At 32.6% G+C, this 87,190-nt stretch carries 90 protein-coding genes and 4 tRNA genes; 52 read left to right on the top strand and 42 right to left on the bottom strand.

Annotated features, from left to right (window positions below; all coding sequences use genetic code 11):
* The coding region (locus tag ACWVCY_RS02265) for a sugar phosphate nucleotidyltransferase (RefSeq protein ID WP_455140064.1) at window positions 1–690 on the bottom strand (690 nt) is incomplete at its 3' end.
* A gap of 609 nt (window positions 691–1,299) precedes the next feature.
* Between ACWVCY_RS02265 and ACWVCY_RS02260 the strand changes: the two genes are divergently transcribed.
* A complete protein-coding gene (locus tag ACWVCY_RS02260; protein ID WP_455140063.1) occupies window positions 1,300–1,827 on the top strand; it encodes a hypothetical protein in 528 nt (175 codons plus the stop codon).
* 24 nt (window positions 1,828–1,851) lie between these two features.
* Here the strand turns inward: ACWVCY_RS02260 and ACWVCY_RS02255 are convergent, their stop codons facing one another.
* Window positions 1,852–2,439: a zinc ribbon domain-containing protein gene (locus ACWVCY_RS02255; RefSeq protein WP_455140062.1), complete on the bottom strand. Its 588-nt coding sequence runs from the start codon at window positions 2,437–2,439 to the stop codon at window positions 1,852–1,854.
* Between the two features lie 247 nt (window positions 2,440–2,686).
* Between ACWVCY_RS02255 and rqcH the strand changes: the two genes are divergently transcribed.
* Window positions 2,687–4,702 carry a ribosome rescue protein RqcH gene (gene rqcH / locus ACWVCY_RS02250; RefSeq protein WP_455140061.1) on the top strand — a complete coding sequence of 672 codons (2,016 nt, stop codon included), beginning with the start codon at window positions 2,687–2,689 and terminating at the stop codon, window positions 4,700–4,702.
* Here rqcH and ACWVCY_RS02245 read toward each other — a convergent pair.
* The 11 genes from ACWVCY_RS02245 to ACWVCY_RS02195 all read right to left on the bottom strand — a co-directional run bounded on the left by ACWVCY_RS02245 (window position 4,694) and on the right by ACWVCY_RS02195 (window position 16,895).
* Window positions 4,694–5,224, bottom strand: a complete 531-nt coding sequence (locus ACWVCY_RS02245) for a CBS domain-containing protein (protein WP_455140059.1) — start codon at window positions 5,222–5,224, stop codon at window positions 4,694–4,696. The two genes, rqcH and ACWVCY_RS02245, sit on opposite strands and share 9 nt — an antisense overlap.
* Window positions 5,225–5,722: 498 nt before the next feature.
* A complete protein-coding gene (gene polC, locus ACWVCY_RS02240) occupies window positions 5,723–9,043 on the bottom strand; it encodes a DNA polymerase II large subunit (protein WP_455140057.1) in 3,321 nt (1,106 codons plus the stop codon).
* Window positions 9,040–9,747 carry a hypothetical protein gene (locus ACWVCY_RS02235; RefSeq protein ID WP_455140055.1) on the bottom strand — a complete coding sequence of 236 codons (708 nt, stop codon included), beginning with the start codon at window positions 9,745–9,747 and terminating at the stop codon, window positions 9,040–9,042. Before ACWVCY_RS02235 ends, polC begins: the two co-directional genes overlap by 4 nt.
* On the bottom strand, window positions 9,748–10,260 hold the full coding sequence (locus tag ACWVCY_RS02230; RefSeq protein ID WP_455140053.1) for a hypothetical protein: 513 nt from the start codon (window positions 10,258–10,260) through the stop codon (window positions 9,748–9,750).
* 1 nt (window position 10,261) lies between these two features.
* Window positions 10,262–11,434 (bottom strand): hypothetical protein, encoded by a 1,173-nt coding sequence (locus ACWVCY_RS02225; protein ID WP_455140051.1) that lies wholly within the window; start codon window positions 11,432–11,434, stop codon window positions 10,262–10,264.
* Between the two features lie 42 nt (window positions 11,435–11,476).
* Window positions 11,477–11,923: a hypothetical protein gene (locus ACWVCY_RS02220; RefSeq protein WP_455140049.1), complete on the bottom strand. Its 447-nt coding sequence runs from the start codon at window positions 11,921–11,923 to the stop codon at window positions 11,477–11,479.
* Window positions 11,924–11,939: 16 nt separating this feature from the next.
* A complete protein-coding gene (locus tag ACWVCY_RS02215) occupies window positions 11,940–12,896 on the bottom strand; it encodes a type II secretion system F family protein (protein ID WP_455140047.1) in 957 nt (318 codons plus the stop codon).
* A gap of 16 nt (window positions 12,897–12,912) precedes the next feature.
* Window positions 12,913–13,821: a type II secretion system F family protein gene (locus ACWVCY_RS02210; RefSeq protein ID WP_455140045.1), complete on the bottom strand. Its 909-nt coding sequence runs from the start codon at window positions 13,819–13,821 to the stop codon at window positions 12,913–12,915.
* 23 nt (window positions 13,822–13,844) lie between these two features.
* Window positions 13,845–15,353: a type II/IV secretion system ATPase subunit gene (locus ACWVCY_RS02205; RefSeq protein WP_455140043.1), complete on the bottom strand. Its 1,509-nt coding sequence runs from the start codon at window positions 15,351–15,353 to the stop codon at window positions 13,845–13,847.
* 144 nt (window positions 15,354–15,497) lie between these two features.
* Window positions 15,498–15,950 carry a hypothetical protein gene (locus tag ACWVCY_RS02200; protein ID WP_455140041.1) on the bottom strand — a complete coding sequence of 151 codons (453 nt, stop codon included), beginning with the start codon at window positions 15,948–15,950 and terminating at the stop codon, window positions 15,498–15,500.
* Between the two features lie 15 nt (window positions 15,951–15,965).
* Complete coding sequence (locus tag ACWVCY_RS02195; RefSeq protein WP_455140039.1) at window positions 15,966–16,895, bottom strand: hypothetical protein; 930 nt, start codon at window positions 16,893–16,895, stop codon at window positions 15,966–15,968.
* A gap of 420 nt (window positions 16,896–17,315) precedes the next feature.
* Between ACWVCY_RS02195 and radA the strand changes: the two genes are divergently transcribed.
* The 5 genes from radA (at window position 17,316) to ACWVCY_RS02170 (ending at window position 20,717) form a co-directional block, all read left to right on the top strand.
* Window positions 17,316–18,359 carry a DNA repair and recombination protein RadA gene (radA, locus tag ACWVCY_RS02190; protein ID WP_455140037.1) on the top strand — a complete coding sequence of 348 codons (1,044 nt, stop codon included), beginning with the start codon at window positions 17,316–17,318 and terminating at the stop codon, window positions 18,357–18,359.
* Complete coding sequence (locus ACWVCY_RS02185) at window positions 18,349–18,561, top strand: rubredoxin (protein ID WP_455140035.1); 213 nt, start codon at window positions 18,349–18,351, stop codon at window positions 18,559–18,561. Before radA ends, ACWVCY_RS02185 begins: the two co-directional genes overlap by 11 nt.
* Window positions 18,562–18,620: 59 nt before the next feature.
* Complete coding sequence (locus ACWVCY_RS02180; RefSeq protein ID WP_455140033.1) at window positions 18,621–19,028, top strand: hypothetical protein; 408 nt, start codon at window positions 18,621–18,623, stop codon at window positions 19,026–19,028.
* A gap of 148 nt (window positions 19,029–19,176) precedes the next feature.
* Window positions 19,177–19,989 carry a triose-phosphate isomerase gene (gene tpiA / locus ACWVCY_RS02175; RefSeq protein ID WP_455140031.1) on the top strand — a complete coding sequence of 271 codons (813 nt, stop codon included), beginning with the start codon at window positions 19,177–19,179 and terminating at the stop codon, window positions 19,987–19,989.
* Between the two features lie 56 nt (window positions 19,990–20,045).
* Entirely contained in the window at window positions 20,046–20,717 is a 672-nt protein-coding gene (locus ACWVCY_RS02170; RefSeq protein ID WP_455140029.1) for a hypothetical protein, read from the top strand.
* 8 nt (window positions 20,718–20,725) lie between these two features.
* Here ACWVCY_RS02170 and ACWVCY_RS02165 read toward each other — a convergent pair whose 3' ends face one another.
* Entirely contained in the window at window positions 20,726–21,397 is a 672-nt protein-coding gene (locus ACWVCY_RS02165; RefSeq protein ID WP_455140027.1) for an HAD family hydrolase, read from the bottom strand.
* Window positions 21,398–21,551: 154 nt separating this feature from the next.
* Here ACWVCY_RS02165 and ACWVCY_RS02160 point away from each other — a divergent pair, with 154 nt between their 5' ends.
* The gene (locus ACWVCY_RS02160; protein ID WP_455140025.1) at window positions 21,552–22,595 is read left to right on the top strand and encodes an AAA family ATPase; all 1,044 of its coding nucleotides are present in this window, start codon (window positions 21,552–21,554) and stop codon (window positions 22,593–22,595) included.
* Between the two features lie 169 nt (window positions 22,596–22,764).
* Here the strand turns inward: ACWVCY_RS02160 and ACWVCY_RS02155 are convergent, their stop codons facing one another.
* The 3 genes from ACWVCY_RS02155 to ACWVCY_RS02145 form a co-directional block, all read right to left on the bottom strand.
* On the bottom strand, window positions 22,765–23,085 hold the full coding sequence (locus tag ACWVCY_RS02155) for a hypothetical protein (RefSeq protein WP_455140023.1): 321 nt from the start codon (window positions 23,083–23,085) through the stop codon (window positions 22,765–22,767).
* Window positions 23,086–23,089: 4 nt separating this feature from the next.
* Window positions 23,090–25,156, bottom strand: coding sequence for an ABC transporter permease (locus ACWVCY_RS02150; RefSeq protein ID WP_455140021.1), 2,067 nt, complete (start codon window positions 25,154–25,156; stop codon window positions 23,090–23,092).
* A gap of 163 nt (window positions 25,157–25,319) precedes the next feature.
* Window positions 25,320–26,741 carry an ABC transporter substrate-binding protein gene (locus tag ACWVCY_RS02145; protein ID WP_455140019.1) on the bottom strand — a complete coding sequence of 474 codons (1,422 nt, stop codon included), beginning with the start codon at window positions 26,739–26,741 and terminating at the stop codon, window positions 25,320–25,322.
* Window positions 26,742–27,157: 416 nt separating this feature from the next.
* Here ACWVCY_RS02145 and ACWVCY_RS02140 point away from each other — a divergent pair, with 416 nt between their 5' ends.
* From ACWVCY_RS02140 to ACWVCY_RS02120, 5 genes are all read left to right on the top strand, one after another.
* On the top strand, window positions 27,158–28,291 hold the full coding sequence (locus ACWVCY_RS02140) for an ABC transporter ATP-binding protein (RefSeq protein ID WP_455140017.1): 1,134 nt from the start codon (window positions 27,158–27,160) through the stop codon (window positions 28,289–28,291).
* Between the two features lie 260 nt (window positions 28,292–28,551).
* Window positions 28,552–29,463 (top strand): RIO1 family regulatory kinase/ATPase domain-containing protein, encoded by a 912-nt coding sequence (locus tag ACWVCY_RS02135; RefSeq protein WP_455140015.1) that lies wholly within the window; start codon window positions 28,552–28,554, stop codon window positions 29,461–29,463.
* A gap of 10 nt (window positions 29,464–29,473) precedes the next feature.
* Window positions 29,474–31,675 carry a DUF460 domain-containing protein gene (locus ACWVCY_RS02130; RefSeq protein WP_455140013.1) on the top strand — a complete coding sequence of 734 codons (2,202 nt, stop codon included), beginning with the start codon at window positions 29,474–29,476 and terminating at the stop codon, window positions 31,673–31,675.
* 128 nt (window positions 31,676–31,803) lie between these two features.
* Complete coding sequence (locus ACWVCY_RS02125) at window positions 31,804–32,022, top strand: U6 snRNA-associated Sm-like protein LSm6 (protein WP_455140011.1); 219 nt, start codon at window positions 31,804–31,806, stop codon at window positions 32,020–32,022.
* A 47-nt stretch (window positions 32,023–32,069) separates the two neighbouring features.
* Window positions 32,070–32,789, top strand: a complete 720-nt coding sequence (locus ACWVCY_RS02120) for an RAD55 family ATPase (protein ID WP_455140009.1) — start codon at window positions 32,070–32,072, stop codon at window positions 32,787–32,789.
* A 22-nt stretch (window positions 32,790–32,811) separates the two neighbouring features.
* Here the strand turns inward: ACWVCY_RS02120 and ACWVCY_RS02115 are convergent, their stop codons facing one another.
* Window positions 32,812–33,795, bottom strand: a complete 984-nt coding sequence (locus tag ACWVCY_RS02115) for a PfkB family carbohydrate kinase (protein ID WP_455140007.1) — start codon at window positions 33,793–33,795, stop codon at window positions 32,812–32,814.
* A gap of 275 nt (window positions 33,796–34,070) precedes the next feature.
* Here ACWVCY_RS02115 and ACWVCY_RS02110 point away from each other — a divergent pair, with 275 nt between their 5' ends.
* The 5 genes from ACWVCY_RS02110 (at window position 34,071) to ACWVCY_RS02090 (ending at window position 36,961) form a co-directional block, all read left to right on the top strand.
* Window positions 34,071–34,505, top strand: coding sequence for a roadblock/LC7 domain-containing protein (locus tag ACWVCY_RS02110; protein ID WP_455140005.1), 435 nt, complete (start codon window positions 34,071–34,073; stop codon window positions 34,503–34,505).
* Window positions 34,506–34,613: 108 nt separating this feature from the next.
* Complete coding sequence (locus ACWVCY_RS02105) at window positions 34,614–35,183, top strand: hypothetical protein (RefSeq protein WP_455140003.1); 570 nt, start codon at window positions 34,614–34,616, stop codon at window positions 35,181–35,183.
* Between the two features lie 152 nt (window positions 35,184–35,335).
* Window positions 35,336–35,611, top strand: coding sequence for a 30S ribosomal protein S26e (locus ACWVCY_RS02100; RefSeq protein WP_455140001.1), 276 nt, complete (start codon window positions 35,336–35,338; stop codon window positions 35,609–35,611).
* Between the two features lie 88 nt (window positions 35,612–35,699).
* Window positions 35,700–36,788: a TIGR04084 family radical SAM/SPASM domain-containing protein gene (locus ACWVCY_RS02095; RefSeq protein ID WP_455139999.1), complete on the top strand. Its 1,089-nt coding sequence runs from the start codon at window positions 35,700–35,702 to the stop codon at window positions 36,786–36,788.
* A 98-nt stretch (window positions 36,789–36,886) separates the two neighbouring features.
* Window positions 36,887–36,961, top strand: a tRNA-Arg gene (locus ACWVCY_RS02090).
* Window positions 36,962–37,062: 101 nt separating this feature from the next.
* Here ACWVCY_RS02090 and ACWVCY_RS02085 read toward each other — a convergent pair.
* A complete protein-coding gene (locus ACWVCY_RS02085) occupies window positions 37,063–39,498 on the bottom strand; it encodes a GTP-binding protein (RefSeq protein WP_455139997.1) in 2,436 nt (811 codons plus the stop codon).
* A gap of 243 nt (window positions 39,499–39,741) precedes the next feature.
* Here ACWVCY_RS02085 and ACWVCY_RS02080 point away from each other — a divergent pair, with 243 nt between their 5' ends.
* From ACWVCY_RS02080 to ACWVCY_RS02070, 3 genes are all read left to right on the top strand, one after another.
* Window positions 39,742–39,975, top strand: a complete 234-nt coding sequence (locus ACWVCY_RS02080; protein ID WP_455139995.1) for a hypothetical protein — start codon at window positions 39,742–39,744, stop codon at window positions 39,973–39,975.
* Window positions 39,976–40,067: 92 nt separating this feature from the next.
* Window positions 40,068–40,745, top strand: coding sequence for a lysophospholipid acyltransferase family protein (locus ACWVCY_RS02075; protein WP_455139993.1), 678 nt, complete (start codon window positions 40,068–40,070; stop codon window positions 40,743–40,745).
* Between the two features lie 54 nt (window positions 40,746–40,799).
* Window positions 40,800–41,966 carry a M24 family metallopeptidase gene (locus ACWVCY_RS02070; RefSeq protein WP_455139991.1) on the top strand — a complete coding sequence of 389 codons (1,167 nt, stop codon included), beginning with the start codon at window positions 40,800–40,802 and terminating at the stop codon, window positions 41,964–41,966.
* Here ACWVCY_RS02070 and ACWVCY_RS02065 read toward each other — a convergent pair.
* From ACWVCY_RS02065 to ACWVCY_RS02045, 5 genes are all read right to left on the bottom strand, one after another.
* A complete protein-coding gene (locus tag ACWVCY_RS02065; RefSeq protein ID WP_455139989.1) occupies window positions 41,940–42,509 on the bottom strand; it encodes a hypothetical protein in 570 nt (189 codons plus the stop codon). The two genes, ACWVCY_RS02070 and ACWVCY_RS02065, sit on opposite strands and share 27 nt — an antisense overlap.
* Before the next feature lie 46 nt (window positions 42,510–42,555).
* Window positions 42,556–43,335 carry a biotin--[acetyl-CoA-carboxylase] ligase gene (locus ACWVCY_RS02060; RefSeq protein ID WP_455139987.1) on the bottom strand — a complete coding sequence of 260 codons (780 nt, stop codon included), beginning with the start codon at window positions 43,333–43,335 and terminating at the stop codon, window positions 42,556–42,558.
* 26 nt (window positions 43,336–43,361) lie between these two features.
* Window positions 43,362–43,808 carry a hypothetical protein gene (locus tag ACWVCY_RS02055; RefSeq protein WP_455139985.1) on the bottom strand — a complete coding sequence of 149 codons (447 nt, stop codon included), beginning with the start codon at window positions 43,806–43,808 and terminating at the stop codon, window positions 43,362–43,364.
* Window positions 43,809–43,822: 14 nt separating this feature from the next.
* Complete coding sequence (locus ACWVCY_RS02050; RefSeq protein ID WP_455139983.1) at window positions 43,823–44,164, bottom strand: DNA-binding protein; 342 nt, start codon at window positions 44,162–44,164, stop codon at window positions 43,823–43,825.
* 164 nt (window positions 44,165–44,328) lie between these two features.
* Entirely contained in the window at window positions 44,329–44,775 is a 447-nt protein-coding gene (locus tag ACWVCY_RS02045) for a 30S ribosomal protein S19e (RefSeq protein WP_455139981.1), read from the bottom strand.
* A gap of 249 nt (window positions 44,776–45,024) precedes the next feature.
* On the opposite strand from ACWVCY_RS02045, the gene ACWVCY_RS02040 reads away from it, so the two are divergent.
* The 6 genes from ACWVCY_RS02040 (at window position 45,025) to ACWVCY_RS02015 (ending at window position 50,206) form a co-directional block, all read left to right on the top strand.
* Window positions 45,025–46,182 (top strand): hypothetical protein, encoded by a 1,158-nt coding sequence (locus ACWVCY_RS02040; RefSeq protein ID WP_455139979.1) that lies wholly within the window; start codon window positions 45,025–45,027, stop codon window positions 46,180–46,182.
* 12 nt (window positions 46,183–46,194) lie between these two features.
* Window positions 46,195–46,446: a transcription elongation factor 1 family protein gene (locus ACWVCY_RS02035; protein WP_455139977.1), complete on the top strand. Its 252-nt coding sequence runs from the start codon at window positions 46,195–46,197 to the stop codon at window positions 46,444–46,446.
* Window positions 46,391–47,119: a diacylglycerol/polyprenol kinase family protein gene (locus tag ACWVCY_RS02030; protein ID WP_455140066.1), complete on the top strand. Its 729-nt coding sequence runs from the start codon at window positions 46,391–46,393 to the stop codon at window positions 47,117–47,119. Before ACWVCY_RS02035 ends, ACWVCY_RS02030 begins: the two co-directional genes overlap by 56 nt.
* Window positions 47,120–47,121: 2 nt before the next feature.
* Window positions 47,122–47,712, top strand: coding sequence for a GTPase (locus tag ACWVCY_RS02025; protein ID WP_455139975.1), 591 nt, complete (start codon window positions 47,122–47,124; stop codon window positions 47,710–47,712).
* A gap of 146 nt (window positions 47,713–47,858) precedes the next feature.
* On the top strand, window positions 47,859–50,009 hold the full coding sequence (locus tag ACWVCY_RS02020) for an OB-fold nucleic acid binding domain-containing protein (protein ID WP_455139973.1): 2,151 nt from the start codon (window positions 47,859–47,861) through the stop codon (window positions 50,007–50,009).
* Between the two features lie 90 nt (window positions 50,010–50,099).
* Window positions 50,100–50,206, top strand: a tRNA-Pro gene (locus tag ACWVCY_RS02015).
* Between the two features lie 32 nt (window positions 50,207–50,238).
* Here the strand turns inward: ACWVCY_RS02015 and ACWVCY_RS02010 are convergent.
* From ACWVCY_RS02010 to ACWVCY_RS02000, 3 genes are read right to left on the bottom strand one after another with little or no spacing between them, the layout of a single operon-like run.
* Complete coding sequence (locus ACWVCY_RS02010) at window positions 50,239–51,417, bottom strand: hypothetical protein (RefSeq protein WP_455139971.1); 1,179 nt, start codon at window positions 51,415–51,417, stop codon at window positions 50,239–50,241.
* 21 nt (window positions 51,418–51,438) lie between these two features.
* The gene (locus tag ACWVCY_RS02005; RefSeq protein WP_455139969.1) at window positions 51,439–52,077 is read right to left on the bottom strand and encodes an SAM-dependent methyltransferase; all 639 of its coding nucleotides are present in this window, start codon (window positions 52,075–52,077) and stop codon (window positions 51,439–51,441) included.
* Between the two features lie 36 nt (window positions 52,078–52,113).
* The gene (locus tag ACWVCY_RS02000; protein ID WP_455139967.1) at window positions 52,114–52,527 is read right to left on the bottom strand and encodes a signal recognition particle subunit SRP19/SEC65 family protein; all 414 of its coding nucleotides are present in this window, start codon (window positions 52,525–52,527) and stop codon (window positions 52,114–52,116) included.
* Window positions 52,528–52,832: 305 nt separating this feature from the next.
* Here ACWVCY_RS02000 and infB point away from each other — a divergent pair, with 305 nt between their 5' ends.
* The 7 genes from infB to ACWVCY_RS01965 all read left to right on the top strand — a co-directional run bounded on the left by infB (window position 52,833) and on the right by ACWVCY_RS01965 (window position 59,355).
* On the top strand, window positions 52,833–54,626 hold the full coding sequence (infB, locus tag ACWVCY_RS01995; RefSeq protein WP_455139965.1) for a translation initiation factor IF-2: 1,794 nt from the start codon (window positions 52,833–52,835) through the stop codon (window positions 54,624–54,626).
* A 227-nt stretch (window positions 54,627–54,853) separates the two neighbouring features.
* Window positions 54,854–55,234 (top strand): 30S ribosomal protein S6e, encoded by a 381-nt coding sequence (locus ACWVCY_RS01990; RefSeq protein ID WP_455139963.1) that lies wholly within the window; start codon window positions 54,854–54,856, stop codon window positions 55,232–55,234.
* 19 nt (window positions 55,235–55,253) lie between these two features.
* Complete coding sequence (locus tag ACWVCY_RS01985) at window positions 55,254–56,588, top strand: translation initiation factor IF-2 subunit gamma (RefSeq protein ID WP_455139961.1); 1,335 nt, start codon at window positions 55,254–55,256, stop codon at window positions 56,586–56,588.
* The gene (locus tag ACWVCY_RS01980; RefSeq protein ID WP_455140065.1) at window positions 56,573–57,001 is read left to right on the top strand and encodes a type II toxin-antitoxin system VapC family toxin; all 429 of its coding nucleotides are present in this window, start codon (window positions 56,573–56,575) and stop codon (window positions 56,999–57,001) included. Before ACWVCY_RS01985 ends, ACWVCY_RS01980 begins: the two co-directional genes overlap by 16 nt.
* Before the next feature lie 264 nt (window positions 57,002–57,265).
* A tRNA-Thr gene (locus tag ACWVCY_RS01975) sits at window positions 57,266–57,367 on the top strand.
* A 37-nt stretch (window positions 57,368–57,404) separates the two neighbouring features.
* On the top strand, window positions 57,405–57,812 hold the full coding sequence (locus ACWVCY_RS01970) for a 60S ribosomal protein L28 (RefSeq protein WP_455139959.1): 408 nt from the start codon (window positions 57,405–57,407) through the stop codon (window positions 57,810–57,812).
* A 442-nt stretch (window positions 57,813–58,254) separates the two neighbouring features.
* Complete coding sequence (locus ACWVCY_RS01965; RefSeq protein ID WP_455139957.1) at window positions 58,255–59,355, top strand: THUMP domain-containing protein; 1,101 nt, start codon at window positions 58,255–58,257, stop codon at window positions 59,353–59,355.
* Between the two features lie 14 nt (window positions 59,356–59,369).
* Here the strand turns inward: ACWVCY_RS01965 and ACWVCY_RS01960 are convergent, their stop codons facing one another.
* On the bottom strand, window positions 59,370–59,981 hold the full coding sequence (locus tag ACWVCY_RS01960) for a TIGR00296 family protein (protein WP_455139955.1): 612 nt from the start codon (window positions 59,979–59,981) through the stop codon (window positions 59,370–59,372).
* 198 nt (window positions 59,982–60,179) lie between these two features.
* On the opposite strand from ACWVCY_RS01960, the gene ACWVCY_RS01955 reads away from it, so the two are divergent.
* Complete coding sequence (locus tag ACWVCY_RS01955; protein ID WP_455139953.1) at window positions 60,180–60,572, top strand: hypothetical protein; 393 nt, start codon at window positions 60,180–60,182, stop codon at window positions 60,570–60,572.
* Window positions 60,573–60,579: 7 nt separating this feature from the next.
* Here ACWVCY_RS01955 and ACWVCY_RS01950 read toward each other — a convergent pair whose 3' ends face one another.
* Window positions 60,580–61,335, bottom strand: a complete 756-nt coding sequence (locus tag ACWVCY_RS01950; protein WP_455139951.1) for a PRK13768 family protein — start codon at window positions 61,333–61,335, stop codon at window positions 60,580–60,582.
* A 10-nt stretch (window positions 61,336–61,345) separates the two neighbouring features.
* Window positions 61,346–62,452 (bottom strand): signal peptidase I, encoded by a 1,107-nt coding sequence (locus ACWVCY_RS01945; protein ID WP_455139949.1) that lies wholly within the window; start codon window positions 62,450–62,452, stop codon window positions 61,346–61,348.
* Window positions 62,453–62,669: 217 nt separating this feature from the next.
* On the opposite strand from ACWVCY_RS01945, the gene rpl44e reads away from it, so the two are divergent.
* The 4 genes from rpl44e to ACWVCY_RS01925 all read left to right on the top strand — a co-directional run bounded on the left by rpl44e (window position 62,670) and on the right by ACWVCY_RS01925 (window position 64,019).
* Window positions 62,670–62,972, top strand: a complete 303-nt coding sequence (gene rpl44e, locus ACWVCY_RS01940; RefSeq protein WP_455139947.1) for a 50S ribosomal protein L44e — start codon at window positions 62,670–62,672, stop codon at window positions 62,970–62,972.
* A gap of 36 nt (window positions 62,973–63,008) precedes the next feature.
* Window positions 63,009–63,365, top strand: coding sequence for a hypothetical protein (locus ACWVCY_RS01935; protein ID WP_455139945.1), 357 nt, complete (start codon window positions 63,009–63,011; stop codon window positions 63,363–63,365).
* A gap of 98 nt (window positions 63,366–63,463) precedes the next feature.
* Window positions 63,464–63,562: transfer RNA gene (locus tag ACWVCY_RS01930), tRNA-Met, on the top strand.
* A gap of 211 nt (window positions 63,563–63,773) precedes the next feature.
* A complete protein-coding gene (locus ACWVCY_RS01925; protein WP_455139943.1) occupies window positions 63,774–64,019 on the top strand; it encodes a hypothetical protein in 246 nt (81 codons plus the stop codon).
* A gap of 16 nt (window positions 64,020–64,035) precedes the next feature.
* On the opposite strand, the gene ACWVCY_RS01920 is transcribed toward ACWVCY_RS01925, so the two are convergent.
* Window positions 64,036–64,218, bottom strand: a complete 183-nt coding sequence (locus ACWVCY_RS01920) for a 30S ribosomal protein S30e (RefSeq protein WP_455139941.1) — start codon at window positions 64,216–64,218, stop codon at window positions 64,036–64,038.
* Window positions 64,219–64,329: 111 nt separating this feature from the next.
* On the bottom strand, window positions 64,330–65,295 hold the full coding sequence (locus ACWVCY_RS01915) for a YkgJ family cysteine cluster protein (protein ID WP_455139939.1): 966 nt from the start codon (window positions 65,293–65,295) through the stop codon (window positions 64,330–64,332).
* 210 nt (window positions 65,296–65,505) lie between these two features.
* Here ACWVCY_RS01915 and deoC point away from each other — a divergent pair, with 210 nt between their 5' ends.
* On the top strand, window positions 65,506–66,183 hold the full coding sequence (gene deoC, locus ACWVCY_RS01910) for a deoxyribose-phosphate aldolase (RefSeq protein ID WP_455139937.1): 678 nt from the start codon (window positions 65,506–65,508) through the stop codon (window positions 66,181–66,183).
* A gap of 150 nt (window positions 66,184–66,333) precedes the next feature.
* Here the strand turns inward: deoC and ACWVCY_RS01905 are convergent, their stop codons facing one another.
* Together ACWVCY_RS01905 and metG are read right to left on the bottom strand one after the other, a co-directional pair.
* On the bottom strand, window positions 66,334–67,461 hold the full coding sequence (locus tag ACWVCY_RS01905; protein ID WP_455139935.1) for a hypothetical protein: 1,128 nt from the start codon (window positions 67,459–67,461) through the stop codon (window positions 66,334–66,336).
* Window positions 67,462–67,521: 60 nt separating this feature from the next.
* Entirely contained in the window at window positions 67,522–69,612 is a 2,091-nt protein-coding gene (gene metG / locus ACWVCY_RS01900; protein WP_455139933.1) for a methionine--tRNA ligase, read from the bottom strand.
* 1,245 nt (window positions 69,613–70,857) lie between these two features.
* Between metG and ACWVCY_RS01895 the strand changes: the two genes are divergently transcribed.
* Window positions 70,858–71,853, top strand: coding sequence for a radical SAM protein (locus tag ACWVCY_RS01895; protein ID WP_455139931.1), 996 nt, complete (start codon window positions 70,858–70,860; stop codon window positions 71,851–71,853).
* 80 nt (window positions 71,854–71,933) lie between these two features.
* Here ACWVCY_RS01895 and ACWVCY_RS01890 read toward each other — a convergent pair whose 3' ends face one another.
* A complete protein-coding gene (locus ACWVCY_RS01890) occupies window positions 71,934–72,275 on the bottom strand; it encodes a hypothetical protein (protein WP_455139929.1) in 342 nt (113 codons plus the stop codon).
* A 206-nt stretch (window positions 72,276–72,481) separates the two neighbouring features.
* Window positions 72,482–72,622 carry a hypothetical protein gene (locus ACWVCY_RS01885; protein ID WP_455139927.1) on the bottom strand — a complete coding sequence of 47 codons (141 nt, stop codon included), beginning with the start codon at window positions 72,620–72,622 and terminating at the stop codon, window positions 72,482–72,484.
* A gap of 248 nt (window positions 72,623–72,870) precedes the next feature.
* Between ACWVCY_RS01885 and ACWVCY_RS01880 the strand changes: the two genes are divergently transcribed.
* Window positions 72,871–73,032, top strand: a complete 162-nt coding sequence (locus tag ACWVCY_RS01880) for a hypothetical protein (RefSeq protein ID WP_455139925.1) — start codon at window positions 72,871–72,873, stop codon at window positions 73,030–73,032.
* 105 nt (window positions 73,033–73,137) lie between these two features.
* Here ACWVCY_RS01880 and ACWVCY_RS01875 read toward each other — a convergent pair whose 3' ends face one another.
* On the bottom strand, window positions 73,138–73,437 hold the full coding sequence (locus ACWVCY_RS01875) for a hypothetical protein (RefSeq protein ID WP_455139923.1): 300 nt from the start codon (window positions 73,435–73,437) through the stop codon (window positions 73,138–73,140).
* Window positions 73,438–73,682: 245 nt separating this feature from the next.
* Here ACWVCY_RS01875 and ACWVCY_RS01870 point away from each other — a divergent pair, with 245 nt between their 5' ends.
* On the top strand, window positions 73,683–74,138 hold the full coding sequence (locus tag ACWVCY_RS01870; RefSeq protein WP_455139921.1) for a ubiquitin-conjugating enzyme family protein: 456 nt from the start codon (window positions 73,683–73,685) through the stop codon (window positions 74,136–74,138).
* Between the two features lie 21 nt (window positions 74,139–74,159).
* On the opposite strand, the gene ACWVCY_RS01865 is transcribed toward ACWVCY_RS01870, so the two are convergent.
* Entirely contained in the window at window positions 74,160–75,176 is a 1,017-nt protein-coding gene (locus tag ACWVCY_RS01865; RefSeq protein ID WP_455139919.1) for a hypothetical protein, read from the bottom strand.
* 512 nt (window positions 75,177–75,688) lie between these two features.
* Between ACWVCY_RS01865 and ACWVCY_RS01860 the strand changes: the two genes are divergently transcribed.
* Complete coding sequence (locus ACWVCY_RS01860) at window positions 75,689–76,636, top strand: MBL fold metallo-hydrolase (protein WP_455139917.1); 948 nt, start codon at window positions 75,689–75,691, stop codon at window positions 76,634–76,636.
* Between the two features lie 11 nt (window positions 76,637–76,647).
* Here ACWVCY_RS01860 and ACWVCY_RS01855 read toward each other — a convergent pair whose 3' ends face one another.
* The gene (locus ACWVCY_RS01855; RefSeq protein WP_455139915.1) at window positions 76,648–77,097 is read right to left on the bottom strand and encodes a hypothetical protein; all 450 of its coding nucleotides are present in this window, start codon (window positions 77,095–77,097) and stop codon (window positions 76,648–76,650) included.
* Window positions 77,098–77,398: 301 nt separating this feature from the next.
* Window positions 77,399–77,791 (bottom strand): hypothetical protein, encoded by a 393-nt coding sequence (locus ACWVCY_RS01850; RefSeq protein WP_455139913.1) that lies wholly within the window; start codon window positions 77,789–77,791, stop codon window positions 77,399–77,401.
* 233 nt (window positions 77,792–78,024) lie between these two features.
* Between ACWVCY_RS01850 and ACWVCY_RS01845 the strand changes: the two genes are divergently transcribed.
* The 4 genes from ACWVCY_RS01845 (at window position 78,025) to ACWVCY_RS01830 (ending at window position 80,962) form a co-directional block, all read left to right on the top strand.
* Complete coding sequence (locus tag ACWVCY_RS01845; RefSeq protein WP_455139911.1) at window positions 78,025–78,588, top strand: ADP-ribosylation factor-like protein; 564 nt, start codon at window positions 78,025–78,027, stop codon at window positions 78,586–78,588.
* Window positions 78,589–78,756: 168 nt separating this feature from the next.
* Window positions 78,757–79,545 (top strand): RAD55 family ATPase, encoded by a 789-nt coding sequence (locus tag ACWVCY_RS01840; RefSeq protein WP_455139909.1) that lies wholly within the window; start codon window positions 78,757–78,759, stop codon window positions 79,543–79,545.
* Between the two features lie 137 nt (window positions 79,546–79,682).
* Window positions 79,683–79,922 (top strand): ubiquitin family protein, encoded by a 240-nt coding sequence (locus tag ACWVCY_RS01835; RefSeq protein WP_455139907.1) that lies wholly within the window; start codon window positions 79,683–79,685, stop codon window positions 79,920–79,922.
* Between the two features lie 44 nt (window positions 79,923–79,966).
* Window positions 79,967–80,962, top strand: coding sequence for a HesA/MoeB/ThiF family protein (locus ACWVCY_RS01830; protein ID WP_455139905.1), 996 nt, complete (start codon window positions 79,967–79,969; stop codon window positions 80,960–80,962).
* A 54-nt stretch (window positions 80,963–81,016) separates the two neighbouring features.
* Here the strand turns inward: ACWVCY_RS01830 and ACWVCY_RS01825 are convergent, their stop codons facing one another.
* A complete protein-coding gene (locus ACWVCY_RS01825; RefSeq protein ID WP_455139903.1) occupies window positions 81,017–81,763 on the bottom strand; it encodes a YIP1 family protein in 747 nt (248 codons plus the stop codon).
* Between the two features lie 226 nt (window positions 81,764–81,989).
* On the opposite strand from ACWVCY_RS01825, the gene ACWVCY_RS01820 reads away from it, so the two are divergent.
* From ACWVCY_RS01820 to ACWVCY_RS01805, 4 genes are all read left to right on the top strand, one after another.
* Window positions 81,990–83,057 carry a phosphatase PAP2 family protein gene (locus ACWVCY_RS01820; protein ID WP_455139901.1) on the top strand — a complete coding sequence of 356 codons (1,068 nt, stop codon included), beginning with the start codon at window positions 81,990–81,992 and terminating at the stop codon, window positions 83,055–83,057.
* 182 nt (window positions 83,058–83,239) lie between these two features.
* On the top strand, window positions 83,240–84,454 hold the full coding sequence (locus ACWVCY_RS01815; protein WP_455139899.1) for a Rab family GTPase: 1,215 nt from the start codon (window positions 83,240–83,242) through the stop codon (window positions 84,452–84,454).
* 225 nt (window positions 84,455–84,679) lie between these two features.
* Window positions 84,680–85,414 (top strand): ubiquitin-conjugating enzyme E2, encoded by a 735-nt coding sequence (locus ACWVCY_RS01810; protein WP_455139897.1) that lies wholly within the window; start codon window positions 84,680–84,682, stop codon window positions 85,412–85,414.
* A 10-nt stretch (window positions 85,415–85,424) separates the two neighbouring features.
* On the top strand, window positions 85,425–86,045 hold the full coding sequence (locus tag ACWVCY_RS01805) for a hypothetical protein (RefSeq protein WP_455139895.1): 621 nt from the start codon (window positions 85,425–85,427) through the stop codon (window positions 86,043–86,045).
* A gap of 3 nt (window positions 86,046–86,048) precedes the next feature.
* On the opposite strand, the gene ACWVCY_RS01800 is transcribed toward ACWVCY_RS01805, so the two are convergent.
* The coding region (locus ACWVCY_RS01800; protein WP_455139893.1) for a hypothetical protein at window positions 86,049–87,190 on the bottom strand (1,142 nt) is incomplete at its 5' end.

Below are 87,190 nucleotides of genomic sequence, written 5' to 3'. Positions count from 1 at the left end.
ATTAGCTTCTAAAATATGCCAGGGGTATCCAATATCAGTCCAATGCTCTTTGATAAGGAACACTGAAAACTCAAATCCTTTTAAAATGGCCATATTAACTATATCAGGTAATTCAATTTCTCCTCTTGGAGAAACGGCAATTCTGGGATATAAATCGAAAATAGCTCTAGGAAGGGTCATAATTCCTGCATTGATCATGTTACTAATAGGTTTTGGACTTTTTTCATGTATTTTAACTAATAAATCGTTCTTAAACTCAAGACACCCATAAATTTCTGGATTGGGGACTTTAGCCGCTGCAAATGTTCCAAGTTTAGGCGCATTTTTTACTGATACTTCAAGGAAGGAAGAAATATCTTTTGAAAGTGCAAAAATATCCCCATAAAACATAAAAAACATTTCTGAATTTATTAAATTTTCACATATTTGTACTGCATGTCCTGTACCAAGTTGTTCTTTCTGATTAACCCATTCGATTTTAAATGGGAAATCGTACTTTTCCACTCTTCTTTGAATTTGATCTGCCTCAAACCCAATGACTAATATTACCTTATCAACATGGTTTTTGAGATTGTCAAGAATGTGAAATAGAATTGGTTTCCCACCAATGGGTATCAATGGTTTAGGAAATTTATTTGTGATTGGATTTAATCTCGTCCCTTTCCCCGCTGTAAGGATTAATGCTTCCAATTTTTCAGCCTCAGAACTATTTTACTAATAATCTGAAAGTAGAATTAGTATTGTATTAGTAAAGTTGATCAAATTTTGTAATTCTTTTCTACTACTTCTTTGCTAGATTTTAGATATAAAGAAATCGTTCATTCAGTTTAATTGTTAAGAATTAAATAATGAAGATTTAGGAGGTATTTTTAGATTGGAAAACAAATTTCTTAGAATAGAACAAAATATTCTATTTTTTTGATTGAAAATATTTTGGAAAATCATTCCACAATATTAGTTAAAATATTATTAAGAGGAGAAAGAAAAAGATTTAGTAGGATTTAGAGTTTTTTTACAATTTTAAGGATTTCAGGGTCTCTTTTCTAATTTAAAAGTAGATATGTAGAGAAACAATGAAGAAGATCTATTGTTTTAAAATGAATTTAGCTGGTTAAAAGAATATAAATTGTAATTATCAGTTTCGTTTTAGAAAGTTTTTTATGTGAACATGATTCAATATTACATGCATATATCACGGTGTTATAGTCTTTTCAGATATTTTATGCTAAATAAACTTTGATTCAAATTACTGGTCATCCAGTCTTTCGACATATAACAAACCAATAGGAGTGCTTTGGATTGAACAACACCGAATATCGTACCTCTACTTCTGTATCATCCGAAATAAATCGGTTGGTACGCGATATAGATAAACATCGTGCCATTGCTTCCGATTTTTATGAGGAATTACTAGGGCACGCTTCCTTCTTTAAATCATCCAAAGAAGGTTCAAATGACTCCGATGAAAGAAAACGTCGTTTTAAACGCATGGGAGTGATTTTAGAAGAATTAAAAGAAGAATATTGGGAAATATGTGATTTAATACTTGAATTAAATGGTGTTGAATTGTTTGAGAGCAAATCAACGGAAGAAGGGCTACGAATCTCACGAGAATTAATTGAATTTCTTACACAACTTGAACCAACTGTAAGAAATGCTCATAAAACATTACGATCTAATGAACTGGGAACAGTTGGTTCTGATCTACTATCTAGTATCAAAAATCAGAAATTCTTCACATTAAATGAGGTTCTGCAAAATATATTTACTGAAATAAATGCCTTAAGCGAACAATTCAAAGATTTACGACAAAAGAGAATAATGTAAAAGGGGAAATCCCCTTTTTTTTATTTATTCTATAACCAGTTCTCCACATTTAGGACAAGAGAAAGCTCCAGGAGGTATTTTTTCACCACATTTATTACAAATCCATATCTTCTTTGTACTATCAGTTGACCAAATTTTCCGTGTTGGGACTGATTTTGGTACTGGCTTTTTAACTTTTGTTGCAGAACCTGTTGCATAAGCTGTTATTGTTGCAACAATAGCACATGAAATTGTTCCAAATATAAACTCTGATATTGCACCTAATTCAATTGTTGGAACATTTACAATTAAAAGAAATGCTGCTCCCAGTATAGTACCAAAGAATCCAGCGAATCCTCCCCAAAACCCTGATTTAGCCCTTATACCAGCAATCAAGCCTGAAATGGCCCAAGCAACGAGAACAGCCCAAAATGAATATAATGTAGTAGCATTTAAGTTCATACCATAAAACATTTGTTGAATTACGGCATTAAAGTCTAAGGCTGTAAGGGAAGCGGCATGACTTGGATCAAATATTAACTGAGTAAGTTCTAATGCTGATAATCCTATGCTCAACACCAATATTGTGTTTATTATTGGATTTGTAGTTTTATTTGACGAATTTTGTGACATTAATGACATCCTTCTATTAAATTAATGAATTTAGAGGGGAAATTAAAAAGCAAGTTTACAGATTAAAGCTTTCTATGACAATTATTAAATTATATTGAATTAAGGTTAATATTTAGATAGAAGTAAATTTACTGTGATTAGACTAGAATAGTCCAAAATTAGAGTTTAAAACCCAATGTCTACAAATAAAACAGTTAAGATCTTTTGATTTGATTTATCAAAGAGTTGTCATACAAAAATGAACAAAATGTCAAATTTAGATGTATATGCGATTTCAAAGGAACTTCAAGCTCTTGTTGGATATAGAGTAGATAATATTTATCGTGATTCATCGGATAGTTTTTATTTGTTTAAATTTAAAGGAACTGGGAGTTTTAAAAATCCAATATTATTGATAGAACCAGGAGTCCGTTTTCATTTAACAGAATACAAACATGAAGTACCTCAGCGTCCAACGGAGAAGATTATGGCAGTAAGAAAACATTTAAAGGGTTCAGAATTAGTTAAAATTTGTCAAGTTGAATTTGATAGAATTATAGAGATGACATTGGTAGGAAAGCAGAAGTATCGAGTTTATGTTGAGCTTTTTGGGACAAAACCAAATTTTGTTATTGTGGGAGAGGAGAATAAGGTAATTTCAGCTTTGTGGTATAGAAAAATGCGTCATCGCGATCTTTTACCAGGTAAGGAGTTTGAATTACCTCCAAGTAGTGGAAAGTCAATATTTCAACTTAGTCTTGAGGAATTAAAATCAAACCTAGCTTCCAGTGAATATCAAAACGAGGAAATTGTTAGAGTATTAGTACGTAAATTTGGGGGAGGAGGGGGCCTTATGGAAGAAATTTTATACAGAGCTGGGATTTTAAAATCAATTCACTGCTCTGAAATAACAGAAAAAGAAATTATGACTTTTTTATCTATTTTCAAAGAAATAGAAATAGAATTAATCAACTTAAATCCTTCTGTAATTCTTGATAAAGACAATAAACCAGTTTTATATCAACCAATAACTCTAAGATCAATAGATGGTTTTTTAAGAAAGTTTGATACTTTTTCTGCTGCTATGGACTATTATTACTCTTCTACTCTTCCTCAGATTTCCACAAGTATAATATCAATTGATCGAAAGCGGAAAAAGATACTAGCAATAAAGGAGAAACAGGAAAAAGCAATTAAAGAGTTTACAGCGAAGGAAATGAGATACAAATTGCTTGGAGACCGAATTTACGAGAATTTTCATTTAATTGATGATTTATTAAGTACAATAATGCAGGCACGTAAAAAGAATATATCCTGGGAGGAGATTATGAAAAAATTTGAAAGTGCAGGAACTCACAGCTTTCCTTCTTTGAAAATTCTCAAAGAAATAGTTCCCGAAAAAGGAAAAATTATTCTAATATTGGATTCAGAAGAAGTTGAAATCGATTTTCGAAAATCTGCTTCAAATATAGCTAATGATTTCTATGAAAATGCCAAAAAAGTATCAAGGAAAATTGTACCAGCCCAAGAAGCTCTTGAAAAAACAATTGAGAGACTAAATAACCTATCAGAGGAACTTACTATTCAAAAAGAAGCTGCATCGTTGAATTTAAAGAGACGAAAAAGAAAATGGTATGAAAAATTTCATTGGACTTATTCAAAAAATAATTTTCTAATTATTGGAGGAAAAGATATTTCAGGAAATGAAGAGTTAGCTAAACGGCGATTAAATGAGACTGACCTATTTTTTCATGCTGAGCTTCAAGGTGCTCCTTATACTATATTGAAACGAGAATCCAATGATTTGGATCCTTCAGAAGAAGACATTAAAACTGCTGCTCAATTAGCTGCTTGTTTTTCAAGTGGTTGGAAAGTTGGATATGGTGCAGTAGATGTCTATTATGTAACTGGTTCAAATGTGAGTTTTTCAGCACCAAGTGGTGAATATATACCAAAGGGGGGAATAATGATTAAAGGAACTAGGAATTATATCAGGGGAGTTGAATTAATTCTAGCAATCGGTATAGAATTTGATGAATATTCCGCTAGAATAATTTATGGAAATGAAGAAAAAATAAAACTAGTAAGCCAAAATTACATTTTGATCAAACCTGGTTCCGAACCAAAAGGAAAATTAGCAAAAAAAATCCAAAAAGTCTTTATTGAGAATGCTAACTCATCTGAAGAGCAAGCAAAAATACGTGCGATAGATTTGAACGAATTTGTTCACGCCATACCACATAATTCAGTGATCTATAATGTTTTCTTTTCTAAATCAGTCTAAATCTTCATTAGAGGTGTCATCCTCAAGATTTGCTTTTATACAATCCGAACATAATGTATAACCATTAGTTACATTTAGAAATTCGGAATAATTACCACAATCATCACAAAAGCCTTTAAGTTTTGGGTATTCTAATTCATTTGTTGTATTTTCTATTAAAAGTTGTTCTAGTCTAATTCTCATAAGACCAGGTGCAAATTTTAAAATATCATTAGTTGACACTATTCCAAGTGGTTTGGATAAATCATTGTTTTCAACAACAAGAATTCGTTCAATATTTCGTTTTGCCATATATAACATACAATTCTCCAATGTTTCATCAGATGAAACATAAGCAATTGGATGGGTCATCACATCTTCAACTAAAATTATGCCAGGATCAAGAGCACAGCCAACAACTCGATTTATAATATCACCTTTGGTAATAATTCCTAGGATCTGTTCATTTTTTATGACTACTGATCCTACATTATGTTCTTTCATTAGTTTAGCAGCTTCTGCAACGGGTTGATTTCTTGGCATTGAAATAATCCTAGATTCTTTTTTTAGTAAATGCTTAATTATTACCTCATTTTCTCTTTGAATCACAGTATAAAGACACTCCTTGATTTCATGATAACTCATCGTAAAAATATAATAGTTTTAATCCCAAAAAAAGGTTTGCATCTATTGTCAACATCTGGACTAATTTTGGTTATTTGATATAATACTATTGTAATACTTAAAATATTTGAATTATTAATGTTCACAATATAAAGAAAGACATAAAGAAGGTAAAAAGTTGAAAATTTAATCAAAGAAGGGTCAAAACTATGTGAAGTACCATTTAAATACTGTATTTTAAAATAAGATATTATTTTTATTCAAAAAATAAACGAAAATGTATTAAATTTATCATTTTTAATAATATGGTAAAAAAAATATCTTCATGAATGAAATGACCCATTAGATTATTAAAAACTATTCTCATTTGCTATTATAACTTGATTGATATGATATTTAATTTTAAGATTTCATCAGTTAGAAAAGAGTTGTAGGACGTAATCCAATCTCAAATACCTGACGCTTATTTATTTCTAGTAATTTTATCCAAGAGTCTAAATATTGCGAAATACTTGAAGCATAATTTTCTTCTAGTTGCGTTATAATTTGTGTGTATCGCAATACCCAGCCTTCAGAAAGAGTTAACCCGATCTTTTCTTGTCCACAGGATGAACATTTACCTGATAGAGGGATACGTCGGAAGTTTCGGTTACATCTTAGACATCTAAAAGGTTGAGAGAAGAATTTTTCTAAAGAAGAGTTATATTTTTCTAAAAAATCGTTTTCTAATATTTTTTCAACAAACTCACTCTCTTGAGTACCCTGAATTTTTTTAAGGATTGAAAGACTTGATTGAATCTTTGAAATAAGTTTACTCTGTTTAAGCGGATTACTAATATTAAATCCTGAGATGTTGTCAATCTTATGAATTTTTGGATAAGAGTAATTTAAATTAGAAATTTTGTAGACCAGAAGATCTTTTTTGGTAGGATTACTTTTTAATTCTCTGAAAAATAGTAGATTCATAGGAATGGATTCACTCATTGCATAGAATGACAAATCTTCCCAAGAATCTGGCATATTCAAAACCATAGGGACATCCATTGTTCCCCCTCTAGTAGTGGGAATAAATTCTTCAGAAAAATTAATTAAAACATCAAGTAGAAGAGTAAACGAGTCTATGTCTCCATTACAGTTACGTCCCTTTAATTTATGCCAAACTGGATGTGCATAAAGAACATCAGTTGTGGTAGAACCAATAATTCGTCCGATCACTCCAACCTTAGAAAAAGGGGAAATTCCGACAATCAAAGAACCCATTAGATCTTGGAAGGATTTTAATCTGAAATAGGCTGGCAAATCGTAAAATTCAGTTAATTCATCATCAATAAATTTAGTTAGTTTTAAAAGAAATTTTTCAGATGACTTACTAATAATAACATCATATGGAAAGAGTTCTATTAATTGATTTTCATTTTCTAGCTGCTTTCCTTCAATATCATGGTCATAACCAAGACGGATAAGATCTTCAATCGATGTTCCTACTTCCAGAGGTTTGAAACATAATAAGGGGGCATTTGTAGTATCAAACCGACTAGTTCCATCTTTATAGACATATATATCATGTCTTGCTCTCAAAACACCTTTGTTGAGATTCTCTGGAATTTTATTTTTAGTATTAAGATAAGAAACCGCTTTAAATTTTTCTAAATTTGAAATATCACTTTTATTTACCTTTAGCAGTTCCTCAAAGGCTACAGAATGTGGTTTAGAAGGAACACCATAATTTCCACATACAGGACAATTTTTTGTTTCAAAAGTATGGTTATTTCTGCACAAAAGTTTTTGAGTTGTTTCTTGATTACAGTCTGGGCAGTAAACATAATAAACTGTTTTTTGACAGGACGAACAGTATCGGTTCGAAAGGTTAAGAATTACTGCCTTTTCTTTTATTACTTTTAATAAATTTCTTTGAGACCCTCCTAAGGATCCGATGGGAAAAAGAACGTGAGATGGAGGATTTATATGACGAGGTTCAGCTTTTTCTACTCGAACTATCTGAGTACCAAGTCTACGTTTTGATTTTGATCTTATTGGTACTCCGATTAATTTAGATACAATTTCCTCAGTCTCATCCTCAATGGAGAGATTATTTATTATTTGATCTAAATCAAGATTTTCATCTTTTAAACGAGTTAAAATGTGCTGAAAATCATCAAATTCAATCCTTTCATTACTAACAGAAAAAGGAACACCTAAAAAACTTAGAATCCTTTTCATTTCATCATTATTGGGAATTTTTGGTTCTTCATTCTTAATAATATGGTCTAATAAAAGAATTAAATCACTAATAGCTATATTATTCCAATTAAAAGAAAATTTAGGGTGCAAAGGCACTTTTGTTAATTTAGATATCAAATAAACTTTTTCAGGATTCAATTGAATGACTGATGGATTATCAAGACAACTTTTTAAAATATTGAAGTCAACAGATAAAGCTCGTGCTAAATTTTGAATCGAACCAAATTTCCTTATTGAGGCATTAATCACCTCCATTGCCCACCATTCCTCGGTCCAGGAAGATATATCAAAAGCTTCCTGATCAGGAATATCATCAGGACAAAGTAATAATTCTCCTAATTCCCAGATTTGTATGATTCTATTTTCATATTCTTTAAATGTTTCAATATTGTCAATCCGTACTAAAGAGCCATCTTCAATTGTTACTAAAGGACCTGTTAAACTAGAAACTGGAAGTGTTATTAAATTTCGTTCTATTAAGTCAATTTTTATTGACGTTCCTGGCGAAATGATTTTTAAAAGCATCATTGTCGCTGGATTTACACCAACTGAACCAAATCCAGTATTGCGTGTGCGTCCATACCTTAATTGAAACCCCCCTTGACCAGATGATTTTGATAACAATGGTTGAGTACCTCGAATTTCTCGATCACCAAAAACTAGTTTATTCTTTTTTACAAAATGAAAACTTCTATCTAACCAGTTCCATTCTGGAATTTCAGCTAAAATTTTATATCGAGTAATCAGGTTTATATTATCCATAAAACGTTCTAATGCTACACACATTCCCATTCTTAATTGGTTTGATAGAGGTGGAAGATTTCTATATTTAACAACCTCAATTCTTTCATAGGATTCACCTGAGATTTCAATACCAATATTTTGGAGTATTAATTTCGCTAAATCCTTTTTCAAATCAGGAATTCGATCACTTAGCTCATAATAAAGCTCTAATTCCTCAATATATCTTCCTATCATTTCAGGTGTAGCGTTAAATCGATTTAGATGCAAGATTCTGCGTAGGTAATCCGCAATTAGAACAACTAATCCTATTACTTCCCCAGGGACATAGCGAATAGTATTGGAAAAAAAAATTGTCAAATGTGAAGTCTTTTCTGAAATAGCTATTTTTGGAATAGCCTCTTCGGGAACAGAAATCAATCCTTGACTTAAGATAACACATGCGCTTTGGAGTGCAATTAGAATTAGCTCCTCTCGAGGCAATTTTAAATAATAACCGTTTACTATCTGTTTGGCTATTTCTGCTGCAAGTAAAAGTGAGTTCTCATGGAAAACGATGTTTGATGGCAAATTTTCTTCTAAACCAACAATATTTATGATTGAGGAAATTCTTAACTTTACAGAATATGTTATTATAGATTCTACGTTGCATCTTGGGTCATATTTCCGATTTCGTGCTTGTTGTGCTAAAGAAAATTGATTGTTCAATGATTTTTTTATCTGTGTAACATAATTGGTGAATTCTGGAAAAATCATGAAAGAATCCTAATCCCATTAGGTAAAGTTACGTTAAGTATACCAATATTATTTATTGAAGTAAGTTTATCGAAATAGAACACTCCAGTTTGGTTTAAATATGGATTGGGTATCAATGGTATAGTTCCATTTAAAATAAAGATACTATAGGGATTTGTTGGCTGAAAAGATTCTCTTCGTTTACTAAAAATAAAGATCTGATTATCAAATACTTCAACACGAGCATGGAATACTAAATTAAATATCTCTTCTATAGTTAGGGAAGTCGTCAAGCTTGTTAATTTTAATTTAAAGTTTGCTGAAACTTCACTAGAATAAATATTTCCATTGGTCACATTTGTATATGGTGGTTGTTTTGCATTCATTTGAAAAGTTTCTTCAATAAATGAGAATTCCGCTAGTATACCTCTGGTTATTGCCAAATATTCTAAATTTTTCAAAAAATCTTTAATAGACAGTTTAGCATTTTCTTGAGACATTCCTGAGTTATTTTGTGTGTATTTGGATAAAATATATTCTAAAAAGTTTTGAATTTCCCTTTTAGAGTCGAAATATGGTTCTGAGAGAGATTCTCTATTAAATTCAAGTTGATTTACTTGTATGTTCATTAAAGCTGCGGCCATTGAAACAATATAAATCGCTATAAGCATTGTTGCTAAAATAAACATTTGCCCCTGTCTTGATTTATTAAATAACTTCTGCATCTATATTTTCTCCCATAAATAAAGTTTAACTAAATAGCCATTCTGAAATTGACCATATTCTGCAGATGTGTATGATCCAAGATGATAATTAATAATTACTCCCTCTCCTCCAGTTTGAAGTGCTGCAATATCTGCAGCTGAGCCTAAAATCGTGTTATATGAATCAGAAGGCACTCCATTGACTAAATCATGAGCAATAAGTATAAAACCATAATTATCACTCAAAATGGAAGTAATATAGGCATCTAGAAGACTAAGAAAATAGGTTGCTTCATCTGAATAAATAGGATTGAATTTAAGATAAATAGAAGGTCTAAGATAACCTGCTTCGTCAGCTGTGCTTAAAATGTCATAGCCAGTTCGATCTAGAAATTTATATGATTGAGGAGGATTTAAGCTTTGGTCCGCAGCATTAATAAGCAATAGAGCGAGAACTAACATTAAAGAAACAGCTACCAATGTTTCAGCAATTTGTAACTGACCACGCTGTCTCCTTTTTTTTAAATATTTCATTTTACTCACTCCAAAGAGTTATTTGACATCGCATTAATAAACCACGGACAATCACAGGATAAGTTTTACTCAATAAAGCTTTGATTCTAATATTATCACTTATATGACCCAAAGTATTATAATACTGTCCTTGTTCCTCTGTCTTATCCAAAATAGCTGGATAAGTTCCAATACCTACTCTATAATAATCTGTATATTGTGAAATACTAAGAAGTATGACAAGGCCAGTTTCTGGTAGTAATATTGTTTCATTTCCATCCCAAGACATAGAACCTAAATCTAGAAAATGTGATGAATATGAATGTAATGTATCTTTGTAGATTATCGAAATGAAATGATTAACAGGTGTATCTGTTGTAGGTAAAGTATCGCTTACAAGCAAAGCTGAAGAATTAATGCCACCTGCCCAAATAGTCGTACTTGAAGAAGTTCCGATAAAAGCTTGAGGAAAAACAGAGTCTATGCTTCCCCAATTTACACCCCAAAGAACACCTGTCTCGGCTACTACCAAGATGACATGTTGTCCATCTGGATCATTAAAATGCGGAATCTCATACGTATAAGAACTCCCTCCAGTAGAATTCGTGAGTAGATCCTCTCCGTATAGCAATTGTGCATCTTTTAAGTTAACAACTATTACTTTAGAATTAGCTTTAGGGATTGGAGTATTGTAAGGATTTGTAACAACAAATTCTACTCTATTATGGGTTTGATTTACACTGATTAGAGTAAGAGATATCTTTAGGCTTTGTTGAAGGGAGATTTGAAATTCTCTCTTTCCAGATAATTTGATAACATCTTTCAAAGTTTCATAATCATAATTATTCATTCCAGAGATAGTAGAAATTCCCGTTCCACTAATAAGACGAGCAATTTTGGCAGCATCCAGAGCAAAATATCCATAATAATGACTAGTGGCTAAACCGAAATTATTAGGTAAATTTTTTAGATATCCCCAATCATCTGTTCCTGATTCCCGTAATATCATACGGCTAAAATTGTCGAGATCATCATATGAGATTGTCCCTACATCAGTACGATTAATATTAGATTGAATGTTAATTATAATAAGGAGTAATTGTGAAAGCATTAACAAGAAAAGGAAAAGACTGATGACAAAGTCCACAGCTCTCATTTGTCCTTTTCGTTTTTTGTTTAAAAGTTGAAATATCATTTATGCTTCCCATCATATTGTGATAATTTGTTAATTAACATCCTAAGAAATATCATCGGTTGATCCAACATTAGAAACTTCTAGCTGAATTACAATTTCCTCCAATTTATCCTTTAATTCAAGTAAGGTGGTTTCTAATTCAGTTAGCTGTAATCCTTTCTCTAAAAGAGTTGTTGCTTGAGCAATTAACTCATCTGCTTTTTCAGCTTTCTCTGATCTTATATTTGAAGTGATCTCTGATAGTGTATTCACTTTTAAAGTTAATTCAGAGATATTTTTTTCCATAATTCCTAATCTTCCTTCAATTGGTGCAAAATCGACTTCTACAGGGCCAACTGCAACATTAGGAGCTGAAGAAGAGATTGGTTTTGGTAATGAACCCCCTGAACCCATGCCTTGGACAAGTAGAAATTCCATATTAGTAAGTTTGTCTTCCAAACTAGATATTTTTTCTAATATTTCTGTTAATACCTTTTCATCTTTACCCATTATATCACCATTTATCCTAGAAAAGCAGAACAGTTATTTTAAAGAAAGCATAGGAGATAATCAATAGAATACATGAATGTCTCAAGCCTATTTTAGCATCTCCTTCACCCATTTTTCCTGAAATTAATCCAGCAAATATTGCTTCAATAATCATAAGGTGGAAAAAGAGTAATTGAAGTCCTGCAACATTCGATGGGAGTTTTGCAGTTGCTACTTGTCCAGCTGAAACAGCATCAACTATTTGAACTGCAAGGGTTTGGAAGAAGGAATAAAGTAAGATAATCATTACAATCGCAAATACAATGAAAGAGGCATATATTATCCAAGTATAAGGTTTCATTGCTGAAAGTCTTTCCCGTTTTAAACCTAAAATCTCAGAAACATGGTTATGTGCAGATTCAAATACATCTTCAATGGCTCCACCTGATCGTTCAGCCTCTAAAATCAACAGCGAGGTTCGCTTCATTAAAGGAGTGTCTGCAGTTTCAGTTAAACTTCGAAGAGCTTTGCTGAAAGGTATTCCCCAACTTATTTTAGCGGCCATTTTTTTTAATTCTGGTGTAAGTGCTCCATATTGATGCTTTGAGGATTCCATTATTGCTCTAGGTAATGGTAAACCTGTTTTTTGAGCATCAGAAATCTCTCTAAGAAGAGAAGGAATGTGGTCATCAATATTATCCCGCCATTTTTGATTCGAATGATAAGCTAGAGCAGGTATTAAAAGGAGAGCTAGAGCTAGTAAAACTGTAATATCTAAAACATCAAAAAACTTGAAGATAGGATCTAAAGAGACCTCACGTATAGTGAATAAGTAAGGATCATTTTCAATAGGAGGATAAACAGGTTCTGTTCTTTCAACAATATGCTGAATAACTGGACTATAGAAAAATAATGAAATCACTAATGTAACAAGAAACAAAAATATTGAGAGTATCCAAATCCTTTGTTCACCTTTTGTAGTAAGTTTTCCCATTCTTTCTTGCCTCCATTTAAATTTCTCGTGATATTGTTGAAATTAGTAAAAGCATCACTGTTAATAGGATTGGCATCAAAAAATAGGTAAGTAGAACCATAATTATTCCACCTACAGTTGCATCCTTAGTGATAACAGCTAAAATAGCAATAATAACAACAAAGAAAAGAGGTGAAACTACTCCGATGATCATAAAAATTTCTGATAAAACCCCTAATTGTTCAATAAACTCTTTTGTTTCTTCTTCTTTAAGTTTCATTAGCGCTTTACTCTCAGCTGTTAAGAAAAAAGTTAAATCACCACCGCTAGTCACTGTTGCAGACATACCATCAAGAAATTTGGAGAATCTTTCTGAAGGAGACCGTTCGCTCGCAGTTCTAAGTGCTTTTAAAATATCATAACCAAAAATTTCAATATCACGTGTTATACGTTTACTCTCCTTGGAAATTTCAGGAGCGACTGATTCTTCACCTGCAAGTGAGTAGAATAATCTATCTGGGGGAACTCCAGAACTTGACATAGCAGACAGATAAGAAGCGGTTGATGGTAAACCAGCTTCAATAAGAATTTTACGATCAGCAGCCTTCATTTGAGGCCAATATATGAATGGAATATAGGTTATTATGGCAAAAAATATTCCTAGTATTATGCCTATAATAATACTCAATAATAATTGTCCATTGGCGTTGATTTGAGGAGTTAATGATTGAACAAGTATTAATACTAATCCTGTACTAAAAAATAAGACTAATAATCCAACAATAATTGAACTGAGTATTGCACTTCCAAGATATGCACGAACAGAAATGTCTATTCCTGCTTTTTTTAAACTTCGACCTAATCGCTTAAACTTTCCCCCTTCAATCCATGGTTCTAGATACCTCCCAAAACGGAGATAACCAACTCGCCTTATAAACTTACTCAAAGTAAAACGCTCCACAACGATTTTTAGACAGCTTTTAGTTCTCTTTTTGCTCGATCTACAGTTTCTAAAGGATTTTGATAATAATTGTTAATAACTTCAGCAACTTGTGTGTAATGGGCCAATTTTTTCTTTACTTGCCATCTTAAAATGGTTTTACGCCTCTCAATTTCATCATAAACTTGGGAATCTGTCAATCCTTGTCCTTCTTGTATTCCTTCAAGAATATAAGACCTTCCATAATTGATAAAGGCGTCTTCGCGTGCATTCCAACCAAAAACTTTATTTGTTATTAACTCTGTGGTTACCGGATCAATTCCCACGATTTCTGTCGCCTCAATAACCCTTCTTACTTGCTTATCCCCACGTCGAACCTTTCGAAGGACAATAAGCAGATTTAGAGTTTGAATTAATGTTCGAGGAATATTCATGGGTTCATTTTCAAGTCGACGTATAGTTCCTGTAACACTATCTCCGTGTATTGTACCCATTCCTGTATGTCCTGTTGCCATGGCTTGGAAAAGGTTATAAGCTTCCGAACCACGAACTTCACCAACAAATAAATAATCAGGCCTTTGTCGCAATGCAGCACGAAGTAGATCATACATTGATACTTCCCCACGTCTAGATCCATCTATTTCTCGTCCACCATATCCTTCTCGAGCCACGGCTGGAATCCAATTTTCATGTGGTAAATGAAGTTCTGCAGTATCTTCAATAGATACTATTTTCATTCCTGGTCGAATAAACATTGCTAAACTATTAAGAAGTGAAGTTTTACCTGCAGCTGTACCTCCAGCGATAACTACTGAATTTCTATTCTCTAAAGCATACCAAAGAAACGCTGCAAGATCTTCATCAATTGTATTGAATGTTATCATATCAGTTATGGTTAGTGGATCAGAACGAAATTTTCTGATTGTAAAAGTACTACCCCTTTGAGTAACTTCTCTACCATATGTTAACTGCAGACGACTCCCATCAGCAAGAGCTGCATCTAATAAAGGTCGTGCAACACTAATATGACGTCCTGAACGCTGAGCAAGCTTAATAATAAAGGCATCCAGATCATCTTCGTTATCAAATTTTATATTAGTTTGAATACTTTCAAATTTTCGGTGCCAGATATAAACAGGAATTCCAACCCCATCACACGAAATGTCTTCAACATTATGGTCCTTTAGCATTGCATCTATAGGTCCAAATCCCACAAAATCTCGTGTTATATGATAATTGATTTTGTCAAATGTTTTCTCATCTAATTTTAAACCGTAATTTTTAGCAATACCGATGACTTTCTGTCTTAAGTAATCTCGAGCAACCTCAGGGTTTTTAAGAACATTAAAGTCGACATCTAATTCTTCTTCTAATGTACTCTTGATCATATCCAAAATTTCTTTCTCTTTAGCACTAAGAGGAACTTCAACGACGGTATATTTAGTTTGTTTTGATTCTGGGTCAGTTGCAACTAGTGCGTAACTAAATGGGGGGATTAAAGGATATGTTTCACGAATTAAACTACTCGATTCGGACATTTATTCCTAACCTTCTATTTATTAATTAATTAATGGAGTTAAAAATTTCTCATTAGGTTAACAATTTTATTTAGATTTTAATTTAATTATTTATGTATTTGATTTTTTAGATGTGATTATTAGGATTATGTAATATCTCAAATATTAAGTTATCTGGATATTAAGATCCAGCCCAATCTTTCCTATAGATAAAATAAGTATCTCATTGACGCTTTGAAAAGCTGTATTTGCCACAATAAGGTTGAATTTACTGTTGATCATGAACGATTGTATACGATTTACTTCATATTTCGTGGTAAAGCCATGAAGTTGGATTTCATTATTAGATACATTAGTTATTTCAATAGAATAACGAAGTCCTTGACCAAGTAGCGATGGGAGATTTATATATTGGTTTATTGTAATATTTCCAGAGTCACAAAGTTGCAATGATTGCTGGATTTGACTTTGCAGAAATTCGAGAATTTCTCGCATTTCTAGATTAGCTAAATTATCCCGAAATTCTTCACTTAAAGTAAGAAACATTGAATTAGTCAAAATCACTAAGCTTAAACCTAGAGTAAAAATCATCATAAAAGTAATATATTGAGACGCCATATTATTTTACTCTCATTATGTGCTTAAACCAATTTCATAGACAATTTTTTGAACAACAATATTGAAATAACTTATTTGAGTAAGCCCTCTTATATTTTGGGTGCTCCAAAGATCATAAGAAACGGTACCTGTATCACGAATATCTTCCCATAATAAATTTAACTGAGAGATTGCAGGGTTACTTGGAAGGGTTATTGGGGAAGATGTAAGTTGAGTAGAATGAACTTTTATTTGAGTGGATGAAGAATGGATAACATCAAAATTTGCTGAAAGGGAAATAAAGAAAACTTGGAATTTTATTTCAGGCTCAGGAGACGTAGAGACAGTTAAATGAATAGAAGTCCTGTAATTCAAGATGATATGATGCCTTCGATCATTCAAGTGACTTAGAGTCAAATTTGTCAATTCTTGATATTCAGTACTAGCAAAAGCACCTGTTAAAAAAACTGGATCACGATGTTGATATGGATCAGGGCCTAACAGGTATTTTGATGTCCCTCGTGGTACTATTGTTCTTGGACTGTTATAAACCCAATCAAGTGATTTGACTGGATGTCCTGAATCAATATTTGTGAAATTATAAACGATTTCCGAATCTTGATCAACTAGTTTTAAGGAAATATAGGCTGATGCAGGAGAAAATACTAATTTACCAGCAGATTTTTGAAAGAGTGTGGTTCGAAAGCCACCTGGGTCACCACTTTCACTGATTAAAGTTTTAATCGTTGTATCTAGATCAAGAAGGCTATTTTTTACCGTAGAAATAGCCTCCTCACTTTGAGCTCTTTCGATAAATGGTACAACCTGTATAAAGGTCATCATAACCCCTGTGATAATCAAGCCAAAGATTATTACAGTGGCTAAGATAGGAGATACAGCTTTTCTTTTATTGGATAAAAGTCTTACAATCTGCAAATAAAGAGGACCGAGGTAATGAGTAACCAAATTTAATCCCTGCAATTGAAATATAAGTCTAATATATATTTTAGGGTTGTTAAATCCTGTATAGTTATTACCCTAAAATATTAGATATAAGCATTTTTGTAATCCCTAAAACTCATGAATAAAATAAATTATAATTTAGTATATTGTTTATAAATTTTCTAAATAGTGTTTCCTAAAGATCAGGAGAGAAGTAAAAAAATCCCTGGGATTTATTTATCTATCCAAATTTCTAGGGAACTATCTTTATTTGAAGAAATCACTAGGGAAATATTTATTGAAGTATAAACTAAAGAACAAGAAGAATCTCACTTCCAATCAGAGTTTAATTTGACAAAATTATTTTAAGAAGAACATATAATCAGAAGGAATGTTCTGGACTTAACAGTAAGAAAGAATAGAAATCTCAGGAAAGGGAATAAAATGTCCCCAAAGAAAAAAATCGAAAATTCAGAGGACGTAGAAGAAGAGAAGTCAGAAGATAAGAGCAGAAAAACCTCTAAACTAACTAGCATTACAGATCTTCCAGGAGTTGGGCCATCGACTGCTCAAAAACTAATAGAAGCAGGATTTTCCACATTAGAAGCCATAGCAACGGTCTCTGTTGGAGAATTAGCCTCAATTGCTAATATGGGGGAGAAAACAGTGACTAAAATAATCGAGTCAGCGAGGGAGGCCTTAGATATAGATTTTGAGACTGCTAAATCAGTCTTAAATCGAAGAAGAGAATTAGCTAAAATAACTACTGGAAGTAAACAATTAGATGAATTATTTGGAGGAGGAATTGAAACTGGAGCTATAACTGAGCTTTATGGAGAATTTAGAACAGGTAAAACCCAAATTGCGCATCAATTATGTGTTACAGTTCAATTACCAAGAGAAAGAGGTGGTTTAAAAGAAGGAGATAATTTACCTAAAGTTGTATATATTGATACTGAAGGAACTTTTAGACCTGAAAGGATCGTGGCTATGGCTGAACGATGGAAAGATGTATTAGAGGTAGATATAGCTCTTGAGAATATTCTACATGGAAGAGCTCACAATAGTGATCATCAAATGGTATTAGTGGAAAAGATGATTAAAGAATATATTCCTGTTCAGAATGTTCGATTACTAATTGTAGATTCGTTAATTTCGCATTTCCGTGCAGAGTATGTAGGAAGAGGAACACTAGCATCTCGTCAACAAAAACTCAATCAACACATTCATACAATTCTACGTGCTGCTGAGGTTGGTAATATCGCAGTAATTGTGACTAATCAAGTACATGCAAAACCTGATCAATTTTTTGGCGATCCAACAGCTCCAGTAGGAGGGCATATTGTAGCTCATGCAGCACAAACCCGTGTTTATCTCCGAAAATCAAAAGGAGAAAGAAGAATTGCACGAATCGTTGATAGTCCCCTCTTACCAGAGAGTGAAGCAATTTTTGGGGTAACTGCAGAGGGAATAATTGATGTTGAATAGGGAAAATACTGGATATATCATGCCAAAAGATTGGTGGCGCTGTAGTGTATGTGGATACGTCTATAAACCTGAGATAGGTGATGCTGTATCAAAAATTCATTCAGGGACCCTATTCGAAGAAATTCCTAACACATGGGTATGTCCAGTATGTTTTGCAGAAAAAAAAATGTTTTTCAAGTTTAACACCTCAAAAAAAAGATAGGATAAAAAATTAAATTGTATAAAGTAAATTTTCTTTAATCAAATATGGAAATACAAGATTTGAATAAAACTACTGATATTCTAATAATCCTTTTCTGTGTTTTAGTCACTCTAATCGATTTAAATAGGTTGGGTTTAGATATTGTTTTGTTATTGGTTGTTTATTTGATCTTTCTTATTTGGGCAGTAATTTTAACATTTAATTTGAGTAATATAGCAATAGAATATGCTTTTCCAGATGAAATTTATGTATTAAGTGGTCAACGATCACGTCGTGTCATTAGAACCACTGTATTAGTTGCATCAGTTGGATTACTATTAATATTTACTGTATTATTGGTTAATCAAGTCTCAGAAGCGAAGGGTTTAGCAGTGGCTATTAATATTATAGCATTAAGAGTAGCTTTTCTAGTATTATCTCCAGAAGAGAATCCATACTTCTTTATTCATCCCCATAATTATTCTTAAAATTTACTCTGGAAAGTTTACATATTTTCATTAGTAGAAGACTAAAGAGATTATTTGATAAAAAAATTATTCTGAATAGGTACCACCTCAAATAAATGAAAACTTTTCATTAGTAAAAACCACTCAGCAAACAAAGAGATGATTGAATATGCGAAGATTTGTAATAGGCGGAAATTGGAAAATGCAAGTTTTAACTGTTGATGATGCTGAAAAAAAGGCTCAAACAATTGCCTCTACAATAGAAAATATTAAACGGGTAGAGGTGTTTATTGCTCCCCCATTTAACAGTTTATTTAATGTAAAACAGATTATTGCTAAAACCAAATTAAGAATAGCAGGTCAGAACATGCATTATATTGAACAGGGGGCTTTTACAGGTCAAATTTCAGTATTATCTTTATTAGATGCAGGGTGTAATTATGTGATTCTTGGCCATAGTGAACCACGAAGAATTTTCGGGGAGTCCAATCAAACAATTAACTTGAAAGTGCTTAAAGCATTACAACATGGGCTTAAAGTTGTCTTATGTATTGGTGAAACAGCTAAAGAACGCGAAGAAGGACTAACAAGGGAAATTAATAGTTCACAGCTAAGCGAATGTTTATTTGGAGTTTCTGATGAAGAACTTAAGAAAATTATTATCGCTTATGAACCTGTTTGGGCGATTAATAATCCTTATTTGAATCCTGGTATTGAAATAAAGCCTGCTACTCCTACTCAAGCCGCTTCTGCTCATAAAATGATAAGAGATTGGATTAGGAAAGAATTTGGTAATCCAATTGGAGAGTGGATACGTATTATCTATGGGGGTTCAATGAGCCAAAGTAATGCACGAGAACTGTTGGAGATTACAGATATTGATGGAGGTCTTATTGGAGGAGCCTCTTTAACAGCTGAAAGTTTTACTCCAATTATACAAATTGCTGAAGAACTTTCTAAAGATATTGAAGAGCTTCGTTAGAATTATAATATTTCAAATATTAAATAAAGAAGTTCCAAGTCACTCGGGTGTAGAGATTGAGTATACAAACTGATAAACTTCCTCAAATTATTGTTGCTGAATATGCTGTTCATAAATTAAAGGATCAATTTAAATTTAAACTAGGTTTTCGGCCCTCACGATCAAAAGATGATTTAGAAGAAATTTTAAGAAAATGCGAGGCAGCATTGATGATCCTCAAGTATTCATATCTGTCTCTAAAGGATCTCCATGAACATAAAGATGTTATTTTAATTCAAAAAATGGCACAAGAATTACGAGAAGCTATTAATCCTGCTTTACAAACTCCATCAACTCATAAGTTAAGTTACGCAATATTAAACTGGGGAGTACAGCTTCTTGAAGGTTTTCAAAACAGATTACAAAAGGAAGGATTTGAAATAGGGGTAGGAATAGATATTAAAGCAGTAAGGATTCGGAATGTTCAAAAAATCGGAGAATTTGTTAAAGCTCGTGTATCTGATAGTCAAGGAGAATATACAGTAATGACTAACCTCACTACGATAAAACCAAACCTAAAATTAGCTGTTTCTTTTCTTCCACCAACTGAAGTTGCCGGAGAGATTTCAGAAGCTATGTTTTTAGGTTTAGAAGAACGAATTGAACCTGTAGGATCATTTTTAAATCCTAAGGAATTTGATCTTAAGGATATTAATGCAATACTCTTCAAGTTGATAAAAAAGAAATAAATAAAAGTTTATTCAAAGAAAGAAATTATTTCTCTCAGATCTTTTCCTTGACAAACAAAATCAGCAGCTTTCGCTACCTCTTCTGAACTAGGTTCAATAGCAATTGAAATACCTGCAGCTTCAAACATCTCGATGTCCGCGGATGCATCTCCAATAGCTAAACAATTATTCTTATCAATATTGTATTTTTTAAGTATTGATTGTAAAATTGTACCTTTCTTTTTCCATCCTATGTTAATTTTCACTTCTCCTGTAATTTGATTGTTGATCCGAACTATATCATTGGCAATCCAATAATCAAATTTATATTTTCGTGCAATTTGATCTACAACAGTAAAAAGCCCCATTGATAAGATAGCAAGAGTAAATCCTTTTTCCTTTAGAAAAGTGACTAAACCGGATAGTCCATCCCTTAATACAATTGTTTCGAGAGCTTTGTAGTAATCACTCTCTAAATATCCTTTCCATGTTTTAGCATCTAGGCGACAAAATTCATAATAAGAAATTTCTCCTTTTAGGAATTTTGCCAAAATAGCTTTACCGTGAGACTCCCATGTGCCAAAATAATCGTGCACTGTTTTCCATGAGGATGAATCAGATTTTAAAGATAGAGTTCCGTCAAAATCAAAAACAGCAAGGGAATGGGAGGTAACATGAATTTTTCCATTTTTAATTAACATACAATAGGATAAATAATGGAAGCGAAAAATAATTTTGGTTAATTAGAAAAGCTTAATTATAAAAACTCTGAAGTAAGCTGAAGATTTGAAATTTGACTTTAAAAATGAGGATTCAATATAGAACTTGCAATAATTAAATAGGTAGGAAAACTAGGTGCGCGTTATAGTTAGTGGAATTTCTGGGTCTGGACGATCTGACGCTGTTCGTGATTTAGAAGAATATATTAAACAAAATCACCCGAAGAAGAAATTAATAATCATGAATACCAATCGTATGATGCTCGAGGCTGCAGAAGAACTGAGGATGGATGTAAAACGTGAAAAGATGTTAGATCTTTCACCTTCAACTCTTCAAGCATTAAGATCAACTGTTTTTGAACGAATAATTCGGGAAGTGAAAGAGTATGAATCCCAAAATGAAGATGTTGCCGTGATTATCAATACTCATGCAACCTTTAGATGGCGTGAGCATCTGATGCAAGGATGGGATTTTTTTTATTTAACAAAATTGAAACCAGATATTTTCATAACAATTATTAATGTGATTAATGATATTTATAATACATTAGAAGCCAATCCGCTTTGGGGAGGTATGAATAATCGACTACAATTAGGAATTTGGCAAGAAGAGGAAGCATTCACTACTAAACTTATGGCGGAAATATTGAAAAAGCCTTTCTATATAATAGCAAGAAAACAACCTCCTGAAACTTTATATTTACTCATTTTTAAACATGAGATTTCCGAAAAAGTCTATCTCTCTTATCCTATGACACATATCAAAGATGAGGAAAAAAAAAAGGAAATACAAATCTTAGCAAACAAACTTAGAAATCTTGGAATGGTTGTATTTGATCCTGGAACCATGGAACTCGAAAAAGTCTATGAAGACATTCCTGATGACATTCGTATTTATGATTTTTATCAAACTGTCTATCGTGACTTCCAGTTAATAGATCAAGGAACTATGGTTGTTGTATTTTATCCAGAAATTGTCCATTCATCTGGTGTGGTTAATGAACAAGCTTATGGATTCCGAAATAATAAATATGTTTTTGCTGTTTTTCCAGCAGAAAATTATAGCCCGTTTACAAGTTTTTTTGCAGATAAAACCTTTATCTCAGTAGCTGATTTGGTTAAATTCCTGAAAGAAGAGTTCATCCCCTCACGTAATAAAGAAAAGAAGAATTTAGACTGAATCAATGGGCTCTTTATATCTATTTTTTTCCATACTAATAATATAGAGAAGCTTAGAACATTAATATATGTTATTAAATCTCCTGAAATGACCCCATTAGCTGATAAATCATACCTATTTAAATCTATTAAACTTTAAATAGTTTAATTAATTGAAGGGGTGATATCTTTCAATCCTCAGTTGCAATAATAGTTAAAAATCCAATTAACACGAAAAAGACTAATGGGATTAATAGGATAAATATTTCTGGGATTTTCATTGCTCTAAACTCTGTGTTAAAAAGTATTAAATATAATGGATACGCTAGGAGTTTAATGATCATTATAAAAAGATTTACAAATGAATAACCTGCAATTTCAGCAATGATTAACCAAGCCACAATAAAAATAATAGCACTTTTATATTCTATGATATAAGCTGGTAAATCTTTCAAGAATCTAATTATTTTCTTTGAATATTGTGATCGATTTGGGGGTTGTTCAACTGACATTTTTTCATCCGCCAAATGCTGTTCCTGTTTTTTCACCAAGTAATTTTTGTGTAATTGTCATTCCTATTGCTGCTACAATCAATTGAATCAATCCCATAACACCAGCAGGGGCTATAGGATATCCCCCACGATTTATTTCATCATAAATTCCTTTTGTCAATGGGTCTGATAAACTAGTGAAGGGAAAAAATGGTTTAAAAGGTTCATTTATAGGCGTAATCATGATAGAGGTCGAAACTTCTGTAAAACTCGTTATTAGAGTCAAAATCCCCCCTGCTAACACACCACTCGCCATTAAAGGTATTGTTACCTTCCTAAGTGTAGTTAATGTGGATGCACCCAAATTATGTGCGACTTCTTCTAGAGATTCATGAATTTGACGAAGAACAGCGGTTGATGACTGCACAGCATAAGGCATCCTTCTAACAGAATAAGAAACAACAAAGATAAACCAAAAAGAGGTGAATCTAAATTCTAATGGTGAATTAGGGGTAGAAAGGAATATTTCTCGAATTAAACTAGTTATATTTCCAATAATCGGTATAAGATCAAATTCTGCGGGTAAAAGACCCCATAAAGAAGTAGTTGAACTAAAGAATGAAATATATCCTGATGCTAAAACAATGCCTGGGACGGCAAAGGGCATGGTCGAAAAAATTTCTAATGATCGAAGATTTAATAATTTACCAATAAAAAAGAAGATAAGAGCAGTTACAATTGCAAATGCAAACATAGTTAGAACTTTCTCTGTTGATCCTATAGAGAGCCTTGATGCTGCTTTTGCTCCTAGAATAAGTCCTGCATAGCCTCCGATAATCGCCATAATAGTAGTTATTCCATTTAGCTTCTTCTTTCGGACAATAAGATATGCAACGGTTATTCCAATAAAAATTGTTATAAACATTGCTAAGATCGAGTAAACTAGGGAATTAATGATCATATCTATAACCTTTTCTTTGCTTAATGTTGTTGTTACTCCTTCCAAAGTCCAAAGGGTGGGTATTATTTCCCCAATATTGATTTTTTCAACAAAGGCTACAAAAATGATCCCAAGATGGGGAAGAAGCGATATAATCAATAGAAATGAAAGAATAAAATAAACAAGAATTAATTTAGATTTTGATGGAGTTTGCATCATTCGATCTAATTTCATTCCTGAAACTTTTTCTGGAGCATAATCTTTCATCCCAACAAGTTTAGAGGCAAATAATAGCGCAAGAACACTAATTATAAGTAAAATAATCACAAGTGCATAAGCTTCATAAAGATGTGTCTGTCTTTCATCTCTAATATCTTTAAAAACAACAAAAGGAGCAAATTTTGGGAATTCTAAAACAATTGGAGTACCTAAATCGCTAATTGACCAAATAAATACGAGTACAGCTCCTGCAACAAATCCTGGTGTTATTAAAGGTAGGATAATCTTTCGGTACAAGTTTAATCCCCAACTTCCTAAATTTCTAGCTTGCTCTTCTTGAGCAGGATCAATCTTACTATATGAAGCAGAAGCATTGAAGAAGATAAGGGGCCAGAGATGAATAGATTGCATGAAGATGATTCCCCAAAGTGAAGAACCAAGTAAATCGGGCAAACCAGGAATGAATAGCTGAAGAAAATTACTAACAATACCATTACGATCTAATAGACGACTTAATCCAAATGTTCCTACAAAAGGAGGGGATACTAAAGGAAGGATAGCTAATATCTGGAAAAATCTTTTACCAGCAAAATGATATCTAGCAAAAATAATAGTTACCGTCAAACCAATAATACAACAGATAAAAGTGGTCGTGAAACCTGTGAAAACTGTATTGAATAAGCTTGTTCGATAAACAGTGTCATTGAATACGAAAATAAAGTTGTCAAAGAAATTATTTGGTTCTGAAAAGTTAAAAGCTGCAATTGAGACATTTAAAATTGGTAATAACATATAAAAACTGAATATAAACATTAGGATTGAGAATATACCTAAGGATTTGAATTCATAATTGGCAAATAAAGATTTTGTCTTTTTTTTTGTCTTAGGAGCTATTTCTTCTTTGAACTTTTTTGTTAAGGTAGCTGGTATCATTTTCGATCCTTCTAATCAGGAAGATTCCTTTTTATTTAATTTTATATGCTCCTTTAAAAATATCTTGGCAAAATTAAAATAGAGTTTTTTTCAGATGGTTAGTAAAAAAAAAAGAGAAAGATCAGATTTTAAAAAATCTTGATCTAAAGGGTATTTTTCAGTTCTATTCCTTTTTACGTAAAAGAGGAATCAAAACTACTAGACTTCCAAGGATTATTAAAAGTTCAAATCCGGGAATTGCTCCTCCTTTTCCAGCAATTTCTAATGCTTCAGCGAATTGTGCTGCGCCGTGAGCGGTCCAATTTCCAGTAACTGCAGAGTCTTTGTATTTAAGGGCTACTAAACCTGCCATTGTACCATTGAAGTCAGCAGGTAATTTGACAAGAGCTGCAATCGCATCATCTTTCTGGCTTCCATCATTTAATGAAATAATTTTCTCCCATGCAGCTTTCAAGTCATCATGGTTTTCTACAATCCAATAGTGGAAAAGAGTCTCAGCTCGTGAATGAATCGCACCATCAATTGCTGGATTAAATGGACTGATGATCGGGAATGCTGCTGTATTTGGGGCTCCTGTGGTAGTGAAAGCTTTTGGAATATGGCTGGCAGTTCCTGCTTTAAAGTTAGCTGGCGTACGATAATCACCAACAAGAGTTTGCCCTGCAGTTCCAGTTAAGAAGTCCATAAACTTCTGTGCTGGGGCTAAATTAGCAGCTCCCTTAATAATTCCTGCAGGATCAGGACTGACAGTTGTAGCTCCACCATATGTAAACCCAATGTCAGTATTATTTACCATAATATCTAATGCATAATAATCAATGCAAAGACCAATTCCAGCATTTCCTTCCGAAACATCAGCAGGTACTTTTGAACTACTTGTTGAAAAAGTTCCTATATTACCAGAGATTTTTACCCATAATTCCCAAGCTGAAGTAACATTTGCTGCAAATGTTATTTCTGAACCAGAATGCTCATCTGCCATAAATTGTAAAAGTTGTTTTACAATAGCAACCGTTGATCCACTTAAATCAGGATCAGTCATTGCGACATGACCAAAATATTGAGGATCAGCTAGACTAGCCCAAGTTGTTGGTACATCTAATCCTTCTGCTGTAAGATAAGCAGTATTGTAAATTATTCCAAATCCACTCATTGCTGCAGCGTACCAAGTGGGGGTAGTATCCGAGTCATCTTTTAAATGCCATCCACCTAAATATGCTGAGATATTGCCATCTTCAACTACCTCATATGGCTCTAAAAGATTTGCTCTTCGTGCTTCTTCGAAATAAAATTCACCACCACCCCACCAAACGTCAGCTTCTGGATTTGTGCCATTCCATGTCACAACATCAGCGTAACAATCACCAGAATATTTTACTGATGTAGTGACTGTAATATCATTACCAGTTTCTGTTGTATACCAAACCTTAAAGGCATCAATAACATGATCTGCAAATTCACTGCTATGAGGGTGTAAAATTACTAAAGTATCAGTGATTTGGGGAGCAGCCATGTTTTCAATAGTTGGAATAAATGCTCCAAGGAGCAAAAATCCCAAGAAAATTCCTAGAAGATATTTTTTCATATATTCTTTCTCCTAAATTTGAATTAATGTCTAATATTTCACATTAACCTATCATAAGTGTAGAAAAATTGATATAGGTCAGGAATTATCTGTGCTAGGAGTTAGTTTTTAAGGTTTATTTGTATTATTTAAATATAGTTAATTGTGTTCAAACAATCAAAAGATTTACAGGCAATACGATAGTACAATATATAATTCTTTACTAGAATCCCATTTAGGAGAAAAAATCTTAGAATTTCTCATTAAAAAGATTTAGTTAAATTTTGAAATCCCTTGCATTTCTCTAAACAACATCTTTTAAGATAAACTTTAAAATAAACCTTTTACAACAGATTACAGAATCATTTAAACCACAAAAGTTTAAAAAAGAAACGAAGGTCTAAATTTATGGAATAAAGTATAATGAGGTCTGAGTTTTGAGCAAAAAGACTCCTATTCTTATCTTAGAGAATCTTACAAAGAAGTTTGGTGACGTTATTGCGGTTGATAATGTTAATTTAGAAATCTATGAAGGAGAAATTATTACATTACTCGGACCATCTGGCTGCGGAAAATCAACCACTTTACGATCTATTGCTGGCTTAGAAAAAGTTGATGGGGGAGAAATATACTTTAAAGATCGCAACGATGGACAAATGAAGCCAATCACAAATCTAGCTGTTCGAAAAAGAGATATGGCGATGGTTTTCCAATCATATGCTCTATGGCCTCATATGACTGTTTTCAAGAATGTAGAATTTGGTATGACCGTTGGATCTAGGCAGATACCTAAAGAAGAACGAAAGGAACGAATATTAAAAGCTTTAAAGATGGTTCAAGCCGAAAAATTGGCAGAAAGAAAACCTTCGGAGCTTTCGGGAGGACAACAGCAGAGAATTGCAGTAGCTCGAGCAATTGTTGTCAATCCTTCTATTTTACTTCTTGATGAACCTTTTTCAAATCTTGATGCTAAACTAAGGATCGAAACAAGATCAGAAATTCGAACATTAATAAAGAAAATAGGTCTAACAGCTATATTTGTAACACATGACCAAAGTGAGGCTTTATCCATCTCAGATAGGATTGCAGTAATGAATAAAGGAATAGTAGAACAAGTAGGGTCACCATTAGAAATTTGGCAACACCCCTTTAATTCCTTTGTAGGAGCATTTATTGGTGAAGCCAACCTTATCAAATGTCAAGTACTTAATTTAGAAAACAATAGTGCGGTTTTATGCTTATTAAATTCAAATGACTGTTTCAAGTCAAACCAAATAAAAGGTTTAAAAGTTAAAGAAAATGTTCATGTGATTCTGAGACCACAAATGATCGAAATATCTCATGATAAATCAGAAACAAAAAATCAGATAACAGCAAAAATTTTGGAATCAATGTTTATGGGAACTTTGGAGTATGTAAAAGTAGAGTTATCAAATAAAACAATATTAACAATTCATCGTAAAATTATAAAAGAAGTCCCATTAGAGCGAGGAGAAAAGGTATTTCTAGAAATAGATCCAGATCAAGCATTTGCTTATGGTGGAGAATTTCAAACTCCAGCTGTTTATTAAAGAACGACCATTTTATCTTTTTTGTTTTATAAATTTTTTTCAATGTTACTATATACTCCATGTTTAAGGATTCAGAGTAAAAATAAGATTTAATAAACTGATTCTATTAAGTGTTTAATGACACAAGAAAGGGTTAAATGAAACATTTTTTCCCTTATGATGAGAAAGACGGTCTACGGAGGTCTTGAATCAGCTTTTTCTGTATTCTTGACTAATGATGACAGTTGCACTTACTGACCGACTTAATTTGGGTAGTATATATGCCATTGAAGATATTAGACATTTTTCGGGATCTGAATAAATTTCAATTCCAATTATTATCTTTAATTGAGGTGAATATGGCATATTATGAAATTGTTCCAGTCGAAATGATAGCAACTATTTTGAAATATTCAGAAAAAAGAACTGAAGTAGAACTTAGAAGATTAAAAAGATTAAAATTAATTTTTATTGTTCAAAGGCATTATCTTGGTGTTGCATTGACTTTTATGGGCTATGATGCCTTAGGATTAAAAGCATTGGTAGAAAAAGGTATCATTGATCAAGTTGGGCCTGAAATTGGTGCGGGGAAAGAAAGTAACATCCATCTAGCTATCAATAATGAAGGAATGCAATTCTTAATTAAGATTCATCGTTTAGGAAAACTTGATTTCCGCGCTACTCGTAAAGCAAGATCTTTCATAGCTGAAAAAAGACATTTATCTCCACTATATGAAAGTCGATTATCAGCACAGAGAGAATATGAAGCTTTGACCAATCTATATAATGCAGGTATCAGTGTTCCCAAGCCAATAGCTCAAAATCGCCATATTGTAGCAATGGAAATAATTATAGGTACTGATCTCTACCGAGTTAAAAAAAACGAATATGAATCTCAAGAACAGATCCTTAACCTCTTTGAAAATATTCTTCAGGAAATAAGGAAAGCTACAGCCACAGGTTTTATTCATGGGGATCTAAGCGAATACAACATACGTTTAGATGAAAAAGATTATCCAGTCCTTTTTGATTGGCCACAATATATTGAAACATCTGCAACCCACGCCAAGGAGGCATTAATGAGGGATATTGGAAATATTCTAAAATTTTTCTTTAGAAAATTCAATTTAGCATATAAAATTGAAGTTATGGATATAGTAAATGAACTATTAAACGCTCCTATAGAGAATTAGGGACAAAAATATGAATTCTAACCCAATTATTTTTGGAATAGATATACTAAGTAGGGTAGATAGAAACCAGCGAGGTATTTTTATATTTTCTTTAGTAGTGTTGGCTAATGGTCATATGGATAAATATCCTAAGCTTAATAAGAGATCATTGGCTAAAAAAATTTTTGATCTGAATCCTGATTTTATTGCTATAGACAATATTTTCGAATTAGCTCCAGATGCTAAAGGGATAATTCGATTTTTAAATATAATTCCTCCTACAACAAGTTTAGTTCAGGTTACTGGCAATCCAAGGACTGGGATGGAAAAAATACATACTCTTGTGCAAAAACATCATTTGAAGAAAGTCTTAAGCTTTTCATTTGGTTCCTCAAAATTAGATTCTCTTGAAACCGCAGAGATATGTGCTTATCTTTGTAAGAAGAAAATTGGTCATGAAATCATCGCATTTGAGGAAGAGATCCGTATAGTTATTTCTAAAAGAAAGAGTCATGGTCATGGTGGTTGGTCAGCACCAAGATATGAGAGAATAAGTAGAACTGCAGTAGATCAAGCTGCTGGTGCAGTAGAAAATATACTAAAAGATTTCGGTTTAGATGCAGAGGAATATGAATATCCTAACCGACGTGTTTATCTAGTTCAACTAGAAAAGAAAAAAATACAGGAGATTCGGAATAAATCTAAATCGTTGAATACGGAGCTTGTTCGTGTTGATTTCGAACGAATTAGTAAATCCAATCTTGAATTTAGACCTCTTGACCCTTCTGTAGCCCCAGCTAGTAAAACACTTCATAATATTATATTGGGTATTGATCCAGGTACTACAACTGGTATTGCCATCGTAGATTGTTTAAAGGGACAGATGCTCTATCTTAATTCTAAAAGAGAATGTGGGGTATCTCAAATTATTCGTATTGCATCTAAATTCGGGAAAATTTGTTGTGTAGCTGCTGATGTTGTACCTCCGCCTGCGATGGTAGAAAAGATAGCACAAATCACAGGAGCAAAGTTATTATCCCCTTCAACACTAACTTCAGCGGCTCAGAAAAGAGAATATTTACAGGATTATCGTGATTTAACAGTGGATTATGGACATCTTAATAGTCATGAACGAGATGCTCTTTATGGAGCATTAAGGGCATATAATTCCTTAAAAGATCAATTAATTAAGATTAAGCGTAATATTGAGCTTGAAAATCCTGAATTACAATCCTATATTCCTGAAGTTCAACGAATGGTATTAGCAGGAAACAATATTGCTAATGCTATAGAGATAGTTAAAGAACAGCTTGCTACTAGAGACGGGCTTGAGAGTAAACCAGATTATAATGGGGTAAAAATTTCTTTAACTCAAGAAATTGGGCGATTACAATCAAAAATCGATTTTTTTTACGAAGAAATGGATAATTTAGATCGTGAAGCTTCCTATTGGAAGAAACAATCAAAAAGAAATGCGTTAGAAACAAAAAGATGGAAAGAATTCTTTGAGAGAGAAAAAGTCCGAACTGCAAAGTATATTCAAAATAAAATTAATAATGGAGTTAATCGTGAAGTTGGGAGAATAAAAAGTGAAAATCAAGAGATTCGCTTTCAAATTAGAGAAAATCTTAAAGAAATGGAAAAATTAAAGCAAATCAAAAACTTTTGGGTCCAAGGGAGAGAGATACCTTTAAAAGTGGTTAAATCTTTCTCTGACGACTCAATAAGAACCACGGTAAGAGATTACGGACTAAATGAAGGGGATATTGTTTTAGTATTGAATCCAAGTGGAGGAGGAGCTCAAACAGCATTAAAACTTATTGATTATGGAATAAGAGGGATTATTATCCCAGAGGAAACACCTAATTTTTCAGATCAGGCATTAAATCAATTTAATGACAATTCCATCCCTGTTTTAATTTTACCATTGGAGGAATTTTCCGAACGAGAGAGAGATGAAAATAACCCTAAGCTTAAAATTTGGGTTTATGATGAGTTATATCTGATCGATATAGGTGTAAAGGAAGAAATTAGAAAAATTGAATTAAAATTACGGGAAGAATTACGAAAAAAAAGAAGATTCGAAATTATTAAGAAAACAGTTTCAGAAATGGTAAGTTCTGGTTCTGAGATAGACTTAGAAAAAATTTTAGATGAATTTAAACAAGAGTATGTTGCACAATATTACGAGGAATTTGAAGAGTTTATTCATTCTTTAGATGAAGAAGAATAACTTTGTGATATTTGAATGTTCTACCTTAGAAAAATAATCTCCAAAAATGGAAATTATAAAAAGCTAGAAATAATGGGGCTTAATCAGTTTTTAATCTGCGATACAAATTTCTATGAGGAAATATAGCAATGTCACAACCATTGAATAGGCTAGAAAAAGCGATTGGCAAAATAATTACTGTTAGACTAAAAAGTAATCAAAGTTATACAGGACGACTCCGAATAACTGATCAATACATGAATCTTATCCTTGAAGATTGTTCTGAGATGGAAGAGGGGAAAATCAGCAAACGATATGGAAAAGCTTTTTTACGCGGGAATAATATTCTATTTATTAAATTTGAATAATAAATCCACTATATAACAAGCAGGATACGAAAGTTAGAGGTTTTCTAATGTCCAAGGGATTGATTCCAATTGGTATCCCTGTGATAGATGATTTTATTAGTGGGCTACCTCGTGATTCTTTGATTTTAATAATAGGTGATCCAGGTTCTGGATTTGATACATTCTTACATCAACTTTTGGTACATCGAGGAAATAATGGGATTCCAACGATTTATACCTCATTGGATCGATCTGAGCTTGAAGTTAGAAGGGAATTGGACGCATTTGACTGGAATACCTCAAAATTACCTTGGTATTTTATTGATCTTAGTCCTAACGCCAAAAATAAAAAAACTCGCACGATTCAATGGGATCAGGATGCTATCAACGTGGTTTCACATAATCTCTTTCGTAAGATTGAAGAATACAAAAATGAACATGGGAAAAATGGTTTCAACTCATGTATTTCATCATTAACCTATATGCTAATCCAATCATCTTCAAAAGAAGTATTAAGATTTATTAGCGAGTATTCTTCAATTATTAAAGGTACCTCTGGTTGGCATTTTCTTATTATGGTTCGGGGGGTTCATGGAATGGACCAAGAGAACCTTTTCTCACATTATAGTGATGTTGTTTTAGAATTTGTAATGCGTTTAAATACTGAAACTCGATTGTATGAGCGAGTCTTAGGGATTAAAAAACTTCCTGGAGTAGATTCACGGGCGTTTCCGATAGAATATGATAAACACGGGATTAGACCTATCACAACTGCAAAAATCAGGTAGGAATTAAGACTGAAATAACTGATTAAATTAGCTTTGAATCCTCTGCTATTAGTCTCATTCTATTTATTATTTCCATTTTTGAAAAATCTGATGCAAATCCTGGCTGTTCAACAAATAATGAAACAATACTAGAAGCAAAAGCACACGCCATGATTTTATTTCCATAGTGTAAATAATAATGGACATACATTGTTAAAAAAATGTCTCCTGCACCTGTTTCATCAACAACCTTTTCAGTCCTAAAAGCAGGCAAAAAAACGATTTCATTGCTTGGATCGTTCTTAGATCCAAGATAAATCCCTTTTCTACCATTGGTTATTAAAATTGTTTCAATATTCTCTTCTAATAAGGATTCAATAATATCATCGACTTTTTTTCCCTTCCCTAAAAGAATAGCCTCATTTAATGATAATTTTAGACAGTTTAATTTAGATAAAAGCTTAGAATCATACCAAGTACTGTGTTTAACTTCCCCCTGATCTCCGATATGTCGAAAACATCCTTGTGGATCAAAAGCAATGTAATCTGTTTGTTCTCGTAAAAAATCAAATATTTTTACTTCATTAAATTCATTATATACGGAGCCAACAATAACTGCTTTTGGAGAAATATTTCTCCAGTTAAAATCATGAGGATTAAAAGGACTGGGAGGATCTTGTAAAAAAAGGATACGTTCTCCATTGTTTTCTGGGTATATAAGATGAAATTTAGGGCATGTCTTATTTAATCTAAGATTTATTAATAAAGGTTGATGATTAGGAACCTTTCTTAATAAGTTTATTACTTGAGGACATGCATAGGCAAAAACATGTGGAGTAGGATTGATCCAAGGAAAATTTAAAGACAATTTAATCTGAATTAATCCTGAAAATGAGGGAGGTCCACCAATTTTGAAGGTCTTTTGGCTTTTTAAGGAATTTAAATCGATTTTTTGACTACTTTGTTCCTTAAAGACGATATCAAGTACCATATACCCAAGATTAACAATATCAGTTTGGATGATCAAAAAAATCTCACACTATACCTATCAGATGTTCAAGAGTATCTCATTTTTAAAGTAATTTCAGAAAATATTTGATAAAGATCAAGAATTTTGCTCTTGTAAAAATTTCCTGCTAGATAAATCCTAAGTTTAGTAAGCTTTAAATCATTGCCAATGGTTATTTATTTAAATTTAAAAAATCGCTATAGTTGACTAAAAAACCTTATTAATCATTGAGACAGTAATTTTCAATAGCAAGAATTGTGATTCACGTCACGGGTTTCGTTGAAGGTGAAAAAATGGCTTTTGCACTTACAGTTGAACAAAAAAAGAAGTTAATAAAATTATTACAGGAAATTGTACGATATGCGGATTTAGAAGCCCTTGCATTAGTCACACGAACTGGGATGTCAGTTGCTTTTTTCTCTGAGAAGGATGCAGATCCCGATTTGTTTTCTGCATTATCAGCAGCAGTTTTATCAACTGGAGGAATGGTAGTTGACCGAATGGATCACGGACAGCTTTGGGAAGTTTTAGTTCGTGGAGAAAAAGGATATACAGTACTCAGTTCAGCTGAAGATTTTATATTAATAGGAGCATCGAATGAAGCCCATTCATTAGGATTAGCCATACGAGTTCTCAGAAGATACAGTCGAAAAATACCTGAGATCTTTAAAGAAGAGGAAAAAGATATTTCTAGCCTTGTAAGTGAACTTAAAGATCTCCTTAGTTAATGATTTGAAAAGCCAGAAGGTTATTTTTTGATTTCTCTAATTTTCTTTCTTTTTATTTTAGATCTTTCAATTATAATTATCCTTGGATCCATAAATGGTGTTTTATTAATGTGGATATTAATCCCTTTAACACTTTTCAGTTATGCAATTCTTCTCAAAGACTGGTATCAATTTTCTTCTGAAGATCCTTTAAGTTATCAGGTTGGGAAATTATATTTTTTTACAAAAGGTTTATTTCAAGGTACAGTGCTAGCGGTTCTAAACTCAATTATAGGTGGTTTATTGATTCCTGAATCAAGTTTTAGGCTATTAGAATCGTATTTTGGAGCATATACCCCGATTTTTTTCTTAGTTTTGATTCCTACTCCTGGAATGATTCTTCTTAGTTTAAAATCCAATGAATATCACAAAATTTACGAATTAATTTTCCAAAACCTAAATGAAAAAGAAAATGACTATGAATATATTGAGATAACAACAAAATTAATAACAACAAAGGATAAATATTCTGAAAATTATAAAGAACAGCTAGAAAAAGTGCGCGAGTCGATTTTTAACCATCTTAAGATAAAATTACCTCAAATAGTTCATTTTTTTGATCCAGAAAAAACTTATAAATTTAATTTAGAGAATCTAGCAGTTTTTCTTACTAAAAGAAAAACAGGGTTACCAGAATAATACTAAATTTCGTCATAGAACCTACCAGCTGGATCTATTGACTTTTCGTTCTAAATAATAATAAACATAAAAGGAATTAAAAAACGATTAATCAGTATCAAAATTAAGAAATGATCCATTAAAATCATTATTTCAAAAAGGATGCTGTTTTGATGGGAAAAAAACGAAAATCAGGTGGAAGAAGTAAAGGAAAAAAAGGTGGGGTAGCTCAGGTTCAATGTTCATCTTGTAATCGAATGATTCCACGAGATAAAGCAAAGCGGAAAACTAGTTACAAAACATTGGTCGATTATGCCATTGGAAAAGAATTAAGACAACAAGGAACACAAATTGAGAGAGTTCCATATGTTCGATATTTTTGTGTATCTTGTGCTATTCATCGTCATCAAGTAAAAATCCGATCAGCGGATGAGCGTAAAAATACTTAATAGTATTTTCCATGCTTCATTTCTCCTAATATTCTTTATTTTAAGAATTCATTCAAGAGTTTCATAAAAAAATATTCTGGCAAGTAAAATGCTATTTTTTGTTTTTCTTAACCATAAATGTAATTTAACATGTCGTTACTGTGGAGAGACTACTCATCCGATTACGAGTATGTCGAATGAAGTTAATTACTCCATTGATGAGCTTATTTCCTTCTTAGCTAAAGATTCCAATCCAATAATAGCGTTTTATGGAGGAGAACCACTTCTAAATTTGTCATTAATGGAAGAAATTATGGATAAAATCCCTGATGCATGTTTTGTGGTTCAAACAAATGGTACGAATTTACATAAGGTCAAATCTACTATTTTAACCAGAATTCATTCGATCCTTGTTAGCATAGATGGTAACCAAAATATCACGGATTACTATAGAGGACAAGGTACATTTCAGAAAATCACTCGAAATATGAGCATCATACGTCAAAAAGGGTTTGATGGGGATTTAATAGCTAGAATGACAATTTCTTCTAAGAGCGATATTTATCGTGATGTCCATGATCTAATATCAATAAAAAATCCAAGTTTTGATCATATTCATTGGCAGCTAGATGTAATTTGGAATGATGAAAATCAATGGGGTGACTTTGAGAAATGGATTAATGAAAGCTATAATCCAGGAATTACAAAATTAATCAACGAATGGGTTGAGGAAATGACTAGAAATAGATCTGTTCAAGGTATTATTCCTTTTTTAGGTATCATGAAGACTCTATTAATAGATACTCCTTCGAAATTAAGATGTGGTGCTGGAATAGATGCTTTTGCGATCCAAACAAATGGAGAAATTTTTGCGTGTCCAGTTTGTCCTGAATTTGAAGAGTTTAAGGTAGGTAATATTCTAGCTGATGAACCAGATGGAATCTATAATAGCCTTCCAGTGATTTCACCTTGCTTGGAATGTGAGATTCTGAAAATATGTGGTGGAAGATGTTTGTTTGCAAATCGTCATAATCTTTGGGGAGAAAGTTTTAAATTAGTATGTAAAACTGTTCAACACTTAATAACAGAATTAAATAGAATTAAACCAAAAATAGAAGAGTTAAGTAGAAGAAATATTATTTCTATCGATTCATTTAATTATCCACAATTTAACAATAGTTGTGAGATCATTCCATAAAGCGAATTATTTAGTAATAAACTCTAAATAATAAAATTTAATTAATAAAAATGCCTGTTAATCTATATTTAGTATTAAAAAATTATCATAATCTACATGGATCCGTAGCTCAGCATGGAAAGAGCGCCTGCCTTCGGAGCAGGATGTCGTGGGTTCAAATCCCCCCGGATCCGTATGCCTTTTTCAACCTAAATTGTTTAAAAAGAAATACCAGTTTTTTTGAGAATTTTAAAGAAAAAAGATGATTACTCCATATAGGGGTCAGTTTTTTGAATTAAAGCTTGTCATAATATTCTTCAGCCTCAGGTGGAACTGGATTATGGAAACCTTTTCGTTTCCTTGTCTCTAAAACATATTTTCTCGCAAGACTACCACCTTGTTCCTCAGGTTTCATTGGATCGCCAGGAACTTTTTCCCAATGTGAAAAGACCATTTGAGAGAATGCAAATCCTGATGTTTCTGATCTAAGTTCAGTGGTAATACCGAAGGATTCCGTAACTGGGACCTCTGCGAAAATAATGTTTAATGGGGTTCCTTCTCGTCTTGTGGTGTCAATAACTCGTCCTCGTCGTTTGGTTAATACTTTATAGACATTTCCAAGATAAGATTCTGGAACTTGAACTTGTACTTTATAAATTGGCTCGAGTAAAATAGGTTCAGCCATTAGCATCGCACCAAAACAGGCTCTACGGGATACCGGCATAACTTGACCTGCACCTCGATGAACAGGATCCTCGTGTAATTTTACATCTTCTATCATAAATTTTATTCCGTGGAAGGGTTCTCCACATAAAGGACCTTCCTTAGCTGCCCATCGGAATCCCTGTAGAATGTAATCTTGAACTTCTCTTAAATATTGGATACCCTTAGTTGCATCCAAATAAATATTAGGAGAATCCTCTTCAGGTCCCATTCCCCAAATCTTTCTTCCTTCTTTTGAATCCCAACCTGCTTGTTCTCTAAGAATCTGACCCATTTCTTTTCGATCAGTATATTGATCAATTTGTCCTTTCTCAATTAATTTTATTATAACAGGTTCAAGAGGAGCTGCCCGTACCCAAAGTCGGTTATGCTTATTGGGTGACTTGGCTAATGCTTGTTGGTAGGATACAGAATTGACGGATTCTCTAAATACAACGATTGGATCACTTTGCGAAACTTCTATATGTTGTAAATCTTGTAAATCTTTGACAGCAATTTCTAAATGAAGTTCACCTGTTCCTGATAGAAGAAATTCACCTGTTTCCTCATTAATTTTCGTTTTAAGAGAAGGATCTACTAATTCCATAAGTTGAAGTCCTTCAGCAAGCTTTGGAAGTTCGCTTGGATTTTTAACCTCAATTGCTACCGTAACAACAGGTTCAACAGCATATGATAGGGCTTTAAAGGGAATTGTGTTTTCATCAGCTGCAACAGTAGTACTTGCAGTAGCTCCACGAAGTCCTTGTAGAGCTACAATGTTTCCTGCTGGGATAGCTTCAACTTTTTCCGTCTTAGCTCCCATAAGCATTGAAACTTGTTGAACATTTGTAATAAACATTCTTTCTTTTGCACCAGGATGATACCCCGGAAGTAATACAACAATTTTCTGTCCTGCTGTTATTGTCCCTGAAAAAATTCTGCCCATTGCAATGATTCGTTTAGCTTTCCCTGGGATCATCTTTGAAAGGGAAATCATAACAGGACCATCCTTATCACATTCGTTTAAGGATTTTCCTACTTTTGATTCTTTGTCTCCATTCCAGAAACTTTTAAATCGATAAAGTTGAGCTTTTTTCGGAGAAGGGCAAAATTGAATAACCATATCAAGAACTGCTTTTTCTACAGGTAGCCATTTTTCCAAAAGAGATTTTGCCACACGTTTGGGAGGTTCAAGCCAGACAGTGTCATCTAATCGTAAATCAAGTTGTGCAGCGACCTTCTTAAGCGATTCAATGTCACCTGTTTCCGCTTTTTCATAAATCTCATAAGTTGGTTTCAAAACCCCATTTACAAAATTATTTTTAGCCCAAAGATTTGCTATAAGCTTATCTATAGGTTGTCCAGTCTTCTCATGCCAGATTTCTGCTAGAGCTGGGATTGTTAACCCAAATCGATGGATTGCAGACCCAAAAGCTACAGTACCTTGACGGGGGTCGACACGCCATTCTTTCTTAAATTCAGGAGGAGCATAAGTGTCTATTAGTATATTAAATTCATTTATTATTTTCTTGAATTGTTCATAGGCATCTTCAGGGTTCATTCTCATTTCAGTTATTAAACGATCAACTTTGTTAATTATTAAAACTGGTCGAACACGCTCAGCTAGAGCTTGCTGTGTTACTACCTCTGTTTGAACCATTACACCTTCAACTGCATCAACAACTACAAGTGCTCCATCAACTACACGTAACGCTGAAGTCACCTCACCAGAGAAATCAACATGACCAGGTGTATCCTGTAAATTAATGAGATAAGTTTGATTATTGAAGTCATGAACAAGGGAAATTCCTGTAGTTTTAATAGTAATACCCCGTTCTTGTTCATCTTCACGAGTATCTGTTGCACGAGCTTCACCAGCAATTTTTTCTGCTAGCAAGCCAGATGCAGCAAGTAATGAATCAGTAAGAGTACTTTTACCATGGTCAATGTGGGCGATAACCCCAAGATTTCGAACGAAATCTTGATTGTACAAGAGTTTTGAAGCTTCTTCAATAGTAAATTTGTGCATTCTTAACACCTTAAATATAGAATAAAATTTAGAAGTATCATCCTATTATCATGGTTTAATGTTTATTCTCGTTTATTTTTTATCTATCATCGGATGGTATCTCTGTTCCATGAACACCCATATCATTGTACTACTATGACAGGGCGTTTAATAGAGAAATTATCAACCTTTCCTTGAGTTGAATTCAAGTGACAAAATAAATATCAAGTGGCTTTTAAATTGCTCAGCACGTTGGAAAGCCCAATGCCAGCTGATAAGGATAAAGTAAATATAATTCTAAAAGAAATTCAGAACATTCTAAAAAAATATAGACCAAATTCGACCGAATTGATGTTAATAAATCAAAAAATATCTCAAATGACCGCAAGAAATCTGAAAAAACAAGACCAATTTGATCAAAGGATTTCTCACGCTCAAACTACTCAACCTTCATCTAAGAAAGCTCAAAAGGAGTGGCATAAAATAAAAATCGACTAATTGATAATAACATTATTCGTGTGGGAATTTAATGAAGAAATATCTCAATTTTTTAAGATATGGACATTCAAGAATAATAGGGTTGAGTAGTGATGACTGCTAAAATAAAAACAAAGTATTTTTTGCACATTTATGCAGTACCAATCTTATTATTCTTCTTTTATGTATTCTATAAAATTAGAATTATTGGGAGAGAGAATGTTCCAGCAAAAGGTAGAAATAATAATGGTCTAATAATCATGACCAATCACCTATCCCACATTGATGCTTTTTTTGTTGGATTAGCAGCTTTTCCACGTTTTTACAAACCTTTTTTCTATCCTGCTGATGCTAAACTCTGGAAATTACCCTTTTTTAAACCAATATTAGCAGGTATGAATACAATTCCAATCTTCAAAGGATCCAAGAGCCATGATGTTATAAAATATCATATATTAATTATAAAAAATGGTGGATCAATTTCTTATTTTCCTGAAGGAGCTAGATCAAAAAATGGAAGACTTCAAAAAGGAAAACTTGGTGCTGGATGGATAGCTCACGCAACTAAAGCCTTGGTTATTCCTTGTGCACTTAAAAATACAAATATAGCCATGCCAGTAGGAAAATCATTCACGTTTGGAGGAGGCCCTAAGCGTATAACTTTAATAGCTAAATTTGGACCACCACTTGATTTAAGACGGTTTTATGTCTTACCTAGTTCAAAAGAAACCTCTCAGAAAATTAGTGATTTTATAATGGATGAAATTGCTACTCTTCTAGAAACCATTTAAACCAAAGTTGGATGTTTGAGGTTTAAATTTATTTTATTGGAGAGTCTATTAAAATTGCCTAGGTTTGTTACTAACGATAAAATAGATACTCTTTACGATGCTATGGAAGCACTTGGAATAGATGTTCTGGTTATAACTGATTCAGAAGATCATCGTGAAGTAAATATGAGATATTTAACTGGACATCCAGAAGATGCCAGTTTATTTGTCGATATCAAAAATCGTCAAACAATTTTGGTACCATGGGACTTCCAACTTGCTCAAAAATATGCAGAGGTTGATCAGATTGTTGATGTATCAGAATATAACGGTAGTGTGATTGCAGCTTCTGCTGAGATCATTAAAAGCATTATTAGCTCTAAGGCAAAGATTGGAGTTCTTAGATCAATCCCTTACTATTTTCTAAAAACGATTGTTGATCAAATAACTGAACCAGAGATAATTTATGATCCTATGAATATTGATAATAAACTCGATGAATTAAGAGCTACAAAATCTCCTGATGAAATCTCTAAGTTTCAAAAATCCTTTCATATAAGTAATCAATTAGTTGATGAGATAGAAAATAATTTGATGATCAAATGGGATAGAAGTTCATTTAGGGAAATTGACTTAGCAGTTTTTGTCGAAAGTCGTATGAGAGAATTAGGAGCAATGGGAGTGGGCTTTGAAACCCTTGTTGCTAGTAGTGCTAGGTCATGGCAAATTCATACTTATCCTCGTGCCCATCCTGAACTCCCCCTATACCGGAAGGGCCTTGCTCTTATCGATTTTGGAGTAGAAGGAGATTGGTTAAGATCCGATGTAACTATACCTTTTATTATGGGTACGAAAACAGATAAAATGAAAATAATTAGTGAAGCTGTTGAAGAAGCACATTATAGCGCAATTGACGCATTAAAAGAATTAACATATCTTCATGAAGTAGCTGACATTGCTGATAATATCATTGAACAAGCTGGTTTTTCAATGCCTCATGCATTAGGTCATGGAATTGGTTTAACTGTCCATGATTCACCAGGAATACGTAAAAAGCCTGTTCATGAAGCATTATTAGCAAGCTGGAAAGAAATATATATCGAAAAAGGGATGGTTCTCACAATCGAACCAGGAATATATGAACAGGATGTTGGAGGGTTCCGTTTGGAAAATGATGTTATAATAACATCTAAAGGGCCAGAAGTAGTAACTAATTCACGAACTATCACTATTGACTTTTAAAAAATAATCATTTCCAATTATCTTTCCAATTTCATTCGTAAACATTAAAGAGAGTTTCCAGTTCCGTTCAAAAGTTACTCCTCCCAAAATTACTTTTAATCCCAATTTTTTACCATAATTTACCATCTGTTTTTGTTTATCTGATAGAGAGTAGTTGAATGGTGACAAAGCATTAGCTGATGTTCTAGACTTCACTTCGATAATAAAGCCATCTAGTTCCTCGATCCATTTCGCATGGTGAAAAAACCGATTTAATCCTCTTAATTTATGAAAATAGTTGATAATAATCTCATTTAAAGAAATATAGGTCTGATTTTCTTTAGGAATAGGTCCAATACCAAAAAAGTCCATTGTTTGTTCATAATCCTTTAAAAATTGGACGAATTCCCCTGAAATTGCATTATCATCTAGGATTTTTATGGCTTTGGTTGGTCTGATAACAAGAATAGGAAAATTTGTCAGAAGGGTATAACGGACGAATTCCTCTGAAATTAATCCTCGTAGCTTGGTATTTGAACCTTTTTCAATGTTATAAGTCCACAACTTAATCACTAAAATATATATAATCCTTTATTTAAGTATAATTTAATTATAAGGAAATAATAGAGATGCTTCCAGTTGAGATTTTTACTTTCTTTGAATTTGAGGTCTTAAGTACTAATTCTCCATGTCTTGTAATATCCAATGCCTCGCCTATTATTTCTTGATTAGCTATATGAGCAGAAACTTGTTTTCCAAGAATATTGTTTGATTTTTTCCAGTTCTCAAGGATTGGATCAACCCCTTTAACTTGTAATAGATCAATATAAAATTCAATTTTGTACATAATTTCTCTTAATAAATCAAGAACATTAACTTCTCGCTTCAATTCCTCTAAGATTGATGAAATACCATCTCTCAAGGCAGATGAAAACTGATCTATATGATTATTAGCATTAATACCAATTCCAAGCAAGATATAATTAATTATATTCTGTGTAAGGCTACTTTCAACAAGAATCCCCCCAATTTTTTTAAAAGTCTTGTTAATCAATATATCATTTGGCCATTTTAAAAATAAATCTAAACCAAGAGATTTCAATGTATTTTCAACAGCTATAGAAGTCAAAATTGGAAAAATCCCAATAAATTCATGATTAATAGTAGGTTGAAATACTGAAGTAAACCATAATCCATTACGAGGCGATTCCCAGCGTCTACCATATTGACCTAAACCAGTTGTTTGAGTATTAGCTAAAATAATAAACCCTGGTTTTTCATAATTTAAAAATGCTTTTGCAATTAAATTTGTTGAACTAACAACATCAAATTTAAAAACATAGGGGCATAAAGAAGAATTTATACGGAACTTATTGATGGGTTCATCCATCTTTTTCCCCTAAATCAATATTAATCCTATCTGAAGAAGTTCTTTCCTTTATAAATAACAAGAGTAAAGAGTGCAATAAGCGAAAGACCTAAAGTCGTTGCAGTTAGAAATTGTTGTTGAGGATCAAGTCCTTGAAATTCTAATGGAAAAAAAGGTTGAAGCATAAAAAAGACAAAATAGCCAATGAAGTAAAGTATTGTAAGAATTATTGAAGTAGTTGTAACTCTTTTATATGAAGGTATAACATTTGTATCCCAATCTTCAGCAATAGAACAGGCTAATGATGTTAGGATTATACTCACACCAATAACTGTACCCGTAAGCGCAAAAAAATTGGTAACTGGATCATAATTAAGATTAACTAATGAAAAATATACAAGTGGTATTTGGATAAAGAAAGAAATTCCTAGAGATGCAATTATTAAACCTAATCCTTCCAAACGAATCCAAGAAAATTGAACAGTGGTATTCACGCTATTCACCAAATTTAACGTCGTTTAAATGTGATAGTACTTTCTCGCTGTGTTTGTATAAGCTGTTTTAACAGATTCTTCAATTGAGCATCAGTGATTTTTTCTGAAATTCTTCTAGTTGAGGCCAATTGAATCAATTGATTTTCTAATGTTGTTGCATATTCGGGTTTTGCCAATTTAATATTCGCAAGCCTTTCTCGGGCTTCATTTGTCAATATACCTTTTAATATAAGTTGACGTTGTTGTTCGATCTGGCGTTGTTGTTCTTCTTGCTGCGCTTGAGCAATTTGATCTCCTTGGAGTTGTGCAGCTCTTTTTTTTCTGAGTTCAGCAAGTTCTGGGTCTTCTTCAGCCAATTGGATAAACTCTCCATAAATGATATCCCATTATACTTCCTAAAACTTTAGGATTATAAAATCTTATAAGTTTAAATCTACAATCATTTGATTTTTGGTTTTTATAATAAAAAGGTTTTTGCTCATTTTTCAATTCCTATAGAAAACTAGGAAATAAAAATCACCTAGTATATTGCAAGTTCAGGAAAATCTTCTTTTATTTTAAATGCAATTGCATCTACAAAACTTCTTCCTTCTGGAGTCACAATTCTTCCTTCTCCCGCTACAAGTGTAACATATCCTGCTTTCTCTAGCTGATGGATAGCGTGTCGTATAATAGCACCTGAACCACCAAACGTCTTCTCAGGTTTGCTTCCACGGTTTTTACGACCACCATACATCTTTCTTAGATGAATGATCCCTATAGGCCCTTTCATGTAGATTTTTCTAAGTATTGAAGCTACACGAACATACCACCAATCTTTTCGTTGTTCTGGGGCATTATCTTTAGTAACACTTAATTTAACATAGTCTGCCCATTTAGGAGGGGTAAAAATTTCATTTTTTTCTTTAATTTCCTCTGAAATAGCCTCAATAAGGAGCTTACTAGGAACCATTTGTGCAGTAACCATTATTAATTCTCCACTAATTTTATATCAGATTATAAAGATTTTAAAGGTTTTAATTTAATCTTTGAATCGTTATAACTCTTATGCTAACGATTTTATTCTGATTTTTAGTTATTATTGGTTAATTAGAGAGAGAATTTCTAAGAAGAAAAGACAAAAAAGATTATCATTGTTTCCCTCTTTTTTGAAAATTCAGTAATTTAATTAATTAACTCGACTAAATCACTAGTTAGAAAAATCGAGGATCGCTCAATGTCTACTAAAATTAAATATATTGTTTTTTATATCTTCTTATTTCTTATGTTTATTGGCAGTGCAATAATTAATGTATCAGCTAATAACTCGATTGAAGAACGCGAAATAATAGTATTATTTGATGAAGCTCATAAACAGTTTTTTAATCGGAGTTATTATAGAACTGCTATTAGTGATATTAATTCATCAGATGTACACGTAATATTTAACTCACAGAGGATAAATAAAACAACATTTGATGGAGTGGACATATTTGTCTCAACAAATCCTGGATTGTCTTTCACGTCTACAGAACGATATTACATAAGTGAATTTTTAAAACGAGGGAAATCCCTCCTATTTCTCTCTAATCCCTTAGTTGAAGAAAATTCCACTCTCAATGGTCGTGGAGATTTATTTAACGATGTCCTAAGTGATCCAGAGTTAGAAACAGTGAGTCGATTCTGGACACGAACTGAAGATTTAACTTCGTTTAAAAGACCTGATGTAGTAGAAAATGAATTTGTTAACGCTGGTAAGCGTAATTTTCTTGTTATAAGTATAAATAGCTCTGATCATGAGATATTATATGAAAATAACAATAATATATCTTCTATAATAACTTATACATGTTCTTTAAGAAATTCAAGAGAAAATATCATTAGAGCTCCTTCCCAAGCCTATGCTAAGACAGTATTTGATGAAATTCATTCATACGCTTCAAATATAGTTATTTTTGGTACTTCAGGTGAGTCAGATTATGGAGCACATATACTACTTGGTGGATCCAGTATTATGTTTAGTGATTTAAATGACACTTCACTTGAAAAAACATGGTATCAGTCAGCTGATAACTCCTTACTTTGGAAAAATATTTTTTCATGGCTAGCTGAAGTCACTGTTGAAGCAGAACTACCTTTGGTCTCAACAGAACAAGTAATATTAGCAATTGCGGTATTATTTGGGGCAGCCATTCTTTTAACAGCCTTTGGATCTATTTTTTATACTATAGGTTCTGGAAGAAAAACGAAAATTATAAAAGTTGAACAAGTATTATCAAAAACTCCCATAATTGAAGAAAAAGAATCTCCGGAATTAACAGGAGCAGAAAAAGTTTCCAAACGGAAAAGAAGATTCCAACAGATGCAAAGAAAGAGTCCAAGAGGAAAGAAATAGAAGGAATGCATTGTGGGAAGAAAAAGAAAAAGAATTGTAAGAACAAGACCAATCCCAACATTACCTACAGTATTTGATTGCCCAATATGTGGGGGGGCGAACTCGATACATATCGATATAGATCGTAAAATTCGGATTGCGGTAATTCAATGCGGCAAATGTAGTGCTCAAGCTACACGCCCGATTCGTCCTATAGAAGAAAAAGTCGATGTGTTCGGAGATTGGTTGGACGAGCTTCTTGAAGCAGCTGAGGGCAATAATTAGTCATCTAAAAGATTCCGAAATTAATTGGGTAAAAATAATGGATCAAGAGACTAAAAGAAAAATTGTACATATTTCAATGGGATTTTGGACAATTGCTATGGTAGTATTTCCTAGAGTACTTGCTATCCTGGTGATATTAGCTGCCCTATTTTTCGTCTTGATTTTAGCTCGTCCCAAAGTGTGGAAAGTCGCATTTGACTCCATGGCATCCAGAGAGGATGAAAAAAAAGCAGGTTTTCTAAAAGGCCCATTACTCTATGTTATAATGGCATTAATTTCTTTTATTTTTCTTGATCTTCGTGTTGCAGCAACAGTTTTTGCAATGATGGCATTTGGTGACGGTTTAGCAAATGTAATAGGATCACGATATGGTCGACATCGATTCACAAGATTAAATAATAGAAGTTTTGAAGGCTTTCTTACCTTTATTGTATTCGCTTTTCTTAGTGGAGTCCTAGTTTTCTTTTTAGTTTCTTTTAATCCAGATCCGTATCCTTGGTTTAAGATCTTTAGGATTAAAGAAAATATTCATGATTTTCAAGTGATCGTAATTATTTTAGGAGTCTCTATTATTGCTGCTTTAACTGAGCTAATCTCTAAAGGTATTCTTAATGATAATGTAACTGTACCCCTTGTAACAGGTTTCTTGCTTACATTGTGTTTTGCTGTATGATTATGAAAAATAATTACTTTATTACAATAACAGGCAGGCCTAATTCGGGTAAAAGCTCATTAATCAATTATTTAAGTCATTCAAAGCAATCTATTGGGAAATATGCAGGAACTACGGTCAGAATTTCTCCTATTCCATTGGTAAGGAATCTTCACTTAGTAGATTTCCCTGGTTTTGGTAGAATAATGAAAAGATCTAAGAAAGAGGAAAATCAAATAAAAGATGACATTATTCTATTTTTAGAAAAACCTCCAGGGAAAATACTTTTTCCAGTTCATATTATCGATAGCTCTACATTTTATAAGATGGTTGAAAGTCTAGAAAAGAAGGGAATAATCCCAATCGATATTGAAATGATTACTTTTTTAGCTGAAGTGACAAGAACTTCTCCTTTTATTGTTTTTAATAAGGCTGACAAAGTTTCTGAACAACAACAAAATGAAAATTTAATCATTATGGAAAAATATCATCTTCCAGAAACGAGGTTGTATGAAATTTCTTTGAAAACAAAACAAGGGTGTTCCTTGTTAAAGAAAGACATTAAAAAAAGTGTTATAGATATTTTAGGGAAGAAATACCAACAATGGGACTAAAAATTTTTTAGTTATAGTGATAAAATTAAAATTATGATTATATAAAGTAAATGGACAATATTCTAATAATTTCTTAAAATGAATTATAATCCAGAAACTTTGAAAAAGCAAAATATCGATTATGTTTAGATCACATGGTGTTGAAAATGAGTAATGTTGAGGACTTAATTCAAAGGGTAATTCAGCAAACAAATTTGTCTCGTGCAGATATTATAAAAATGATTGAGGAGAAAAAGAAGGAATTACTCTTTGTAAATGATATAGCAGCAATTCATATCTTAGCTAAAGATTTGGGTGTACCCTTAAAAAAACCTGAACTAAAAAAAGCCCCATCCTTAACAATAAAAAAATTAAAGAGTATGGATGCAGGTCTAACTGGAATTAATATAACAGGGGTAGTATTTCGGGTTTATAATCCATTTGAATTTCAACGTGAGGGAAATAAAGGAATATTTACACCAATCATGTTACATGATGGGACTGATAGAATTAAAGTTCTGTTGTGGGGGAATATGTCTCGTTACATTACAGATAAAAGAGTGGAACGTGGAACTATTATTACTATTAAACAAGCTTATACAAGAATGGGAAGGAATGGACAGTTAGAGGTGCATTTAGGGGATCGTGGATTACTCGAAATTGATACAGAAATTGACAACTCAAAATTTCCAGACCCAGAGGATGAAATTGTAGAACTAGATAAATTAGATAATGAAATGGAGGAACTAGATACACGAGGAATAGTTGTTAAAATTGGAACACGAAGAGTTTTTAATAGAAAAGATAATACTCAAGGATCAGTGACAAATGTAACTTTGAAAGGAAAAGCAAAGCTCATAAGAATGGCTTTCTGGGATAGTCGATCAGAAACACCATTTGATTTTTTAAGGGGAGATAAGGTACTTATTCAAGGAGCAAGAGTAAGTATCAATAGAGATGGTAATCCTGAGCTTCATGCTACTAGAACAACATCTATAACTAAAGAAGGACATGAAGTTTTACCTGAAATTGAAGAGAAAAGAATAATACAAGAAGATCTTAGTTATCAAACTCCTGTGATAAAAAAAATAAAAGAATTAAGTGATAGAGATGAATTAGTTACATTAGTTTCTCGAAAAGGGCCAGTTGAAGAAGAAAAGGAATTTAAACGAGCAGATGGAACCCAAGGCACATTAAAAAGAGCTTTAATATTTGATGAAACAGGAATAATCCCTTTAGTGATTTGGGGAGATAAGATTGTATCTTTTGATTCGCTTGATGATGGTCCAATTGAAATTAAAGGTTTAAAGGTCATTATTTCCCGATATCAGAACCTAGAAGTCCATACAACTAATTTTACTGAATTTAATCAATTAGATACTTCCACAATAGGTGATGAACCTCCTCTTATAGATATTCAAGATTTAACATCCCAATTTAATCTAGTAGCTGTTCAAGGAGTTGTTTTAGAAATAAGTGAGATAAGGGAATTCAATCGTACTGATGGATCCACAGGTAAAGTAGCATCAATGACGATTCAAGATACTAGTGATGAGCTTCGTATTGTTGCGTGGGATGAAAATGTAGAAAAATTAGAAAATATTAGAGAAAAAGATTTGAAATATGTTAAAATTTTCTTTGGAAGAGTAAGAGAACAAAATGAGGGAATTGAATTGCATTTAACACCCCTCAGTCATATTCGATCTTCTTCAAGAATACCTGTTTCACTTCGTAACATAGAACTCGGTAATCAAGGAGATAAAGACTCTGAAATTAAAAAATCGGTTATAGGAGAATTTAATTATATTAAAAAGCAATTATCAGAACTATCTGAATCAGAGGATGGAACTTTAATAGAAGTTATAGGGAAAATGGTACGTGTTTTTCAAACTACTCCGTATTATTACTCATGTGGGGAATGTTGGAAGAAAGCTGAAAACAAATCCGATGGTTGGTACTGCCCTCAACATGGAAAGACTGAAACACAATTACGTATGAGGCTAACAGGAATACTTGACGATGGTACTGGGACAATTCGGGTCACATTTTTTGGAATATCTGCTGAGATAATTACAGGAATGTCAAATAAAAGTCTTAAAGTATTATTAGAAAAAGGATCATCGGAAGATCAAATCTTTGAAGCTGTCCAGAAAGAAGTAGAAGGAAAAACAGTTTTAATTCAAGGACGGGTTCAAATCCAAACTCAAGAATATCTAGGGGAAACTATGAATCAACAAGAATTATTTGTGAATCGAATAAATATACCCGATCCAAAGGTTCTCACTAATGAATTGTTGATGGAACTACAAAAAACTTAACTTGAAGTTTACAGAGAAATGTATTCATTAAAAAAGGTTATTTAACAAAATAGAAACATTTTTTTGTAAATAATAACACCATCAAACATAAGGGATGTAGTCTAGCTTGGTTTTACTTGAATTTTTGTAAAGTTCAAGGACTAAATGATTCCTGATTTGGGATCAGGCGATCGTGGGTTCAAATCCCGCCATCCCTATATTAAATTTTACTTTAAAATATTTTTAGTATTTATTTGTAATTATAGTCCTTTAATATAGTGATAATCTCCGATAAAGGTGCTGTAGTTTTAATTGAAGATCCAGAAAAATGAGTTCTACTACATCTAAAACCTTTATTTTTTAATAAATTCATTATTTGAGTAATAGGTGGCAATCGTGAATTAATTTGATCCGCAATATTAGGTATATGGAATGACCAAGGAACTGGAATTTGAATTTCTTCTTCAATTCGTTTAATCAGTTTTTTTAAGAGATAATTAGTTCCTAAGTTTGATAGATGTGGATCATTTAAAATTTTAGTAATATAATTTGCATCGTGGAGTAATCCAAGATAAATTGGGCCTATACTATAACTATCTGTGGAGTTACAACTTGAACAGGTATTGATTTTTCCGATGGTTGAAGAATAGATTGTGTGACATTTTTTGCATTGTATAATAAATCCAGTTTCCGATATAATCTTTTTAACTCCTCTATATCGAACAAAAAAGACACGAATAAAATGTCTATGGTAGAAGGTTAAGATTGGTATTAATGTTTGATTGTGAATTAATGCTATACGTTGAATTCCTGCAATGAGAGCTCTGGCAGCAATTTCGTGAATATTTCCTATTCGGATGTCAAAATGACTTAATCCATATTTTGCATATAGTGCTTTAGGATAAACTCCAGCTAAATTAGCTAGATCAGTTGCAGTTAAAGCAATTAAACCCTTGAAATTTAATATTTTAATAGCATTTTGAACAAAAGGAATAGGACTTCCATATGGGTCAATGTCTATATAATCAAAAATCTCTCTTTCTTGATTTAAGTGCTGAAGGAATTGATTTGCCTCCATATTAAATAACTGAATTGATTTTCGGGATTTTTGAGGTAATAGGGAGATATTTTGCTGAAATATAGCCAGTGCTTTGGGATTTAAATCATTACTAAATAGATTTGAGTTTAGGATTTCTTGATTGTATCGACAACTACGAACTCCTATTCCACATAACGGTTCACAAATTTTTATAGAATCAACAGCGTGAATAATTTGGTATGCACGAAGCATTAAAATAGATATATCGCGATTTATTTCCTGATAAGAATTAAAAAATACTTCATCTGACTTGTTTGGAGCATTACCTTTTATCGATGAGACTGGAACTAAATATTCTCTTCTCCCCTCTTCAATGTGAATAAGTTCCATTTGATTTCCCAATTTAAGAGTTTATTCTTTGACAAGAAATTCAATCTGGTATAGTTCCTTAAGTATTTTCTTACCTCGTACAGCTACAATGTATGTTTCTGCACTTTGTTTACGGGAAGTTGGTGGTTTATAGATTGAAACATTTTCAAAAAATAATTTAATTTTGTCTAAAAGACTCTTTGACAATTCTCCTTGGAAAATTTTTGTAACAAATTTCTTTGCACAGAAATAATTCGATATACCTAAAGCTACCTCTGTTAACCAAATTTGACGTGCATGATCAATTTCCCAGCTCCCTGAAACATCGGGTGAACAATCAGCTAGGACAACAATCTCCTTTATTTCTGGATTAAAATTAGATACTTGAGATTGTAATTCTTGAATTGTGGAGAATTTAGTAATGTCACCTTTTATAATTCCCGTAATTCCAGGAAAAGGTTTTACACGAGCTAGATCAACAAGAAAAATAGATGCGCAACCATTGGTTCTATCACGAGCAACTTGAGAAAATCCTCCAGGAGCTCCACATAAATCGATAATTATCTGATTCTTAGAAAATATTTTAAATTTTGTATCCAATGCCTGGAGTTTATAGACTGCACGACTTCGATATCCCTCTTTTTTCGCTTTCTTTGTGAAAATATCCCTTTTTTTTCTCACGTTCTGTCTCACTCTATTTGAGTATAATTAATAGGATTACCGGCGTCGTTTTGGCCTAAATTCCGTAGATTCGTGACCTGATTTGGGTTTTGTTATTACATGAGGTCTAATTTTTGGTTTTTTCGCTTCTTTTATAATTTCCTTTTTCTGTTTCTCTAAAGCAGGTCGGATGATATTTTTAACTGTCTTTCCTATGTTAATAAGGAGTTGTTGTTTTGGTTCCTTATTTTCGATCAAAATTAAGCCCTTAGGATTCCACCATTGTCTTGGATAAGCTGAATCTTTTTTTAATTCATATTTATAATCCATCTTTTCTGCAGCGAGTTTTATTTCAATAAGAGTAGGATTTTCGATTGCCAATGAAAGCGGAAGACGTCTTCCTTCTTTACGAGTGAGAGATTGGTCAAAATATTCGGGATAAACAAAGTAATGAGAATTATCACGTCTCAATAAAAAATGAATCTCCTTTTATGCCTTAAAGTATTGATAATTTTCCTTTAAAAATATCATTTATGGATGATATATTTTTTTTTTCTCTTTCATTGAATAAAGAGGAAGGTAATTCAATAAAATCTAATTTCCATAAAATTAGGGATAAATTACTTATAACAGATTAATCTGGAAAGATTACTCATTTCTAAATTATAAATGTCATGTTTTTCATGGATTTTGGTACTTAGTTTGTTAATAACTTTTAATTGTATTAAATTAAAAGAAAATCAAGAATAATATATTTTGATAGGCTGGTGAAATTAATGACAGATGAAGAGGTAAAGAATGTTCATATGAGGAGTCCAATAACTGTCATATTAGGTCATGTAGATTCAGGAAAAACTAGTTTACTTGATAAAGTTCGAGGAACAGCTGTTCAATCACGAGAGTCAGGAGGAATAACACAACATATAGGAGCTAGTTTTTTTCCAATTGAAACTGTATATTCATTATGTAGTACCCTTATAAGTAAGAGTCAAAAGAAATTACAAATCCCTGGAATTTTGATAATTGATACTCCTGGTCATTCTTCATTTATGAATTTAAGGCAAAGAGGAGCAAGTGTAGCTAATTTTGCTATTTTAGTTATTGATGTAAGAAGAGGAATACAACCTCAAACAGTAGAGTCACTCCGTATCCTCGTAAAGCAAAAAGTCCCTTTTGTAATAGCTGCAAATAAAATTGACCGCTTATCTGGCTGGAAAAGTTATCCTAATGAACTTCTTTCGCGATCTATCTCTAAACAATCATCAATGGCCCAAGAAGCATTACAAAATGTGATATATGATATTATGGGGGAATTGAGTCATTTTAAACTCCAAGCTGAGAGATTTGACAAAATAAAATCATTTGCAAAACATATAGCAGTGATTCCTACATCAGCAATAACTGGTGAAGGCATTCCTGAACTTTTTTTAGTACTTTCTACTCTAACTGAACAATATTTAAAACAACAACTTCAATTACATCTTACAAAAGGAAAAGGAGTTGTTTTAGAGGTTAAGAAAGAAATAGGTCTTGGAACAACTTTAGATGTAATACTTTTTGATGGCATAATTCATCAAAACTCTAAAATTGTGATTGCTGGAGCAAATGGCCCCATTTCCACCTATATTAGAGCCATTCTTCTTCCTAAAGAGTTAGATGAAATTCGAGACCCAAGAAATAGATTTACTCATGTTGATCAAGCAGTAGCTGCTATTGGTGTCAAAATTGTCGCACCTAATATAGATGAAGCAATTGCAGGGTCATCTCTTTATGTTGTAGATGAAAATACTGAAGAGGAAGCGATTCAGCATATCAAAGATGAACTAGCTAGCATATTGATAGAAACCGATAAAGCAGGTGTTATTGTAAAAGCTGATACCTTAGGATCACTAGAAGCTCTTGTCAATTTTTTAAAAGATTCTAATATCCAAATTAGATTTGCTTCAGTAGGTGACATTAGCAAAAAAGATGTTTATCAGGCTTCATTATCAAAAGAAAAAAATGAGGCTTATGGAATTATTCTTGGATTTCGTATCAAACTTTTACAAGATGCAAGTGAAGAAGCAAAACGAATCCATATTCCTGTAATTCAAGATGATATTATTTATCGTTTAGGAGAAGAATATGATAATTTCAGATTATCTATTCAAGAACGGTTACAAAAAGAAGCGTTGAAAGATCTTAAACGCCCTGCTAAGATAAAAGTTCTTCCATATGTGTTTCATCAATCTAATCCTTGCATTATAGGAGTGGAAATCGCTTCAGGATTACTTACACCACAAATGTACCTAATAAATAGGGAGAACAAGAGAATTGGACTTATACTACAGATACAAGACAAAGGAATAAATATACAAGAAGCTAAAGTAGGCGATCAAGTTGCAATGAGTATAAAAGGGCCTACTGCTGGACGTCAAATAAAAGAAGGGGATGAACTTTGGGTTGATGTTCCTGAACCTGATGTGAGAAGAATGATTGCAGAAAAAATGATTTCAGGGACTGAAATGGATGCTTTGACTGAATTAATCGAAATAAAGAAACGTACCGTTAATAAATATTGGGCTGTCTAGTAATATTTTTCACAAATATTATACTTACAGATTCCATCATAAATCACATAGTAGAACAAATCTAACATTTTTGTAGATAAGGAGAAGCCCTAATCAAAAGTATAATAACTATTAAGAATCGTTAACTTAAATTCCTCTATAACGTTTAGAACTTATTAACAAATGTGAAATAAATAACTAGGTTTATTTACGCTTATTAATCTGTTCAATCTACAAGTGATGAAAAAATGGTTCGTTTTCAATTGAATTTAGCCGATAGCAAACAAAGCTATAAGAAAGAAATTGATGCAGATAGTATGACTCGTCACCTAATTGGTAAAAAGATCGGTGATGAAATTGATGGAAGTTTAATTGGATTTGACGGCTATAAACTGAAAATTACAGGAGGTTCCGATCAATCTGGATTTCCAATGGCTTCGGGGGTGGAAGGTGGATCCCCGAAACGAATTTTGATAGGCCATAGAGCAGTTGGATATAAACCCAAACGCAAAGGAAGAAGAAGACGAAAACGAGTTCGTGGTAGCCTGATTTCAGAAGATATCTATCAAATCAACCTAAAAATAGAAGAAAAGACAAGTAAAGCAAAAGCTATTGAAGAGTTGCTTTAACTTATATTTGAGGTTTCTTATGCCAGCTAGAAAAAAGCGATCAACAGCTAAGAAGAAAACAGCTACAACTGAATCCATTAGTGCTGATAAAGCTGAAAAAGATTCGGAAAAACTTGTTGTTAATCAAGCAGAAGTTTCTATAGGTATGATAGGACATGTTGATCATGGAAAATCAACACTGACTCAAGCTTTAACAGGAAAGTTCCCCGATACTCACAGTGAAGAAATTCGTCGTGGAATTTCAATTCGCCTTGGTTACGCTGAGTGTGAATTTCGAGAATGTCCAAATTGTGAAAGTCCGCAAAAGTATTCAACAGCAAAGATTTGTCCAGTATGTGGCAAAGAAACAATTTTATTACGAAGAGTAGCTTTTGTTGATGCACCAGGCCATGAAGTTCTAATGGCAACCATGTTATCGGGAGCAAGCATCATGGATGGGGCTCTTCTTGTAGTTGCTGCAAATGAAAGGGTTCCAATGCCTCAAACCCGAGAACATCTAGCTGCAATGGACATCATTGGAATGGAAAATGTAATAGTCTGTCAGAACAAGATTGAACTTGTTTCTGAAAAAGATGCTCTAATAAATTATAAAGATCTTAAGACATTTATTTCAAATACCTCTGCCAAAGAAAGTCCAATCATTCCGATTAGTGCGATCCATAAATCAAATATTGATCTACTAATTCAAAACATCCAAGAGAAAATTCCTACTCCTAAGCGAGATGGATCATTAGCACCTCAGATGCTTGTAGCACGCTCTTTTGATATAAATAAACCTGGTCAAGCTCCAAGTGGATTGAAAGGTGGTGTTGTCGGAGGAAGTATAATCCAAGGTAAATTTTCTGTTAATGATGAGGTTGAGATTCGTCCTGGGTATCGAAGGGGAAACAAATGGCAATTAATTAAAACGAAAATTACCAGCTTAAGGAGTGGATTTGGAGAATTAGAAACAGCACTACCTGGAGGATTAATTGGACTTGGAACACTTTTAGATCCAGCTCTAACTAAGAGTGATACCTTGGTTGGACAAGTGGTAGGATATCCAGATCAGCTTCCTCCAATATGGGATACACTCGAATTTAATGCAACATTAATGGAGCGTGTAGTAGGAAGCGAGACACAGTCCATAGTTCAAAACATAGAACCTAATGAAAATTTAATGTTAAGTGTAGGAACGGCAAAAACGGTTGGGAAAGTCATAAAGTCATCTAAAAAAGGTGTACATATCGAACTGCGTATACCAGTTTGCTCGGATTTAGGCACAAGAATTGCCATAAGTCGAATGATAGATAGACGATGGCGATTAATCGGTTGGGGATTAATTAATGGAGGCAAGGAATTACGGATGAATTAATAAATTCCTCAAATGGAGAAAATTTCCTTCCTATATTTCTTGATACTAATTTCTTAATGGCATTAGGACAGTTTACAAATTTTAATATATCATCTGAATTAGATAGAGTTATTCCTAGATCAAGACAATTAATAGTATTAGAGCCAATTTTTCAAGAAATTCAGAAGCTTTACGAAACTGGGAATCCAAAAACAAAAATTGAAGCAAAATTAGCCTTGGATTTTGTAGAAAAGTATTGTATAATACGTTCATCTCCTTTCAAGCATCGAAACGTTGATTTCATTTTATTATTCAATTCTGAAAAAGAAAATGGGATTATTGCCACTAATGATAATCGTTTGAAGAAGATGGCTAGAAATAAACAGATTAAAACCCTTTATATCCGAAATAAACGCATATTAGAGCTTCGTTGAGTAATAGATAATGAAATTGAATCAAAATCGAATAATTCCCATCTACAAGGATGATAAATAATTAATCAAATTGAATGAAACAAATTTAAATTCATCTAAAATCGGGAATATTAGAAGCAAAACATGCTTTTTTGTCTAATAGACCAATGTTCTATTATTTTGAGTCTAAAGGACAAATTAAAATCATGTAAAAGGTTCTTTGTACATATTCAGAGGTCGAAATAAATTTATAAAAGTTTTCAGTTGAGATATATAAGATTTATTGCCGCTGTGGCTTAGTTGGTAGAGCGACAGACTTGTAAGATATTAATATTCTCTTATATCCTTGAGATCTGTTGGTCGGGGGTTCAAGTCCCCCCAGCGGCTTATTAGTCTTGAATATAGGAAAAAAGAGATGAAAACCATGAAAGATTCAAATCTAACCACTTCTTGGAATTATTTAGATAAAGGTCATTGTGCATTTAAATCCTCCTCCAGTGGAAACAAAATTAGATGCAATCATTTATTTACAGTTACTGGTGTTCATACATTAACTGATTGTCCTCTTGTTCAACCAAAATACATTTCATTCCAACAGCAAGAAGGAATTGTTTACCTAATTGAAAAAAATCCTGATGCAGCACCAGCATCAATGTGGGGGTTCACTGAACTTCCTATTGATCGTGAAAAAGCTAAAAAAGTTGTTGAGAAGGTTTTAAAGAACATTAATGAAGAATTACATGATGCAATTTGGAGAAAATTTGAACAGCGGTTTGATGTTGCAAAAATAATTCAAACATCAAAGGAATTAGAGGAAGAAGAAGATTCCTAAAAGATATAATGAATTTTTTAGTAGTAATAGTATAACGGGCGTTATGATGAAACCTGACAAGGATGAGTTCTTCAATGAATTATTATAGTTACTCTGACACGCTCGTTATTTTCATCTCTTATTGTTAAAAATTTATAGCTTCCATCCTTAAATTTACCTGATTAGTAGTTTCAGTAGTGAATCGGACAATTACTTTCAATTTAAACAGTAAATCGGTTGATATTGAATACTTGTAAGTAAGACTTGAATGATTACTATTCACAAAGCTTCTCAAGACATTCAAAAGCTACTAAGATTTGTTCTAAATTTGTGAAATAAATATTATTTATCCCTACAAGCTAACCAAGTAAAATAATGAATATAAGATACTAGATGTCAAAATCGCTTAAATCCAATATTAACTAATAATTATTTAATTATAAATCAAGAAAAGAATTCAGGAATGACACTTGCTATGAATGGTCTAGCTTCTCTAGTGAGTAAACAAGTAATTTTAATACGTCCAGGGGGAGAATTAGGGATAAAAAGTCGTCGAACGCGCAAACGAATGATTTCAAACCTTAAAAAGACCCTGAAAGAATATAGTAGTATCAATCAAGGATTTAAGATTTTTGAATATCGAGATCGATTGATATTGGAATTAGATGATGATTCCTACATCAATGAATATGCGGAGTCGATCAGTAAAACTATCAGCGGAATTTCTTCTTTAAGTATCGCTTTTGTAGGATCTTCAAATGAAAAGGACCTCCTAAACTTTGGGTTAACATTTTCTAAAGAGATTATTGATGCAGAAGGGAGTTTTGCAGTACGTGTAAATAGGGAAGGTAACCATCCATATAATTCACTCGAAATTGCTTCTAAATTAGGAGCATTGATTAAAACGAACATCCCTAACCTTAAAGTAGATCTAGCTAATCCTGATTATAAAATTTATTTGGATATTCGTGGTGATTTTGTATTATATTATACAAAGCGAATTATAGGAATTGATGGAATTCCTACCAAATCTCAAGGTAAATCTTTGGCAATTATTAGACCAAACACGAGTTCACTTTTTGCTGCTTGGTTGATGAAGAAACGAGGAGTTGAAGTCATTCCATTATTCTTCAAAACTGATAAAGAGAATTATATAGATTATATGCATTTAATTATGAAAGAATATTTTCCTAATCCATATCTTATAGATATTTCCAAGTTCTTAAGTGAAAATCAATCAGAATTTGAACTTTGCTTACTATGTCAATTTTTTTGCGAAAAATATGCTGAAAAAATTGCGCACAGAGAAAACCTTATGACAATTATATCTCCAACATGCTTTAATTGTAAGAATGAAATAATGAATCTTAAGGCACTAACTTTTTTAGAGAAAAATCTTGAGGTTTCCGTGATTCGACCAATTCAAATGCATTATTTTGGAGATAAATCTCTATTTCAAGAAATTGATGCTTTACCTTGTTGTACCTACAAGAATAAGATCGAGATAATAAAATCGAACGATAAACCGTACGAAATAAACATCAATTCCTATCTAGAGCAATAATGGTTAAACTCCAATTATTTCATGATAATAGGACCATTAGGAGACATTTCACCAAATATAAATCCTTGAAACCGATATATTTTGGTCTTCATGTCCCTCCAAGAATGAGATGGAAGTCCCGCTTTTAAACAAACATGATTTAAATATTGTAGAAGATCCCATTTTTGTTCTACAGGTACTTGTGGTAATAATAAACCGCGTTGGTATAATGACCTCTGGGCAATTAAACCATGCTTACCAATTATAATGTGATTTTTGTATTCATCTGAATTGGTAACTTTGATTAGTTCGGGGACTGTAAGAATTGTTACCTCAATAGTTATTTGACCCATTTCATCCATAGTTACAACAGGAAATCGAGGATCGTTAATAGCTGCATCAATTGCGCTTTTAATAGTGGATTGAATAAGAGTGCTGTTTGGGCTCTCTATCCTTCCAATGCAACCACGAAGATCATGTTGCATGGAATTTTTAATTTTATGAAGAGTAACAAATACACCTGATTGATCAAAGAGATCTTCAGGAGCGTCAGTTGGAACTGGAATGACGGTTTCTTTGTTACTTTTTAAAATGGTCTCTATTGCTATTCTTGCAAGCTTTACTAAATACTCTCCAGAATAACTCATTAAATCAGCTCAATTTTTTATTCTAAAGCGTCTCTAATTAATTTCTCTTTATATCTGATTGATATTTTATATTGCAGATAAATAATTTTTATATTATCGCCTTAATGAATTCCGCAAAAGGGTTATTATTAAAACTTAAAAATTTGATTAATGGGAAGAATTTTTGAATACCGTACTAAAAATCGTTGTGAATAAAAGATGAGCAAGGAAAGAAGAGATATTAGCCAGAGGAAAATACGACGAATAAAAAGAGATCAGGTTGATACTGAAATTGAAGAATCCTCTCAATTAAGCAACCGAATTGAAAAGATCCTTACTCCAAATACTAAATTATATTATTCTAAAGTAGTATTCGGGATTGCATCTGGGTCTCTCACAGGATTAGGATTCGTAATATTTAGTATTCCGCCAGACTTATGGATTGTATTCTTAATCTCGGGACTTGCTGCGTGCTTAGGATTCGTTAGGTTTTATCTCAAGATATCACAGGAAGATATTGATCTTAAAAGGTTATTATTTTCTGGTACTTTTACATATGTTATATTATTTATTGTGCTTTGCTCATTAATTTGGATGATTATTGGTGGCTGACCATAACTTAGGTTAACCAATCTTCTCCTGAAACAAAATTTCGACTCAATTGAGCAGCAAGTAATTCAAGACCATCACCAGTCAATGCGCTTACTGGAAGAAGAGGGATTTCCCCCATATCTTCAATCATTTGACCTGTTCGAAGTGCAAATTCACGTGTCAATCCATAGAGCTCTTCTATATCCTCAAAAGGATCTTCTCGCCAGTTTAAAATTCTTTCAATTTCTGATTCTTTTAATAAGTCACATTTTGTCATAATATGAATAATTGGGATATTCAGTCTTAATTGAACAGAAGTTGCCAAAAGATTAATAGAAAGAAATCCTGAGATATTTGAGACAAGTGCAGAATCAAAAAGAAAGGCTAGAAGCGTGGAATCTGTGGGAAAACTTTGTGTTAATTTTACACCTGAAAGACGATATGCAAAAAGCTCCATTTGACCTGGTGTATCTACAAGAACGAGATCAGAGCTTTCTCCTAAATCGATAATGTCCTCTTTTATTTCAGTAATATAATCTACAACCAGATCAGCAGCTGCAATCATTGCTCCATTTGGGCCTAATTGATATTCATCTACAAGACGCTCATAATCAATATATTCTCGAATGTCAATATCTGCTTGATAAGGTATATGCTGAACTGCAGGGTCAAGATTTACTGAAGTAACAGTTGCACCTTTTGTAATCAAGAACCTCATCAATGATGAAGTAAGAGTAGTTTTTCCTGATCCAGCTGTTCCAACTAAATAACAAATATTTACCATTTATTAATCACTAAATTGACAGGATTAAAGGAAATGAGAAAAATTGTATGGAAGAAGCCAAAATCCCTCGTGATTTTATTGTTAGAATAACTGACACTTGTTGAGATCCTGTAGTGTTAAAATATCCAACAATTCCTCCCTCTAATACTTTGGTCCCAATAAAATCATAAACAATTGTCCATTGATAATAACCAGGTATATCCTGGATTTTTATGTGAAAATAGTGTATATTATTCAAAAATCCATGAGAAGTTACTTTAATTTGTATTGGAAAAAAATATACAGTAGTATTATCCCATTGCGTCCAATAATCATTAGTAGATAAAGTAATAGGACTTTCTTGAGTGGAATGTAAAAGATTATTTAATCTTGAGGTATCACTAGTACTGTAAAGACTAACTGAGGGTTTTGAAATAATTGCAGATATAAAATTTGAGCTCAAAAAGGAAAAAAGAATTATTATAACAGTAACGATGTAAATATATTTACGCTGAAACAAAACTCGTAGATTAATCTTGGAGATACTAGATAAATCATTTTTACTTCTGTTTTTATTGATTTTTTGAGAGGTTTCATTACTTGTGTCGTCTCCTGTAAAAAGTATAATAATAGCAAGTGCAAGAATTATTATTCGACCCGCAGTTGACTGTATTAGAATTAAAAACCAACCAATGTGAGGGATTCTGAAAACCACAACACCCTTTATATTAGATTCATAAACAATCCAGCTATCGGATCTGATATTATTGTCTCCATTCGTTTTATAAACATATTCTCCGTTCACTTCCCATTTATCAATAATTCTATGAACAACAGGGATATCATTTGTATTATTAGATCGATGAAAGACGATAACATCTCCTACATTAATATTTTCAGGATCAACTTTTCTAATTAATAAAATATCACCACGAAATGGAATAATTGGGCTATAATCATCATTCTGAAAGCCATTATAAACTGGCAACATACTCCCTGTAGTAACTGCAACTTGTGGGTTACTAGATCCAGCAAGATAAATATTCAAACCTATAGAGATTCCAAGGGCCATTGCTGCTGCTATAACTAAGAGGGAACCGATTTCGATTAAACGTTTGTATTTCGGATTAATAGGCAAATATCATCACATGGAAGGATTTTTCTGAACAATTTTATCTGTAACATGGAAGATTCTTATTTTCCAATCGACAGTTATACTATTCGTATTAGATAAATAAGAAATTTCCTAATGAAGTAATCACTTAACTTTTAACATAAAGTAAAAATTGAACATATTGACGTCTATCGGAAAAGTAAAGATAGAATTACTATATTTCCTAAGGAGTATTTCTTAAATGAAAATACCAGCCAAAATGCGTACTTTTTGCCGAAACTGTAACAAACATACCCCTCATAATGTTAAAATAGAAAAAGCAAAACAACGTGGAGGAGGAATGAATCAGGGTAGTCGAAGAGCAGAACGATGGACATCAAGAATAGGTAATCATGGACGTTATTCTAGAAGACCTATAGCCTCAAGAAATATGACAACAAAAACAACTAAGAAAGTAGATCTTCGGTTAACTTGTGGAGAATGTGGGAAAAAATGGTCACGGAGTCGTCCCAGATCTAAACGTGTCGAGTTAATAAGACGTTAGCTTTAAGTAAGAGGAATTCAATCTAGGGATTGGAAGATGAATGAGAAAAAACCCTCAAACTTAAATGAAAATGATTTAGATCAGTCAGAGGATTTTGATGATGAAATATCACAAGATCCACAACAGATAAAAGATCGATTAGGACGAACAAAGAAACGAATATTAATTGAACTATACCGTGATTCAGTGGGTTATAAGAGATTAAGTAAAATTATTGGTGTTGGATTGGACACCGTAAGAAGTCATATTAGAACAGGAAAATATAGTAGATCCCTTTTAGAGATGGGATTAGTCGAAAGAGGTGAGAAAGGATGGCAATTAACTCCTTTGGGACTTCAAGTCACTGAATTGTTACAGCAGGATGCAGAATATAAAGCATTCTTCTTTGATTGAAATTTACATTATATCAATCCTTAAAAAAGAAAACAAGTGTTATGTTCAACTAGACTCTTAGCGATTATCTTGGCTGAATATGCAATTTTTAATCAAAAAGCGGCTTAGGGTAGCTAGGTTATCCCGCGGGGCTCATAACGTGCCTATCAAAACGTGAGAGACCCCGAGATCGGACGGTTCAAATCCTCCAGCCGCTATCTAAATTTTAACATAAATTGTTTATATCAATTCTTTAGCATCAAGGATTAAGTTCAAAAATTATCTTTCATAGTGATGAAAATCATTCTTATTATTCCTGGATTATTTGAGGATGAAATTTAATAATATTCATGAATAAATACAAGTTCTTCCATGATAATCTTTTTTAAGTTAGGTTACTCAAATTATACACGAAAGATTAACCGTGAGGTGCAAAAGTTAGCGAGATCAAAAACTCCTTCTGAAGGTAAAAAATCTAGTAAAAAATCATTCTGGTTTGAATTCGCAGATAAAAAAGGAGTTAATCCATATAAATCTGCATGGGCTGAATTTGATACCCAGGAAAAAAAGAAAAAACAATCATCTATTCGATATTGTTCTCAATGTGGATATGGATTAGTTATGGAGTCCCGCTATTGCGAACGTTGTGGATTAAGGGTTAAAAGGGATTTATGAAAAAAGGAAAAAATAATTACATACCTGAATCTCTTCGAAATTCGGGTTGCCCAACAGGTATTTCCCTTTCAATTCGTTTGATATAATTTTTCTTATTCCGTTGACTTGGGATAAGCCCTTTACGGGTTCTAGCTTCGACTTTAGGGGTTTGATTTCGAACTTTACCCGCTTTGGTAAGAGAACCGTGACTTCCAGCCATTTAAAATCTTCCTTTACATTAATAAACTTCTATAGTACGATTTAAATACAAGTTCAAAAGTTTTCTTTATCCAAATAGATAGAATATTTTTCAAAAAATTAGTCTTATAAACTATTTTTCAAGTTTTCCTTGATTGAGCTTTTCTTGAGATGCATCTCCACTAAGAATTACCGAAATTAGTTTAAATAATCTTTTAAGTTTTTCATCTGTTGAATGAGAATAAAAATGACCCCAAAATTCTGGAAGAATCGAACGAGCTAATAATGATCCATAATTTTGAGCTAAACGTGAATCATAAGAAAGATTTGTACTTTTATTTAATTCAACAAAACCTATCAAATAAAGATAGAGAGAAGCTAAAGAAAAAATAAATTTTGAATTTAAAAATGAAAGCTGTAATCCAATTGGACTCCAGCATAACCATTCAAAAACAGATTCTAGAATTTGATATGAATAAACCTCTTTTTCGTTGTTCAACTCTGAATTAAAATTTTCAATAAGAAAATCTATATTTCGATCCTTAAATGTTTTTGAGGTTAATTCGAGTGAATTCATAAGGAGTTGAGGTTTCATTTGTCTTTGAAATTCTATTTCTTGATCTATCCTCTCTCTCTTTATTTTTTGAAAAGGATTATTATAATCAATCTCTTCACCCCAATAATTATTATATCTATTACTGATCTTTGCAATTAAATCCTCAATATCTTTATTCTTAATGTGGTATTTTTGGTCTGCCACCCAATCAAACGAATTACCTCGACATGGGTTAATCCAGACCAAAAGATTTTTTTGATCTATCCTGCAAAATATTAATGGATAGGTTTGGCAAGTGAGGGGTTTATAAGATGTATGGTGAAGGATACATTTACCTTCTAGTGTCAGAAATGGACATCCATCACCACGTTTAAGGAAAAATTGTGAATTTTTACTTTGAAAATATGGTAAAAGATATGAATATTTCTCGCAAATATTGTTCTTCTCATCCTGAAATAATGGTAAGTCGTACTCACTTGCACAGCACTTATAATGACAATTAAGACAATTATATCCAATTAATTTTGAGAATCCCCTGATCATATAGTGATTTCTCCATTAACATCTTGCATATTACAACACAAATTTGAATTACATAAAATGATAAAACCTCAAAAATATGCCACTTTAAAATCATAGCTAACTCCAGAATAATAATTTTCAGTAGAACCTACAATATTAATTCAAAATCATTCAAACTAATAGTAAAGCAATCAGATTAGGAAACATTTGATGATTAAAAGGTTGAAAACTATGGATGATAAAGTGATAGTAAAATATATTGATCATACAAATTTAAAAGCAGATGCAACAGAAGAAGAAATTAAGAAGCTCTGTGAAGAAGCAAAGAATTTTGGGTTTGCATCAGTATGTATAAACCCTACGAACGTTGTACTTGCCGCAGAAATTCTGAAAGGGTCAGAAGTTAAGGTCTGTACTGTAATAGGTTTTCCCTTAGGAGCAACCACATCTAAAGTAAAAGCTTTTGAGACACGAAACGCAATTGCAAATGGTGCACAAGAGGTAGATATGGTAATAAATATTGGAGCCCTTAAATCAGGTAACGATTATCTCGTTGAAAAAGACATTGAAGCAGTGGTAAATGCAGCCAAAGGTAAAGTTATTGTCAAAGTGATCCTTGAAACAGCTTTGTTAACCAAAGATCAGATTATAATGGGTAGCTTACTTGCCAAGTCAGCTGGGGCAGATTTTATTAAAACTTCTACTGGGTTTAGTACAGCTGGTGCTTTAATTGAGGATATAGTATTAATGCGTAAAACGGTTGGATTCGAGATGGGTGTTAAAGCTGCAGGAGGAATACGAACACGCAAAGATGCTGAAGAAATGATTAAAGCGGGTGCTACAAGAATCGGAGCATCAGCATCTTTAGCTATCGTGAGAGGTACATCTGAGGATAAAAAGAAATATTAAAAGAATTTAGATAACAATCTAGCCCCTTAATTGTTAATTTTTCAAAGTGAAGTATGAACTAGGCATAATTCCAATAAATTATTAGAGCTATTATGGAATAAAATGCAGGAGATTGTTAAAAATTAAAAATAAGAAGAATTTTAGTTATTATTACGAAAAATCTCTGGGTAAACCGATTTGCTTGATTAAAATATTACTTAATTTGTCTGATCTAGGTCGTGATTCAATTAAAAAGTCCTCTAAATTGATTTCAACCTGTTTCAGGTGAATTCGTTCGTCAGGGAGTAAATTCTTTTTAAAAATATGATATTCAAAATATTTACAAAGTAATTGAGGTGCTCGTGCCATCCAGTGAATTTCTTCATCTGAAAGTTTCCTAATCCTAAATATAGTTTTGTTTATGCGTGGATCGAAAATATCAGTATTATTGTGAATAATTGCTGTTAGATAACTCCTTCCTTTTGTAATTTCATCTTCTTCCATCCAAATATCAGATCCCAAGGCCCACATTTCATAATCGATCCCCCATATTTGTGTTGCCTTCTTTTGATCATTAATTCTAACAAGATAATTTCCTACATTCCGATCTGGATCATTTAACCAAATATCAAATGGTAATAAATAATACCCATCATTTAGTCTTTGAATTTCTTCGAATGCTACATCAATACCTGTTGCAACGGAATCAATGTACTGGTCTAAATTAACGCTTTCTGGAATTTTTTCGATAAGAAGTGCTAGTGGGCTTGAAGAAACCTTATCGTTAGATTTTTCGCTTAAAATTTGCTCAAATCGCGAAGAAGTTTCAAGTGAATAAGGATCACGTTCTGAATATTGATAATACTCGTCTGCAGTTTCAGGAGCTCCTTCATCATCAAAAATAACCACATCTTCTAAAGGGAGAGAAGTTTGAGGGGAAAGATTAAAGTCTGATATCACCTGAGAGGTAATGATGATAACTTTAGGAACATTAAGACGAAGTTGTTGAGCTAGACGCGATGCAGTTAATTCATTTAAAATACGCCAAAGATGCATTCTCTCTTGATTAACTTTAGGAGATTCTTCAATATCAACTTCAAGATCTTGAATTTCTTTTAATTCGAAATCAATTATGTTCGAAAAAATTTTTAGTAACCATTCTCCTCCATACATATCTTTTAGTATTGTTGCATGTCCATGTTGTCCTGCGATCTCCATAACTTGCTCTGTTAATTGAAATTGATTAACAATATTGGATTTTGTTGATGAATCAAAAATTCTTAAATCCCAATCTATCATACAATCAATCCAGCATTTTGAAAGTGAGTGGAAAAATGGAGGTTTGGGCAGTTAAAAAATTTAGCTAATTCGAGTTCCATTGGAAACTTCAATGTCTGGAACAAGAAGCCCTAGTTTTTTTCCATCAACCGCAGCAAGTAACATACCTTCGGATTGAACCCCTCTAATTGTTGCAGGTTCCAAATTAATAATCACTACAATTCGTTGTCCAATTAATTTCTTAGGCTCTCGGAACGTAGCGATACCAGCCACTATTTGACGATTTCCAACCTCCGAACCGAGATTAATTTGGAGTTTTAACAGTTTATCTGCTTTAGGAATTTTTTCAACAGCTATGATTGTTCCGATTCGAATATCTATTTTTTGAAAATCCTCTAAAGGGATTAAGTCTGATTTTTTGGTTGTAGATTTAATTGTTTTATTAGATTTCATTTTTAATTTCTCCTCTCTAAGCTTTTTAAGTTTATTTTGAAGTTCTAGTATTTCTATTTTAAAAAATAGAGGTTCGGATTCTTTTACTGTTGTACCAGGTTGAAGAATTAATTTTCCTGCGTTCTCTAATAGTTGATTGTGAACTTCTCCTTCTTGATTCAGAATAGACCATAAAGTTGTACAAATACTTGGAAGAATAGGAGCCAATAGAATCGCCAAAGATCGAAGTGATTGGGTACAGAGTGAAAGAGTCGTTTCAACAGAGATTTTATCAGTTTCAATAGTTTTCCAAGGTTCTTTCAAACTAAGATACCCATTAGCTGCTCTTGTAAACTCAATAATAGCATTAACAGCTTTTCTGAATTCAAATTGGTCAAAATATTCTGCAACAGTATCAGGAATCGCGTTAATTACTTCAACAAAATCACGATCATCCTTATCTAATCGATGACACTCTGGAATTTTCCCTTCAAAGTACTTATGTAGTAATACAAGTACACGATGAATATAGTTTCCCAGAACATCATTTAGATCACTATTTATCCTTTGTTCAAAATCTTCCCATAAAAAGGTCGAATCGCGTATTTCTGGTCGTGTAGCAGCTAAATAATAACGCCAATAATCAGTAGGTAATAATTCAGCAGCATCATCAATCCAGATGCCAATTCCTAATGATTTACTAAATTTTTGTTCATCGAAAAGTAAGAATTCAGTTGTACTAACATTATAAGGAAGAACAAAGGGAGCTCCATAACTATCTTTTACGCCTAAAAGTAAGGCAGGAAATAGAAGTGTATGAAAGAAAATATTGTCCTTTCCAATAAAAAATATAGTTCGTGTTGATTGATCTAACCAGTATTTCTTCCAAAAATCTGGATCATTATATTTATTAACTCCTAATTCAGCTGAAGCTGAAACATACCCTAGAACAGCTTCTAACCAAACATAAATAGACTTTCCTTCAGCTCCAGGAATAGCTTTATCTGCAGGAATTCCCCAAGATAGATCACGAGTTAAAGTTCGTGGTTTTATTCCTTCCTCAAGAATATTTTCTGAGAATCGTCTAGCATTTTCAGGAAGTTGATGATTTTGACGAATGTACTTTTCTAGAATCTCTTGAAATTGAGAGAAATCATAATACCATTGAGTAGTAGGTTTAACTTTTGGAGATTTTCCACAAATTTTACACAGTGGATCAAGTAGCTCAATGGGATTTAGAGGCTTACCACAGTTTGGTGCGTCACATTGATCCCCTCTTGCTCCCGCAGTTCCACAATAAGGACATTTTCCCTCAACAAAACGATCTGGAAGAAATTGTTCGTCATACTCACAATAAAGCTGTTCAATTTCCTCTGAAAAAATATAACCATTCTCATAACTTCGGTGATAAAAATCTTGTACCCACTTATAATGAAAAGGATTAGCAGTCTTGCTATAATTAAGATTAATATTCCATTTCTCCAGTAGTGATACAATTTTTTCATGATTTTTCTCTACTAATTCTTGAGGTGAAACTCCTTCATTTAGTGCAGCAACAGAAATAGGGGTTCCATGACAATCAGATCCTGTTGCAGAAATTACATCTGCACCACGAAGAGTAAGGTACCGAACATAGATATCAGCACCCAATAAATGAAGAACTGTCCCAAGATGAGGAACTGCATTAACATATGGCCAAGCAGAACATACTACAAATTTCTTTCCATAAAAGCTTTCCAATTTTGTCACATCCTATGGTATTATGACAGATTATTGAGGTTAACCACCTTAAACACAATAAAAGATTATAATTAGAAATAAAAGTAAACAAAGCTAAAGACACCAATGACAGGCGAGATCGCAGTACAATAGATCGTGGTAATAAGGAGGGATATTCATAAAGGAAGCATTTGGTAATCCCACACTGAAATTCGCCTCAAAAAACACTCGTAAATTGAACATATAAAAAAATTTCGAAAAAGATTGGTAAAGAGGAACCAGATTATGAAAAAATAATGAAGATAGATTGAGAAAAGCCACAGAAGAAGTAGAAGATACCAAAAAAAAAATTAGAAAAGGAAGAACAAAACGACTTTTTCGAATTGAAAAGCAAAAAACTATATTAAGACAAGAATGATAAGCTTAAAATGATGTCAAGTATTTGTACAAGACATCATAATGCGCCGAGAGGGCGAAAAAAGAAATAAAAAACATGGAATTCTGCAGAACAGGAAATTCTTTTCTAAAACTGCAGGATTCCCTCCCTCCCCCCTCCTAACATATTATCTACTTCTTCATTCTTATTAAAAATAAGTTCTTCAGCTATGTAAACTTTTACCTAAAGCAACAACATAAAATATTTTTTCAAAGAGAAATTTTTTCTAAAACAACCATGATTAAACAATCTATTTATCCTAATGTAATTTATATTTCCTAACATAATAGACAAATTCTCGTCGCTGAAGTTAAAGATGATATTAGAAACCTTATTTTCTATCGTCCTCTGGGAGGGGAAATAAAATTTGGTGAATCTGCGGAAGCAGCTTTAAAAAGAGAGATACTTGAAGAAATTTATGAACCTATTTATTAAATCAAACATTTGGGAATCCTAGAAAACATCTTTAGGTACCATGGAGTGAAAGGACATGAGATTGATTTTGCATTTGATGGAAAATTTCACAATATTCATATTTATACTAAAAATGAAATAACTGGATTTGAAAAAAATGATGGGTGGGGAAATTTTAAGATAGTCTGGAAATCCATTTCATTCTTTTTTACCAACCCTGAAACTCCATTGTTTCCGGCTGGATTGATGAAGATATTAAATAAAAGCAAGAGAAAAAAATAATTTCCTACAAAGCATAATTTTTATTTGCTTTTATTTTCATTTTACTTAAATATTTAAATATCAAATGTTGTTTTAGTAGTATTGTGTCTATAAACTGTCTACTAGAATCTCAAAATGTATCACAGGGAGCATGCTTGACCTGTACTCCCTTGGGAAAATATCTACCAGCATGTCAAGTAACTTTGAAAAGATCAAAAGATTCTTCTAAAGGACTTTATTCCCGTTTAATTAAATCTATGCATCTTTCCCGTCCTGAAGATTATTTTTCGATATATCAAAGTGGGTGTAATCATAATTGTTTGAAATGCCATAGCTCCGATTTTACTAAACATGTCAATGGCATATGGTATAGCTCCGATATGTTAGCAAAAATAAGTGTTCAATATTTACAGGAAGTAACAGTCTTTGAACCTTTCGATCGCGCAACTATGTATCATGCTGAAGATCTATGCCATCATTGTGGGTCATGTGTTTTATTTGGAGTTAGATCAAAGTATTGTCCCCAGAAACTGAGAAAATCACAGATAGCTCTTTCACCTCAAGGATTTGGTCCTGCTAGAAATATTATTGCGTTTACTGGAGGAGATATCTCTTGTCATCCTGCTTTCTATGCTCAAACTGCAACGAAAATTAAACAATCTTCACAGAATCGCCTTTGGGTATTATTAGAAACAAATGGTTATGCTTTAACTCGTAAAAATCTTCTTGTTCTTAAGGAAGGAGGTATCGATGCGTTTTGGCTGGATATTAAAGCTTTTAACAAACAAGCTTATCAGAAACTTTGTGGAGTTCCTTCTAATACAACTGTTTTAGGCTCTCTCGATCTTATGAAGGATTTAGAATTCACTGTTGAGGTTTTAACACTTTATATACCTGATATTGTAGAATCTGATCAACACAAACAGATTGCCAAACTAATTAGTGAAATAGACCCTAAAATCCCTACAACCTTGTTAGCTTTCTTTCCTAGTTATCAACTAAATAAACATCGTTCTCCTAACTTTAAAGAGATGTTGAAAAGCTATTTCGTCATGAAGGGGGAAGGATTGATTAATCTTCGACTTGGAAATATTGGTATATTTGCTAAAACGCCAGAAGAACGAGAGATTTTATTTAAGATAAAATGGTGAGTTTATTTTTCTTTGTTATTTTTGAGCTTACTTAATCTCCATTTATAAAATAACCAAGACTTTATCATTGATTCTCCTTTTTAATGTCCAGAAATATTATTTAAAAAAGGGAAATCATTTGGTTGAACATGGAGAGCCATTAAAATTTTAATTGGATCATTACTCATCCATTCATCAAACCTAACGATACCTGTACTCGTTGGGTTAAAAGATTCTTTCGAAATTACATATATCATCCCATCAATCCAAGGTTTTTGTAGAAGACCAGCTTTCTCTAATGAAAAAAAGTAGTAATGACTCTCTTTTTGCTGATTGTGCTGAATTTTTATACATGCATTGCGAATACCGCCTTTATATATCTTTTGATCTAAAATCGCAAAAAAATATAGGCCATATGGCGTCTCCTGATGCAAAAACAGCATTTACAGCATTTCCTTTGTAATCTGTTTGCTTTTGAGGTATGAGAATTTCCAAATTTTTTTGGTTTGATCCATGTAATAACATTTTTTTCGTTTTTAGGATGAAATAAAGAAATTTAAATTTGGGAAATGGAATTTCAGTTATAAGACTAGGAGTATTTTCCTGACTTAGATTATTTTGAAAGATATGTTCGAACAAAAGTTCTTGCTCAGAATCCAGCTTTAACAGTGGTTGAGAGAGAAATATCTTTTTCAATAAAAATATGAAAATCTTTTTTTTCAATATTTGGAACAAATTTCTCACAGTAATTCTTATTTATTTCATCTGCAATATGTAGAACTGGACTCATAAATTTTATACTCTATTTTAAGGCTATTTTATATTCTTTATTCGTATAAGAATTTAATACACCCTATTTTAAAGGGAGATTTCTTTCATTTAAGCTATGAATTTTCTTTGAAAAATTTTTACTAAATCAATTAAAAAAGTAATAAGCGCAATACAGAGGTATGAAATGCCTTTATCAATTAATTAAACCATTATTTATTTCGTAATCCAACTAGTGGATTGCACTTTTATGGAGAAAAGGTAAGAAGAATGGCTGGTAGAATACAAACTCCTAAAGGAGTACAGGGTAAACCTGATATTTCTTCATCAGGAAAAGTGGATATAAAAAAAATGGATCAAATTCACCCATTAGAACAAAAGTATGGAATTGAACCTAAGATTGATCCAAAAGACTTATGGAATTGGCATTAAGAAGAAAGGAAGACATTTAATAATAGTGACTTTTTTCTTTCTTTATTTTTTATACCCTTGAGTTAATTAAAATACAAAAACCATTTCAATCTCCAAATGCAGCTATTATTTTTCCCGAATGTATTTGTTTCCTTCAGATGCAAGGATCAAAGTAGCAGCAATATCTAATACTAGATCTCCAAGGGTCTTAAAGTCTTCCATTTTTTCTGACATGGTTTGAATCATTGCTTTATATACTTTATATTGTTTTTCAAGATCAAATCTTGAATATATGCTTGCATAGGCTAGAAGAGATGCTATTCGGGCGGTTCTTTTCAGATCTTTTTTGAACCGTTTATCATCTTCTTTCATAATTTCCTGCAATTGAATAAATCGTTCAACTATATCTATATATGCCTCAGACATTTTCTTTATTCCTCATTTTAATTGAAATAACCTATACAAATATGAAATCTTTGCCTAAAGATATATTGAAAAGGATTTCTTTTAATCAGAAGTAAATATCAGAATTTGCTTTAAAAGCCATTTTTAAAATTCAATTAGAAATGTGTATATAATACCATAATGAGTGTATTAAATAAGCTTTTGAGGCAAAATAGGCTATTTACTATAGTCTTAACAGTCATAGATGCAGGATGACGATTTAAAAAATGCTTACTGAAGAAGAATGGCTTGACCGTTTAGCTATTGAGGCCCAAGAACTAACAAGAGAACAACCTACCTTCCGAACAGTGAATAATGATTTAACCCATTGGCGTGGAGAAATCTTAGGATCTGGACTATATGAAGGAGGAGTTTTTTTAATCGAAATTAAGATACCACGCCGTTATCCATATGAACCACCCCATATTCGTTTTAAAACACCCATATGGCACGTAAATATATTCAAAGAGAAAGTTTGTGTTGGTATCCTTGGGAAAGAATGGAGTCCTGCATATAGTTTAGTTCAAGTAATAGAAACAGTACGCTTTCTATTAAATGCCCCAAATCCAGATGATCCCTTGAACGGTGCTGCTGCAAGAATGTGGAAAAGAGATCCAATTAGTTTTAAAAAACAAGCCATTGAGTATGTAAAACAATATGCTCATTGGAGCCAAGAGCATTAGAATTTCTGGTATTTTATGCTTTTATACCCCGCGGTGAATTTCTCGTTTAACAGTGTATTTCGGTGGATGCTCTAGACGGGCAAAAATTCTTTCTGCCCTCACTTCACGTTTAAGATTATCAATCCATTCAACATCTTCTTCATTTGACAAACCCCATATGAATAAAGCTTTTTTATATCCGCTTTCCTCGTACAATCTCGAGCTTCTAATGGCACGAATTAAAGAATCCCATCCTGGGGTATTGGGTTCAGGATACATTGGCGAATAAGGCATTAAATGATAGATTATATATCCGCTAATTTCAATTATCTTATCAAGATTGATCCCAAAATGCCTGTAGAATCCCTCACTCCAATCTGTTTCTGGATCTACAGGAATAATCATGCCAACATCAAGTTCTGGACGTTCTGAACGTGCCATTTCAAGAGTTTCACGAAAAGCAGTTGTAATTAATTCTGATCTCCATTCCTCAAACATTCTTTGTATTTGTGGATCTCTTTGGATATCAATGTAAGTTGTATCAAGCGATACTCCTGAGATTTCTGAAAATTTACGAATGGATCTTCGAGTAAATGAATATTCTTGTCTTGGATATAGGAACTCTTGGAAAATTAAACTTTGGATAGGTTGACGAGCTACTTCTCGTGCGATATAAATCATGTGTTTCCAATAACCTTCTACTGCAGGATCGATATAATCATGTATTCGTGTTCCATCTGATTTTCCTATTGAATAATTTGGATCTTGTCCTAGATAAGAATCTCCAAAAGCATAGGAAATTGCATGTGTTCGCATTCCAAGATCATTTGCTAGTTCTGTGAAGTCTGTAAAGAAATTCTCATAATGACGATCACTTGGTGCAGCACCTGAGCGATATGTGACTAATCCATCCTCCTTTTTACAGACTAGAGCGACTTCCTCAACAATTCCTCCATACTCAGCAAGAAATGCATTAGCTCCCTTCTCTGCTGGGGAATCAGGAGCAGTAGGATCAATAACTGGTATATATTTCTTATCAACTATTTCATCAATATTCATAATCCTTACTCATCCTTTGAATTAATTTTTTTTAGGTAATTAAATCTTTATATAATCATATAATTAGAAATAGGTAATGATTTGAATTGAAGCGTCCTAAAAAGCTAAATAGTAAGATGTTTTATTAAAAGATTCCTATTTTAAATTCTTTATGTAGTTACTTTTATGGATTAAAAAGAATTTAAAGGAAAAAGATGAGTAGGTTCTTCAGAAAACGAGAGAATTTTATGAATGTTCTTGAAATAATCAATTTCAAGCTATAATTAAATCTAAACGTTTATTTTATTTATTTTTAAATAAAAATTTTCATTCAGATATTTGATTTTATACTATTTTAAAATTGTCTATGATAATAGAGACTTTAAATCATTTTTTTTGACCTTCAAGAAACGTTTAGAAGAAATAATTGTAAAATCTATCATTTATTCGACATTTTTTCTCCCCAATCGCAAAAACTTAATAATCAAATTTATTGAATGGATCTAAATAAATAAAATCTGTGGTGAGATTCAATGGTAGAATTTATTGAATGGGTATCAGGAATATATCAAGTAATTGGTGACAAAGGAAAAAAAGGCGAATTATTCTCTAGTTATTTAATATTAGGTGATGAAAAGATCGCAGTTATCGATATTCCTTCACATTCGATTGGAAAGGAGATCATCAAGTACATTAAGAAAGCAGGTCGGGATCCGGGAGAAATTTCATATCTAATTTTAACTCATACTCATCCTGATCATTGGGCTGGTATGAATGCTTTTGCTGAAATAAAACCACAAGTTTGGGTTCATGAATTAGGATTAGAAGCTTTGAAAGAGGGCCAAAAGTTCATTTTAGAGAAGCAATTTCCTTTTGTTTCAAAATTTAATTTAGCAATGAAGTCTTCTCTCTTATCCAAAATTGGTAAAGTAAAGGAGGAATTAGTATATACTTTTAATAAAAGTGAAACCCTTGATCTTGGTGGGGAGGAATTAATATTACAACATACTGGTGGACATTCTGCCGATTCCATAATTATTCAAGCTTATAGGGGAGAATGTACATTCATCGGAGATGAAGGAAACATTTATCCAGAAAATTACTCTGCTTTTTTCATCGATAATACTGGAAGCTCTATGAAACGAGCCAAAGTCTTGGACCTATTGAGTAAAATCAAAACAGAGAATATTTGTCCAACTCACCAAAGTCCTGTACCAAAACCATTTGACTTATACGTCCATAATCTGACTTTTGAGCATAAACACACAAAAGATACTATTTATGATGTCTTGTTAAGTGTTGGGGAGGCAAAAATTCGTTATATAGCGGAGGAATTTTGTAAGATTCTCGGTATTGACTGGAACACACCTTTTGATGAATTAGGGGTTGAAGAAACAACTGCCACAGCTTTTCTCAGAGAGTTAGAAAATGAAGGTTTAGTTGAATATGAATCTCATTCACTAAGATGGAAGATCATATAATTCAGAAAAAATTATTCTAAAAACCAAGCTGATTTCTCAATGACGTCAATATCAAGCGAAATCCATTTTTTATCCACCGTTTTTATATTCGACTCAATAATCAACCGTATATATATAAAAATTTCAGGATCATAGAGATAGATATCCCAATTAGATCCTTGATGGATCAAAAATTCATTAAAGGTATGATGAGTATGATCAGTAATTAAACCCTCCGTAATATTGTATGATAAAATTTCTCCATTGATATTAAACAAATTTTTTGAAATTATTTCTTGAAGATTTGTATATATGCCAATATGAGTTGAAGAAGGGAATATATTCCATGTTACAATAATATTATTATGTGATCTTCTAATTTTAACTGGTTTTACTAGGCCTCGATCAAAATTCATTTTATTCAAGAGATTTTCAATATCTGAAATGATTTCTTTAATAAGTCCAGGTAGATTAACGTTCATTCTCACAATTTTCCTTTGCAGACAGGACAATAATCTTTTTTTTCAAGCCATTGAAGGAGATGATCTCTGTGAGCTATTCGATGGCAATGCCTACATTGCATATGATTCCGTATATCTTTTCCTTCAACTTCAACAGGCTTCCAACAAATCATACATTGTTGAGGTTGAGAAAAGGGATTCCAGTCTCCAATAGTCCTAGATTTTAATTTTATATCATTATTTAAAGAATTTAAAAATCCTGATTTTGGTAAAAAAATAGTTTTTTTTGAAGGTGCTTTTTCAATTGTGCGTTTTTTTATAATTATTTTTCTTGAATGGATTTTCTGAACACCTCATGTTGTAATTGTTCTAGTATTCCAGCTAAATCATTTTTTAAAGCTATTAAATCAGTTTTTTCTATGAATAAGTGCTTTTGAGTTAGATCTTGGGTATTATCAATAGATGCTTCCAATTTTGCTAAATAAACAACTAATTTTGTAATTGATTCACTTAATTCTTTCATTTGAGTATTATAGAATTCCAATTTTTCAAAAATACTTGTAATAGATTTATTAATTTGTGATAACGAAGTATTTATACTGTTGAAATCATTATAAGTTGCATTCAACGCTGTTTCCAATCCTTTTATTGTTGGAACATCACCTTTTGGAGTTTTCAGAGATTCAATCTCGATTTCTCGAGTATCATCAGGCATTAAAATTCACATATTATTTTTTCTAATACAAACTCATAAATCTTGTGAAATGAAGTTAGAAGTATACCTAAAAAAGCTTTTTTTGTGATTTATCGGTACAAAAATATTTAGTCAGTTTTTTAAACTTAAAAACCTGATTAAAACGTATAAATCTTTGACTTAATGTTTCGTCTCTAAAATCTAGATTTTTTTGCTTCTTTCTTGAAAAAGGCAACAGACAGGATAATATATATATGGAATTACCATCTAAAACAATTTATTCAGTTGTTTTATTAGGAACTAGTGGTGTAGGTAAATCTTCCATCGCATTTTATCTTGAGCATGGTTATCCTCCACCTAGCAACATCAGGCCTACAATTGCTTTCGGAATTAGTCATGTTGTTTTAGATGGATCAGTTATCAGTTTAATTGATGTTGGGGGTCAGAGGAAATTCCTAGATATGCGTTATCATGAAAGATTTGTCAAAAACGCAGATGGATTGGTCTTTGTTATTGACAGTTCCCGTCGTGATTTTAAATATGATGAACAATGGTTACAAGATGCGTTGGAACTTATTTCTGAAAATATACCGATTCTTATTATAGCTAATAAGCAAGATTTACCAAATGCTCTATATCCAGACTTTTTTAAAAGGCATTTTTTACTTCAAAAACTTCAAAAGAGAAACTACTTTATTTTTGGAACAGTAGCAGCTGATCCTGGTGGAATAAGAAGTGGTGAAAATTTGGAATCAGCATTTCGGTACTTTATTGAACAGCTAGAAGCTAGTAAGCAGAATATTAACTATCAAAAGTGATTTTGATTTCTATAGTATATGATAATAATTAAAAAAATAGATAGAAGATTATAATACCATACAAATTACCTTTTATATGAGATTAATATTCTGAATGGGTAATGAATAATATTTCACCGTAGGTTTCACTTGGAGATAAAATATTCTGATTTTTGAGAGTGAGATTCATTGTTTGAACGTGTGCGCGTAACAACAGGAATACCATTTATTGATGCTTATACTCAAGGTGGTTTTATCAAAGGAACTACTAATTTGCTAATAGGACCTGCAGGAGCAGGTAAGACAATTTTTGGATTACATTTTCTCTTTGATGGAGCTCGTCGAAATGAAAATGGATTATTAGTAGCAATGCAAGAACCACCATGGGCTATACGACGAGATGCAAGTTCTTTTTCTTTTTTCGATCACAATTATTTTGCAGAACCTGAAAAAGTAATCATGCTTGACTTTACGCCATCTGGATGGGAATTATGGGATCCTGATAGTCTTTCGTATAGTGAGGATACTGAATTGATGTTGGATGTAGAAGGGGTTCCCTATGATGAGACATCATTACCTACTTTCTTACATAAAATTTTTTATTTAATATCCCAAAAAGTAGAGGAAAAGAAAATTGAACGAATAGTAATAGATCCCCTAGCTGCATTTAGATTTTATGATTATGGAAATGACTATGGTTTTTTAAGAAAATTAGCAACTGGATTTTTGGCAAATATTGCTGCCTTAAACGTTACTACAATAGCAATATCAGAATTATCAAGTACCTCTGATCATACTTTGTTTGGAGAAGAGTATATCGCCGATTCTATTTTTCATCTTGATATGCTTTCTGTTCGTGGGGAAATGATGCGAATCCTTCGAATCACTAAGATGCGTGGTACTAATCACACGACTAAAACTCTACGCTATGAAATTACAAATGATGGAATCAGTTTTATTGAACCAGAAGATGATTAAATCTATCCTTTCGATTAGAAAAAATTCGATAGAGTTATTTAGTATATAATTTGTGTACCCCATTCCATATATTTTAAAAGGCAGAGATGAAGTGTAACTCACAAATCTTTTACAATGCGAATATTTGAGTGAAGAACATGCAAATCACTATTGTTCAGGCAATTGGCGGTAGAGAAATACCTCTTGAATGTGAAATGACTGATTCTATAGCAGCAATTAAAAGAAGAGTTGCTAGTGAAAATAGAATCCCTCCAGGAACCGTTATTCTAGTCTTTCAAGGAAAACAACTTGATGAGAGCGAAACTTTAAAGACAGCTGGGATTCAAGAACATGATAAGCTGTACATGATTACACGAACCACTGGTGGGAAAAGGTAGAAATTTAAGATTCAGAGAAAGACGTGCATCCGCGGGCCTAATATATGACTGATCGCTATGCACGTCAATTATTGATTGAAAATTGGGACCAAACAAGAATAAAAGAAAGTACAGTTACTATTGTTGGTCTTGGAGCTCTAGGAACAGTTGTTGCTGCTTCACTTGCAATGGCTGGAGTAGGAAAATTAATTTTGATAGATTTTGACACAATTGAAGTAAGTAACCTTAATCGGCAACTTTTCTATTATGAGGATGATGTTGGAAAACCGAAGGTAAATGTTGCCGCTAAAGCACTGAGAGCCATAAATCCTTCTATTGAGATTGAAGTAATAAAAAATGCAATTGAAAAAGTACCTCATGATCTTTTAACAACATCTAATGTTATAGTTGAAGGATTAGATACATTTAAAGTTCGTAGATGGTTAAATGCGTTCACAGTGAAAGCAAAAATTCCTTTGATATCTGGAGGAATGTATGGATTCCTCGGTAATATCCAAGTTGTCATTCCTTATCATACCCCGTGTTTAGAATGTCAATCTTTAATCCCAGAACAGGAGCTACAAAAAGCTTGTACACCTTTTGGTGAGGGAAGAAAGGAAATTCGGGAGGTGGTTGAAGAAAAAAAATTTATCCCATCTGTATCCAGTGTCTCGTTAGTCATTGGAGGATTAATGGCACAAGAGGCCTTAAAAATTATCAATGGCATCCCAACAATGAATAATTTCTTATTTTGGGACGGAGAATCTGGTCAATTCACATCTGTACCACTCAAAAGGAGAAAAACATGTTTTGTATGCTCCGATACCTATCATTTAGACATTATACCAGTTTATTCTTCTAAAGATCAAAGATTTTCTGATTTTATTGAACAATTAAGATATTCTTTTAATCTTGGGCTTGAAATAAAAATCCTGTACGAAACCCAACATATGGTTATAACAGATGCACTAATGGGAACTGAATTTCATAACGGAGAAATATTTCGGGTGATTGATCCTTCAATCCCAATGCCATTAAAATTTAAAATATATCTGAATTAATTATTTCATCAATTGATTGAATATTCACTTTCAAATTCTAAGTCGACGAATGTTTTACAGTATCAAGGGGAGTAGATAGAAGATAATAAATAATAATGCCATTAAACCACTAATTGAGTAGGAATATGGCTCGCTTAGAAGATGGGATGCCCTTAATCCGTTTCCACAATGGTAAGCAGCCAAAGCAATGAATGGGAGATATAAAAATTCGAAAAGTATGAATTGATCTGAAGTTATTGAGGTTATACTACTGATTGGTGGTCCGATAAGAACAATAATAAGACTGATGATGAGTGATCCAGAAATAAGTGGACTTACTGAGTAGCCAACAACGCTCATTGTTTCCCGATATCCTGCTTTTCCCCCTAAAGTTTTTGCCAGAAGCCATATAGCAGTACTAAGGATAAACCAAGCAAAAAGAGCTAATAAAAAGAAGGCAGGCCAGACAACAAATGGAAAAAATAAAGCATACCAGAAATGAAAATCATGCCAGGTGGTGCTTGAGACTTTAATAGCATAAACTCCAATTCGACTCGCATAAGCCATTGATACCAGTATTAAAGTTAAAATTGCCCCTCTTCTGTCAGGATTAGCCCCAACCTCATTGAATAGTCCTTTACTTTGACGAGGGTCAAAAAATCCTCTCCAAATACGAGAAAAGCTTTCTTTAAAAGTTATTCGGACTCGTTGGGCGGCTTTAACAATCTTAGTCAAATCGAATCCACAATAAGGACAAAGAATATATCCTGCAGGACTTCGTTCACTACAATTAGGGCAAACTAATGATTCAGATTCTGACATTGGGAAATCTTCACCTGTAAATAAATCTTAGACAGCATTTGAATGGTTAATAGCAATAATTTTTGAGTTAAAAATATAAGATCAATATTACATTTGTTAAGAACTGTGTTATTTAAAAGCTGTGTGAAATTGAAAAAAACAGGATAAAATTAAAATTATCAAGTTCAAGCTTTTAGGAAATTAACCAAAAGATACCCCAACTTTATCTAAGAAAAAGCTTAAAAAAATGGTAATTGAGCGTTTTGAAAGAATTTTCAGTGTCAAAGCAATAAAAGGCTGTGATAAATTGTCTGATCTAATCCTTGGTTTATTTGGTGAACAAATACTCGAATTTATTCAAAGCTTTTCTAATGATATTATAGATTTTTACTTTGGAGTTGTAACCACATTTGGAAATACACTACCAATTCTTATAGTAATGGTACTACTCTATTATACTTATAATAAGGAATATATGTTAAAAATAATTTATCTAATTACGTTATCAGCTTGTTTAAACTCAATATTGAAGATATTTTTTCATAATCCTCGTCCTTATATATATGATGAGAAATTTAAGGTTACTACACAAATATTACGAGAAACTACGTGGAGTGCTAGTGGATATTCATTTCCTTCTGGACATTCTCAAACTCAAGGAACCTTATGGGGATTTGTTTTCCAGAAATATAGGAATTTTTCAATTCTAGTTTTAGGATTAGTATTATTAATATCCATACCTCTCAGTAGAAGCTATTTAGGTGTACATTGGCCTAGTGATATAATTATTGGAGTTGTCGTTGGTATTCTGGTAGCTTTATTGTATGTTCAAATTGATAAGCGATATGGAAGTTATTATACACAAAAATCAGACAAAGTAAAGATATTTTTGGGCTTTTTAAGTAGTATAATCTTAGTTATTCTAGGATTTGGAGTTGTTTATTTAACTACTTTTCTATTTGGAAGTGCACTCGTTACAGATCTTTGGAACAACAGTGATTTAGGAGTGTACCCTGGTATCTTTGGTGGAATTATAGTTGGAAAGGTTTTTGAAGACCAATATATTAATTTTAAAATCTATGGAAGGCAACCAGTAAGTTTACTCATACGAATAATTATAGGATTCACTTCAGTTGTATTACTTTACTTTTTTACGGATAAGGTTTCTGGATTATTTGAAAATTCTCAAAGTATAGTACCTTGGGTGAGTACTTTAGTAGACTATTGCTCTTATTTCATTTTAGCTTTTACTTTAGCTCTAATTATCCCTTGGTTGTTTACAAAAATTGAGTCAGTTTTTTTAAAAGGTAAATAAAGTTTAACACTTAATTTGGAATATATTGTGGAATAAATCTTGGTCATATCAATATTGATTAATTGAACTGTAAGATTTTAAGAGAGAAGTGAATTCTTGATTAACAAACGCTTAAAGAGCTTAAATGCATTTCTTAAATTAAAATTAGAATTCGCTAGAAAAAACTCCGGAGAATTCGGTCAATGAAAGAAAAACTCTCGTCCTTTAATACTTTACAAAGAAAAAAGAAACAATCTCTAGAAGACCGAGTTTTAGACGAATCAATTGCCAGTGAAATGGAAGAGTTTCAGTTAAAAATTCAAGTTGACTTGGAAGAAGCATTGTCAGGACGTAGCGATTATTTAAATTTATTGCAAACTGTTTATTCAGAGGGGGAAATGGCTAGTAAAAAAGAAATAGAGGAATTTCGCAAATTTGGGTTAGAAAAACCAGAAAAAGTAGAAGAAATTCATTTCATTTCCTGCTACAAACAGAATGGCAAATGTTTATTTGAATTTCCCTCTGAGGTTAGCAACGATTATAAAGAAACTACTGGTTTTATCTTAAATGCAATTAATAATTATGTTCATCACAAATTAGGTAAAATGCTTGAGGAACTTTCCCTTGAAAATCAAACGATACATTTCTTCATCATTCAAGATTTTATTATTTCAATCATAACCTCTAAATTTGTACCACGTGATAAAGCAGCTCCTTTAGCTTTCCAGATTGTTGAAGTCTTGAAGCTTTATCCAGAGCAAATACCTTCAATTAATAAGGAATTAAGTAGAGCATTAGAGCAGTTAATAGAGTCTGCAAAAGCCAATTTTGTCCAAGAAGAGCACACTCTAAAAATAATATTAATTGGTGATGGTGCTGTTGGGAAAACATCCATTCGTAGACATTATCTTGGAGAAGGCTTTCGACATGATTATCAAATGACTATTGGGGCTGATTTGGCAGCAAAAAAATCATCTTTGATTTATGCTGGTGGAAAAAGAATTAAATACGTAATCTGGGATTTAGCAGGGCAACCACGGTTTGATGGAGTTCGTATGGCTTATTATACTTCAGCAATTGGAGCACTTGCCGTATTTGATGTTACCAGACCTGATAGTTTTCAGAATATTGTTTTATGGATGAATGAGCTCTGGAAGAGTAATGGACGTGGTCCTGTCCCACTTGTGATTCTTGGAAATAAAACTGATCTTTGCGATGGTACAATTCATTGTGTCTCTGAAGAAAAAGCAAGAATTTTTGTTGGTCGTTTATCACAAATTTCAAAGCAATATCGTGGATTTAAAATCTATTATCTCCCAACAAGTGCAAAGACAGGGTTAAATATCGAATATGCGTTTGAACTTTTGGGACAAGAATTATTAAATTTCCTAGCAAATCCTTTAAAAAAGAAAAATTAAATTAAATATTCATTGAAGAAAAAAAATTAAATATTTCATGTATTAAGAAACCTGTGAGGTAATAAATCCTTAACAAAGGATAATTAGGAATATTCCCATTCCTTATTGTGAGTCTTTTTTAAGGTTCATTAAATTAAATATACATGATCTGAATCGTTTAAAATACTCGAAAAAAACCTCCTCAGATTGGTATTGTAAATAAAACCGAGGTTAGGAGTTAAAAAAATGGATAGAGACTTTATACTCGCGCGTGAAGCACAATTAGTTTATTCCAACACTGCTGCATCAGGTTTCAATCCTGTTGAGGATTCTCTTGCCAAATGGCAAGGCACTTTGACATATACAACGAATCGTGGTCGAAATATGTTCACCTTTGAGATATTTCTACCTGAATATTTTCCTAATGTTCCTCCTGTTGTCACAGCAGTGGGTTGGATGGATCATCCAAATATCGATGAGGATGGATTTGTTCAATTACGAATCTTAGAAAATTGGCGGGCGGAATTTCATTTATATCAAGTTGTAATAGCATTGAAAAATCTAATGTCCCGTGTTCCACCTGCTCCACGTGGTGAAACTGCTAGATCCGTACGGGATACTGTAATCAAAATCACAGAGTCACCTCCTCGTTATATCGAACCTACAGTTAATGCAGAGACCGATTCGTTACGTAAAGAACTCATCAGTTTAAACCAAACTCTACAGGAAAAAGAAGAAGAGCTAGCGAGATTGCGTGCACGACAGATGGTTCAAACTGAAAGTTCAGGCGAGGAAAAACGACCCCAAAGATCAGCCAAGGACGATTTAGAATCAGAACGTATAGCAATTTCTGAATTATTAGCCTCTCTTGAGGATCGTTATGCAGCTGGAGAAATATCAATTTTTGAATATTCCCGTCTGTATAAAAAATATTCCAAAGACTTATACTTAATCCGAAAAGAACTTGATTATATAGGATAAGATGACACAAATGACCTTTCCACCGAATTTAAAAAAACGATGGGAACTAGAAGCTAGACTTTATGCTGATATTGGTACACTTGATCTTCTTTCACGAACATTTGAGAAAGGTGAAATTGATCCAAATATCTATCATAGGCAATTCAAAAACCTTTTATCCAGTATTGTTGAAACTCGGGCAGCACTAGACCAATACCATTTCAATTTGGATGATTTCATCAAAAAAGAGGCAATGGAGTCCAAATTTCCTTTCGGTTTAGAAAAAGTACGAAGAACTGAAGGTGATGCTGATAATCCGTTGAATCAAATCGATTATAGCCAAATAAAAAGATTGCCAGCAATTGCTGCTGATTTTGTGGCCAATACAATCGAACTCCTAGACTTACTACATTTAGAGGCAATTGCAACAGTAGATCGAATATTACCATATTTAGATGAATTAGCATCTATATTAACTAATCTTAAAATATATGGAAAAGATCATTGGGTAACTCAAGATATAAGTCAATGGATTGGTTGGATGGATCGCCAAAAACCAGGTCAATTATTAAAGACTGATGAGCTTAAAAAACTTGAATTACAGGCGTCCCGTTGGTTATCAAATTTCAGACGGGAATTAACCAATCTATAAAGTCTATAAAATATTTGTTTTTCCTGTTCTGATTAGTAATTCTGTAATCTCCTCATTCAATTTTGCTAATTCCAGCTCAAATTGTCTTACGAGATCGAAATATTCGCGACTATGGACTTTTTTTCTTCCTTCTTTCAACTCTTGCAAAGCTTTTTCATTTGCTAGTTTTCGAATTCTTAGATCACGAAGTCGATCTTGCAAAACACCAATCACGAATTCTGGATCTTTATCATGTTGGTTTGGTGTTTCAGAATGAATTTTTGCATCTCTACTGGAATCTATCTGAAAATTTAAAGCATTTAATATTTTTTCTTGATAATTTTCTGAAGACCAGTCCCGAAAAGGTTCATATATATATAACTCACTTGGTCGTCCATAATAACTTACTTGAAGTGAATCAAAGATACGTAATAAGATAGTAGACTCAGCCCGAAGTATGTAATCCTGTTGGATTGTCGTTATTGATAATTCATCTCGTTTAAAGAATCCTGAATTCGATTTTTGTACATCAATTAAATCTTCAGGAGGAAATTCATCAAAAATAATTGCTTTATTACTAAACACTTTATAACGTTTATTTTGAAGCATCACAATACGATCAGTAGTAATAGCAAGGTCAATTGTTTTCTTACGGCTTCTGTTTTTCTTAAGATCAATATCTGAAAAGTATCCAATCCCTAGTTCTCCTGGAACTAGGAAGAATATATCAAAACAACTCGATAATTTTTTTGCCATGTCTTCAAACGAATTACATATAGTTTCAAGTTCGTGAATTAAATCTTGAATAGGATCGAGTTTGGTTTGGACGGTTTGGTCAAAACTTGTAATTTGCTTTTCAAAAAGAGTGAATTGCATTGAAATATTTCGAAGATCGGAGAATCCTGAATCGAATCCAAGAACAGAACGATATATACGATGTAATTTTTCTGAATAAGAGAAAAACTCCTCCAAAATGAAATTTTCAATTTTTTTTGTCTCTAAGAAAATCTTGTCTAAATGATGACGTGGGATTAAGAACTGTTTTCGAAGAGATCGGAGGCGTAATTCTAACTGACCTGTTCTTTTAAGGGCCACCACTGGTCTATATGCCATTTGTTTAAGCGAACGTTTAAGTTCAAAAACGTGTTCTAGAGATTGGGCTGTAT

Source organism: Candidatus Hodarchaeum mangrovi (assembly GCF_975850365.1).
Note: the sequence above shows the minus strand (reverse complement) of the source record. Positions and strands in the feature narration are given on the sequence as shown.

What these genes read in the sequence shown, in the direction of transcription:
- ACWVCY_RS02255 (WP_455140062.1), bottom strand. Translation starts at nt 2,439, where the DNA reads ATGTCACAAAATTCGTCAAATAAAACTACAAATCCAATAATAAACACA.
- rqcH (WP_455140061.1), top strand. Translation starts at nt 2,687, where the DNA reads ATGTCAAATTTAGATGTATATGCGATTTCAAAGGAACTTCAAGCTCTT.
- ACWVCY_RS02245 (WP_455140059.1), bottom strand. Translation starts at nt 5,224, where the DNA reads ATGCCAAGAAATCAACCCGTTGCAGAAGCTGCTAAACTAATGAAAGAA.
- polC (WP_455140057.1), bottom strand. Translation starts at nt 9,043, where the DNA reads ATGATTTTTCCAGAATTCACCAATTATGTTACACAGATAAAAAAATCA.
- ACWVCY_RS02235 (WP_455140055.1), bottom strand. Translation starts at nt 9,747, where the DNA reads ATGCAGAAGTTATTTAATAAATCAAGACAGGGGCAAATGTTTATTTTA.
- ACWVCY_RS02230 (WP_455140053.1), bottom strand. Translation starts at nt 10,260, where the DNA reads ATGAAATATTTAAAAAAAAGGAGACAGCGTGGTCAGTTACAAATTGCT.
- ACWVCY_RS02225 (WP_455140051.1), bottom strand. Translation starts at nt 11,434, where the DNA reads ATGATATTTCAACTTTTAAACAAAAAACGAAAAGGACAAATGAGAGCT.
- ACWVCY_RS02220 (WP_455140049.1), bottom strand. Translation starts at nt 11,923, where the DNA reads ATGGGTAAAGATGAAAAGGTATTAACAGAAATATTAGAAAAAATATCT.
- ACWVCY_RS02215 (WP_455140047.1), bottom strand. Translation starts at nt 12,896, where the DNA reads ATGGGAAAACTTACTACAAAAGGTGAACAAAGGATTTGGATACTCTCA.
- ACWVCY_RS02205 (WP_455140043.1), bottom strand. Translation starts at nt 15,353, where the DNA reads ATGTCCGAATCGAGTAGTTTAATTCGTGAAACATATCCTTTAATCCCC.
- ACWVCY_RS02200 (WP_455140041.1), bottom strand. Translation starts at nt 15,950, where the DNA reads ATGGCGTCTCAATATATTACTTTTATGATGATTTTTACTCTAGGTTTA.
- radA (WP_455140037.1), top strand. Translation starts at nt 17,316, where the DNA reads ATGTCCCCAAAGAAAAAAATCGAAAATTCAGAGGACGTAGAAGAAGAG.
- ACWVCY_RS02185 (WP_455140035.1), top strand. Translation starts at nt 18,349, where the DNA reads ATGTTGAATAGGGAAAATACTGGATATATCATGCCAAAAGATTGGTGG.
- tpiA (WP_455140031.1), top strand. Translation starts at nt 19,177, where the DNA reads ATGCGAAGATTTGTAATAGGCGGAAATTGGAAAATGCAAGTTTTAACT.
- ACWVCY_RS02165 (WP_455140027.1), bottom strand. Translation starts at nt 21,397, where the DNA reads ATGTTAATTAAAAATGGAAAAATTCATGTTACCTCCCATTCCCTTGCT.
- ACWVCY_RS02155 (WP_455140023.1), bottom strand. Translation starts at nt 23,085, where the DNA reads ATGTCAGTTGAACAACCCCCAAATCGATCACAATATTCAAAGAAAATA.
- ACWVCY_RS02150 (WP_455140021.1), bottom strand. Translation starts at nt 25,156, where the DNA reads ATGATACCAGCTACCTTAACAAAAAAGTTCAAAGAAGAAATAGCTCCT.
- ACWVCY_RS02145 (WP_455140019.1), bottom strand. Translation starts at nt 26,741, where the DNA reads ATGAAAAAATATCTTCTAGGAATTTTCTTGGGATTTTTGCTCCTTGGA.
- ACWVCY_RS02135 (WP_455140015.1), top strand. Translation starts at nt 28,552, where the DNA reads ATGCCATTGAAGATATTAGACATTTTTCGGGATCTGAATAAATTTCAA.
- ACWVCY_RS02130 (WP_455140013.1), top strand. Translation starts at nt 29,474, where the DNA reads ATGAATTCTAACCCAATTATTTTTGGAATAGATATACTAAGTAGGGTA.
- ACWVCY_RS02125 (WP_455140011.1), top strand. Translation starts at nt 31,804, where the DNA reads ATGTCACAACCATTGAATAGGCTAGAAAAAGCGATTGGCAAAATAATT.
- ACWVCY_RS02120 (WP_455140009.1), top strand. Translation starts at nt 32,070, where the DNA reads ATGTCCAAGGGATTGATTCCAATTGGTATCCCTGTGATAGATGATTTT.
- ACWVCY_RS02110 (WP_455140005.1), top strand. Translation starts at nt 34,071, where the DNA reads ATGGCTTTTGCACTTACAGTTGAACAAAAAAAGAAGTTAATAAAATTA.
- ACWVCY_RS02105 (WP_455140003.1), top strand. Translation starts at nt 34,614, where the DNA reads ATGTGGATATTAATCCCTTTAACACTTTTCAGTTATGCAATTCTTCTC.
- ACWVCY_RS02100 (WP_455140001.1), top strand. Translation starts at nt 35,336, where the DNA reads ATGGGAAAAAAACGAAAATCAGGTGGAAGAAGTAAAGGAAAAAAAGGT.
- ACWVCY_RS02095 (WP_455139999.1), top strand. Translation starts at nt 35,700, where the DNA reads ATGCTATTTTTTGTTTTTCTTAACCATAAATGTAATTTAACATGTCGT.
- ACWVCY_RS02085 (WP_455139997.1), bottom strand. Translation starts at nt 39,498, where the DNA reads ATGCACAAATTTACTATTGAAGAAGCTTCAAAACTCTTGTACAATCAA.
- ACWVCY_RS02080 (WP_455139995.1), top strand. Translation starts at nt 39,742, where the DNA reads ATGCCAGCTGATAAGGATAAAGTAAATATAATTCTAAAAGAAATTCAG.
- ACWVCY_RS02075 (WP_455139993.1), top strand. Translation starts at nt 40,068, where the DNA reads ATGACTGCTAAAATAAAAACAAAGTATTTTTTGCACATTTATGCAGTA.
- ACWVCY_RS02060 (WP_455139987.1), bottom strand. Translation starts at nt 43,335, where the DNA reads ATGGATGAACCCATCAATAAGTTCCGTATAAATTCTTCTTTATGCCCC.
- ACWVCY_RS02045 (WP_455139981.1), bottom strand. Translation starts at nt 44,775, where the DNA reads ATGGTTACTGCACAAATGGTTCCTAGTAAGCTCCTTATTGAGGCTATT.
- ACWVCY_RS02040 (WP_455139979.1), top strand. Translation starts at nt 45,025, where the DNA reads ATGTCTACTAAAATTAAATATATTGTTTTTTATATCTTCTTATTTCTT.
- ACWVCY_RS02030 (WP_455140066.1), top strand. Translation starts at nt 46,391, where the DNA reads ATGTGTTCGGAGATTGGTTGGACGAGCTTCTTGAAGCAGCTGAGGGCA.
- ACWVCY_RS02025 (WP_455139975.1), top strand. Translation starts at nt 47,122, where the DNA reads ATGAAAAATAATTACTTTATTACAATAACAGGCAGGCCTAATTCGGGT.
- ACWVCY_RS02020 (WP_455139973.1), top strand. Translation starts at nt 47,859, where the DNA reads ATGAGTAATGTTGAGGACTTAATTCAAAGGGTAATTCAGCAAACAAAT.
- ACWVCY_RS02010 (WP_455139971.1), bottom strand. Translation starts at nt 51,417, where the DNA reads ATGGAACTTATTCACATTGAAGAGGGGAGAAGAGAATATTTAGTTCCA.
- infB (WP_455139965.1), top strand. Translation starts at nt 52,833, where the DNA reads ATGACAGATGAAGAGGTAAAGAATGTTCATATGAGGAGTCCAATAACT.
- ACWVCY_RS01990 (WP_455139963.1), top strand. Translation starts at nt 54,854, where the DNA reads ATGGTTCGTTTTCAATTGAATTTAGCCGATAGCAAACAAAGCTATAAG.
- ACWVCY_RS01985 (WP_455139961.1), top strand. Translation starts at nt 55,254, where the DNA reads ATGCCAGCTAGAAAAAAGCGATCAACAGCTAAGAAGAAAACAGCTACA.
- ACWVCY_RS01970 (WP_455139959.1), top strand. Translation starts at nt 57,405, where the DNA reads ATGAAAGATTCAAATCTAACCACTTCTTGGAATTATTTAGATAAAGGT.
- ACWVCY_RS01965 (WP_455139957.1), top strand. Translation starts at nt 58,255, where the DNA reads ATGACACTTGCTATGAATGGTCTAGCTTCTCTAGTGAGTAAACAAGTA.
- ACWVCY_RS01960 (WP_455139955.1), bottom strand. Translation starts at nt 59,981, where the DNA reads ATGAGTTATTCTGGAGAGTATTTAGTAAAGCTTGCAAGAATAGCAATA.
- ACWVCY_RS01955 (WP_455139953.1), top strand. Translation starts at nt 60,180, where the DNA reads ATGAGCAAGGAAAGAAGAGATATTAGCCAGAGGAAAATACGACGAATA.
- ACWVCY_RS01950 (WP_455139951.1), bottom strand. Translation starts at nt 61,335, where the DNA reads ATGGTAAATATTTGTTATTTAGTTGGAACAGCTGGATCAGGAAAAACT.
- rpl44e (WP_455139947.1), top strand. Translation starts at nt 62,670, where the DNA reads ATGAAAATACCAGCCAAAATGCGTACTTTTTGCCGAAACTGTAACAAA.
- ACWVCY_RS01935 (WP_455139945.1), top strand. Translation starts at nt 63,009, where the DNA reads ATGAATGAGAAAAAACCCTCAAACTTAAATGAAAATGATTTAGATCAG.
- ACWVCY_RS01920 (WP_455139941.1), bottom strand. Translation starts at nt 64,218, where the DNA reads ATGGCTGGAAGTCACGGTTCTCTTACCAAAGCGGGTAAAGTTCGAAAT.
- ACWVCY_RS01915 (WP_455139939.1), bottom strand. Translation starts at nt 65,295, where the DNA reads ATGATCAGGGGATTCTCAAAATTAATTGGATATAATTGTCTTAATTGT.
- deoC (WP_455139937.1), top strand. Translation starts at nt 65,506, where the DNA reads ATGGATGATAAAGTGATAGTAAAATATATTGATCATACAAATTTAAAA.
- ACWVCY_RS01905 (WP_455139935.1), bottom strand. Translation starts at nt 67,461, where the DNA reads ATGATAGATTGGGATTTAAGAATTTTTGATTCATCAACAAAATCCAAT.
- ACWVCY_RS01890 (WP_455139929.1), bottom strand. Translation starts at nt 72,275, where the DNA reads ATGCTGTTTTTGCATCAGGAGACGCCATATGGCCTATATTTTTTTGCG.
- ACWVCY_RS01885 (WP_455139927.1), bottom strand. Translation starts at nt 72,622, where the DNA reads ATGAGTCCAGTTCTACATATTGCAGATGAAATAAATAAGAATTACTGT.
- ACWVCY_RS01880 (WP_455139925.1), top strand. Translation starts at nt 72,871, where the DNA reads ATGGCTGGTAGAATACAAACTCCTAAAGGAGTACAGGGTAAACCTGAT.
- ACWVCY_RS01875 (WP_455139923.1), bottom strand. Translation starts at nt 73,437, where the DNA reads ATGTCTGAGGCATATATAGATATAGTTGAACGATTTATTCAATTGCAG.
- ACWVCY_RS01870 (WP_455139921.1), top strand. Translation starts at nt 73,683, where the DNA reads ATGCTTACTGAAGAAGAATGGCTTGACCGTTTAGCTATTGAGGCCCAA.
- ACWVCY_RS01865 (WP_455139919.1), bottom strand. Translation starts at nt 75,176, where the DNA reads ATGAATATTGATGAAATAGTTGATAAGAAATATATACCAGTTATTGAT.
- ACWVCY_RS01860 (WP_455139917.1), top strand. Translation starts at nt 75,689, where the DNA reads ATGGTAGAATTTATTGAATGGGTATCAGGAATATATCAAGTAATTGGT.
- ACWVCY_RS01855 (WP_455139915.1), bottom strand. Translation starts at nt 77,097, where the DNA reads ATGAACGTTAATCTACCTGGACTTATTAAAGAAATCATTTCAGATATT.
- ACWVCY_RS01850 (WP_455139913.1), bottom strand. Translation starts at nt 77,791, where the DNA reads ATGCCTGATGATACTCGAGAAATCGAGATTGAATCTCTGAAAACTCCA.
- ACWVCY_RS01845 (WP_455139911.1), top strand. Translation starts at nt 78,025, where the DNA reads ATGGAATTACCATCTAAAACAATTTATTCAGTTGTTTTATTAGGAACT.
- ACWVCY_RS01835 (WP_455139907.1), top strand. Translation starts at nt 79,683, where the DNA reads ATGCAAATCACTATTGTTCAGGCAATTGGCGGTAGAGAAATACCTCTT.
- ACWVCY_RS01830 (WP_455139905.1), top strand. Translation starts at nt 79,967, where the DNA reads ATGACTGATCGCTATGCACGTCAATTATTGATTGAAAATTGGGACCAA.
- ACWVCY_RS01825 (WP_455139903.1), bottom strand. Translation starts at nt 81,763, where the DNA reads ATGTCAGAATCTGAATCATTAGTTTGCCCTAATTGTAGTGAACGAAGT.
- ACWVCY_RS01820 (WP_455139901.1), top strand. Translation starts at nt 81,990, where the DNA reads ATGGTAATTGAGCGTTTTGAAAGAATTTTCAGTGTCAAAGCAATAAAA.
- ACWVCY_RS01815 (WP_455139899.1), top strand. Translation starts at nt 83,240, where the DNA reads ATGAAAGAAAAACTCTCGTCCTTTAATACTTTACAAAGAAAAAAGAAA.
- ACWVCY_RS01810 (WP_455139897.1), top strand. Translation starts at nt 84,680, where the DNA reads ATGGATAGAGACTTTATACTCGCGCGTGAAGCACAATTAGTTTATTCC.
- ACWVCY_RS01805 (WP_455139895.1), top strand. Translation starts at nt 85,425, where the DNA reads ATGACCTTTCCACCGAATTTAAAAAAACGATGGGAACTAGAAGCTAGA.